Below are 112,207 nucleotides of genomic sequence, written 5' to 3'. Positions count from 1 at the left end.
TTCCCAGTCCCTTGCGCGAGACTTCGAGCAGGGCGTCGCGCAGCAGCGCGCCGGCGTGGATGCGCGGGATAGCATCACCGGTGCGCATGATGTCACCGACATGGATCAGCAGGCGCCGTCCGAGGCGCCCCCCGGGATGGGAGCGTGCGAAATCGTCGGCCGTGAAGCCGCGCGCGTCGAGTACTGCCACCGCCAGCGCATCGCCCATGGCCAGCGTGGCGGTGGTGCTGGAGGTCGGCGCCAGCCCGAGCGGGCAGGCCTCGCGCTCGACACTGATGTCCAGATGCACGGTCGCCTCGGTCGCCAGCCGCGACCCGGGGTTTCCGGTGAGCGCGATCAGAGGTACGCCGAGGCGCCGGATCAACGGCAGGATGGTCAGGATCTCGTCGGTTTCCCCGGAATGGGACAGCGCGATCGCCACGTCGTCGCGGGTGATCATGCCGAGATCCCCGTGACTGGCCTCGCCTGGGTGCACGAAGAACGCGGGTGTACCGGTGGAGGCGAAGGTCGCCGCGAGCTTGCCGCCGATATGGCCCGACTTGCCCATGCCGGTGACAACCACGCGGCCGCGACAGGCCAGGATGTGCTCGCAGGCGGCCAGGAAGGTCGCGTCGATCCGGTCCGCCAGGTCCGCCACGGCCCGCGCCTCCGTTTCGATCACGGCCAGCGCGAGCTTGCGGGTGTTGTCGGGGTCCAGTGTCATGCGGCGGCACTCCAGCCGATCAGGATCAGGTAGCCGGCGAACAGCCCCAGCAGCAGCGCGCCTTCCCAGCGCTGCACGCGGTGCGGGCCGCGCAGGCCTGCCGCCAAGAGCAGGAGCAGCACGGTCATGGCGAGCATCACGGGATAATCCCGCATCAGCACGCTCATTTCCACCGCCGACGGTGCCAGCAGCCCGGGAATCGCGAGTACGCACAGCAAGTTGAAAAGGTTGGAGCCGATCACGTTCCCGATCGCGAGATCCGTCTCGCCCTTCCGGGCCGCGACCACCGACGTCGCGAGTTCCGGCAAGCTGGTGCCGATGGCCACGATCGTCAGGCCGATCACCAGATCGCTGACGCCGAGTGCCCCGGCGAGTTCCACGCCGCCCCAGACCAGGATCCGGCTGCCGGCGAGCAGCAGCACCAGGCCGACCGCCAGCCAGGTGACGGCCCGGTCCAGGCCCATCCGGGCTGGCATGGCCGCCTCGACATCCACGCCCAGGCGGTCGGGATGGCCGCGTCCGCGCAGGCTCTGGACGACCAGCCAGACGGTGAGGGCTGCGAGACCGGCCAGCAGAATCAGGCCGTCGAGCCGGTCCAGCGACCCGTCCAGCAGCAGCACCAGGCCCAGCAGGGTCGCTCCCAGCAGGATCGGAAACTCGCGACGCAGGATCCCCGACGCCACCACCAGGGGCGCGATCAGTGCGGTGGCGCCGAGCACCAGGCCGATGTTGGCGATGTTCGAGCCGATCGCGTTGCCGACGGCCAGGTCCGGGTTGCCCTGCAGCGCGGCGACGATCGATACCACGACCTCGGGCGCGGAGGTGCCGAAGGCGACGATGGTCAGCCCGATCAGCAGCGGGGTGACACCGAGCCCGCGCGCAAGTGCCGACGCCCCCAGCACGAGGCGGTCGGCACCGACAGTCAGTGCCGCGAGACCAGCCGTGACCGCCAGAACGGGAAGCCACATCGACGCGATGCTCCGAGTGAGCGTGGGCAAGAGTGTACTGCCGGGGATCGCGGCTCGTCTTTTCCCGGTCGGTCCGCGGCGGGTTTTCAAGCAGGCGGCAGGATGGCTACCATCCCGCGACCGTGGCCTGTCACGGCCGATCCTGCAACCGGAGCGCCGCTTGATGTCTGACACCGACCCCCGCGGCCTGCGCCTGGCCGCGGTTCTGGACGACACCGATACCACCTGGCAGGACTTCTACCCGGAAGGTCTGCCGGAAGACTGGCGTTTCGCGTTCTATGGCCACTACTGGGGGGAGATCCTGATTCCGCGGCAGGCGTGGGGCCGGTTTGCCACCAATGCCGGCTGGGTCTCGGAATTGCCAGAGGCCTTTCAGGTATATTTCGAGGTTCCTCCAGGTGCGGCGCATCGCTGTGATGAACTGTTGCAGCTCCTCGGGGGGCACCTCGGTGGATGCCTGCTGGAGGGGGAAGGGAACGCCGGTGCCGGCCTGCTTCCTGCCGTGCCGGTGTACCTGCGCCGGTCCGACCCTGCGCTCGAGGGCGTGCGCTCGTGCCGGTATTACACGGGCTCCGGTGGCGGCGTGCTGGTGCTCGAGCCCGAGCGCGGTCTCGCACTGCCCGGCTGGCGGCGGCTGCTGGAGTCGCTGCGCGGCGGCTTCGCGGAGCCTTCGCTTCAGGTGTTTCTGCGCACGGGTCCGCAGGAACTGGAGAACGCCGAAACGATCCGCCGGCTGGCGGGTCTAGCCTAGATGTTCGGATTTCGGGTCGCCGGGGCGGTGTCCCCGGGAACAGCGGGAGAATCGTTGGTGCCACAGCAGTCCGCCGAAGACGCGCCACATGTGATCATCGAGGATCTGGCCTTCCGCCACGGGCGCAAGACCGTGTTCGACGGCTTGTCGCTGACCGTCCCGCGCGGGCGGGTCACGACCGTGATGGGACCGAGCGGTACTGGCAAGACCACATTGCTGCGTCTGATCGGTGGCCAGTTGCGCCCCGATTCCGGGCGCATCTGGGTCGACGGCGAGGAGGTGGCGCGGCTCTCCACCCGGCGGCTGTACGCGTTGCGCAAACGTGTGGGCATGCTGTTCCAGACCGGTGCCCTGCTCAGTGACATGAACGTGTTCGAGAACGTGGCGTTTCCGCTGCGCGAGCACACGAGTCTGCCGGAGCCACTGATTCGCACGCTGGTGCTGATGAAGCTCGAGGCGGTCGGCCTGCGCTCCGCCCGCGATCTGAGTCCGGCGCAGCTCTCGGGCGGAATGGCGCGCCGGGTCGCGCTGGCGCGAGCGATCGCGCTCGACCCGGACATGATCATGTACGACGAGCCCTTCGCCGGGCTCGACCCGATCACGATGGGGCAGATCGTGACCCTGGTCCAGCGCACCAGCCGGGCGCTGGGATTGACCAGCGTTCTGGTCACGCACGACGTGGTGGAGGCGATGGCGATTTCCGACCACGTCGTACTGATCGCAGAGGGCCGGGTGATGGATTCGGGAACGGTGGACGAGGTCCGGGAACGCGCATCCGACTGGACCGGGCAGTTTCTCGAGGGACGGCCCGATGGCCCGGTCCCGTTCCATTACCCGGGCCTGGATTACCGCGGCGATCTGCTGCGAACGGCGGAGCGCGAGCATGATTGAGAGGCTCGCGCGCCTGGGCCGTGCGGGTCTGGGCTGGCTGGCCGTGCTCGGGCGCGCGTCGGTCTTCCTCGTGCGCGTGCTGCGCAGCCAGGACGCGGCGCTGCGTCGGCCCGCCCTGACATTGGCCGAGCTCTACTCGGTCGGCGTGCGTTCACTGTTGATCATCGCAGTATCGGGGCTGTTCGTGGGCATGGTGCTGGGGTACCAGGGGTACATCACGCTGGTGAATTTCGGCGCCGCCGAGGCCCTGGGCGGAGTGGTTGCGCTGTCTCTGGTTCGGGAACTCGGACCGGTGGTCACCGCCCTGCTGTTTGCAGGGCGTGCCGGGTCGGCACTGACCGCCGAGATCGGGCTGATGAAAACCACCGAACAGCTGTCGGCGATGGAGATGATGGCGGTGAATCCGTACCGGCGGGTGTTCGCGCCGCGCTTTCTCGCCGGGTTCGTGTCGATGCCGCTGCTTGCGGCGATATTCAGCGCCGTGGGCGTGATCGGCGGGTACATCGTCGGCGTGGGCTTGCTCGGCGTGGACAGCGGATCCTATTTCTCCCAGATGCAGGCGGTCACGGACTGGCGCGAGGACGTGGTCTCGGGCGTGATCAAGAGCGTGGTGTTCGGATTCGTGGTGACCTGGATCGCGGTGTTCCAGGGTTTCGATGCACAACCGACCTCCGAAGGCATCTCGCGTGCGACGACCCAGACGGTCGTTGTGTCCGCGCTGGCCGTACTCGGCCTGGATTTCATCCTCACCGGGCTGATGTTCGGTGAGGTCTGAGCAAGAGGTATCGTGATGAAGCTGCGCTATCTGGAAGTGTCCGTCGGTCTGTTCGTGTTGCTGGGCATCGCGGCACTGTTCTACCTGGCGATCCAGGTGAGCAACATCGCCGAGTACCGGGATCGCGACACCTACGAGGTGATCGCCTATTTCGATCACATCGGGGGGCTGAAGGTGCGTGCGCCGGTGACCGTCTCCGGTGTCCGGATCGGTCGTGTCGCGTCGATCGAGTACGATCCCGAGCGCTTTCAGGCCCGGGTGACGCTGGCGGTTCGGTCGGGACACGACTACCTGCCGGCGGACACGCAGGCCAGTATTTTCACGGCCGGGCTGCTCGGCGAGCAGTACGTGGCGTTCGAACCGGGCGGTGATTTCGAGATGCTCGGCGACGGCGACGAGGTGCTGTTCACCCAGTCCGCCCTGGTTCTGGAGACGATGATCGGGCGGGTGCTGACCCAGGTGTCGGGCAACTGAGCCCCGATGCGCGGCATCTGCGTGTGCGCCGGCCCTGCAGAAGGCCGGTCCCCGACATTCATAGCGACGAGGTGGTAGCGATGAAACGACCGATATCCGGGATCCTGGCGGGGGCGACCCTGCTGCTGACGCTGACCCTGGCTGCGTTGCCGGCACAGGGATCGACCGCGATCGAGCTGGTCGACGGCGCGATCAACCGCGTGTTGGACACATTGCGGGAGGACGAGGCACGGGCCAAGGCAGAACCCGAATACGTGCTGGAAGTCATCGAGCGGGAGATCATCCCGCTGGTGGACATCGACGGCATGGCCCGCCTGATCCTGGCCCGCCATTGGCGTGATGCCACCGACGCGCAGCGCACCCGTTTCACCGAGGCTTTCCGGGATACCCTGCTCAATGCCTACGGTGTGCGCCTGGCCGATTACCTCGACCGCCAGGTGAACGTGATTGCCCGCCGCTCGCGCGAGGACGAACGCATGGCCGTGGTCGCGACCGAGATCGTGGTGGGCAGCGGACAGCCGAACATCACCGTCAATTATCGCCTGCGGCCGGTGGAAGGCGATTGGCGCGTGTTCGACGTCGAGGCCGAGGGCCTGAGTTTCGTGGGCAACTTCCGGAACCATTTCAATACCGAGATCAACCGCGATGGCCTGGATGCCCTGATCGAACGTCTGGAGGCAGGTGACCGGTCGCTGGTCGAGGAAACGATCGACGACGCGGCATCCGGCGGGGACGCGTCGGGTGGCTGACGCTTCCCTGGTGCTGGAGGGTGCGACCCTGCGTTTCTCCGGACCGCTGACTTTCGCCACGGCGCCCGCGCTGATGGCCCGCGGCGAGGAACTGCTGCCGCGTCTGCCACCGTCGGCGGCGCTGGATCTGTCCGGCGCGACTCGGGTCGACAGTGCCGGCATCGCATTGCTGGTCGAGTTCTGGCGCCAGCGCGAACGGGCCGGCGCCCGGCTGGTGTGGACGGCGGTTCCGGAGGATCTGCGGCCACTGCTGGTACTCTACCGTCTCGAGGAGTTGCTGGGTCCGGATCCCGCGGTGTGAACGCATTCCTCCGCGTCGACGCCGGTTTTGACGGCGCTGGTGAGTCGTTTTCGGTATCATGTCGCGTTCTCGTGCGCGTCCGCACCCGTGCTGCGGGGCGGACACCAATCCCGGATTCCGAATGGACAAACTCATAGTCACCGGGGGGCGGCCGCTGGAAGGGCAGGTCTGGACCTCCGGCGCCAAGAACGCGGTCCTGCCGATTCTTGCCGCCACCCTGCTCGCCGACAGCCCGATGGTGATCGGCAACGTGCCGCATCTTCAGGATGTGACCACCACGATGGAACTGCTCGGCCGGATGGGCGTGACCCTGACGGTCAACGAGCGCATGCGCATCGAGGTGGACCCGACCACGCTCACCCGATGCGTGGCGCCCTATGACCTCGTGAAGACGATGCGCGCGTCGATCCTGGTGCTGGGTCCGCTGCTGGCCAGGTTCGGCGAGGCCGAGGTCTCTCTGCCCGGCGGCTGTGCGATCGGGAGCCGGCCGGTCAATCTGCACCTGAAGGGGCTGGAAGCGATGGGCGCGCAGATCGAGGTTGAAGCCGGCTACATTCACGCCCGTGCGGCGCGCCTGAAGGGGGCGCGGATCGTATTCGACCAGGTCACCGTGACCGGTACCGAGAACCTGCTGATGGCGGCGACCCTGGCCGAGGGCGAAACCCTGATCGAGAACGCCGCACGCGAGCCGGAGGTGGTGGACCTTGCACACTGCCTGATGCGCATGGGTGCGAAGATCCAGGGCGCAGGCACCGACACCATTCACGTGACCGGGGTCGAGACCCTGTCTGGCTGCGAGTACGACGTGATGCCGGACCGGATCGAGACCGGTACCTTCCTGGTCGCCGCGGCGGTCACGCGCGGGCATGTGCGGACCAAGAATACGCGTCCGGAACTGCTCGACGCGGTACTGCTGAAACTCGCCGAGGCCGGTGCCCGGATCGAGACCGGCGAAGACTGGATCGAACTGGACATGCGCGGGCGCCGCCCGAAATGCGTGAACCTGCGCACCGCGCCGTTCCCTGCGTTCCCGACCGACATGCAGGCGCAGATGATGACGCTGAACACCGTGGGCACGGGTACCGGATCGGTCATCGAGACGGTATTCGAGAACCGCTTCATGCATGCCCAGGAGCTGCAGCGCATGGGCGCGGACATCCGCATCGAGGGCAACACCGCGATCGTGACCGGCGTCGAGAGCCTGCACGGGGCACCGGTGATGGCGACCGACCTGCGCGCGTCGGCCAGCCTGATCCTGGCCGGCCTGGTCGCCGAGGGCGAAACCGCGGTGGACCGGATCTACCACATCGACCGAGGGTACGAATGCATCGAGGAGAAACTGAGCCAGATCGGCGCCACCATCCGTCGGGAGCCCGCCTGACATGAGCGCGAACCAGGCCCTGACCATTGCGCTGTCGAAGGGGCGGATCCTGGAAGAGACGCTGCCGCTGCTGGAGCGTGCCGGGGTGGTGCCGCTGGAAGATCCGGCCAAGACCCGCAAGCTGATCATCGAAACGAGCCGGCCGGACGTGAATATCGTGGTGGTGCGTGCGACCGATGTGCCGACCTACGTGCAGCACGGCGCTGCGGCGTTGGGCGTCGCCGGCAAGGACGTGCTGATGGAGCATGGCGGTGCGGGTCTCTACGAACCGCTCGACCTCGGGATCGCCCGTTGCCGGCTGATGCTCGCGGGGCGGCCGGAACACCGGCCGGGCGAGGAGCGCCTGCGCATCGCGACCAAGTTCGTGAACATTGCGCAGCGGTATTTCGCCGCGCAGGGGCGACAGGTCGAGATCATCAAGCTCTATGGCTCGATGGAACTGGCGCCGCTGGTCGGGCTGGCCGACTACATCGTCGACCTCGTTGATACCGGGAACACGCTGAAGGCCAACGGGCTGGCGCCGCTGGAACTGATCGCGCACATCAGTTCGCGGCTGGTGGTCAACAAGGCGGCGATGAAGATGCAGCACGCGCGCATTCAACAACTGATCAAGGCGCTGCGACCGGCGGTCGCGCCCGCGCCTTAGCCGGACTGGAAACATGACGCATCAAACCGATGACCTGAGAATCAAGGGAATCCAGGAGGTCTCCGCGCCGGACGTGGTGCGCGACGAGATTCCGCTGACCGAGGCTGCGGCCGAGACCGTGTTCGCTTCTCGCCAGGCAATCCACCGGATCCTCCATCGCGAGGACGACCGTCTGCTGGTGATCGTCGGGCCCTGTTCGATCCACGACGTCGATGCGGCGATGGACTACGCGGACCGGCTGGTTCGGCTTCGCGGCGAATTGAACGACGCGCTGGAAGTGGTGATGCGCGTCTACTTCGAGAAGCCGCGGACCACGGTCGGGTGGAAGGGACTGATCAACGACCCCGACCTCGACGGCAGTTTCCACATCAACAAGGGCCTGCGCGTTGCCCGCGGCCTGTTGCGCGACCTCGCGGTGCTGGGCATGCCGGCGGCCACCGAATACCTCGACCTGATCAGCCCGCAGTATGTGGCCGACCTGGTGGCCTGGGGTGCGATCGGCGCGCGCACTACCGAGAGCCAGGTGCACCGCGAACTGGCCTCGGGGCTTTCCTGCCCGGTCGGGTTCAAGAACTCGACCGATGGCAGCCTGCAGGTCGCGATCGACGCGATCCGCTCGGCCTCGCGTCCGCACCATTTTCTGTCGGTGACCAAGGCCGGTCGCTCGGCGATCTTTTCCACCGCGGGGAACGAGGATTGCCATATCATCCTGCGCGGCGGGCGGCAGCCGAACTATGATGCCGAAAGCATCGAGCAGGCGTGCCAGCAGCTGCGGGCCGCGGAGCTACCGGAGGTGGTGATGGTGGATTGCAGCCATGCCAACAGCCGCAAGGATCCGGCACGGCAAATCGACGTGGCCCGGTCGCTCGCCGAGCAGGTGGGCGGCGGCAACACGCATATCATCGGCGTGATGCTGGAAAGCCACCTGAAGCCCGGCCGCCAGGACATCGTCCCCGGCAGGCCCCTGGTCTATGGTCAGAGCATTACCGATGCGTGCATGGGCTGGGACGATTCCGGGGCCGCGCTGCAGCTGCTCGCCGAGGCCGTGCGCCGGCGGCGGCAGGCCCGGTGATCCGCGTTCTGCCCGGGTGCTGCGGCGAATCGTGCAGGGAGTCATTACCAGGTAGCCATCACCGGGGAGCCATTACCGATGCCTGAGATTCAGCGACTGGACAGCCGTGAGACCACGTTCTGGGGCGAACTCGACCGCCTTCTGTCCTGGGAGTCGGTCGCCGACCATGGCGTGCGCGCGATCGTCGACGAGATCCTCGCGGCCGTGCGCAGCGAGGGGGATGCGGCGTTGCTGCGCTATACCGCACGCTTCGACCGGCTGTCGGTGGCGCAGGCGTCGGAACTGGAGGTTCCGGCAACACGCCTGCGGGCGGCGCTGGATGGCCTTCCGGCGGCGCAGCGCGACGCGTTGGAGACTGCCGCGGGGCGCATCCGCCGCTACGCCGAATGCCAGCGGATGCAGGACTGGCAGATCGAGGATCCGGACGGCACCGTGCTCGGCCAGCGCGTGACGCCGCTGGACTCGGTGGGTCTGTACGTGCCCGGGGGCAAGGCCGCCTACCCGTCGTCGGTGCTGATGAACGCGATTCCCGCCAAGGTCGCCGGCGTCGGGCTCCTGGTGATGGTCGTGCCCGCCCCGGCCGGCGAGCTGAACGAGCTGGTGCTGGCCGCCGCTGCGGTGGCCGGCGTCGACCGGGTGTTCACGATCGGCGGTGCGCAGGCCGTTGCGGCGCTGGCCCATGGTACCGCGACGATCCCCGCGGTCGACAAGATCGTTGGTCCGGGCAATATCTACGTGGCGGCGGCCAAGCGCGAGGTCTTCGGCACCGTCGGCATCGACATGATCGCCGGGCCGTCCGAGATCCTGGTGGTCTGCGACGGTCAGACCGATCCGGACTGGATCGCGGCCGATCTGTTCTCGCAGGCGGAGCACGACGAGCAGGCGCAGGCGATCCTGGTCTCGCCGGATTCCGCGTTCCTGGAGCGGGTGGCGGAGGCGATGGAGCGCCTGCTACGGGCGATGCCCCGGGCGGAGATCATCCGCACCAGCCTGGGCCGGCGCGGGGCGCTGATCCGCGTGCGCGATCTGGACGAGGCGGTTCGCGTCGCCAACCACATTGCCCCGGAGCACCTGGAGCTGTCGGTAGCCGACCCGCAGGCGCTGCTCGACGCCGGCCTGCGGCACGCGGGGGCCGTCTTCATGGGCCGTTATACTTCCGAGGCGGTGGGGGACTACTGTGCCGGGCCCAACCATGTGCTGCCCACTTCGCGTACCGCGCGCTTCTCGTCGCCGCTGGGCGTCTATGACTTCCAGAAGCGCTCCAGCATCATCGCCTGTTCGCCCGAGGGCGCGGCCGCGCTCGGGCGTACCGCCTCGGTGCTGGCGCGCGGGGAAGGGCTGGTGGCTCATGCGCGCTCTGCGGAGATGCGCGGTGAGTAGCCCCGGCCAGGTCGTCCGGCGGCGGTCCGCATGACGCTGCCCGCCGACCTGATGCGGCCGGAGGTGCTCGCGCAGCCGCCCTATGCCGTTGCCGACGCGACCGGGCTGGTCAAGCTGGATGCGATGGAGAACCCCTATGCCTGGCCCGGCGAACTCGAAGTGGCCTGGCTCGAGGCACTGCGCGGGGTGGAGCTCAACCGCTACCCTGATGCCGGCGGCCGCGCGGTCGTGGCGGCGATCCGGGCCGCGCACGGCGTTCCGGATACCGCGGGCTGCCTGCTCGGAAACGGTTCCGACGAGTTGATCCAGATACTGATCGCGGCGGTCCAGGGCAGCGGCCGGCCGGTGCTGGCGCCGGTGCCGACCTTCGTGATGTACGAGGTACTGGCGCGCGCGGCCGGGGTGCCCTTCGTCGGTGTGCCGCTGACCGGCGATTTCGACCTCGACGGGCAGGCCCTGCTGAACGCCGTCGAGGTACACCGGCCGGCACTGGTCTTCCTGGCCTGCCCGAACAACCCCACGGGTCGGCAGTACGATCCGGGCCTGGTCGAGGCCGTGGTACTCGCGAATCCCGGAGTGACCGTGATCGACGAGGCCTATGCACCCTTCGCTAGCCATACCTTCCTGCCCCGAGCGGGTGTGCCGAAGGGGCTGATGGTGATGCGCACGCTGTCCAAGCTGGGGCTGGCCGGGTTGCGGCTGGGCTATCTGGCGGCAGCAGCAGAGTGGATCGACGCGCTGGATCGCCTGCGGCTGCCGTACAACATCAATTCCCTGACCCAGCGCTCCGCGTTGTTTGCGCTGGCGCACGGATCGGTGCTCGACGGGCAGGCACGCATCCTGAGGGAACAGCGCGCCGTGCTAACGCGCGCGCTGGAGGCGCTGCCAGGGGTGCTCCGCGTGATCCCGAGCGACGCCAATTTCATTCTGTTCCAGGTCGGGGCGGGTCGGGGCCGGCCGGTCTTCGACGCGCTGCGTGCATCCGGCATCCTGATCAGGGACGTCGGTGCCGCGGGCGGCGTGCTTTGCGATCACCTGCGGGTCACGGTCGGCACTCCGGAGCAGAACCGCGGTTTCCTGTTCGCGCTTGAGCAGGCGCTGGACAGCGTGGACTAGTGGATTCGGATCGGCCACCGCTTGGGGTGGCGGAGCTCAGACCGGGCGCTGGTCGACGGTCGCTTCGAGGTGCAGGGCTTCACCGTCCCGCCGGGCCTCGATCTCAAGGCTGTCGCCCGGGCGCTTGCGGGCGATGATGTTCAGCGCCTCCCGCGTGGTCAGCACCTGCTGGCCGTCCAGACGCACGATCACGTCTCCGGGACGCAGCCCGGCGCGGGCCGCAGGTCCCTGGCTCAGGATGCCCGCGATCAGCACGCCGCGGGTGTTGCTGAGCCCAAAGGATTCCGCCAGAGCCCGGTCGAGGGCCTGGACCTCGATGCCCAGCCAGCCGCGCGCCACGTAACCTTTCTCGATGATCTCGTTCATCACGTCGAGCGCCAGATCCACCGGGATCGCGAAGCCGATCCCGTGCGATCCCCCGGAGCGGGTGAAGATCGCGGTGCTGATACCGATCAATTCCCCGGTGGCATTGATCAGGGCTCCCCCGGAGTTGCCAGGATTGATAGCGGCGTCGGTCTGGATGAAGTCCTCGAACAGGTTGATGCCGAGTTCGGTGCGTCCGGTCGCGCTGACGATTCCCTGGGTTACGGTCTGGCCGACGCCGAAGGGGTTGCCGATCGCGAGCACCACGTCGCCTACCGCGAGGTCGTTGGAGCGGCCGATGCTGGCGGCAGTCAGCTCGCCGGCCGCGATGCGCAGCACCGCGAGGTCCGTGTCCGGGTCGATGCCGATGATCTCGGCGGGGTGGGCGGAGCCGTCGGCCAGTACGACTGCAATGGCCTCCGCCTTCTCGATGACGTGATGGTTGGTCAGGATGTGCCCCGTCGGGCTCACGATCACGCCCGAGCCGAGGCTTGCCTGTTCGCGGCCCTCCGGATGTCCCTCGAACGGGTGTTCGCGCGGACCGAGGTCGCCCGTCAGCGGACCCGGGAACTCGACCGTCCGCGAGGTCATGATGTTGACGACCGCCGGTGCGGCCCGCGCGACGCCGGTCGCGTAGGATACGGGTCCGTGGGCCGGCACACCGGGTACCTGAAGCACGGCTGCGGGGCCATTCCGGTCCGGGTCCAGCAGGCCGGGGAAGAACACGGCCACGATCACGGCCACCGCGACGCCGGCCAGCGCCGCTTGCACGAGGAAACGCGAAAGATTCACCATTGCATGACTATACCATTGCCGATTCAACCCTTGGGCGTGCCGATGGGCTCGACCCGCGAATTCCGGAGGGTTCCAGGATGCCCGACTGTGCCGATCGCGATGCCCTCTTGCGGGCGCTGGACACGGAACTGGAGTCGCAGCGTTTCCAGGATTACTGCCCGAACGGACTCCAGGTCGAGGGGCGGTCGGAGATCCGGCGGATCGTCAGCGGCGTCACGGCCTCGCTGGCGCTGATCGAGGCCGCGGTAGCGCTCGAGGCGGACCTCTTGCTGGTGCACCACGGCTACTTCTGGCGGGGCGAACCCCAGCCGGTCACCGGAATGAAGCGCCGTCGCCTGCAGACCCTGCTGCGCCATGAGATCAACCTGGTGGCCTATCATCTGCCGTTGGATGCGCACCCGCGGCTCGGGAACAACGCGCAGCTGGCGCTGCGTCTCGGGCTCGAAACCGAAGACGTGCTGCGTGCGGACGGCGTCGGCCTGGTGGGGCGCCTGCCCGAGCCGATCCCGGCCCGCGAGTTCGCGGCCCGGATCGAGTCCGCGCTCGGGCGCACGCCGCTGTGGATCGACAGCGGGGCCGACCCGGTGGGGCGCGTGGCCTGGTGCACCGGCGCGGCACAGTCGCTGCTGGTCGACGCGGCCGCAGCCGGGGCCGACGCGTATGTCAGCGGCGAGATCTCCGAGCAGACCACGCACGAGGCCCGCGAACTGGGCATCCACTATATCGCCGCCGGGCACCACGCGACCGAGCGTTACGGGCCGCGGGCGCTCGGCGACTGGTGCGCCGAGCGCTTCGGTGTGGAGCACCGTTTCGTTGACCTTCCGAATCCCGCTTAGCGCCTGCAGCGGATTTCGTAAACTCTTTTTGAAGCAATGCGTTGGGGCTTGATGCCGGTTCGCGCGCGAACTTTTCGTCCGGTCGGGCCGATGTGCGTCTGGCCACTACCCCGCTTGACCCCATTAGCGTGTTAGTGAATTCTATCGGATTTTATCGGCCCCGAACGGGCCCGCGATCCCCTGTGCAGCCGATTCCGGGTGGCCCCGGAAAATGGCGATGCGGGCATCGCCAACGCATCCGAAACCTCAGCTGGAGATAGCAAGATGGCAGACCAAGGCGTGGACCGAAGGCGGCGCCGGTTTCTGGTGGCGGCGACCACGGTGGTCGGCGGTGCGGGGGTAGCGGCACTGGCCGTGCCCTTCGTAGCCTCCTTGCAGCCGAGCGCGCGGGCTCAGGCCGCCGGCGCGCCGGTGGAGGTGAACGTCACGCAGATCGAGCCGGGGCAGCGCATCAGTGTGGCCTGGCGTGGTCGGCCCGTCTGGGTGGTCCGGCGCACCCCGGAGATGCTCGAATTGCTGCCGGAGATCCATGGCCGGCTGCGCGACCCCGATTCCGAGGTGGCGGCCCAGCAACCCGAGTATGCCCAGAACACGTACCGCTCGATCAAGCCGGAGATCCTGGTTCTGATCGGGCTGTGCACGCACCTGGGCTGCTCGCCCGCGTTTCGTCCGGAAATCGGCGCGGCGGAGCTCGGTAGCGACTGGCCGGGCGGCTGGTTCTGCGGCTGCCACGGCTCCCGTTTCGACATGGCGGGCCGCGTGTACCGCAACATGCCGGCTGCATTGAACCTGGAGGTGCCTCCGCACCGTTACCTCAGCGACGACGTGATCCTCGTGGGTGAGCACGCCGAAGGAGGCACTGCATAATGGCTGGCAATACGGCTGACAAGATCCAGGGAGGGCTGCTGGGCTGGGTGGATGCCCGTTTTCCGCTGTCCCAGCTCTGGAATGACCACCTCGCGCGCTATTACGCGCCGAAGAATTTCAACTTCTGGTACTACTTCGGTTCGCTTGCCCTGCTGGTGCTGGTGATCCAGATCGTGACCGGCATTTTCCTGACGATGTTCTTCAAGCCCGATGCCGAACTGGCCTTCGCGTCGGTCGAGTACATCATGCGCGACGTAGAATGGGGCTGGCTGATCCGGTACATGCATTCCACCGGCGCGTCGTTCTTCTTCGTCGTGGTCTACTTGCATATGTTCCGCGCGCTGCTCTACGGATCCTACAAGAAGCCGCGCGAACTGATCTGGATCTTCGGTGTACTGATCTACGTGGTGTTGATGGCCGAAGCCTTCGCCGGCTACCTGCTGCCCTGGGGCCAGATGTCGTACTGGGGAGCACAGGTGATCGTGAACCTGTTCGCGACCATCCCCTACATCGGCCCCGACCTGGTGACCTGGATCCGCGGCGATTTCCTGCTCTCCGATGCGACCCTGACCCGCTTCTTCGCGCTGCACGTGATCGCACTGCCGCTGGTGCTGCTGCTGTTGATCGTCGCGCACGTGATCGCGCTGCACGAGGTGGGCTCCAACAACCCCGACGGCGTCGAGATCAAGGCGAACAAGGACGAAAACGGAATTCCCCGCGACGGGATCCCGTTCCATCCCTACTACACCGTGAAGGATTTGGTCGGTGTCGGCGTATTTTTCATCGCGTTTTTCGCGGTGGTGTTCTTCGCGCCGGAGATGGGCGGCCTGTTCCTGAAGCCCGCGAACATGATTCCGGCCGACCCGCTGGTCACTCCGGACCTGATCCCGCCGGTTTGGTACTTCACCTCGTTCTATTCGATCCTGCGTGCGGTGCCGGACCCGTTCCTGGGCGTGGTTGCGATGGGGGCTGCGGTGACGATCCTGTTCTTCGTGCCCTGGATCGACCGGAACCCGGTCAAGTCCATCCGCTACCGCTCCTTTGCGCACAAGCTGAACCTCGCGGTGTTCGTCGTGACCTTCGTGGTTCTCGGCTATCTGGGGCTGCAGCAGGTGACCACGCTGTACGGTGAGCTGACGCTGCGCTTCGGCGTGATGTACTTCCTCTTCTTCTGGCTGCTGTGGTTCCACAGCCGGGAGCGGTCCGCAGTCTTCACCCTGCTGTCCTTCGTGGTATTGGTCGGGCTCTATTCGCTGTACGACTACACGCGTTTTGACCCGGCCAACGCCCAGCTGTTGTTGACCGCCTGGCTGCTGCCCACCGCCTACCTGTTCGTCACCATGGTTGTGCCCGCCTTCGCGCGCAACATGGGTCGAGACCGTCCCGTTCCAGCAAGGGTGACCGCCTGATGAAACCGCTGATCGCCATTCTTGCCCTGGCCGTTCTGGCGCTGGGCCCCGTGTCCCTTCAGGCGGCGGGTCCTGCCGTCCCGCTGGACCGCGTGAACGTGGATGTGACCAACCAAGCCTCGCTGCAGCGCGGTGCCCAGCTCTTCTTCAACTATTGTGTGGGATGTCATTCGGCGCAGTACATGCGCTACAGCCGCGTGGGGGACGACCTCGGCCTGACCGAGAACCAGCTCATCCAGTCGATGATCTTCACCACCGACGAGGAGGGCGAACTGGTGGCGCCCGGGTCGCTCATTACCAATGCGATGACCGCCGCCTATGGCGAAGAGGCCTTTGGCATCGCGACGCCCGACCTTACACTGGTCGCCCGCGTGCGGGGCCAAGACTGGCTGTACAGTTTCCTGCGCAGCTTCTACCTGGACGAGTCGCGGCCGCTGGGTGTGAACAACGCGGTGTTCGAGAACGTCGGGATGCCACATCCCCTGTGGGAGCTGCAGGGCTGGCAGGAGAAGCACGTTGACCGTGAGGGGAATGTTCGGCTGCAGGTGGTGGAGGCCGGGATGCTCAGCGGACCGGAGTACGATCGTGCAATACGCGACCTGGTGACCTTTCTCTCCTACCTGGCCGAACCGATGCAGGCCGAGCGCCAGCGCATCGGGATGTACGTGATGCTGTTCCTGCTGGTTTTCCTTGGGTTTGCCTACCTGTTGAAAAAGGAATACTGGAAAGACGTACACTAGGACAGGGCGGTGTGCGGGCAGACCGTGCCCTGCCATTCGCCGGAGTTTGCCGTATTGACCCGCACACCGCGGGGGACGGGGAGAAAGCCATGGCGCTGGTCGCCAACAGACGTTCCGTGATGACCCTTTTTTCGGCGCACAACTGCGTGCGCTGCCATCGCATCCGCATCATTCTCGCCGAGAAGGACATCGCGGTCGACGTGGTCAATCTGGCTCCCGACGAGCTGCCCGAGGATCTCTCCGACCTGAATCCCTACAACGAGGTGCCGACCCTGGTCGATCGGGATCTGGCGCTGTACGGCACGCATGTGATCACCGAGTATCTCGACGAGCGTTTTCCCCATCCGCCGCTGATGCCGGTCGACCCGGTGTCGCGGGCGGCGGCGCGGCTCGCGCTGTACCGGGTGGAACGCGACTGGTATGCGGGCATGGACCTGATCGCGCAGTCCAGCGGCGCGGCTCTCACCAAGGCGCGGAAGATGCTGCGCGAGAGTCTGCTGAACGCGACCGAGATCTTCGAACTGAAGCCGTATTTCCTCAGCGACGAGTTCAGTATCGTCGATGCGGCGATTGCGCCGGTGATGTGGCGCCTGCCCTGGGCCGGCATTGCGATCGACACCCTGCCGAAGGCGATCCAGGTCTATGCGGACCGGGTCTGCCAGCGCGAATCGTTTCGAATGAGCCTCACGGAGGCCGAACGGGAGCTCCGAGAATGACCCCCTCGCGTCCGTATCTCGTCCGCGCCCTGCTGGACTGGATCGTCGACAATTCGATGACCCCGCATCTGCTCGTCGACGCTACCCGTCCGGGCGTGACGGTGCCGGAGCAGTTCGTACAGGACGGCAAGATCACGCTGAACATCGGGCCAGCGGCGGTGCAGGCGCTGCAACTGGACAATGATGCCATTTCCTTCTCGGCGCGTTTCGCGGGCCGGCCGATGCAGGTGTACCTGCCGATGGGTTCCGTGCTCGCGATCTTTGCGCGCGAAAACGGGCAGGGGATGATGTTCGGCAACGAGCCCGGGTCCGAGTTGCAGCCGGAATCCGAATCGGCCGACGACGCCGGGCCGGGAGAGACCGCAGACGCCAAGTCCAGGCCGACCCGGCCCAGGAAGGGGCCCAGTCTGAAGGTCGTCAAGTAGCGTCGGGTCCGGGCAGCCCCTTGCCTGGATTCATGATTCCGTCGGGATCGAAGACCCGGCGCAGGCCGTGCATCAGCGCCAGCGCCTCGGGATCCAGTTCCCGGCGGATGAATTCGCGTTTGACCAGCCCCACGCCGTGTTCTCCCGACAGCGTGCCGCGCAGGCGCAGCACCAGGCCGAAGACCTCGTCCAGGCACTGCTCGGCGGCCTGCATCTGCACCGGATCATCGGGATCCACCAGCAGGTTCACATGGATGTTGCCGTTGCCCGCGTGACCGAAGTTGACGATCCGGATTCCGTGCCGGCGGCCCAGTTCGCCGAGGCCGTCGATCAGTGCGGGGATCCGGGACACCGGAACCACCACGTCTTCGTTGATCTTCTTTGGCGCGATGTTGCGCAGTGCCGGCGACAGCGCCTTGCGGGTGCGCCAGAGGCGGTCTGCGTCGGCGTCGCTGGTCGCGACCTCGATCCCCAGGCAGCCGTCGCCGCGTGCCGCGGTGGCGACTGCTTCTGCGGCAAATCCGATCTGGCTGGCCGCGCCGTCGACCTCGATCATCAACAATGCGCCGGCGTGTTCGGGAAGCTCGCTGTCGGCATAGCCGCGGATCATGTCGATCGCCGCCGCGTCCATGAACTCCAACGCACAGGGGGTGACCGGCTGCGCCATGATCCGCGCCACCGCCGCCGCCGCCGCATGCATGTCCCGGTACACGGCCTGGAGCAGGCGCCGGGTCTCGGGCAGCGGCGTCAGCCGCAGGCTGGCCTCGGTGATCACGGCCAGCGTTCCTTCGGAGCCGATCAAGAGCCGGGTCAGGTCGTATCCGACCACCCCCTTGGTCGTGTACACGCCGGTGCGCAGCGCAGCGCCGGTGCCGGCGACCGCGGCGAGCCCCAGCGTGTTCTCCCGCGGGGTCCCGTACTTGACCGCGCGAGGCCCGGCCGAGTTGTAGGCCAGATTGCCGCCGACCGTGCAATAGGCGCTGCTGGTCGGGTCGGGCGGCCAGAAGAAACCGTGCCGGCCCGCAGCCGCCTGGACCTCGGCGTTGGTGGCGCCGGGTTCGGCCACCAGCCAGCGATTGTCCGGGTCGACCTCGACGATCCGGTTCATCCGCTCCGTCGACAGCACCAGTCCGCCCTGCAGCGGAACGACGGCGCCGGTGGTTCCCGTCCCGCGCCCCCGCATGATCAGCGGTGCGCGCAGCCGCCGGCACAGCCGCACCAGTTCGACGATGCCCTGCGGGTCGCGGGCGAAAGCGACCGCGTCCGGCGGGGCATGCAGGCGTGAGTTGTCGGCGCCGTAGGCCCAGCAGTCGGCCGGGTCGAGCAGCCGATCCTCTGCCGGCAGCATCCGTTCGAGTTCGCGCTGTAGCGGGGTCACCAGGATTCCTCCTGGATCGCATCCTGCAGCCACTCGATCCGGTTGCCCGCATCGAGCACCAGCACGTCGAACCGCACCGGCCCCTGCCAGCGGGTCTGTTGCAGGTACGCCGCGGCGGTCCGCCGCAGGCGCTGGCATTTGCGCCGATCGATGCTCTCGGCGCCGTCGGCGAAGCCGCGGTGACTGCGCTTGCGTACCTCGACGAATACCAGCACCCCGCCTTCCCGCGCGATCAGGTCGATCTCGCCGAACGGCCTGCGGTAGTTGCGCGCGACGATGCCCAGACCCTGGCGTTCGAGGAAGCGCTCGGCCTCGCGCTCCGCAGCCTGCCCGCGTAACGCCGGGAGTACCATCAGTCGTCGTTCGCCGGTCCCGGTGCGGCGTGCACCGGCACCGGCGTGCCATTGCGGAACTCGAACCAGCCGGGTTCGCGTACCCAGCTGCGCGTCAGCGGCTGCCAGGCCCAGTTGCCGGCCGCGCCCCGGGCCTCGAGCTGGGGAGCGCGCCGATAGCGGCCGAGTTCGGTGATGAGTCCGCCGGCATCGATTCCCAGCGCGGCGAAGCGCGGCAGCCGTGCCGCAGCGGAGTCGCTCTCGGACTCGCCGTCGGCCTCGAACTCGACCTTGGCCTCGAGCTGCTGCCGGAGTCCCGGCTCGGGGTTCAGTTCGGGAAACATCCAGGGCGCGTCGGGGAAGCGCAACCCGCTCAAGTCTTCATCGAGCATCGGTTGCGGCCGCCCCTCGTAAGCATGCGAGGTGGCCAGCATCGGCAGCCGGTGTGCGCGGTGATAATGCAGGTGCGGCACGACCATGCGCAGGTCGCGCGCGGGTCCGGCGATGAAGATCCCGTCGACATCGGCGCGAATCTGCGGATCGCCCTGCAGGCGCAGCCCGAGCTGTCGTCCCAGGCGACCGATGCGCGCCTCGGACTCATCGACCCCGAGCATCGCACCGATCTGTGCGTTCAGGTCCGCGGCGCGCGCCTGGAACCGGTACTCGGTGGCCACGCGGCCATCGCTGGACTCGAAGGTCTCGCGGAATGCATCCGCGACGCGCTCCCCGAACGTCCCCTCGGGTACCAGCACCAGGGCGTTGTGCCAGCCGGTGGCGCGGGCCTCTGCCGCTGCCGCCCGGGCGTCGTCTTCGGGCGCGAGTGACAGCACCGAGAACGACTCGGGCAGGGGCTGCACGGGCTGGTTCAGCAGGAGCGTCGGTGGTCCCGCTCCGATTGCCGCTACCCGGTCCACTGCTTCCCGGGTGAGGGGGCCGATGATGCGGTCGACGCCCTCACCGATCGCGTTGCGGTAGTGTGCCTCGGCCAGAGCCGGTTCGCCTTCGGTGTCGAACACCCGCAGCGGGACCCCGTATCCATGGTCCCGGGTAAGGCGTGCGCTGATGCCGTCGAGCACGGCGTTGCCGAGCTCGGCAAGCGAGCCGGACAGCGGCAGCAATACCGCGATGCGGCGCGGCGGGGCATCGAGTCTGAGCGTGGCCTCGCGCAGATCCGGCAGAAGAATACGCGCGTTGTGGCCCGGATGCGCCTGTCCCCACTCGTCAGCCGCGCGATCGAAAGCCTGCGGATCGGCACCCGCCGTTCGCAGCGCTGCGAACAACTCGGCCCAGCCGCGCTCGGCTTCGCTTGCATCCCGGCCGCGCAGTTGCGCTCGCTGGATCGTCTCGACGGTGGCCAGCAGATTCCAGATGAATTGCTGATTCTCTTGCTGCCGCGCGGGATCCTCCAGCAGACGCGGATCCAGCGCGATGCGGGCCCGCAGTGCGCCGTTCCAGGTGCCGGTTGTGGTCAACAACTCGGCATGGAGGGCAAGGGCGTCGAAATGCAGTACCGAATCCGGATCGCCGTCCACCGGCGGCAGGCGTTCGAGCGCGGTTCCAGGAGCGTTCTGCACCCAGGCCAGCCGCGCCCCCCGGTAGCGGTCCGCGAGATGAGCGCTCCCTGCTTCCGGCAACCGGCTCCAGAGCCGCTCTGCCCGCAGCAGCAGGCCGCCATCGGGGCCGTCCAGTGCCAGCACGGCATCAATCGCCCGGCGCGACGCGTCCGCCGAAGGAGTGGCCTCCGCTTCGATCAGCAGGGTCCGGGCCCTCTCCAGCGGGGTTACTTCGATCTCGGCAGGCGGCGGGACGGCCGGAGTGGACGGGGCGGGCGGCGGGGGAACCGCGCAGGCCGAGAGCAGGGCGGCTAGGAACAGAAGCGCGAGGAGGTGTCGGGCAGCGGTTCCGCGCGCGGGTACGGTCGTGTGCGTTAGAGTCACGGGGGATTCGTGTGCAGGGGTAGGAGGCCAGTATTGAAAGACCATCAGACGCTGTCAACGCGGCCCGGGACGCTCTGGGTGGTCGCGACGCCGATCGGAAACCTCGAGGATCTGAGCCCGCGGGCACGGCGGATCCTGGGGGAGGCCGACCTGGTCGTGGCGGAAGATACCCGCCACAGCGGGCGCCTGCTGGCCTATCTCGGGCTGTCGAAGCCGCTGCTCAGCCTGCACGAGCACAACGAGGCCGCGCGGGTTCCGCAGCTGCTGGAGCGCCTGCGCCAGGGCGCGCACCTCGCACTGGTCTCGGATGCCGGCACGCCGCTGGTCTCGGATCCCGGCTATCGGCTGGTACGGGCCGTCCGCGAGGGGGGGCTGCCGGTGTTCCCGGTCCCCGGGCCGAGCGCGGTGATGGCCGCGTTGTCGGTCGCCGGGCTGCCTTCCGACCGGTTCTGGTTCGAGGGGTTTCTGCCCGCGTCGGTGTCGGCGCGTCGGCAGCGTCTCGAGAAGCTTCTGACCCTGCCGGTCACGGTCTGCTGTTTCGAGTCTGCGCACCGTATCCGGGCGAGCGCGGGGGATCTGGCGGATCTGGCGCCGGAACGCGAGGTAGTGCTGGCCCGGGAGATCACCAAGCAGTTCGAGCAACATTACTTCGGTTTCGCCGCGACGCTCCCGGAATGGCTCGGCGCGGACCCGAACCGGGGCCGTGGCGAATTCGTGCTGCTGATCGCCGGGGCGCAGGAATCGGCGGAGGGGGGCGAGCCCGGTGGCGGCGTCACCGCCGAGGAGGAGCGGGTGCTCGACGTGCTGCTGGCGGCGCTTCCGCTGAAGCAGGCCGTGAAACTGGCGGTGCAGCTGACCGGTGTTCCCCGCAACCGCCTCTATTCCCGTGCGTTGGCCCGGCAGCGCTGATGCCGGCGCCGGGGGCGGGCAGACTTGCGCCGGGGGATGCATGAGCGTACAAGATGCTACGGGAGTCGGCCGGGCTGTCGCTGCGCGCAGGCGTGGAGGAAAGTCCGGGCTCCGCAGGGCAGGACGCCAGGTAATCCCTGGGCGGCGCAAGCCGACGGAAAGTGCCACAGAAAAGATACCGCCGATGGGGCCGGTTCCGTCCGGTTCACAGGTAAGGGTGAAATGGTGCGGCAAGAGCGCACCGCGCGCCTGGCAACAGTGCGTGGCAGGGTAAACCCCGTCCGGAGCAAGGCCAAATAGGGGTGCGATGGTGTGGCCCGCACTGCACCCGGGTAGGCTGCTGGAGGCGCCTGGCGACAGGCGTCGCAGAGGAATGACAGCCCTCGACAGAACCCGGCTTACAGGCCGGCTCCCACTTTTCTCCACGGCGCGCCCGCGCCGCCTTCGGCGACGCGGGATGCTGGCGCCATTATTTCAAGTGTTCTCTTAACTAACCCGTCCAACATCCCGCTTTTCATGGCTTTTCCAGGGCTCTGCCCTGGTGTAAGCGAGTGCATGTAAGTATTTGTGAATCAACGCTTATTCTTTCGTCGGTGGTCGATTTTTTCCTTGACTCCCGCGGATTCGCGTACCTATAGTGTTTCGAAGTGGGGCGTGGTGGGGATCAGTGGGGCCCCGTCGAGGCACAACATGTTCCGAGGGCTCAGCCAACTCAGTCTGGACGCCAAGGGGCGCATCGCGGTCCCGGCGCGCTATCGCGAGGCGCTGGTGGAGCGGTGTCAGGGCCGGATGGTGGTCACCGTAGACCGGGACGGGTGCCTGCTGCTGTACCCGGCGCCCGACTGGGAGCGCATCGAACAGACCCTGATGTCCCGGCCGAACATGAACCCGCAGGTCCGGCGCCTGCAGCGGCTGCTGGTCGGACACGCTACCGAATGCGAGCTCGATGGCCAGGGCCGCCTGCTGGTCCCGCCGCCGCTGCGCGAGTTCGCCGGACTGGAGAAGCGGGTGATGCTGGTCGGTCAGGGGAGCAAGTTCGAAATCTGGGATGAGGACACCTGGTCCCGCAATCGCGAACTCTGGTTCGGGGAGGATGCGGATGGCTCACTCAGTGACGCGCTCGAATCCATCGCTCTGTAGCCACCATGGAGACTTCGCTGCATACGCCCGTACTGCTCGCACCGGCGGTACGGGGCCTCGCGATTCGTCCGGCGGGCCGGTACGTGGACGGCACTTTCGGCCGTGGCGGCCACAGCCGTGCCATCCTCGACGCGCTCGACCCGCAGGGGCGGCTGCTGGCGATGGACCGCGATCCGGCGGCCGCGCAGGCGGCGGCCGCTCTGGAGCAGGATCCGCGCTTCGCGTTCCGTCAGGGGTGTTTTTCGAGCATGGCTGATCGGGTCCGGCAACACTGGCCCGGGGACGGCCGGGTCGATGGCGTGCTGCTGGACCTCGGGGTCTCATCGCCGCAGCTCGGTGCGCCGGAGCGGGGCTTCAGCTTCCAGCAGGACGGCCCGCTGGACATGCGCATGGATCCCGGTGCAGGAATTCCCGCGTCGGAATGGCTGAATCGGGCGCCGGAACAGGCGATCGCCGACGTGATCTACCGCTACGGCGAGGAACGCTTCTCCCGGCGCATCGCCCGTGCGATCGTCGCGGCCCGGCAGGTCGAGCCGCTGACGCGCACCCGGCAGCTCGCCGAACTGGTGCGGCGTGCGGTGCCGCGGGTCGAACCGGGCCGGCATCCGGCTACGCGGACTTTCCAGGCGCTGCGGATTCACGTGAACGATGAGCTCGCCGAACTGCGAACCTGGCTGGAAACCGTCCCCGGGATACTGAGGGCGAGTGCCCGGCTGGTCGTGATCAGTTTCCATTCCCTGGAGGATCGCCTGGTCAAAAGAGCTTTCCAGGGGCGTTCGGACCGGCCCCGCCTTCCGCGCGGCCTCCCGGTGGCCGCAGAACCCCGTCCTGCGCCGTTCCGGATCATCGGCAAGGCGCTGCGCGCGGACGCCGACGAGTGTCGGCGGAATCCCCGGGCCCGGTCGGCCGTGCTGCGCATCGCCGAGTACCAGCCATGAGCCGGGTACTGATCCTGCAGATCGTGCTGGCCGCGCTGGTGTTTGCATCGGCGGTCGGGGTCGTGGTCGCCCGGCACGAGGCGCGTCAAGTGTTCATCGAGCATCAGGCGGCGCTGTCCGAGCGCGACGCGCTGAACCTGGAATGGACCCAGCTGCAGCTGGAGCAGGCCACCTGGGCCACCCAGGCACGGATCGAGACCGCGGCGCGGGAACGCCTGGGTATGATCAAGCCGGGTGCGGAACACATCGTCTATGTCGGGGAAGTCTCGTGGGCGCGCTGAAGCGGCAGGTCAGCCACCTGCGGTTGAAGGTCGTGGCGGCGGGCCTGCTGGTCGTCGTCGCGGTCCTGGTGCTGCGTGCGCTGGATCTCCAGGTGCTCAATCGCGACTTTCTCCAGGGTCAGGGCGAGGCCCGGCAGGTCCGTACCGTGGTGGAGCCGGCGCACCGCGGGCTGATCACCGACCGTCACGGCGAGCCGCTCGCGATCTCCGGCCCAGTGGAGACTGCCTGGGCGCACCCGGGCGAATTGTGGGCCGACGCGGAACGGCTGCCGGAGCTGGCACGCGTGCTCGGCCTCGACCCGGCGGCGCTGCGCAACCGCGTGGAGTCCCGGGCCGACCGGGAGTTCATCTATCTCCGGCGCCACCTCCCACCGGAACAGGCGCACCAGGTCGCTGCTCTGCAGCTCCCGGGGGTCGCGCTGATGCGCGAGTTCCGGCGCTACTACCCGCACGGTGAAACCGTCGCGCACATCGTCGGTTTCACCAACATCGACGAGGAAGGACAGGAGGGGATGGAACTGGCCTTCGACGGCTGGCTGTCGGGGCAGCCCGGCGCCAAGCGGGTGCTCAGGGACCGCCATGGACGGAGCATCCGGGACGTGGCGAGTATCCGTCCGGCCCGGGATGGTAAGGATCTGCGCCTGACGATCGACCAGCGCCTGCAGTATCTCGCCTACCGGGAACTCAAGGCGGCGGTGCAGGCCCACAACGCGCGTGGCGGCTCGGCGGTGCTGGTCGATGCCCGCTCCGGCGACATTCTCGCGCTGGTCAACCAGCCAGGGTTCAATCCCAACAACCGCTCGCAGATGGACCTGAGCCAGACCCGCAACCGGGCCGCGACCGACAGCTTCGAACCGGGGTCGGTGATCAAGCCGTTCACCGTGGCCGCGGCCCTGGAGACGGGGACCGTGAGCCCCGACGTGGTGCTGGACACGACCCCCGGTACGATGCGGGTCGGGCGGCACACGGTGCGCGACATCCGCAACTTCGGGCGCATCGACCTGGCGACGCTGATCTCGCGCTCTTCCAACGTGGGTTCGACCCGGCTCGCCCTGGAAACGCCGCCTGGTGACTTCTGGCGGATGCTGCACCAGGCAGGGTTCGGCCAGTCGCTGGGCACGGGACTGCCCGGCGAGGTCACCGGGCTGCTACGGGACTACCCGACCTGGCGCCGGGTGGAAGTCGCGACGCTCGGGTATGGCTACGGGCTCTCGGTGACTCCGATGCACCTTGTGGCCGCGTACACCGCGTTCGCGAACGATGGCGACCGGGTGCCGCTGCGGCTGGTCGAGACCGCCGGGGACCTGCGCCAGCCGGAGCGCGTGATGCGCGCCGACACTGCCCGCGCGGTGTTGGCGATGATGGAACGCGTGACCGGGAGCGAGGGCACTGCGCGCCAGGCCGCGATTCCCGGCTACCGGGTGGCCGGGAAGACCGGCACCAGCCGCAAGGCCGTCGCCGGCGGCTACTCCGCCGATACGTATGTCTCGGCGTTCGTGGGCCTGGCGCCGGTGTCGGATCCGCGTTTCGTGATGGCCGTGGTCGTCGACGAACCCGACGCCGGCGTCTATTACGGGGGCGCGGTGGCGGCCCCGGTCTTTGCGCGGGTGGTCGAGGCGGCACTGCGCCTGTTCCACGTGGCCCCGGACAACCTGTCCGAACCGCCGCTGCGGATGGCTCTCGAGCGCGGGGGGCCGCGGTCGTGAATGCGCACCAGAGCCCGATGCCGCTGCATCGCCTGCTGCCGGACCGGGAGGGGTTGCCCGATGTCGCGGTCCACGACTTGAGCCAGCGCAGCCAGGTGCTGAGTCCCGGTGCCGCCTTCGTGGCCCTGCGCGGAACCCGGGCGCACGGTCTGGCCTGGGCGCCGGACGCCCTGAAGCGGGGTGCGGCGGTCGTGCTCTGGGACGAGGATGGCACGGTCCCCGCCGGAGACCCGCGCTACGTCCACGTGCCCGGGTTGCGGCGCCGTCTTCCCGAAATTGCGGAGCGGCTTTTCGGGGCCTGGCCTGCCGACCGGCCGCTGGTCGCGATCACCGGTACCGACGGCAAGACCTCGGTCAGCCACCAGGTCGCGGTCGCACTCAGCGGTCTGGGGCTGCGCTGCGCGGTGATCGGGACGCTGGGAGTCGGTGCCCCGGGCGCGCTGGCGCCGACCGGCCTGACGACGCCGGACGTGCTGGAGCTGCACCGGCACCTGGCGGAGCTGGCGCGGGAGGGATTCGCCGCGGTGGCGCTGGAGGCGTCGTCGCACGCGCTGGAGCAGGGCCGGCTGGACGGGCTGCGTCCGACGGTGGCGGTGCTGACCCAGCTGGGGCGCGATCATCTCGACTACCACGGGTCGCTGTCGGCCTATGCCGATGCCAAGGCCCGCCTGTTCCGGATGCCCGGCCTGCAGGCACTGGTGCTGAACGTTGACGACGATTTCGGGCGTCGATTGCACCGTGAGCATTGCGGCGGCGACGGGGCCCTCGAGTGCTGGACCTACGGCCTGCGCGGCGAACAGCAACCCGGGGAACGTCATGTTCTTGCACGCGATCTGCGCGCCACCGAGCGGGGTCTGGAGTTCGAGGCGGTAATCGGTGCGCGCAGCGGGCGGGTGGCCGTGCCGCTGTTTGGGGTTTTCCAGGCCTCCAACCTGCTGGCCACGCTGGGGACGCTGCTGGCCTTGGGGCATCCGGCCGAGCGGGCGCTGGCCGCGCTGGCGGGAACCCGGGGGGTGCCGGGCCGGATGGAGCGCTTCGCACGGGCGAACGGGGCGGCACTGGTCGTCGACTACGCTCACACCCCGTCGGCGCTGGAGGCTGCGCTGAACGCACTGCGACCGCATGCGCAGCGGCGGATCTGGGTCGTGTTCGGCTGCGGCGGCAACCGTGACCCCGGCAAGCGCCCGGCGATGGGCGAAGTCGCGAGCCGGCTCGCCGACGTGGTGATCGTGACCGACGACAACCCGCGCGACGAGCCGCCGGAGGTGATCCGCCGGGCGGTCCTGGATGGGTGCAGTGGCCCCGCGCGGACCCTCGAGATCGGCGACCGCGCCGAGGCGATCCGGACGGCCGCGGCCGAGGCCGATCCCGGAGACGTCGTGCTGATCGCTGGTAAAGGCCACGAAACGGTGCAGATCATCGCCGGGCGGGAGTATCCGTTTAGCGACCGGGAACTGGCCGCGGCACTGGCGGCCCGGGCCCCAGGGCCGGAGGGGAACGCATGATCGCGCTGACCGCAGCGGAGCTGGCCGGTGCGGTGGCCGGCCGCCTGCACGGAGACGGGGAGCGATCGTTCCGCGGCGTCAGCCGCGATTCGCGCGCCTCGTGGCCGGAAGCGCTGTTCGTGGCCCTGCGCGGGGAACGTTTCGACGGCCACGATTTCGTGCGGCCGGAACTGGAGGCCGCGGTCCTGCTGGTCGAGCGCCCGCTGGATGACCCCCGCCCGCAGGTCGTGGTCGACGACACCACCGGCGCCCTGGCACGCCTGGGCGTGTACTGGCGTACACGCTGCACCGCACGCGTGGTGGCTCTGACCGGATCCAACGGCAAGACCACGACCAAGGAAATGCTGCGGTCGATCCTCTCCGGGGTCGGGTCGGTGCATGCGACCGAGGGCAATCTGAACAACCATATCGGGGTGCCGCTGACGTTGTTGGCGATGCCGCGGTCGGTCGACTATGCGGTGATCGAGATGGGCGCCAACCACGCCGGCGAGATCGCGTTCCTGACCCGCCTGGCACGCCCGGAAGTCGCGCTGATCACCAATGCAGGCCGGGCCCACCTGGACGGTTTCGGGAGCCTCGAGGGGGTGGCGCGCGCGAAGGCCGAGATCTACGCGGGACTGCCCGCGCAAGGCGGCACCGCGGTGATCAACCTCGACGACCGTTTCGCGGGTGACTGGCTGGCGCTGAACCGGGATCGGCCCCGCCTGGGCTTCTCGCTGCAGGGCCGGGGCGAGATCCAGGGCGTCTGGAAGCCGCCCGCAGGGCTGGTCCTGAAGGTGAGTGGCGCAGAGCGCGAATTGCTGCTGGCAGCGCCGGGCCGGCACGTCGCACAGAACGCGCTGGCGGCCGCTGCTGCGGCTGCCGCGCTGGGCTGCGAAATCGACGCGATCGCCCGCGGGCTCCAGGCCTGGCGGCCGGTAGCCGGGCGTCTGCGCGCCTTCCGGCATCTGTCCGGAGCCGTGATCTGGGACGACACCTACAACGCGAACCCGGACAGCCTGGCGGCGGCGCTGGAGGTGCTCGCGGGGCACCCGGGCACGCGCGTGCTGGTGCTCGGCGACATGAACGAACTGGGCAGCGAGGCTCGCAGCCTGCATGCCGAGATGGGCCGCCGGGCCCGCGAGCTCGGAATACACCGGCTGCTCGCGTCGGGCGGCTTGACGCCGGCGGCGGTCGAAGCCTTCGGCAGCGGCGCGCGCTGGTTTGCCTCGAACGTCGAACTCGCCACCGCCCTGGTGGAACTGCTGGGAACCGATGCCGCAGTACTGATCAAGGGTTCGCGGGACCAGCACATGGAGGACATCCTCACGGGCCTGGATCTCCGGCCGGCAGGGGCAACGGGGGAGGTGGCCGATGCTGCTGGCGCTCGCTGAATTCCTGTCCCAGTACCACCGCGGATTCACGGTCTTCCAGTACCTGACCCTGCGGTCGATCCTGGGTGTGGTCACTGCCCTGATCATCGCGCTGGTGGTCGGCCCGGCGATGATCCGACGGCTCACGGTCCAGAAGATCGGGCAGCAGATCCGCGCCGACGGCCCGGAATCGCATCTGTCCAAGGCTGGTACCCCGACGATGGGCGGTGCGCTGATCCTCGTGGCGGTGACGGTGGCGACCCTGCTCTGGAGCGACCTCGGCAACCGCTTCGTCTGGATCGTGCTGCTGACGACACTGGCATTCGGCGCCGTCGGGGGCTGGGACGACTACCTGAAGCTGCGCTACGGCAACAGCCGCGGGCTGAGCGCCCGGTCCAAGCTGGCCTGGCAGAGCCTGTTCGCGGTGATCGCGGGGGCGGTGATCCTGGTGACTGCACAGTCACCGGTGGAGACCACGTTTTATGTCCCGGTGTTCAAGGACGTGGCGATCCACCTGGGCTGGTGGCTGTTCATCCCGCTGGTCTGGCTGGTGGTGGTCGGCGCCTCGAACGCGGTCAATCTGACCGACGGCCTCGACGGCCTGGCCATCATGCCCGCAGTGTTGGTGGCCGGAGCCCTCGGGGTCTTTGCCTACGCCGCCGGGCATGCCGTGTTCGCGGATTACCTCGGGATCCCGGCGGTGCCCGGTGTCGGCGAACTCGTCGTTTTCTCGGCGGCCCTGGTCGGGGCCGGTCTGGGCTTTCTCTGGTTCAACGCGTATCCCGCACAGGTGTTCATGGGGGACGTCGGTGCGCTCGCGCTCGGGGCTGCGCTGGGCATGCTGGCCATCCTGACCCGGCAGGAACTGGTGCTGTTGGTCATGGGAGGGATCTTCGTGATCGAGACCGTCTCGGTGATCCTGCAGGTCGCGTCGTACAAGCTCACAGGCCGGCGCATGTTCCGCATGGCGCCGATCCATCATCACTTCGAACTCAAGGGCTGGCCCGAACCGCGCGTGATCGTGCGGTTCTGGATCCTGACCGTGGTGTTCGTGCTGATCGGTCTCGCGACCCTGAAGATCCGATGATGCCCACCGACCTCCATTCACAGCGGGACATCCTGGTTGTCGGCCTGGGCGCGACCGGCCTGTCCGTCGCCCGCTACCTGGCCGATCGGGATCAGACCTTCGAGGTCACCGACACGCGTCCGGCCCCGCCGGGACTGGACCAGCTGCAGCGGGTCTCGGGCGGGCGCGGCCGCTGGGCCGGTCCGCTGGATTCGGTCGACACCGTGTCGCGGCGCCGCATCGTGGTTTCGCCGGGCGTGCCGCTGGCCCGGCCCGAACTGCAGCGGGCGGCTGCCGCGGGGGTCGAGATCGTCGGCGACGTCGAACTCTTCCTGCGCGACGCGAGCCACCCCGTGGTCGGGATTACCGGATCCAACGGCAAGAGCACCGTGGCCGCGCTAACCGTGGAACTGCTGCGGGCTCTGGGACACCGTGTGGCTATTGGCGGAAATTTCGGTCCCCCGGCGCTGGACCTGCTGGCACAGGACGCGAGGCTCTACGTGCTGGAGCTCTCGAGTTTCCAACTGGAGACGGTCCGCAGCCCGGGGCTGGCAAGCGCCGCGATCTTGAACATCAGCGCGGACCATCTGGACCGGTATCCGGACATGGATGCGTATATCGCCGCGAAGACCCGGATCCTCGGGGGCGCCGCTCACGCGGTGCTGAACCGCGACGATCCGGTGCTGCAGGGGCTTGCCACGGCTCGGGAAAGCGTCTCTTTCGGACTCGGCCGGCCGCCGGGGCCTGCGGACTTTGGTATCGTCGAGGCCGCCTCCGGCACCTGGCTGGCTCGCGGCTCGACCCCGCTGATCGCGACCGCCGAGCTGGCGTTGCGAGGCCGGCACAACTGGCTCAACGCCTTGGCCGCACTGGCATTGGCGTGGCCCTGGGTCACGCGCACCGAGCCGCTACTGCCCGTACTGCGGGGCTTCACCGGCCTGCCGCACCGTTCGCAGCGGGTGGGGCGCCATGCCGGGGTCGATTATGTCGACGATTCCAAGGGCACGAACGTGGGCGCGACGCTGGCCGCGATCCGCGGCGTGGCAGGTCCGCTGATCCTGATCGCCGGCGGCCAGGGCAAGGGCCAGGACTTCGCGCCGCTGGCCGAGGCGCTGGCCGGCAAAGCGCGCGGCGTGCTGCTGTTCGGCATCGATGCCTCGCGGATCGAGCAGGCACTGGGTGGTGCGGTGCCCGTGCGCCGCGTCGGCACGATGCAGGAAGCGGTGGCCGCTGCCGCCGGATGGGCCCGGCCGGGGGATACGGTGCTGCTGTCCCCGGCCTGCGCCAGCCTCGACATGTTCGCGAACTACGCCGAGCGCGGCGAGTGCTTCGCACAGGCGGTACGGGGACTCACCTCATGATGCCGCCGATCTCCCTCGCGGGCCTGCGGATCACGCGCCTCGGTACGGGTATCGACCTGCCGATGTTGCTGGCCGCAGCGCTGCTGCTGGGTCTGGGCCTGGTGATGGTGGCCTCCGCCTCGATCGACCTGGCCGACCGCCACTACGGCAACCCCTACCATTTCTTCCACCGCCAGCTGCTGTTCGCGGGCATCGGGTTGGCGGCCGCACTGTTCTTCTGGAGCGTCCCGCTGCGGCGCTGGGAGAGCGCGGGCCCGCTGCTGCTGTTACTGATCATGGTCCTGCTGATCGTGGTGCTGTTGCCGGGGGTCGGGCGCACCGTGAACGGAGCCACGCGCTGGATCCCGCTCGGCGTGTTCAATCTGCAAGTCTCGGAGCCGGTGAAGCTGCTGGTCGTGCTGTACCTGTCCGGGTATATCGTCCGGCACTACTCGACGCTGTGCCTGCATTTCCGCGGTTTCGTGCGCCCGCTGATCGTGCTCGGTCTTGGGACCGTGCTGCTGTTGCTGCAGCCGGATTTCGGCGGTGCGGCGATCATGCTGGCGATCGGGATGGGCATGCTGTTCCTCGCGGGAGCGAGACTCTGGCAGTTCATTATGCTGGGCGCGACGATCGTCGCCGCGATGGGCGTGATGGCAGTCGCCACGCCGTACCGGATGGCGCGCCTGACCGCGTTCCTGGACCCTTGGCAGGATCCGTTCGCGACCGGCTTCCAGTTGACCCAGTCGCTGATCGCGATCGGCTCGGGATCCTGGTTCGGCGCCGGCCTCGGCGGGAGCGTGCAGAAACTGTTCTATCTGCCCGAGGCGCACAACGACTTCCTGTTCGCCGTGTTCGCCGAGGAGTTCGGTTTCGTCGGTGTCGCCGTGTTGGTCGCGCTGTTCGCGCTGCTGGTCTGGCGCTGTTTCGTAATCGGGCTGCTCGCGGAACGCGGAGGCCATGCGTTCGGTTCCCACGTTGCGTTCGGGGTCGGGATCTGGATCGGTCTGCAGGCCGCGGTCAATCTCGGCGTGAACATGGGGCTGCTGCCGACCAAGGGGCTGACGCTGCCGTTCCTGAGTTATGGGGGAAGTTCGCTGATCGTGACGCTCGCGGCCGTCGGCCTGGTGTTGCGGGTGTACCGGGAGGCGCAGGTGCCGATCCCCAGGACGCGGAGGCGGTGCGGATGAACGCGAGCGCTCCACAGGTGCTGGTGATGGCAGGGGGTACCGGCGGGCATGTGTTCCCGGGGCTCGCGTTGGCCACCGCGCTGCGGGAACGGGGCTGGCGCGTGTCCTGGCTCGGCACCGCCCGCGGGATCGAGGCGAACCTGGTGCCGCAGGCGGGATTCGAACTGCACACGCTGCCGATCGCGGGGCTCCGCGGCAAAGGCCTCGCGGGCCGTCTGCTCGCGCCGTGGCGCCTCGGCATCTCGCTGTGGGCGGCGCTGGTGCTGATGCTGCGCCTGCGTCCGCAGGTGGTCGTGGGTTTCGGCGGTTTCGCCAGCGGCCCCGGGGGCTTGATGGCGGCAGCGCTCGGGCGGCCGCTGCTGGTCCACGAGCAGAACGCGGTTGCCGGCATGACCAACCGCTGGCTCGCCCGGGTCGCGGATGGGGTTTTCGCCGGCTTCCCGGATACCTTCCCGGAAAAGGTCGCCGCGCACACTGTGGGCAACCCTGTGCGCCGGGCGATCGTGGAACTCGCGTCGCCGCAGCAGCGCTGGGCGGGCCGCTCGGGTCCGCTGCGGGTGTTGGTGCTCGGCGGCAGTCTCGGGGCCCGGACCCTGAACCGCGTGGTGCCGGCGGCGCTGGCGCTGCTGCCGCAGGCGGCGCGCCCGCAGGTGCGCCACCAGGCCGGGGAGCGGACGCTGGACGAGGCGCTGGCCGGATACCACGGCGCGGCGGTGGAGGCCGAAGTGACCGCGTTCATCGAGGACATGGCGCAGGCCTATGGCTGGGCCGATCTCGTGATCTGCCGTGCCGGTGCACTGACGGTAGCCGAGGTCGCGGCGGCCGGTGTGCCCGCGGTGTTCGTGCCCTACCCGCACGCGGTGGATGACCACCAGACTGCGAATGCCGCGTACCTGGTTGCCGCAGGCGCAGCCTGGTGCCTGGCCGATGCCGACCTGACCCCGGAGCTGCTGGCGGACCGCCTGCGGGGCCTGGGGCGCGAAGAACTGCTGGAGCGGGCCGTGAAGGCCCGCGGATCCGCCCGGACGGACGCGACCGAGCGCCTGGTCGATGCCTGTCGGGAGATGGCCCGGAAAACGACCCGGAGGGCAACGCGATGACCGCACCCCTGACCCCGCAGCAGGCGATGCGCCGCATCCGCCGGATCCACTGTGTCGGCATCGGCGGTTCGGGCATGGGCGGCATCGCCGAGGTGCTGCACCAGCTCGGATACCGGATCTCGGGTTCCGACCTCCAGGAATCCGGCATGACCCGCCGGCTCGCGGGTCTCGGGATCCCGATCACCCGTGCACACCTGGCGTCGAACGTGGCCGATGCCGATGTGCTGGTCGTGTCCAGCGCCATCGACCCGACGAACGCCGAGGTGCGCGCCGCCCGCGAGCGCGGGATCCCGGTGGTCCGGCGCGCGGAGATGCTGGCGGAGCTGATGCGGTTCCGCTTCGGGATCGCGGTTGCCGGCACGCATGGCAAGACCACGACCACCAGCCTGATTGCGAGCATCCTCGGGGAAGCCGGGCTGGATCCGACCTTCGTGATCGGGGGGCGGCTGAACAGCACGGCCAGCCATTCCAGCCTGGGACAGGGGGCCTATCTGGTGGCGGAGGCCGACGAGAGCGATGCCTCTTTCCTGCACCTGCAGCCGATGATCAGCGTCGTGACGAATATCGACGCCGATCACCTGGCGACCTACCAGGGCGACTTCGACCGGCTGCGCGCGACCTTCCTCGAGTTCCTGCATCACCTGCCGTTCTATGGCCTCGCGGTGCTGTGTACCGACGACTCCGAGGTGCGGTCGCTGCTCGACCGGCTGGAGCGGCCGCGGCTGACCTACGGCATCGACGGTCCGGCAGACGTGCGTGCGGGGAATCTCCGACAGACGGGGATCCGGACCCATTTCGAGCTGTGCCTGCCGGAGCAGACCGCGTTTCCGGTCACGCTGAACCTGCCGGGGCGGCACAACGTGCTGAACGCGCTTGCCGCGGCCGCGGTCGCGCACGAACTCGAGGTGCCGCCGGATGCGCTGCAGCGCGCGCTGGAAGGCTTCGAGGGGATCGGCCGGCGGTTCCAGGTGCAGGACTGCAGGCTTCCGGGCGGCAGCGTAACGCTGGTCGACGATTACGGACACCATCCCCGCGAGATCGCGGCCACGCTGGAGGCGGCCCGTGCCGCATGGCCGAACCGGCGCATCCTGCTGGTGTTCCAGCCGCATCGTTACACGCGGACCCGGGATCTGTTCGAGGATTTTGCGGAGGTCTTGTCCGGCCCGGACGGGCTGGTGCTGCTGGAAGTCTACCGCGCGGGGGAGACGCCGCTCCCGAGCGCGGACGGGCGCAGCCTGGCCCGGGCGATCCGGCTGCGCGGGCAGGTCGAGCCGGTGTTCGTCGAGTCGGTCGAGGATGTCGCTGGCGTTCTTCGCGGGATGCTGGAGGTCGACGACGTGGTGATCACCCAGGGGGCCGGTGACATTGGCCAGTTGGCCGCGCAACTTCCGGGACTGCTCGGTGCGGAGGATACATGCTGAGCCACCTCGCCCATCTGCGCGTACGCGGGCGGCTGGAACGGGACGTCCCGTTGGCCCCGCTGACCTCCTGGCGGGTCGGCGGACCGGCCGACTGGCTGTTCGAGCCGGAGGATGCGGACGATCTCGCCCATTTCCTGGCCTCGGTTCCCGAGACGTTGCCGCGGACGGTCCTGGGGCTGGGCAGCAACGTGCTGATTCGGGACGGCGGCGTCGACGGCGTGGTGATCCACTTCGCGGGAACGCTGAACCAGCGCCGGCGCCTGGACGATGAACGCGTCGAGCTGGGGGCGGGGCTGGCCGCGGCGCAGGCGGCCCGCTTCTGTGCCGCCGAGGGACTGACCGGCGCGGAGTTCCTGGCCGGCATTCCGGGCACCGTAGGCGGGGCGCTGGCGATGAATGCCGGCGCCTGGGGCGGTGAGATCTGGCCGCTGGTGGAATGGGCGGAGGCCATCGACTGCCGGGGGCTGCGCCATATGCGCACGCCGGCGGACTACGAGATCGCCTATCGCAGCGTTCGTGGCTGCGAAGGCGAGTTCTTCGTGCGCGCGGTGCTTCGGCTGCAACCCGGCGACACCGACGCCGCGCGCGAGCGGATCCAGGCACTGCTTCGGGAGCGCGCGGAGCGGCAGCCGCTCGGGCTGCCGTCCTGCGGCTCGGTGTTCCGCAACCCGCAGGGGGCACACGCGGCAGCACTGATCGAGCAGGCGGGCCTGAAGGGCTTGCGCCGTGGTGGCGCCGAGGTTTCGCGCAAGCACGCCAATTTCATCACCCATGACGGCTCGGCCACCGCGGCCGACATCGAGTGGCTGATCGACGAAGTGCGGACACGGGTCGAGGCACGGTTCGGCGTCCGCCTGGACCCGGAAGTGCGGATCCTGGGACGCAAGGAGATGCAGGTATGACGCAAACGGCGAAACGCGCGGCCCGCTACGGGCGGGTGGCGGTTCTGATGGGGGGCTGGTCGGACGAGCGCGAGATTTCGCTGGGCAGCGGTCAGGCGGTACTCCAGGCGCTGCTGCGCCAGGGCGTCGATGCGACACCGATCGACCTGACCGTGGAACGAGCCCGCAGCCTGGACCTGCTCGGGTACGACCGCGCATTCATTGCACTGCACGGTACCGGTGGCGAGGACGGCACGATCCAGGGCTGCCTGGACATCGCCGGAGTGCCCTACACCGGTTCCGGAGTACTCGGATCCGCGCTGGGGATGGACAAGCTGGCCTGCAAGCGGCTCTGGGGGGGAACCAATCTGCCCAGCGCACCGTACCGGCTGCTGTCCGCCGACTCCGACCCGGAAGCGGTGGCCGATGCCCTGGGGCTCCCGCTGATCGTGAAGCCCTCGCGCGGCGGCTCCAGCCTGGGCCTGAGCCGGGTGCAGTCCACGGTCGAATTGCAGGCTGCCTACGACGAGGCCCGCCGGCATCCCGGCGCGGTGTTCGCGGAACAGTGGATCGTCGGCCGGGAGTTCACGGTGGCGATTGTCGCGAACGAGCCGCTGCCGGTGATCCAGATCGAGACACCCGGGAACTTCTACGACTATCACGCGAAGTACGAGGCGGATACGACGCGCTATCGCTGCCCGCCGCCGCTGGACTCGGCTGCGCTGATCGAACTGCAGACGCTCGCGCTCAGCGCGTTTGCGGCGATCGACGGCGACGGTTGGGGCCGGGTCGACCTGCTGCAGGACGTTCATGGCGAGAACTACCTGATCGAGGTCAACACCGTCCCCGGCATGACCGACCACAGCCTGGTCCCGAAGGCCGCTGCGCAGGCCGGAATCGGCTTCGACGAACTGTGCCTGCGCATCCTGGATACCAGTTTTCGCGCCGAGGGGGCCGATTGATGCGCCATCGCCGTCGTCGGGTCCGGCCTTCGTGGCTGCAGCGCGCGCGTCCGGCGTTCCGGGCCGGAACGCGGCTCGTGGCCGGAATGGCGCTTGCGGGCGTGCTGGTGCTGGGTGTTGCTGCGCTGGCGCAGGTGGACCTGGACCGTCTCCAGCAGTTGCACCGGGTCGAACTGCGCGGTGAGCCGAGGCATGTCGATCTGGCCCAGATCGAGGCGGTGCTGACGGCGCATCCGCGCGGTTTCCTGGCCCTGGATCTCGACGCGGTGCGCGGTGACCTGCTCGCGCTCCCCTGGGTGGAGTCGGTGCGGCTGCGCAAGCGCTGGCCCGACACTCTGGAAGTCCATGTGGCGGAACCGCTGCCGGTCGCGCGCTGGGGTGCCGACCGGCTGGTTGACCGGCATGGCGAGATTTTCGGCCCGGTCGACCTTGACGAGTGGCGGTTTCTGCCCGCGCTCGAGGGCGAGACGGGTCGGCAGGTCAGCCTGATGCACCGCTATCTCGCGGCCGCGGCACGGCTGGCCGATGCCGAACTCGAGGTGTCCGGCGTGCGCGAGAGTGCACGCAGGGCGTGGACGATTCAATTGGAAGGAGGAGGCGAAGTGCTGATGGGGCGGGATGATGATCTGGCGCGCCTGGACCAGCTGGTTGCGCTGATACCGATCCTGCGCGAGCGCAATCCCGAGCCGCTGGCCCGGGTGGATCTGCGGTACCCGCGCGGGGTCGCGGTCGCCTGGCAGGTGCCACCGGCGGCCGGCGCAACGGAGACGGTGATCCGATGAGACGCAAGACGGGGCGCAACGTGATGGCCAGGAAGTCGGAACAGGGCCTGATCGTGGGGCTGGACATCGGCACCTCGAAGATCGAGGCGGTCGTCGGCGAGGCCAACGAGGAAGGCGTGATCGAGATCATCGGGATCGGGTCTTCGCCTTCGCACGGACTGAAAAAAGGGGTGGTGGTCAACATCGAGTCGACGGTGCAGTCGATCCAGAGAGCGGTCGAGGAGGCCGAGCTGATGGCCGGCTGCGAGATCCACTCGGTGTACACCGGCATCGCCGGAAGCCACATCAAGAGCTACAACTCGACCGGTGTCGTCGCGATCCGCGTGCAGGAGGTCAGCGCGGGGGACGTCGAGCGGGTGATCGACGCCGCGCGCGCGATCGCCATTCCGGCGGACCAGCGCATCCTGCATGTGCTGCCGCAGGAGTACATCATCGACGGCCAGGAGGGCATTCGCGATCCCATCGGCATGTCCGGGGTGCGCCTGGAGGCGCGCGTGCACCTGGTTACCGGCGCGGTATCGGCGGCCCAGAACGCGGTGAAGTGCATCGAGCGCTGCGGGCTTCGCGTCGACGACGTCATCCTGGAACAGCTGGCGTCGAGCTATGCGGTGCTGACCGACGACGAGAAGGATCTCGGCGTGTGTCTGGTCGACGTCGGGGGCGGGACGACCGATATCGCGGTGTTCGCCAACGGCGCAATCGCGCATACCGCGGTGATTCCGATTGCCGGCGACCAGGTCACCAACGACATCGCGGTGGCACTGCGCACGCCGACGCAGTACGCCGAGGAAATCAAGATCAAGTACGCCTGTGCGCTGCGCCAGCTCGCCGATCCGGGCGAGACGATCGAGGTTCCGGGCGTCGGCGATCGCGCGGCCCGCCGGCTTTCCCGGCAGACGCTCGCATCGGTGGTCGAACCGCGCTACGAGGAGTTGCTGCAGCTGGTCCAGGCGGAACTGCGCCGGTCGGGATCGGAGGAGCTGATTGCCGCCGGGGTGGTGCTGACCGGAGGTTCCTCGCGCATGGAGGGTGTCGTGGATCTCGCCGAAGAAGTGTTTCACATGCCGGTGCGGCTCGGGATGCCCCACAGCGTCAGCGGCCTGATCGACGTGGTGCGCAATCCCGTTCATTCCACCGGTGTCGGCCTGTTGCTGTATGCGCAGCAGGCCCGGTTGGAGCAGGAAATCCGCCCGCCGGGTGCCGGCCTTCCCGGCGTCTGGGCGCGGGTGAAAAACTGGTTTTCGGGGCATTTCTGACCCGGGGGGAGGCCGGTCGGCCCGCTCGCCGACCGGGTAGTTGCACGCTGATGCCAATATGCAACAGGAGGACACAACCATGACGTTCGAACTGATGGATACCTTTACCCAAAGCGCGACGATCAAGGTCATCGGAGTCGGTGGAGGGGGCGGCAATGCCGTCCAGCACATGGTCTATTCCCAGCTCGAGGGTGTCGACTTCATCTGCGCAAACACCGATGCGCAGGCGCTGAAGAGCCTGGGTGCGAAAACACTGCTGCAACTGGGCAGCGACATTACCAAGGGACTGGGCGCCGGGGCCGACCCGGCGGTCGGACGCGAGGCGGCGCTGGAGGACCGGGAACGGGTTCAGGAACTGCTGCAGGGCGCGGACATGGTCTTCATCACCGCAGGCATGGGGGGCGGCACCGGAACCGGGGCGGCCCCGGTAGTCGCGCAGCTCGCGAAGGAGATGGGGATTCTGACCGTCGCGGTCGTCACCAAGCCTTTCCCGTTCGAGGGCAAGAAGCGCATGCAGGTGGCCATGTCCGGGATCAAGGCGCTGACCGAGCAGGTCGACTCGTTGATCACGATCCCGAACGAGAAACTCCTCTCGGTGCTGGGCAAGAACACCAGCCTGCTGGACGCGTTCAAGGCCGCGAACGACGTGCTGTTCGGTGCGGTCCAGGGGATCTCCGAACTGATCACACGCCCGGGCCTGATCAACGTCGACTTCGCCGACGTGCGCAACGTGATGCGCGAGATGGGCATGGCGATGATGGGGACCGGTGCCGGACATGGCGAGGATCGCGCCCGCCAGGCGGCCGAAGCCGCGATCGCGAGTCCGCTGCTCGAGGACATCGACATCTCCGGGGCGCGCGGCATCCTGGTCAACGTGACCGGAGGACTCGACGTCGGCATCGGCGAGTTCGAGGAAGTCGGCGAGGCGGTCAAGATGCTCGCATCCGAGGATGCAACCGTCGTCGTCGGTACCGTGATCGATCCCGAGATGCAGGACGAACTGCGGGTGACCCTGGTCGCAACCGGTCTGGGCAGCCCGGTCAAGCCCGTGCAGCAGGAGCGGCCCAACGTGCGGGTCGTCGATGCACCGCCACGGCGTGTCGTGGGTTCGGATCTGGAGAGCCTGGAGCGTCCCACGGCGCTGCGCCGCGGCGAGACCGAGGCAGTCGACTACGCGGGCCAGACCGGGATCGACGTGCTGGATATCCCGGCGTTTCTGCGCAAGCAGGCCGATTGACAGGGGTGGCCGATCATACCCATGGATCGGGGTCGTCTATGCAGGGTGAGCGGATTCCTGCAATAATGCCGTCATCGTTGTGTGCAGGCCTGGGTCCGGAACGCATCCGGGCCCAGGCGCCGGCCCCTGCCCTGGAGTGATCGAGCGTTGGTCAGACAGAGAACGCTGAAGAACAGCATTCGCGCGACGGGCGTCGGCCTGCACACCGGTGAAAAGGTCACCCTGACCCTGCGCCCCGCGGCCGCCAACACCGGCGTCGTCTTCCACCGTACGGACCTCGACCCTCCGGTCTCGATTCAGGCCACCGCCGAAAACGTGGGCGACACGCGCCTGTCCACCACGCTGGTGAGTGGCGATACCCGGGTTTCCACCGTGGAACACCTGCTGTCCGCCGTGGCCGGGCTCGGGATCGACAACCTGCACGTCGACGTGAGCGCCCCCGAGGTGCCGATCATGGACGGCAGCGCGGGTCCGTTCGTGTTCCTGCTCCAGTCCGCAGGTTTGCAGGAGCAGGATGCGCCGAAGAAGTTCATCCGCATCCACCGCTCGGTCGAGCTCCATGATGGTGACAAGTGGGTACGGTTCGATCCCTACGAGGGGTTCAAGGTCGGCTTCTGCATCGATTTCGAGCACCCGATGTTCACCAGCGGCAGCCAGCGAGCCGAGCTCGATTTCTCCTCCACTTCGTTCGTGCGCGAGGTGTCCCGCGCCCGTACGTTTGGCTTCATGCGCGACATCGAGGCGCTGCGGGCCAACCAGCTCGCGCTGGGCGGAAGCCTGGACAACGCGATCGTGCTGGACGACTTCAAGATCCTGAATGAGGACGGGCTCCGCTACGAGAACGAGCTCGTGAAGCACAAGATTCTGGATGTCGTGGGCGATCTCTATCTGTTGGGACACAGCCTGATCGGGGCCTTTACCGGACACAAGTCGGGCCATGCATTGAACAACCAGCTGATCCGGCGCCTGAAGCGGGATCGGGATGCCTGGGAACTGGTGACCTTCGAGGACGATTCCCAGCCCCTGCCGATCTCGTTCGGGCAGCTCACCCAGACCCTGACCGGTTAGTCCGCGTCCCTGCACGCGCCAGCCTGCGCAGCGCTTCGGCGAGTCGCGGATCCGCGATCCCGGCGGCAGCGCTCTGGAGTGCCTGACGTGCGGCGGCCGGGATGACCCGGTCAACCGAGCCGGACTCCCGGGGCGCCGCAGCAGCCTGGAACTGCGTCCCGGAGAACACGACACGCACCGCGCCGATCGCGGGCCGCCCGGCGGCCGCGAGGGTCTTGCGGATGTCACGCTGCAGGAAGCGCAGTTCGGTCGCGGTGCCGCGGTCCCGGCAGGCCAGAATCAGGGTGTCCTCGTTCAGGCTCACGCGGACCAGCCCGCGTGACAGCTGCGCTCCGAGCAGGCCCGCGAGATCCCGTTCCAGCCCGGCATCGGTCTGTGACCGCCGGCTCCAGGCGGGATGGATGTACCGGGCGAGCGGCCGGGGAGCCGACCGGCGTTCACGAGGCTCTTCCGGGTTGCCGTGCATGGGCATTTCCGCCTCCGGGACATGGGGTTGGGCCGCGACCGGTCCCGCGTGCGCGCGCCGGCGCGTCCGGCGGGCAGTCGATCCCAGGATGGTTTATCCTATCCAGCTTTCACTGCATTGTCCCGCGGGTTCTCATGGTCAACAGTTTCGTACGCAAACTCTTCGGCAGTCGCAACGACCGCATCATCAAGCGCTACCAGAAAGTGGCGCAGAGGGTCAATGCATTGGGCGAGGAAACCGAGCGGCTTTCCGATGCCGAGCTGCAGGCGAAGGCGGACGCGTTCCGTTCGCGCCTGGGGCAGGGCGAGACGCTCGAGACCCTGTTACCGGAGGCCTTCGCGGTCTGCCGTGCGGTCAGCGAGCGAGTGCTCGGTATGCGTCACTTCGACGTGCAGCTGATCGGCGGGATGGTGCTCAACGATGGCCGGATTGCCGAGATGCGCACCGGCGAGGGCAAGACCCTCGTGGCGACGCTGACCGCGTACCTCAACGCGCTGTCGGGGGAGGGCGTGCACGTGATCACGGTCAACGACTACCTGGCCCGGCGGGACGCGGTCTGGATGGGCAAGCTCTACCATGCGCTGGGGCTGTCGGTGGGCGTGATCAACAGCTCCGGCGGTCAGGGCGTCGATGCGTCGTCGTACCGCTACGATCCCGAGTATCAGCCGGAAGGTGAGGGGTTCCCGCGCTTGCGTCCGGCGACCCGCAGGGAGGCCTACGCCGCCGACGTCACCTATGGCACCAACAACGAGTTCGGCTTCGACTATCTGCGCGACAACATGGCCTTCCGCGCCGAAGATCGTGTGCAGCGGGCGCTGAACTACGCGATCGTCGACGAGGTCGACTCGATCCTGATCGACGAGGCGCGCACCCCGCTGATCATCTCGGGCCCGAGCGGCGACAGCTCGGAGATGTACGTGCGCATGAACGGGATCGTTCCGGAACTGACGTCCCAGGAGGACGAGGAGTCCGAGGGCGACTACTTCGTCGACGAGAAGGCGAAGCAGGTGTTCCTGAGCGAAGATGGCCAGGAGAAGGCCGAGCAACTGCTGCACGATGCCGGCCTGCTCGAACCCGGCCAGAGCCTGTACGATGCCGCGAGCATCCCGGTGCTGCACCATCTCAATGCCGCGCTGCGTGCGCACGCGCTCTTCAAGCGTGACGTCCAGTACCTGGTGCGCGACGGTAAGATCATGATCATCGATGAATTCACCGGTCGCACCATGCCGGGCCGGCGCTGGTCCGAGGGCCTGCACCAGGCGATCGAGGCCAAGGAAGGCGTGCCGATCCAGCAGGAGAACCAGACGCTGGCGTCGATCACGTTCCAGAACTACTTCCGGCTCTACGACAAGCTCAGCGGGATGACCGGCACCGCCGATACCGAGGCCTACGAGTTCCAGACCATTTACGGGCTCGAGGTCGTCGTGATCCCCGGCAACAAGCCGCTGAACCGCGACGACATGCAGGATCTCGTCTATCTGACGCAGGACGAGAAGTACGACGCGATCATCAAGGAACTGAAGTGGTGTATCGAACGTGACCAGCCGATCCTGGTTGGCACCGCATCGGTAGAGGCCTCCGAGCGCCTCGCGAGCGCGTTGAAGAAGACCGGGATCCACTTCGAGGTGCTGAACGCGAAGCAGCATGAGCGCGAGGCGCATATCATCGCCCAGGCCGGCCGTCCCCGGGCGGTGACCATCGCGACCAACATGGCCGGCCGCGGCACCGATATCGTGCTCGGCGGCAGCCTCGACGCGGAGCTCGAGGGCCTCGGCGACAACCCCGACCCGGCCGAGGCCGAACGGGCGAAGGCCGAGTGGCAGAAGCGCCACGATGCGGTGGTCGCTGCGGGCGGACTGCATATCATCGGTTCCGAGCGGCACGAGTCGCGGCGCATCGACAACCAGCTGCGCGGCCGTTCCGGGCGCCAGGGCGATCCGGGTTCGAGCCGTTTCTTCCTGTCGCTCGAAGACAACCTGATGCGCATCTTCGCCTCCGAGCGGGTGCGCGGCCTGATGCAGCGTCTGGGGATGCAGAAGGGCGAAGCGATCGAAAACGCCTGGGTGAGTCGGGCGATCGAGAATGCACAGCGCAAGGTCGAGGCACACAACTTCGACATCCGCAAGCAGCTGCTGGAGTACGACGACGTCGCCAACGACCAGCGCCGCGTGATCTACGAGCAGCGCGCGGAGCTGCTGACCAGCGAGGATATTTCCGAAACCATCGATGCCCTGCTGCAGGACGTGGTCAACACGGCCATCAGCCAGCACCTGCCCCCGGGCAGTGTCGAGGACGAATGGGACATCGCGGCGCTGACGACCGCGCTGAACTCCGAGTTCGGTCTGGATCTGCCGATTCAGGAGTGGCTGGATGCCGAGAAGGATCTGCACGAGGAGCCACTGCGCGAGCGCATCATCGACAAGGCCCGCGCGGTGCTCGAGGAGAAGCGCGCGGCGCTCGGCGACGACATGATGAAGCGGCTGCAGCGCGACGTGATGCTGCAGGTGCTGGACAGCCAGTGGAAGGAACACCTGGCGTCGATGGATTATCTGCGTCAGGGCATCGGCCTGCGCGGATATGCCCAGCGCAACCCGAAGCAGGAGTACAAGCGCGAAGCGTTCGCGATGTTCGAGGCCCTGCTGGAGCGGATCAAGCACGATGTGATCAAGTTGCTGCTGCGGGTTCAGCTGCGCTCCGAGAGCGCGGCCGAGGAGTTCGGCCGGCGTTTCGCGCGCGCACCCGAAGGTGTGCAGTTCCGGCACGAGGATCCGGGCAGCCCACTGCAGGGGCCGCAGGGTCAGCCCAGGGGGGACGCGGCCGATTCCGCGCAGCCGTTCCGCCGCGAAGGCCCGAAGCTCGGGCGCAACGACCCCTGCTGGTGCGGATCGGGCAAGAAATTCAAGCATTGCCACGGGCGCCTGAACTGAGGTCCGCGCATGGCCGTCGCACTGCAGGCACCCGACCGGCTCGCCCCGGTCCCCGGTATCCGTCTCGCGGCGGCTGCCGCCGGCATCCGCTACCCGGGCCGCTATGACCTGGTGCTGATCGATGCCGGTCCGCAGGCCGCGGTCGCGGCACTGTTCACCACCAATGCCTTCAGCGCCGCGCCGGTTCGGGTCGCGAAGGAACACCTCGCCGGCGCGCGCGCGCGCTGGCTGCTGATCAATTCCGGCAATGCCAACGCCGGCACGGGATCCGAAGGGCTGTCGGCGGCCCGGCAGTGCTGCAAGGCGGTCGCCCGCCAGACGCAAGGCGAGGCACATGCGGTGCTGCCGTTCTCGACCGGCGTGATCGGTGAGCCCCTGCCGGTACACCGGATCGAGGATGCGTTGCCCGACCTCGTGGACGCCCTGCGCGAGGATGCCTGGCTCGACGCGGCGCGGGCGATCATGACCACCGATACCGTGCTGAAGGGCGGCAGCCGAAGGGTGGAACTCGCCGGGGGTGCCGTGACGCTGACCGGGATTGCCAAGGGATCGGGGATGGTCCACCCGGATATGGCCACCATGCTCGCATTTGTCGGGACCGACGCGGAAATCCCTCCCGACCTGCTGCGCTGGATGCTGGTTCGTGCGGCCGCGGACAGTTTCAATGCGATCACGGTCGACGGGGATACCTCCACGAACGATGCCCTGGTCTGTGTGGCCAGCGGCGCCAGCGGCGTGCAGCCGGAGAGTGAGGACGACCTGAATGCCTTTGCCGGCGCGCTGCAGTCGCTCTGTCTCGAGCTGGCCGAAGCGATCGTGCGCGACGGCGAGGGCGCGACCAAGTTCGTCCGCGTCTCGGTGCGGGGCGGGCGCGACGCCGGCGAAGCCCAACGCGTTGCGGAAACGGTGGCGCTGTCGCCGCTGGTGAAGACCGCGCTGTTCGCTTCGGATCCGAACTGGGGCCGGATCCTGGCTGCGGTCGGGCGCGCCGGCGTCCCGGATTTCGAGATCGAGCGCGTTCGCATCACCGTGAACGGTGTGGAAATCGTCGCCGCCGGCAGCCGTGCGCCGGGTTATACCGAGGCAGCCGGGCAGCAGGCGTTTGCCGAGGCGGAACTGGACATCGTGATCGACCTCGGCCGGGGCGCTGCCGGTTACCGCAAGTACACCTGTGACTTCTCCTACGACTACGTCCGGATCAACGCCGACTACCGTTCCTGAACTGCGCATAGCGGTGGGTCTGCTGCGCGACACGGACGGTCGGGTGCTGATTACCCGGCGTGGCCGGGATACGCATCTCGGGGGTCTCTGGGAATTTCCCGGCGGCAAGTGTGCGCCGGGGGAGCCGGCAGGGACCGCGCTGGACCGGGAGTTGCGGGAGGAACTCGGGATCGGTGTGCTCGACGCGGTAGAGACGCTCGTAATCCCCCACCGTTACCCGGACCGGCGCGTGGAACTGCGAGTGTTTCGGGTCGACTGCTGGAACGATGCCGTCGTGGCGCGCGAGGGCCAGCCGCTGCGCTGGGTTCGCCCCGAGGCGCTCGCGGAGTTCGCGTTCCCGGCCGCGAGCCGGGCGATCGTGAACGCCGCGCGTCTGCCCGAAACCTACCTGGTTTCCCCCGCGCCGCCTTCCCCGGTGCAGATCGCGGATTGTGTCGGGCGAGTGGAGCAGGGCATCATCGCGAACGCGATCCGGCTGTTGCAGATTCGTGCTCCGGGTCTGGATCGCGAAGCGTTCCTGGACTATGCGCGCCGGTTGCTGGAGGTCGCGGCGCGGCATCGCGTGGAAACGCTGGTGAACGCGCCCGAAGACTGGCTGGACCGTCTGCCGCCGACCGGCTGGCACCTGACGGAACGGCGCCTGCGGTCCCTGCGGGCGCGTCCCAGCCGCGAGGGCTGGCTGTCGGCGTCGGTGCATGATCGCGAGGGTCTGCTGCGGGCCATGGCGCTGCCGGTCGACTTCGTGGTCGTTGCCCCGGTGCGGTCGACACGTACCCATCCGGGTGCGCGGCCCCTCGGGTTTCCGGCGTTCACGGCGCTGCGTGCCGAGGCCAGCTGCCCGATGTATGCGCTCGGGGGGATGACCCCGGAGAATCTGCCCGCAGTGCGCGCGCTGGGGGCGCAGGGAATTGCGGCGATTCGGGGGCTGCTGCCGGAACCTCGCGCCTGACGATCGCCCGGGTGTGACCGCACCGGCATCCGCCGGCCGGATCAGATCGCGCAGCAGGTCAGCTGGAACGGGATGTCGCGCGCGACGATCCGCGGCCGTTCGTGGAAATCGCCCGGATCCAGGAAGCGGACGGTGAAACGCTGGCGCCCGGCGCTGATCTCTGGATAGCACTGCAGGTCGGCCGCCACCGAAACCCGGATCAGCTGCCACGCATAGTTCGTGTCCAGGGACTGCTCATAATAGCCGTCGTGTCCGGTCACGTGGCGCGGTGCCCCGGCCGCGCGCATGAAAGTGAGCACCTGGGTGATGGCCTCAGCGACGGTGTCCAGCGGCTGGAACCACTCGAGCAGCAGCGCTTCGCGGGCGGCTGCAGGCTGTGACAGCCAGTAGTGATAGATTGGGAGGTCGAAGTCGCAGGCGCCGCCGGGGAGCGCCGTCCGTTGTCGTATGCTGGTGAAGAATTCGTTGCCCTTGATGCGCTGGTCGAGTGCACCGACCTGGTCCTCGAGCCGGCCGAGCAGCCGCCGCTGCCCCTGCATCGTCAGTGTCAGGCGTTCCTGGTCGACGCCGGGCTGTGTCGCCAGCCGGTTCAGGTTCGCGATCTGGCGCTCGATCTCGCCCATCAGTTCGCGTTTCACGTCCACACGGCCAGCCAGGGAATAGATGTCGACCAGCACCATCAGGGCATGGTGGTGGTCGAAGTCCCGGCCGTCCAGGCTGGCCTGACGGAAGCGTTCGATCAGCGTCTCCATGCGCAGCAGCAGGCGCACGCGCTCGTGCAATGGTTGCTCGAATGTCAGTGTGGATTCAGTCAAAGCATCCAGTCCGGCGAATGGCGGCCCAGTATCGAACATGTCCACGGTGCATTTCCACCCGTCCCGGCCAAACCTGCGAAGTCGGTCAAGACACGGTCATCGGGTGGCGCCGGCGACGCGCCGTGCCGCGGCCCGATAGATCCGGTCGAGTTCCCGCACCCGGCGCTCGAGCGCTGCGAGTCGGTCCGGCCGGCTGTTGTCGATCCGGTCGTCGGCCGCGCGCAGCCGCGCCTGTCGCGCCGCCTGGCTGCGGACCATTGTCCACGCAGCGTCGGCATCGACGCGATCCCGCCCCATGACCCGCTGTACCTGCACCTCCTCGGGACAGTCGACCACCAGGATCCGGTCGACCCGGTCCTGCCAGCCCGCCTCCAGCAGCAACGGGATCACCAGTACCACGTAGGCGGCCGATTCGGGCAATGCGGCGATCCGCTGTTCCATGGCTTCGCCGATCGCCGGATGGGTGATGGCCTCGAGCCGTGCGCGCAGCGTCGGGTCGGCGAAGATGCGCTGGCGCAGTGCCGCCCGGTCCAGACCGCCGTCCGCGCGGCGCAGCCCGCTGCCGAACTCGCGGAAGATCCGCTCCAGCAGCGGCTGGCCGGGTGCCAGGGTCTCGCGGGAGAGCCGGTCGGTGTCGATCACCGGTGTGCCGAGCGCTTCGAACAGCGCCGCGACCCGCGTCTTGCCGCTGCCGATGCCACCGGTCAGGCCGACCCGGAGTACGGTCACGGCGGCAGATAGGCCGCGATCAGGGTGTCGCCCCCGATCAGCGCCAGCCAGCCAGCCGCGGCCAGATACGGGCCGAACGGGATCGGGACGTTGCGGTCGCGCCCGAGCAGCAGGATCAGCGCGATGCCGACCACTGCCCCCACCAGCGACGCGAGCAGCAGGATCAGCGGCAGCGCCTGCCAGCCGAGCCAGGCACCGAGTGCGGCGAGCAGCTTGAAGTCGCCGAAGCCCATCCCTTCCTTGCCGGTCAGCAGCCGGAAGCCGTGATAGACCGTCCAGAGGGTCAGGTAGCCGGCGACCGCCCCGATCACCGCGGACTCGAGGTCGGTGAACAGCCCGAACAGGTTCGCGACCAGGCCGAGCCAGAGCAGCGGCAGCGTCAGCTGGTCCGGGAGCAGCGTAGTACGGGCGTCGACCCCGGCCGCGGCGATCAGCATCCCGGTGAAGACCAGCGCCGCGAGTCCGGCCGCACCGGCACCGAGGTGCCAGACGGTGGCCGCGAATAGCGCGGCGGTGAGCAGCTCCACCAGCGGGTATTGCCAGGAGATCCGGCCGCCGCAGCCCGGACAGCGTGCCCGCAGCAGCAGGAAGCTGAACACAGGGATGTTCTCCCGGGCGCGGATCCCGCGGCCGCAGTGAGGGCACTGAGAGCGCGGCCACCAGAGATCGAAGCGCGGTGATTCGGGGGCCTCGGGCTGTTCCAGGATCGCACGCGCCTCCTGTTCCCACTCCCGCTGCATCATCCGCGGAAGCCGGTGGATCACCACGTTCAGAAAGCTGCCGACGATCAGGCCGAGCACGGCCACCGCCGGAATCGTCCAGGCGGCGGGTATTTCAGACCAGGGCATCATCGGCCGACCGTCGCGAATGCAGCTTCGGCGGTTCCGGGGCAGCGCCGGGCGCGCGCCACTAGATCACCTGGCCCAGCATGAAGATCGGCAGGTACATCGCGATGACCAGGCCGCCGATCAGCACCCCGAGCACGACCATGATCAGCGGCTCGAGCAGGCTGGAGAGGCTGTCCACTGCGTTGTCGACTTCCTCCTCGTAGAAGTCGGCGACTTTGGCGAGCATCGAGTCGAGCGAGCCCGATTCCTCGCCGATTGCGACCATCTGCACGACCATGTTCGGGAACACGTTGGTATTGCGCATCGACCATTGCAGCTGGGCCCCGGCCGCGGTCTCCTCGCGCATCCGTTCGGTGGCCTCGGCGTAAAGGGCGTTGCCGGTCGCTCCGGCGACCGAGCGAAGCGCCTCGACCAGCGGCACGCCCGCCGCGAACATCGTCGACAGCGTCCGGGCGAACCGCGCCACCGCCGCCTTGCGCAGGATCGGCCCGATCGCAGGTATCCGCAGCACCGCGAGGTCGACGAAGCGGCTGAACCGGGGCGATCGCCGCCGCAACTGAATGAAGACAAGGCCGAGTGCGATCATTGCCGCGAGTATGGCCCACCACCACGCCTGCACGAGTTCCGAGAGGTTCACGACCATGCGGGTGAACGCCGGCAGGTCCGCGCCGAAGCCGACGAACAGCGCCTCGAACTGGGGCACCACGAAGATCAGCAGGATCGCGGTCACGACGATCGCAACCACGATCACCGCGGCCGGGTAGAACATCGCCTTCTTGATCTTGGCCTTGAGGCTTTCCGTCTTCTCCTTGTAGGTGGCGACCTTGTCGAGCAAGGTCTCCAGCGTCCCCGACTGCTCGCCGGCCTCGACCAGATTGATCACCAGGTCGTCGAAGTGTCTCGGATGCTTGGCCAGTGCTGCCGCGAAGGTCTCGCCGCCTTCGACCGAGGACTTCAGGTCCATGATCAGCGTGGCCATCGTCGGGTTTTCGTGCCCCCGCCCGACGATGTCGAAGGCCTGCACCAGCGGCACGCCGGAACTGAGCATCGTCGTCATCTGGCGCAGGAAATAGGCGATGTCGACCGGTTTGATCCGTTTCTTTGTCGAAAACAGGGACTTCGGTTTCTTGCGGATCTTCAGGACGTTGATCCCGTTGCGGCGCAGCTCGGCGCGCGCGAGCATCTCGCTGTCGGCCGGGGTCTCGCCCTTTACGCGAGTCCCCTTTTTGTTCAGACCCTCCCAGATATAGATGGTCTCGGTCTCTGCCATGGGTTCTTCAATCCGTGGTCACGCGGTTGATCTCCTCGAGGCTGGTCACCCCGGCGCGGGCCTTCAGCAGGCCTGCACGGCGCAGGTCGTTCACGCCCTCGCGTTCGGCCTGATCCGCCATCTGCATGCTGTTGCCACCCTCGAGGATCAACCGCTGCATCGTTTCCGAGATCGGCAGGACCTGGTAGATGCCAACTCGTCCCTTGTATCCGTCGGTGCACTGGTCGCAGCCGACTGGGCGGTACAGGGTGATGCCCTCGGAGATGTCGTCGGGACTGAAGCCCTCCTTCAACAGCACGTCCTCGGGGAGCTGCTCGGGTTCCTTGCAGACCGGGCACAGCCGCCGGGCGAGGCGCTGGGCGATGATCAGCAGGATCGACGACGCGAGGTTGTAGGCGGGAACCCCCATGTTCGCGAGCCGTGTCAGCGTTTGTGGTGCGTCGTTGGTGTGCAGTGTCGACAGCACCAGGTGGCCCGTCTGCGCCGCCTTGATCGCGATCTCCGCGGTTTCGAGGTCGCGGATCTCGCCAACCATGATCACGTCCGGGTCCTGGCGCAGGAACGCGCGCAATGCATTGGCAAAGGTCAGCCCGATCTTCGGGTGGACGTTGACCTGGTTGATCCCCGGCATGTTGATCTCGGCCGGATCCTCTGCCGTGGAGATGTTGCGGTCGTTGGTGTTCAAAATGGCCATGCCGGTGTAGAGCGTCACGGTCTTGCCCGATCCGGTCGGGCCGGTGACGAGGATCATCCCGTAGGGGCGTTTCAGGGCCCCGAGATAGTGTTTCTTCTGCTCGTCGTCGAAGCCCAGGACATCGATGCTGAGCAGGGCGGCGTCCGAGTCGAGGATGCGCATCACGATCTTCTCGCCGTAAAGCGTCGGGCAGCTGCTGATGCGGAAGTCGATCGCCCGGCTGCGCGAGAGCTTCAGCTTGATCCGGCCGTCCTGGGGGATACGCCGCTCGGCGATGTCCATCCGGGACATCACCTTCACGCGCGCGATGATCCGCGGCGCGAGAGTGATCGGCGGATGCCCGACGTCGTAGAGCACGCCGTCGATGCGGAAGCGCACGCGGAAGTCCTTATCGTAGGGTTCCAGGTGGATGTCCGACGCCTTGCGCCGGATCGCGTCCAGCATCAGCTTATTCACGAAGCGCACCACTGGGGCATCGTCGATGCCCTCGGTCGCGTCGTCGTTACGTTCCTCCTCGCCAGCGGAGACCGCCAGTTCGGCGAATCCGTCGTCGTCGAGATCGCCCATCATCGCCATCGCGGCGTTGATCGAGTCCTCGATCAGGCGGTCGAGTTTGTTGTGCTCGACCAGCACCGTCTCGATACTCAGTCCGGTGGCGAACTTGAATTCGTCGGTGGCGGAAAGGTTGGTCGGATCCGAGATCGCGACGAACAGCCGGTTGCCGCGCTGCAGCAGCGGCAGCGCATGGTGCTTGCGGATCAGCGTCTCGATCAGGTGTTCCTTCGGCAGCAGGTCGCGGTCGAAAGCCGCCAGGTCGAACACGGGGAGTCCGAACTCGTCCCCTGCGGCCTCGGCCAGCCGGCCCTCGGGGATCTTCGTGCGCGTGGCGAGCATCGCGACCAGCGGCGTTTGTTGTTCGCGGGCCTCGTCGACCAGCGCCGCGATCGCTGCCGTCTCGGCCAGCCCGGCGTCCACGAGGCGGCGCGCCAGCCCGGGCAGACGTACGGAGGAGACGGGATTCGGCATGGGGCTCAGTGTGCGTTCCCAAGACACTCGTGTCGACACTCTAGGGAAGATAGCGAAAAAAGAGAAGGCCGTAACGGGCCGGCCGCGACCTGCCAGCGTCCGGGACCGCCGGCCCGGGATTCTGCCGCGCCGCCGGCGGCCTCCGCAGCCCCGCGAGGGGCTTGACTCACGTTTCCGGGTCGCGGAGAATACGCCGCTTGATCGAGGAGGGGTTCCCGAGCGGTCAAAGGGGGCAGACTGTAAATCTGCTGGCTCAGCCTTCGGAGGTTCGAATCCTCCCCCCTCCACCATACAAGTTCTGCCACGGGCCGGGCGGTGGCATGGATCAGCATCGGTTGTGCGGGTGTAGTTCAATGGTAGAACCTCAGCCTTCCAAGCTGATGATGTGGGTTCGATTCCCATCACCCGCTCCAGGTCCGTCAGCGACGGGTTTGCCCATGTAGCTCAGTCGGTAGAGCACTTCCTTGGTAAGGAAGAGGTCACCGGTTCAAATCCGGTCATGGGCTCCATTCTGTATCGAGGCATTCGGCACCGGTCGTGGTCAGCGACACGGCAAGCGTCACAACCCCGGGGAATCGAGACGATGTCCAAGGAAAAATTCGAGCGTAAGAAGCCGCATGTGAATGTGGGAACGATTGGTCACGTGGACCACGGGAAGACGACGCTGACGGCGGCGTTGACGGTGGTGCAGGGGAAGAAGTTTGGTGGCGAGTCGAAGGCCTACGACCAGATTGACAACGCGCCGGAGGAGAAGGCGCGCGGGATCACGATTGCGACGGCGCATGTCGAGTACGAGACCGACCAGCGGCATTACGCGCACGTGGACTGTCCGGGGCACGCGGACTACGTGAAGAACATGATCACCGGTGCGGCGCAGATGGACGGTGCGATTCTGGTGGTTTCGGCGGCGGACGGTCCGATGCCGCAGACGCGGGAGCATATTCTGCTGGCGCGGCAGGTGGGGGTTCCGTACATCGTGGTGTACTTGAACAAGGCGGACATGGTGGACGACGCCGAGCTGCTCGAGCTGGTGGAGATGGAGGTTCGGGATTTGCTGTCGAGTTACGATTTCCCCGGGGACGACACGCCGATCGTGACCGGTTCGGCGCTGAAGGCGCTGGAGGGGGACGACAGCGAGATTGGTTCGCAGTCGATCGAGAAGCTGGTGGCGGCGCTGGACTCGTACATTCCGGAGCCGGAGCGTGCGGTGGACGGTGCGTTTTTGATGCCGGTGGAGGATGTGTTTTCGATTTCCGGGCGTGGCACGGTGGTGACGGGTCGGGTCGAGCGTGGGATCGTGAAGGTGGGCGACGAGGTCGAGATTGTCGGCATTCGCGACACGCAGAAGACCACGGTGACGGGCGTGGAGATGTTCCGCAAGCTGCTGGACCAGGGGCAGGCCGGGGACAACGTGGGCGTGCTGCTGCGCGGGACGAAGCGTGACGAGGTGGAGCGCGGTCAGGTGCTGTGCAAGCCGGGTTCGATCACGCCGCACACGAAGTTCGAGGCGGAGGTGTACATCCTGGGCAAGGACGAGGGTGGTCGTCACACGCCGTTTTTCAATGGTTATCGTCCGCAGTTTTATTTTCGGACGACGGACGTGACGGGTTCCTGCGATCTTCCGGAAGGCGTGGAGATGGTGATGCCGGGTGACAACGTGAAGATGACGGTGTCGCTGATTGCCCCGATTGCGATGGAAGACGGGCTGCGCTTCGCGATCCGCGAGGGCGGCCGTACCGTCGGCGCCGGCGTCGTCTCCAAGATCATCGAGTGATACACTCGTAGGGCCGAGGTCACCGCGGGAGGCGGTCGTTGCCGTCTCCCGTGTTCTTTTCGCAAGCAGTCAAGCAACAGGCCAGTAGCTCAATTGGCAGAGCAGCGGTCTCCAAAACCGCAGGTTGGGGGTTCGAGTCCCTCCTGGCCTGCCATCCATCGGGTGGCGACGGGCCTCAGGTGATGATCTCATGAGTGAACAGACGGAACAGACGGGGGGCGGGCTTGATACCGCCAAGCTCGCCGTGGCGGTCGCGCTGCTGATCGCCGGTGTGATGGGTTTCTACTATTTTGCCGCCGAGTCGATGCTGGTGCGCGTGGTCGGCCTGCTGGCGGTCGTGGGCGTGGCGGTGTTCATCAGCATGACGACCGCCAAGGGCCGGCAGCTCGCCGGTTTCCTGGGCAACGCCCGCACCGAGGTGCGGAAAATGGTCTGGCCGACCCGGGTCGAGACCACCCAGACCACGCTGATCGTGCTCGGCGTGGTGATTCTCGTCGGTATCTTCCTCTGGCTGCTGGACTCGCTGCTCGGCTGGATCATCCGGCAGTTCATCGGCTAGCTAGGCAGGGGAAGCAGATATGGCATTGCGCTGGTATGTGGTTCAAGCGTTCTCCGGCTTCGAGGGGCAAGTGAAGCGCTCCCTGCAGGAGCGGATCGAACGCCACGGAATGCAGGATCACTTCGGCCAGATCCTCGTGCCCACCGAAGAGGTGGTCGAGATGAAGGACGGGCAGAAGCGGAAGAGCGAGCGCAAGTTCTTTCCCGGCTACGTTCTGGTGCAGATGGACCTGAGCGACGAGGCTTGGCACCTCGTCAAGTCAGTTCCGCGCGTGCTGGGCTTCATCGGGGGCTCCGCCGACAAGCCGGCGCCGATCAGCGAGAAGGAGGCCGACGCCATCCTGCAGCGCATGCAGGAGGGTGCGGAGAAGCCGCGGCCGAAGGTGCTGTTCGAGGTCGGCGAGATGGTGCGGGTGACGGACGGCCCGTTCAACGACTTCAGCGGAGTCGTGGAAGAGGTGAACTACGACAAGAGCCGCCTGTTGGTCGCGGTGCAGATTTTTGGGCGGTCGACGCCCGTGGAACTCGAATTCCACCAAGTCGAGAAAACCTGACGCGGGCCCGGCCCGCGCATTAACCCGTTTCGGGGAGCCGCGAGGCGCTTGCACCCGAAGGAGAAGCAATGGCCAAGAAGATTACGGCATACATCAAGCTGCAGGTTCCGGCCGGCAAGGCGAATCCGAGCCCACCGGTGGGCCCGGCGCTCGGTCAGCGTGGCGTCAACATCATGGAGTTCTGCAAGGCCTTCAATGCGGCCACGCAGGGCATGGAACCGGGGCTGCCGATTCCGGTGGTGATCACGGTCTACGCGGACCGAAGCTTCACCTATGTGACCAAGACCCCTCCGGCCGCGATCCTGCTGAAGAAGGCCGCGGGCATCGCCAGCGGCTCGGGCACGCCGAATACCAAGAAGGTCGGCAAGGTGACGCGCGAGCAGCTCGAGGAGATTGCGCGCACCAAGGAACCGGACCTGACCGCATCCGACCTGGAAGCGGCGGTCCGCTCGATCGCCGGCAGTGCCCGCAGCATGGGCCTCGACGTGGAGGGTCTCTGAGATGGCGAAGTTGTCCAAGCGGATGAAGGCGATCCGGGAAAAGCTGCGCCCCGGGCAGGCCTACCCGGTCGGCGAGGCTTTCGACCTGCTGCGCGAGTTTTCCGGGGTCAAGTTCCGTGAATCGATCGACGTCTCGGTGAACCTCGGCGTCGATCCGCGCAAATCGGACCAGGTCGTTCGGGGTTCTACCGTGCTACCCAACGGTACCGGCAAGAGTGTCCGCGTGGCGGTGTTCACCCAGGGTGCCAACGCGGATGCGGCGCGGGAAGCGGGTGCGGACATTGTCGGTATGGATGATTTGGCCGAGCAGGTGCGGGCCGGCGAGCTGAATTTCGATGTGGTGATCGCATCGCCGGACGCGATGCGCGTGGTCGGTCAGCTGGGCCAGATCCTGGGGCCGCGTGGGCTGATGCCGAACCCGAAGGTCGGCACCGTAACGCCCGACGTCGCCACCGCGGTGAAGAACGCGAAGAGCGGCCAGGTCCGCTACCGTACCGACAAGGGCGGGATCATCCATTGCTCCATCGGCGCGGTAGATTTCGACAGCCACGCGCTGACCGAGAACCTGAACGCATTGCTGGCGGACCTGATGAAACTCAAACCCTCGACGGCCAAGGGCGTGTACGTCCGGCGGGTGACCGTGTCGTCGACGATGGGCCCCGGTGTTCAGGTCGATCAGTCCACGCTCAGCCTTTGATTTGAATCGTATCGATTTTGGGTCGGCCGCCACCGTGGCGGTGGCGGACCATCCAAGACCGCAGGCGCGGTACGCCGCTCAATATCCCAGCCTGCGCAGATGGTGTCAGCCCGATTCAGGAATGTCCTGCGGCGGGAAGCACCAGGTACCCCGGGGCCTCGCCCCGGTTTGCAATGATCACCTGCATTCCGGTGATCCCAACGGAGGAAAGTCAACGTGGCTTTGAATCTCGATGACAAGAAGGTGATTGTCTCGGAACTGGCCGCGGTTGCTGCCTCGGCGCATTCCGCGGTTGCAGCGGAATACCGTGGTCTGACGGTGGCCCAGATGACCGAACTGCGCAAGCAGGCACGGGCGTCCGGTGTCTACCTGCGAGTCGTGAAGAACAGCCTCGCCCGGCGGGCGGTGGAAGGAACCGACTTCGAGTGCATGCAACAGGGGCTGGTCGGCCCGCTGGTGCTCGCATTCAGTGAGGAGGATCCGGGTTCCGCCGCGCGCCTGGTGAAGTCGTTCGCGAAGACCAACGACAAGCTGCAGGTCAAGCTGGTGTCCTTTGGCGGGCAGATGCTTGGCGCGGGCGACCTCGATCGTCTCGCCAGTCTGCCCACCCGTGACGGAGCCATCAGTCTGCTGATGGCCGTGATGAAGGCCCCGCTCGACAAGTTCGCCCGCACCGTGAACGAGGTGCCGGGCAAGCTGGTGCGCACCGTCGCAGCGATCCGTGATCAAAAGCAGGCAGCCGCCTGAAACATTTCTGAATAGTCGGGCGGTAGCCCATTAGGAGAATTCACATGGCAGTCTCGAAAGAGGAAATCCTGGAAACGATTGGCAACATGACGGTTCTGGAAATCGTCGACCTGATCAGCGCAATGGAAGAGAAGTTCGGCGTGTCCGCTGCGGCCGCAGTCGCCGCTGCTCCGGCGGCAGCTGCGGGCGAGGCCCCGGCGGAAGAGGTCAAGGACGAATTCAACGTCGTGATGACCAGCTTTGGGTCGAACAAGGTGGGAGTGATCAAGGTGGTGCGTGCGCTGACCGGTCTGGGCCTGAAAGAAGCCAAGGACATGGTCGAAGGTGCACCCACCACCGTGAAGGAAGACGCGAACAAGGAAGAAGCCGAGAAGATGAAGAAAGAACTGGAAGAGGCCGGTGCCTCGGTCGAGCTGAAATAAAGGCGTTCCAGTCAGTTGTTTCGTGAGTTAGCACGGAACCCCAAGGCTGGCGGCCGCAAGTCCGCCAGCCTTGTCCCGTGGTGGCGACGCCGCGCCACCCGATGACCCCAGTTGCTGCCGAGGTATGCCATGGCCCTCAGTTATACCGAAAAAAAACGCATCCGCAAGGATTTTGGCAAGCGCCCCCAGATTCTTGAGGTTCCCTACCTGCTCGAGACCCAGCTCGCGTCGTATCGCGACTTCCTGCAGGACAGCCTGCCGGCCGAAAGCCGCGCGGCGAAGGGTCTGCATGCCGCGTTTCAGTCGGTATTCCCGATCGTCAGCTACTCGGGTCACGTGCAGCTGGAGTACGTCAGTTACCGCCTCGGCGAACCGATGTTCGACGTGAAGGAATGCCAGATCCGCGGTGTGACCTATGCCGCACCGCTGCGGGTGATGCTGCGCCTCGTGATCCACGACAAGGAGGCACCTGCGGGCAGCACGGTGGTCAAGGAAGTGAAGGAGCAGGAGGTCTACATGGGTGAACTGCCCCTGATGACCGAGAACGGCACTTTCGTGATCAACGGCACCGAGCGCGTCATCGTGTCGCAGCTGCATCGCCCGCCCGGCGTGTTCTTCGATCACGACAAGGGTAAGACCCACAGCTCGCAGAAGCTGCTGTTCAATGCCCGGATCATCCCGTACCGGGGATCGTGGTTGGATTTCGAATTCGACGCGAAGGACATCGTGTTCGTGCGCATCGACCGGCGCCGCAAGCTGCCGGCCACGGTGCTGCTGCGCGCACTGGGTATGGACGCCGAGCAGGTGCTGCAGACGTTCTTCGAGTTCAATACCGTTCGGCTGCAGGAGAGCGGCGCGTCGCTGGAGCTGATTCCGGAACGCCTGCGTGGCGAGAATGCGGTGGTCGACATCCGCGACGGTGACCGCGTGATCGTCGAGGCGGGGCGGCGCATCACCCCGCGGCACATTCGCGAGGTCGAAAAGGCCGGAATCCGCACGCTGGACGTGCCCGACGACTACCTGATCGGGCGTGCACTGGCGCGCAACGTCGTCGACGAGGAGACGGGCGAAGTCCTCGCCGATGCCAATGAGGTGATCACCGAGGGCCTGCTCGACAAGCTGCGCGACCAGCGCGTCGCCGAGTTCGCGATCATCTACACCAACGATTACGACCGCGGATCGTTCATCTCCGACACCCTGCGCCTGGATTCCACGCGCACGCAGCTCGAGGCGCAGGTGGAAATCTACCGCGTGATGCGCCCGGGCGAACCCCCGACCAAGGATGCGGCCGAGAACCTGTTCGGCAACCTGTTCTTCTCCGAGGAGCGTTACGACCTGTCCGCGGTCGGGCGGATGAAGTTCAACCGGCGCGTCGGCCGCGACACCGACGAGGGCGAGGGGGTGCTCTCGCCCGATGATATCCTCGACGTGCTGAAGGTCCTGATCGACCTGCGCAACGGGATCGGTACCACCGACGATATCGATCACCTCGGCAACCGTCGCATCCGCAGTGTCGGCGAGATGGCCGAGAACCAGTTCCGGCTCGGCCTGGTGCGGGTGGAGCGCGCGGTGAAGGAGCGCCTGACCGTTGCCGAGAGCGAGGGGCTGATGCCGCAGGAACTGATCAACGCGAAGCCGGTGGCGGCGGCGGTCAAGGAGTTCTTCGGCTCGTCGCAGCTGTCGCAGTTCATGGATCAGAACAACCCGTTGTCCGAGGTCACGCACAAGCGTCGGATCTCTGCACTCGGCCCCGGCGGTCTGACCCGCGAGCGGGCCGGGTTCGAAGTGCGCGACGTGCATCCGACGCATTACGGCCGCGTCTGCCCGATCGAGACCCCGGAAGGGCCAAACATCGGCCTGATCAATTCCCTTGCCGTGTATGCGCGCACCAACCGGTACGGCTTCCTCGAGACCCCGTACCGCAAGGTGGACGGCGGGCAGGTCACCGACGAGATCGTCTACTTGTCGGCAATCGAGGAGAGCCAGTACGTGATCGCGCAGGCCAACGCCGCGATGGACCAGCAGGGCCGGCTGACCGACGATCTGGTGTCCTGCCGCTACCAAAACGAGTTCACGATCTCGACGCCGGACAAGATCCAGTTCATGGACGTGTCACCGAAGCAGATCGTGTCGGTGGCGGCCGCGCTGGTCCCGTTCCTCGAGCACGACGACGCGAACCGCGCGCTGATGGGCTCGAACATGCAGCGCCAGGCCGTGCCCTGCCTGCGCGCCGAAAAGCCGTTGGTCGGGACCGGCATCGAGCGGACCGTCGCAATCGATTCCGGATCCTCGATCGTGGCCCGTCGCGGCGGCACGGTGGATTCGGTCGACGCGGCGCGGATCGTGGTGCGCGTGAACGACGACGAGACCGCCGCCGGCGAACCCGGGGTCGACATCTACAACCTGACCAAGTACGCCCGTTCCAACCAGAACACCTGCATCAATCAGCGCCCGCTGGTGAGCGTGGGTGACCGGCTCGCACGCGGCGATGTGCTGGCCGACGGGTCCTCGACCGACATGGGCGAGCTGGCGCTGGGCCAGAACATGATGGTCGCGTTCATGCCCTGGAACGGCTACAACTTCGAGGACTCGATCCTGATCTCGGAGCGGGTGGTGCAGGAGGACCGGTTCACGACCATCCATATCGAGGAGTTGAACTGCGTCGCGCGCGATACCAAGCTGGGGCAGGAGGAGATCACTGCGGACATCCCGAACGTTTCCGAGTCGCTGCTTGCGAAGCTGGACGAATCCGGCATCGTCTACGTCGGTGCCGAGGTCCGGCCCGGCGACATCCTGGTCGGCAAGGTAACCCCGAAGGGTGAAACCCAGCTGACGCCGGAAGAGAAACTCCTGCGCGCGATTTTCGGCGAGAAGGCGTCGGACGTGAAGGATACGTCGCTGCGCGTGCCCTCGGGCATCGAGGGCACGGTGATCGACGTCCGTGTGTTCACCCGCGACGGGGTGGAAAAGGACGCACGCGCGCGTTCGATCGAGGAATCGGACCTGGCCGGGGTACGCAAGGATCTGCGCGACCAGCAGCGTATCTATGAGGAGGATATCTACGCCCGGGTGGAACGGCTTCTGCTCAACAAGGTGGCGGCCGGCGGTCCCGACGGGCTCGCCGATGGCAGCAAGGTCACGAAAAAGTACCTGGCCGGGCTGTCGCGCAACCACTGGTTCGAGGTCCGCCTGCGCGACGACGAGGGCAACGCCCAGCTCGAGGAACTCGGGCGCCAGCTCGAGGAGCAGGCCGAGGCCTTCGAGAAGCGCTTCGAGCACCAGAAGGCCAAGCTGGCCGCCGGTGACGACCTGCCTCCGGGCGTGCAGAAGATGGTCAAAGTCTACGTCGCGGTGAAACGGCGGATGCAGCCGGGCGACAAGATGGCCGGCCGGCACGGCAACAAGGGCGTGATCTCGATGATCGTGCCCGAAGAGGACATGCCCTTCCTCGAGGACGGAACCCCGGTGGACATCGTGCTCAACCCGCTGGGCGTGCCCTCGCGGATGAATGTCGGGCAGGTGCTGGAAGTTCACCTCGGCTGGGCGGCCAAGGGCCTTGGGCAGAAGATCGCCCGGATGCTGGAAGCACAGGCCGAGATCGCGCGGCTGCGCGAGTTCCTGGCGGAGATCTACGCCCGCGGCGAGCGCAAGGTGGACCTCGATACGCTCTCCGACACCGAGATCCTGAACCTCTCCCGGAATCTGCGTGGCGGTGTGCCGATGGCGACGCCGGTGTTCGACGGCGCGCACGAGACGGAAATCAAGGCGATGCTTCGTCTCGCGGATCTTCCCGAGACCGGCCAGGCGGTGCTCTACGATGGCCGCACCGGCGATTCCTTCGACCGGCCGGTGACCGTCGGCTACATGCACATGCTGAAGCTCAACCACCTGGTCGACGACAAGATGCATGCCCGTTCCACCGGTCCGTACTCGCTGGTCACGCAGCAGCCGCTCGGCGGCAAGGCCCAGTTCGGCGGCCAGCGTTTCGGGGAGATGGAGGTTTGGGCGCTGGAGGCCTACGGTGCCGCCTACACCCTGCAGGAGATGCTGACCGTGAAGGCCGATGACGTGCAGGGCCGTAACAAGATGTACAAGAACATCGTCGATGGCGAACACTACATGGAGGCGAACGTGCCCGAGTCCTTCAACGTATTGATGAAGGAAATCCGTGCGCTCGGCATCAACATCGAGCTGGAACAGGACTGAGCCGAGCCCATCCGGCCGCCCCGATCGCGGGCACCCCACGCGGGGTGCTCCAGAAATACAAGTTACGAGGCTAGCGAATGAAAGACCTCCTCAATCTGTTCAAGCAACAGACCCAGCCGGAAGAATTCGATGCGATTCGCATCGGCCTCGCGTCGCCGGACCAGATCCGGGCCTGGTCTTTCGGCGAGGTGAGAAAGCCCGAGACGATCAACTACCGCACCTTCAAGCCCGAGCGCGACGGCCTGTTCTGCGCGAAGATCTTCGGTCCGGTGAAGGACTACGAGTGCCTGTGTGGCAAGTACAAGCGTCTGAAGCACCGCGGCGTGGTCTGCGAGAAATGTGGCGTCGAGGTGACGCAGACCAAGGTGCGCCGCGAGCGCATGGGTCACATCGACCTGGCGTCTCCGGTCGCGCACATCTGGTTCCTGAAGAGCCTGCCGTCGCGGATCGGGCTGTTGCTCGACATGACGCTGAAGGACATCGAGAAGGTCCTGTACTTCGAGTCGTTCATCGTCGTCGACCCGGGTTTCACCACGCTCGAGCGCGGCCAGCTGCTGACCGACGAGGAATACCTCGAGGCGATCGAAGAGCACGGCGACGACTTCGTCGCGCTGATGGGCGCCGAGGCCGTGCTCGAACTGCTGAAGAACATCGACCTGCAGGCCGAGGCGGTGCGACTGCGCACCGAGCTGTCGGAGACCGGGTCCGAGACCAAGATCAAGCGCCTCGGCAAACGCCTGAAACTGGTCGAGTCGTTCCTCGAGTCCGGCAACAAGCCGGAGTGGATGATCATGTCGGTGCTGCCGGTGCTGCCGCCGGACCTGCGCCCGCTGGTGCCGCTGGACGGCGGCCGGTTCGCGACCTCCGATCTGAACGACCTCTACCGCCGGGTGATCAACCGCAACAACCGCCTGCGCCGGCTGCTGGAACTGAACGCACCGGACATCATCGTGCGCAACGAGAAGCGCATGCTGCAGGAGTCGGTCGACGCGCTGCTCGACAACGGCCGCCGCGGCCGCGCGATCACCGGAACCAACAAGCGCCCGCTGAAGTCGCTGGCCGACATGATCAAGGGCAAGCAGGGACGCTTCCGCCAGAACCTGCTCGGCAAGCGCGTCGACTACTCCGGCCGCTCGGTGATCGTGGTCGGCCCGACGCTGCGCCTGCACCAGTGCGGCCTGCCCAAGCGCATGGCGCTGGAATTGTTCAAGCCGTTCATCTTCGGCAAACTGCAGCGGCGTGGTCTGGCCACCACGATCAAGGCCGCGAAGAAGGCGGTCGAGAAAGAAGGCCCGGAGGTCTGGGATATCCTCGAGGAAGTGATCCGCGAGCACCCGGTGTTGCTGAACCGCGCGCCGACGCTGCACCGCCTGGGTATCCAGGGCTTCGAGCCGGTGCTGATCGAGGGCAAGGCGATCCAGCTCCACCCGCTGGTCTGCGCGGCGTTCAACGCGGATTTCGACGGTGACCAGATGGCGGTGCACGTACCGCTGTCGCTCGAGGCGCAGCTCGAGGCGCGCACGCTGATGATGTCGTCGAACAACGTGCTGTCGCCGGCCAACGGTGAGCCGATCATCGTCCCGTCGCAGGACATCGTGCTCGGATTGTATTACCTGTCGCGCGAGCGGGTGAATGCAAAGGGCGAGGCGATGGTGTTCGCGGACGTCGACGAAGTGCACCGCGCCTACGAGAACGGGGTGGTCGACCTGCATGCGCGGATCCAGGTGCGGATCGCCGACACCGACGGCGGGAACGATGCCAGCGACGGGCCGCCAGCGCGGATCCGGCGGGAGACGACCGTGGGCCGGGCGATCCTGTCGAACATCCTGCCGCAGGGGCTTCCGTTCAGCCTGATCGATCGCGAGCTGAGCAAGAAGGCGATCTCCCGGCTGATCAACGCCTGCTACCGGCGTCTGGGCCTGAAGGACACCGTGGTCTTCGCGGACCAGCTGATGTATCTTGGTTTCCGGTTCTCGACCCGTGCCGGCGTGTCGTTCTGCGCCGACGACATGGTGATTCCGGACGAGAAGGCCGAGATCCTGGGCGTCGCCGAGGAACAGGTCAAGGAGATCGAGGAACAGTACTCGTCGGGCCTGGTCACCAAGGGCGAACGCTACAACAAGGTCGTCGACATCTGGTCGCACTGCAACGACCAGGTTGCGAAAGCGATGATGGATCATCTCGGCAAGGAACAGGTGACCACGCGCGAGGGTGAGCGGGTGGCCCAGTCGTCGTTCAACTCGATCTTCATGATGGCCGACTCCGGGGCGCGTGGTTCTGCCGCGCAGATCCGGCAGCTGGCCGGCATGCGCGGACTGATGGCGAAGCCGGACGGCTCGATCATCGAGACGCCGATCACTGCGAACTTCCGCGAAGGCCTGAACGTGCTGCAGTACTTCATTTCGACGCACGGGGCGCGCAAGGGCCTGGCCGATACCGCGCTGAAGACCGCGAACTCGGGCTACCTGACGCGTCGGCTGGTCGACGTGTCGCAGGACGTCGTGGTTACCGAACACGACTGCGGCACCGAGCAGGGGCTGCTGATGAAGGCCATCATCGAGGGGGGCGACGTGGTCGAGCCGCTGCGCGACCGCGTGCTCGGCCGTACCACGGCCCGCGACATCCTCAAGCCGGGCGGAGACGACGTGCTGGTGGTGGCGGGCGAGCTGCTCGACGAGGCGCGGGTCGACATGCTCGACGAAAATGGCGTCGACGAAGTCTGGGTCCGTTCCGCGATCACCTGCGAGACCCGCCAGGGCATTTGCGCCAAGTGCTACGGACGTGACCTCGCCCGCGGGCATCTGGTCAACATCGGCGAGTCGGTCGGTGTGATTGCGGCGCAATCGATCGGCGAACCGGGCACGCAGCTCACGATGCGCACCTTCCACATCGGCGGGGCCGCGAGCCGTGCGGTGACCGTCAGCGCGATTCAGGTCAAGAATGCCGGTCAGATCCGGCTGCACAACATCAAGACCGTGGTCAACAAGCACGGCAATCTGGTTGCGGTTTCGCGTTCGGGTGAGCTCGGCGTGATCGACGAGGCCGGGCGCGAGCGCGAGCGCTACAAGGTGCCTTATGGGGCGAGCATCAGCGTGAAGGAAGGTGACGCGGTCGTGGCTGGCCAGGAAGTGGCGATCTGGGATCCGCACACGCATCCGATCATCACCGAGGTCGCGGGGCGGGTGCAGCTGGTCGATTTCGTCGACAACGTCACCGTGACCAAGGAGACCGATGAGTTCACCGGCCTGTCGTCGAACGTGGTGATGGACCACAAGAGCCGCAGCGCCGCCGGGCGGGATCTGCGACCGACCGTTCGGCTGATCGACGAGGACGGGAACGACCTGTTCATTGCGGGAACCGACATGCCGGCCCAGTACCTGTTGCCGGCCGGTGCGATCTTCAACCTCGACGACAACGCCCGGGTGGAGGTTGGCGACGTCATCGCCCGTCTGCCGCAGGAGTCGTCGAAGACCCGCGATATCACCGGTGGTCTCCCGCGCGTGGCGGACCTGTTCGAGGCGCGCAAGCCGAAGGACGCGGCGGTGCTCGCGGAGATCTCGGGCACCATCTCCTTCGGTAAGGAAACCAAGGGCAAGCAGCGTGTCGTGATCACGCCGGACCGGGGCGATCCACAGGAGACGCTGATTCCGAAGTACCGGAACGTCAACGTCTTCGAAGGCGAGCGGGTCGAACGTGGCGAGGTGATCGTCGACGGCGAGCTCGATCCGCACGACATCCTGCGTCTGCGGGGTGCCACCGTGCTGGCCGAGTATCACGTGCAGGAGATCCAGGACGTCTACCGCCTGCAGGGCGTGAAGATCAATGACAAGCACATCGAGGTGATCCTGCGGCAGATGATCCGCAAGGTCGTGATCACTGATCCCGGCGACACGCGACTGCTGGCCGGTGACCAGATCGACCGTGCCCGCGTGATCGAGGAGAACGAGAAGCTCGAGGGCGATCAGCGTCCCGCGACCTACGAACGCGTGCTGCTGGGTATCACCAAGGCGTCGCTGGTCACCGAGTCGTTCATCTCCGCGGCCTCCTTCCAGGAGACCACCCGGGTCCTGACCGAGGCCTCGACCCGCGGCGCGCGCGACGAACTTCGCGGTCTGAAGGAGAACGTGATCGTCGGCCGGCTGATCCCCGCCGGCACCGGGCTGGCCTATCACAAGGAGCGCCGGCGCAAGCGCCAGCTCGAACTGCCGAGCTTCGACCTGATGGGTAGCGAGGCGGCAGCGTCGGAGGTGACCACGCTCCCGGACAACGGGGGAGAACCGGGGACGTCCGCCGACTAGGGCGCGTCCCGTCTTGACACGATCGGGGGCGGTCCTTACAATCTCGCTCCCTCGGCAGGCCGGTCCTGGGAATCGGCCTGTCGTTCTTTTTCGGCTAGGAGAAAGGGTTTCATGGCCACGATTAACCAGTTGGTGCGCAAGCCGCGCAAGCGCAAGGTCGAGAAGAGCGCGGTCCCCGCGCTCCAGGGTTCGCCGCAGAAGCGGGGGGTGTGCACGCGGGTCTACACCACCACCCCGAAGAAGCCGAACTCGGCGCTGCGCAAGGTCGCGCGTGTGCGTCTGACGAACGGTTACGAGGTGAGCAGCTACATCGGTGGCGAGGGCCACAACCTCCAGGAGCACTCGGTGGTGCTGATTCGTGGCGGCCGTGTGAAAGACCTCCCCGGTGTGCGCTATCACACGGTGCGCGGCAGCCTGGATACGCAGGGCGTGCAGAAACGCACCCAGGCGCGATCCAAGTACGGCGCCAAGCGTCCGAAGAAGACCTAATCCCGACGTTTCAGGAAGACATTCATGTCCAGAAGATCAGAGGCTCCGAAGCGCCAGATCCTTCCCGATCCCAAGTTCGGGAGCGAGCGCTTGGCGAAGTTCATCAATACCGTGATGCGTGATGGCAAGAAGTCCGTGGCCGAAGGCGTGGTCTACGGTGCCCTCGACCAGATCGAAACCAAGCGCGGCGATGGTGTCGATGTGCTCGACAAGGCGCTGGACAACGTACGGCCGCGGGTCGAGGTCAAGTCGCGGCGGGTCGGCGGTGCGACCTACCAGGTTCCGGTGGAAGTGCGCGCGGTGCGCCAGGACGCGCTGGCAATGCGCTGGCTGGTCGAGGCTGCACGAAAGCGAGGCGAGCGCTCGATGCCGCTGAAGCTTGCCGGTGAGCTGATGGACGCGGCGGACAGCAAGGGCTCAGCCGTGAAGAAGCGCGAGGATACCCACCGCATGGCGGAAGCGAACAAGGCGTTCGCTCATTTCCGTTGGTAAGCAAACAGAGAGGCTGATCGTGGCACGCAAGACCCCCATCAAGCGCTACCGGAACATCGGGATCAGCGCGCACATCGACGCAGGCAAGACCACCACGACCGAGCGCATCCTGTTCTACACCGGGATTTCGCACAAGATCGGCGAGGTGCACGACGGTGCCGCGACGATGGACTGGATGGAGCAGGAGCAGGAGCGTGGAATCACGATCACCTCCGCGGCGACCACCTGTTTCTGGTCCGGGATGGCGCAGCAGTTCCCGGAACACCGAGTGAATATCATCGATACGCCCGGGCACGTCGACTTCACAATCGAGGTGGAGCGCTCGATGCGCGTGCTCGACGGCGCCTGCATGGTCTACTGCGCAGTCGGCGGCGTTCAGCCGCAGTCCGAGACGGTCTGGCGCCAGGCGACCAAGTACAAGGTGCCCCGGCTCGCCTTCGTGAACAAGATGGACCGCGCGGGCGCGAATTTCCTGCGTGTCTACGAGCAGATGCGCGAGCGGCTGAACGCCAATCCGGTCCCGATCCAGCTGCCGATCGGCGCGGAGGAGAATTTCAAGGGCGTGATCGATCTCGTCAAGATGAAGTCGATCTATTGGAACGAAGAAGATCGGGGCGTCACTTTCGAGTACCGCGACATTCCCGCCGAGCTGCAGGACGACGCGGCGCAGTGGCGCGAGAATCTGGTGGAGGCCGCCGCCGAGGCCAACGAAGAACTGATGGAGAAGTACCTCGAAGGTGGGGAACTCTCCGAGGACGAGATCAAGGCCGGTCTGCGTCAGCGCACGATCAACCTCGAGATCTTCCCGATGCTTTGTGGCACCGCGTTCAAGAACAAGGGCGTTCAGGCGATGCTCGACGCGGTGATCGAGTTTCTGCCGTCACCGGAAGAGGTGATGGCGATCAAGGGTGTGAAAGCCGGTACGGACGAGCCGGTCGAGCGGCATGCCGACGACGACGAGCCGTTCGCTGCGCTCGCGTTCAAGATCATGACCGACCCGTTTGTCGGCAGCCTGACGTTCGTGCGCGTCTATTCGGGCGTGCTGAACGCCGGCGACACCGTGCTCAACAGCCAGAACGGGAACAAGGAACGCATCGGGCGCATCCTGCAGATGCACGCGAACAACCGCGAAGAAATCAAAGAGCTGCGCGCGGGTGACATCGCCGCGTGTGTGGGTCTGAAGGACATCTACACCGGCACCACGCTGTGCGCCGTCAACTCGCCGGTAGAGCTCGAGCGGATGGAATTCCCCGAACCGGTGATCTCGATCGCGGTGGAGCCCAAGACGAAGACCGACCAGGAGAAGATGGGTCTGGCGCTGAACAAGCTGGCGCAGGAGGATCCGTCGTTCCGCGTGCGTACCGACGAGGAGTCGGGCCAGACGATCATCTCGGGGATGGGCGAACTCCATTTGGAGATCATCGTCGATCGCCTCCGGCGCGAGTTCAAGGTCGATGCCAACATCGGCCAGCCGCAGGTGGCGTACCGCGAGACGATCCGCAAGACCGTGGAGCAGGAAGGCAAGTTCGTGCGCCAGTCGGGCGGTCGCGGCCAGTACGGCCACGTCTGGGTCCGGCTCGAGCCGCAGGAGCATGGTGCGGGCTACAAGTTCGAGAATGCGATCGTCGGCGGTGTCGTACCCAAGGATTACATCCCAGCTGTCGACAAGGGCATTCAGGAGCAGATGGGCAATGGCGTGCTTGCAGGCTACCCGATGGTCGACGTGAAGGTGACGCTGTTCGACGGTTCCTACCACGATGTCGATTCCTCGGAGATGGCGTTCAAGATCGCGGGTTCCATGGCCTTCAAGGAAGGTGCGCTGAAGGCGGGCGCGGTATTGCTCGAGCCGATGATGAAAGTCGAGGTCGAAACGCCGGAAGACTATATGGGCGACGTGATGGGCGACCTGAACCGGCGCCGCGGTATGATTCAGGGCATGGAGGACGTGGCCGGCCAGAAGCTGCTGCGCGCCGAGGTGCCGCTGTCCGAGATGTTCGGGTACTCTACGTCGCTGCGCTCGATGTCGCAGGGTCGAGCGACCTACTCGATGGAGTTCCTGAAGTATGCCGAGGCGCCGGCCAACGTGGCCGAGGCCGTCATCAAGAAGGCTTCCTGATCATCATCAGTCACCAGAAAACAAGTTCAAGAGGTTCGTGCTGTGTCCAAGGAAAAATTCGAGCGTAAGAAGCCGCATGTGAATGTGGGAACGATTGGTCACGTGGACCACGGGAAGACGACGCTGACGGCGGCGTTGACGGTGGTGCAGGGGAAGAAGTTTGGTGGCGAGTCGAAGGCCTACGACCAGATTGACAACGCGCCGGAGGAGAAGGCGCGCGGGATCACGATTGCGACGGCGCATGTCGAGTACGAGACCGACCAGCGGCATTACGCGCACGTGGACTGTCCGGGGCACGCGGACTACGTGAAGAACATGATCACCGGTGCGGCGCAGATGGACGGTGCGATTCTGGTGGTTTCGGCGGCGGACGGTCCGATGCCGCAGACGCGGGAGCATATTCTGCTGGCGCGGCAGGTGGGGGTTCCGTACATCGTGGTGTACTTGAACAAGGCGGACATGGTGGACGACGCCGAGCTGCTCGAGCTGGTGGAGATGGAGGTTCGGGATTTGCTGTCGAGTTACGATTTCCCCGGGGACGACACGCCGATCGTGACCGGTTCGGCGCTGAAGGCGCTGGAGGGGGACGACAGCGAGATTGGTTCGCAGTCGATCGAGAAGCTGGTGGCGGCGCTGGACTCGTACATTCCGGAGCCGGAGCGTGCGGTGGACGGTGCGTTTTTGATGCCGGTGGAGGATGTGTTTTCGATTTCCGGGCGTGGCACGGTGGTGACGGGTCGGGTCGAGCGTGGGATCGTGAAGGTGGGCGACGAGGTCGAGATTGTCGGCATTCGCGACACGCAGAAGACCACGGTGACGGGCGTGGAGATGTTCCGCAAGCTGCTGGACCAGGGGCAGGCCGGGGACAACGTGGGCGTGCTGCTGCGCGGGACGAAGCGTGACGAGGTGGAGCGCGGTCAGGTGCTGTGCAAGCCGGGTTCGATCACGCCGCACACGAAGTTCGAGGCGGAGGTGTACATCCTGGGCAAGGACGAGGGTGGTCGTCACACGCCGTTTTTCAATGGTTATCGTCCGCAGTTTTATTTTCGGACGACGGACGTGACGGGTTCCTGCGATCTTCCGGAAGGCGTGGAGATGGTGATGCCGGGTGACAACGTGAAGATGACGGTGTCGCTGATTGCCCCGATTGCGATGGAAGACGGGCTGCGCTTCGCGATCCGCGAGGGCGGCCGTACCGTCGGCGCCGGCGTCGTCTCCAAGATCATCGAGTGAGCAACATGGCAAACCAGCGTATCCGAATTCGTCTCAAGGCCTTCGATCATCGACTGATCGACCGCTCCGCCGCGGAGATCGTCGAGACCGCGAAGCGCACCGGCGCCCGGGTGAAGGGGCCGATCCCGCTGCCGACCAAGCGGGAACTCTATACCGTGCTGATCTCTCCGCATGTCAACAAGGATGCGCGTGACCAGTACGAACTCCGGACGCACAAACGGCTGATGGACATCCTCGATCCAACCGACAAGACGGTTGATGCGTTGATGAAGCTGGATCTGGCCGCGGGCGTAAATGTGCAAATCAGGCTTAACTAACGGCCTTTTTTCTGTCATAATACGTGGCTTTCCGTGGCCCGGCGGGTTTCGTGTCGCCGGGCCACGGCTTTAGGGCGCCCTTGCGGCGCATTCGAATCAGGAAGGGGTTTAGCAATGTCTCTTGGACTCATCGGTCGCAAGCTCGGGATGACGCGCGTCTTCACCGAGGATGGCGCCTCCCTGCCGGTGACCGTGGTGCAGGTGGGCCACAACCGCGTGGTGCAGGTCAAGCGTTCGGACAGGGACGGCTACGACGCCGTGCAGCTGACCGCCGGCGCACGCAAGCCTTCGCGGGTAGGCAAGCCGGCGGCCGGGCATTTCGCGAAGGCGGCGGTGCAGCCGGGGCGCGGCCTCTGGGAGTTCCGCGTGGGCCGCGAACGGCTCGATGGGATGGCCGCCGGGGACGAGCTCGGTGTTGACCTGTTCAGCGAGGGCCAGCTGGTCGACGTGACCGCGCGCAGCAAGGGCAAGGGCTTCCAGGGCGTCGTGAAGCGTCATAACTTCCGGATGCAGGATGCGACCCACGGCAACTCGCGAGCACACCGGGCGCCGGGTTCCATCGGGCAGAACCAAACGCCGGGCCGGGTGTTCAAGAACAAGAAGATGGCGGGCCACATGGGCGATGCCCGCAAGACCGTGCAGAATCTGAAGGTCGTGCGCGTGGACAGCGAGCGGGGGCTGCTGCTGATCCACGGCGCGGTGCCGGGGGCGCCGAGCGCCGACGTGATGGTCCGCCCCGCCGTCAAGGCCAAGGGATAGAACGATGCAAGTCATAACCGCAGATACCGCCACCGCAGTCGAGCTGTCGGCCGCCTGCTTCGAGCGGGAATTCAACGAGTCGCTGGTTCACCAGAGTGTCGTCGCGCAACTCGCCGGCGCACGCGCCGGAACCCGTGCGCAGAAGGGCCGGACTGAGGTGAGCGGTGGCGGGATCAAGCCGTTTCGTCAGAAGGGCACCGGGCGCGCGCGTGCCGGAACCATCCGCAGTCCGCTATGGCGCGGAGGTGGCAAGGTCTTTGCCGCCAGCACGCGGGACTTCAGCCAGAAGCTGAACCGCAAGATGTATCGCGCCGCGATGGCTTCGATTCTGTCGGAGTTGCTGCGCCAGGAGCGTCTGAAGCTGGTCGAAAGCTTCCGGGTTGATTCGGGGAAGACCCGCGATGCGGCAGCGGCGCTGCGGGCGCTGGCCCTGGAATCGGGCCTGGTGGTGGTGGGCGAGCGGCACGGGCCGACGTGGTTGGCGCTGCGCAACATACCGAACATTGATGTCGTGACCGCGGCCGAGCTGAATCCCGTACGCCTGGTGGGTGCGGAGGTCGTGGTGATGACCGCAGACGCGGCGAAGCGCGTTGAGGAGTGGCTGGCATGAACCCGCGTTTGTTGCAGGTGATCCTGGGGCCGGTGGTCTCTGAGAAATCGACGGCGGCGGGCGAAACCGGCACCCACGTGTTCCGGGTGCGTCCCGACGCCACCAAGCACGAAATCCAGCAGGCCGTGGAGAAGATTTTCGAAGTCAAGGTGCAGTCGGTGCGGACACTGAACATGGCCGGCAAGGTGAAGCGATTCGGTGGTCGGCTGGGCCGTAGGAACCACTGGAAGAAAGCCTACGTGTCGCTCGCTCCCGGCGAGAAAATCGAACTGGGCGAAGGGGATCAGGTGTAAGTCATGGCGATCATCAAGACCAATCCCACGTCGGCGGGGCGCCGCCACGCGGTTCAGATCCGCACCCCGGAGCTGCATTCCGGTGCGCCGTACGGGCCGCTGCTCGAGAAGAAGGCACGGACCGGCGGGCGCAACAACCGCGGGCGGATCACAGTGCGCCACGTCGGTGGCGGCCATAAACAGCATTACCGGCTCGTCGACTTCAGGCGCAACAAAGACAACGTTCCGGCGCAGGTCGAACGGCTCGAATATGACCCGAACCGCAGTGCGCATCTGGCGCTGCTGAAATATGCAGACGGCGAGCGCCGCTACATCATCGCGCCGAAAGGGGTCCAGCCCGGGGACACGCTGCAGAGCGGAAGCCAGGCCCCGGTGCGCCCAGGAAACGCAATGGAGCTTCGCGCGATCCCTGTTGGCACCGTCGTTCACTGTGTCGAAATGAAACCGGGCAAAGGTGCGCAGATCGCGCGCTCCGCCGGCACCTCGGTGCAGTTGGTTGCAAGGGAGGGGCGGCTCGCGACGCTGCGGCTGCGTTCCGGCGAGATGCGCCGGGTGCCCGCCGAGTGTCGCGCGGTGGTCGGAGAGGTCGGCAACAGTGGGCACAGCCTGCGGAAATTCGGCAAGGCCGGCGCCAAGCGATGGGTCGGGGTGCGTCCGACGGTGCGCGGCACCGCGATGAACCCGGTCGACCACCCGCACGGCGGCGGCGAGGGTCGGAACTTCGGGAAACATCCGGTCACCCCTTGGGGTGTGCCGACGAAGGGTTACAAGACCCGAAACAACAAGCGTACCGACCGCATGATCGTGCGTCGGCACAAGAAGTAACGGAGCTCGATCATGCCGCGTTCACTGAAAAAGGGTCCGTTCGTCGACCATCACCTGCTCAAGAAGGTCGACGTTGCCGTGGAAAAGAACGACCGGCGGCCGATCAAGACCTGGTCGCGCCGGTCGATGATCATTCCGCAGATGGTCGGTCTGACACTGGCGGTGCACAACGGCCGGCAGCATGTGCCGGTGCTGGTGACCGAGAACATGGTCGGGCACAAGCTCGGCGAGTTCGCCGCGACCCGGACTTTCAAGGGCCATGTGGCCAACAAGAAGTCGCGCTAAGGAACTGTGATGGAAACGCAAGAAACGATCGCGAAGCTGCGGTTCGCCCGGATCTCGCCGCAGAAGGCCCGTCTGGTCGCGAATCAGATTCGGGGCAAGAAGGTGGAGCAGGCACTGAACGAACTCGGCTTCAGCCCGAAGAAGGCGGCGTCGATGCTCAAGAAGGTGCTCGAGTCCGCCATCGCCAATGCGGAGAACAACGACGGGGCCGATGTCGACGAGCTGCGGGTCAGCCGGATCCAGGTCGACCAGGGCCCGACGCTGAAACGGATGCACGCGCGCGCCAAGGGCCGTGGCAACCGCATCCTGAAACGTACCAGCCACATCCTGATTGGCGTCAGCGAGAAGGGGGCGAAATAACCATGGGCCAGAAGGTACATCCAACCGGCATTCGTCTCGGTATCTCGCGCCCCTGGGCGGCAGTGTGGTACGAAGACGGGAACAGCTTCGGAAAGACGCTGAACAGCGATCTCGAACTGCGCTCGTTCCTGCGCAAGCGTCTCGCGCACGCGTCGGTGAGCCGCGTCCAGATCGAGCGGCCCTCGCGCGCCGCGCACGTGACCATTCACACCGCGCGCCCGGGCATCGTGATCGGAAAGAAGGGCGAGGACATCGAGGCATTGCGGCGCCAGGTAGCCGCTCGCCTGGGGCTGGAGATCGCAAACGTCAAGATCAACATCGAGGAGATCCGCAAGCCGGAGGTCGATGCCCAGTTGGTGGCCGAGGGGATTGCACAGCAGCTCGAGCGCCGGATCATGTTCCGGCGCGCGATGAAGCGTGCGGTCGGTAACGCACAGCGTCTCGGTGCCCAGGGCGTGAAGGTGCACGTCTCGGGGCGCCTGAACGGCGCCGAGATCGCGCGCTCGGAGTGGTATCGGGAGGGCCGGGTGCCGCTGCATACCCTGCGTGCCGACATCGACTACGGGTTCGCCGAGGCCAAGACGACCTACGGCGTGATCGGGATCAAGGTCTGGATTTTCAAGGGTGAAGTTTTCGGCCTCGACGGTGCGTCGGAAGCCAGGCCCGCGACCGCGAACTAGGACATCGACATGCTGCAGCCAAAAAGAACCAAGTTCCGCAAACAGTTCAAGGGCAAGAACCGCGGCCTCGCGACCGTCGGGGCGAAGGTGAGCTTCGGCGAGTTCGGCCTCCAGGCGGTGGACCGGGGGCGGATCACCGCGCGCCAGATCGAGGCGGCGCGGCGAGCGATGGTCCGCCACATCAAGCGTGGCGGCAAGATCTGGATCCGGGTGTTCCCGGACGTGCCCGTCTCGAAGAAGCCGCTCGAGGTTCGGATGGGGAAGGGCAAGGGCAACGTCGAGTACTGGGTGTGCAAGATCCAGCCGGGACGCGTGCTGTATGAAATGGAAGGGGTCAACGAGGAGACCGCGCGCGAGGCGTTCCGCCTGGCAGCCGCGAAGCTGCCGATCAAGACGACGTTCACGCGCAGGCAGGTGATGTGATGAAGTTCGCGGATCTGAAGATTAAGAGCGACTCGGAGCTCGGCGAAGAGCTGCAGGGCCTGTATCAGGAACAGTTCGCGCTGCGCATGCAGAAGGCGGTTGGACAGCTTGCGCGTCCGGACCGTGTGAAAAAGGTTCGGCGCGAGATCGCTCAGATCAAGACGCTGATGAACGAACGCAAGGCGGCAGGATAAGAACATGAGCGACGAAATGTCGAAGACCCAGCGTTCGATCATCGGGCGTGTGGTGAGTGACAAGGCGAACAAGACCCGGACCGTGCTGGTGGAGCGCCGCGTGCGGCATCCGCTGTACGGTAAGTTCATCCGGCGGAGCACCCGGCTGTACGTGCACGACGAGGGTAACGAGTCGCGCCTGGGGGATACCGTGCGGGTGCGTGAGTGCCGGCCGCTGTCGCGCCTCAAGCGCTTTGCGCTGGTCGAAGTGGTCAGCCGCGCCCAGGCATGAGCCGGCGCCAATCGTTGGAGAGTTAAGTCATGATTCAGATGCAGACCGTTCTGGAGGCCGCCGACAACAGCGGCGCCCGCCGGGTGCAGTGTATCAAGGTGCTGGGTGGATCCCACCGCCGGTATGCGCGGGTCGGTGACGTGATCAAGGTCAGCGTCAAGGACGCGATCCCGCGCGGGAAGGTGAAGAAGGGCGACGTCTACAACGCGGTCGTCGTGCGTACCGCGGCGGGGGTCCGGCGCCCGGACGGCTCGGTGATTCGATTCGACCGGAATGCCGCGGTGCTGCTGAACAACCAGCTGCAGCCGATTGGCACCCGGATTTTCGGCCCGGTGACCCGCGAACTGCGCGGCGAGAAGTTCATGAAGATCATCTCGCTGGCCCCGGAAGTACTGTGAGGCAGGCCATGAAAAAAATCCGCAAGGGCGATGACGTGATCGTGATCACGGGCAAGGACAAGGGCCGTCGGGGTACCGTGCTGCGGTCACTCGAGGGCGACCGCGTCCTGGTCCAGAACATCAATATGGTGAAGAAACATCAGAAGCCAAACCCCAACATGGGGCGGACCGGCGGCATTATCGAGAAAGAGATGCCGATCGATGTTTCCAACGTGATGCTTTTCAATCCCGCCACCGCCAAGGGTGACCGGGTTTCCTTCAAGACCCTCGAAGACGGGCGCAAGGTTCGGGTGTTTCGCTCGAACGGCGAAGTCGTCGACGCATAAGGGCGAGAAAGAGAGCCATGGAACGTTTGAGAGCGCAGTACCTGGAGTCGGTCGTGCCGGCCCTGCAGGAACAGTTTCAGTACCAGAACGTGATGGAGGTTCCGCGCATCACGAAGGTCACGCTGAACATGGGTTTGGGCGACGCGGTCGCCGACAAGAAGGTGATCGAGCACGCGCTGGCCGATATGTCCGCGATTGCCGGGCAGAAGCCGGTTGTGACCAAGGCGCGAAAATCGATCGCGGGGTTCAAGATCCGCGACGGGTATCCGATCGGATGCAAGGTCACGTTGCGCCGGCGTCGGATGTACGAGTTTCTGGACCGGCTGATCAATGTCGCGCTGCCGCGGGTGCGCGACTTCCGTGGCTTCAGTCCGCGCGCGTTCGATGGCCGGGGCAACTACAGCCTGGGCGTCAAGGAACAGATCATCTTCCCGGAAATCGATTACGACCGGGTCGACAAGATTCGCGGGATGGATATCACCATCACCACCGATGCGAAGAGCGACGAGGAAGCGAAAGCGCTGCTTGCGGCCTTCCGTTTTCCGTTCCGGCAGTAACCCGAGGTTTCGAGAGATGGCAAAGATTTCGATGATGCAGCGCGAACAGAAGCGTGCCCGGCTGGTGGCGAAGTATGCCGCGCGGCGCGCCGAGTTGAAGACGAAAATCCTCGACGAGTCCCTGCCGGGCGAAGAGCGGCTGGCGGCAATGCAAGCCTTGCAGAAGCTGCCGCGTGATTCCAGCGCGGTGCGCCAGCGCAATCGCTGTGGGCTGACGGGGCGGCCGAAGGGGTACTATCGGCGGTTCGGTCTGGGCCGGAACAAGCTGCGCGAGTTCGCAATGCGCGGCGAGATCCCGGGCTTGCGCAAGGCGAGTTGGTAAGGAGACAGACGAGATGATGACCGATACGATTGCCGACATGCTTACACGCGTGCGCAACGCGCAGCGAGCGCAAAAGAAGAGCGTGGTCGTGCCCTACAGCCGCACCAAGGAAGCGATCCTGAAGGTGTTCGCGGAGGAAGGCTACGTGGGGGACGTCAGCGCCGAGGGCGACGGTGCCTCGAGGCAGCTGCACGTGACGCTGAAATACTTCCAGGGTCAGGGCGTGATCGAGAACCTGCAGCGGATCAGCCGGCCCGGGCTGCGGATCTATCGGGGCAAGGACGATCTGCCAAAAATCAACGCCGGCCTGGGCGTTGCGATCGTCTCCACTCCGAAAGGGGTGATGACGGATCGTGCGGCGCGGGCTTTGGGGCAGGGCGGCGAAGTGCTCTGCAAGATCTACTGAGGAAAACGCGATGTCTCGGGTAGCAAAACGACCGCTGAACCTTCCCGCCGGGGTCACCTTGGAGTTGACCGAGCAGGAGATCACCGTGAAGGGTCCGAAAGGGACCATTGCGATGGCCCGCCCGGATGCCGTCGAGGTCTCGGTCGACGGGAACGTGGTGTCCGTGGCAGCGGCCGCGGACGCGGCCAACGGCGCGCTTGCCGGCACCGTGCGCTCTCTGCTGGGGAACCACGTTCACGGCGTGAGTCAGGGATTCGAGCGCGGCCTGGAATTGGTCGGTGTCGGATACCGCGCTCAGGCCCAGGGCAAGGTACTGAACCTCAACCTGGGGTTTTCGCACCCGATCGCATTCGAGGTGCCGGACGGCGTGACGATCGATACGCCGAGCCAGACCGAGATCGTGGTCAAGGGCCACGACTGCCAGCAGGTGGGGCAGGTCGCCGCCAACATCCGCGCCTTCCGGCCGCCGGAGCCCTACAAGGGCAAGGGCGTGAAGTACAAAGGTGAGCGCATCCTTCGCAAAGAAGCCAAGAAGAAGTAGGGTAGATCCGTGGACAAGAAAGAGTCGAGACTCAGAAGGGCGCGCCGCGCGCGGTTCAAGATCCGGGAGCTGGGCGTGCACCGCCTCTGTGTACACCGGACCCCGCGGCATATCTATGCGCAGGTCATCGCCCCCGGCGGCGAGCGCGTGCTCGCGGCGGCGTCCACCGCGGAGTCCGCGGTGCGGGGCGATGTCAAATATACCGGCAACGTCGATGCGGCGACGCGGGTAGGAAAGCTGATCGCGGAAAGGGCCCGGCAGGTCGGGGTCGATCGCGTGGCCTTCGACCGTTCGGGTTTCCGCTATCACGGTCGCGTACAGGCCCTGGCCGATGCCGCCCGCGAGGGTGGTCTCACGTTCTGAGCGGATCGGGTAGCAACGGAGAGAGCAATGGCACGTAACGAAGCAAGTGAAGCCACGGACGGGCTGCAGGAAAAACTGATCAGCGTGAACCGGGTGGCCAAGGTCGTGAAAGGCGGCCGGCAATTCCGTTTCGCTGCGCTGACCGTGGTCGGTGACGGCGACGGCCGCGTGGGCTACGGCTATGGCAAGGCACGCGAGGTGCCGCTGGCGATCCAGAAGGCGATGCAGCAGGCGCGCCAGAACATGAAAACCGTGTCGCTGCGCGACGGCACGCTGCACTACGCGATCAATGGCCGCCATGGTGCCGCAACGGTATTCATGCAGCCGGCGTCGGAGGGCACCGGGGTGATCGCCGGTGGCGCGATGCGTGCCGTGCTCGAGGTCGCCGGGGTGCGGAACGTGCTCGCCAAATGCGTCGGTTCGCGCAATCCGATCAACGTCGTGCAGGCCACGATCGACGGTCTGGGTGCGGTGCATGATCCGGAGTGGGTCGCGGCCAAGCGCGGCAAGACGCTCGAAGAAATCACGGGTTGATGATGAACAAGCTCAAGCTTACGCTGGTGCGGTCGACTGCGGGCCGCCTGGCCAATCACAAGGCCTGCGTGCGCGGGCTCGGCCTGCGCCGCACGCAAAGTACCTCGGTGGTGGATGCCACGCCGGAGAATCTGGGCATGGTGCGCAAGGTCGCCTACCTGCTCAAGGTCGAGGAGGTCTGACCATGCGCATGAATGAACTGCTGCCGGTTCCGGGATCGCGGTCCAAGGGCAAGAGGCTCGGGCGGGGGATCGGGTCCGGGCTGGGCAAGACCGGAGGCCGCGGCCACAAGGGGCAGAAATCTCGCTCGGGCGGCTATCACAAGGTCGGATTCGAGGGCGGCCAGATGCCGCTGCAGCGCCGGTTGCCGAAGGTCGGCTTCCGTTCCCGCAGCGCGCTGGTCACCGCCGAGGTCCGGCTGCACGAGCTGGCGAAGGTCTCAGGCGACGTGACCCTCGAGTCGCTCAAGGGTGCCGGGCTGATTTCGGGTAACGCAGCGCGAGCGAAGGTGTTTGCGTCGGGTTCCATCGATAAAGCCGTCGTCGTGCTCGGCATCGGCGTCACGGCCGGCGCGAAGGCCGCGATCGAGGCCGCCGGCGGGCGCGTCGAGGGGTAATCATGGCACGTGGAGCCGCAGCGAGGGGTGCAGGACTGACGGGGTTTTCCGAGCTTCGGCAACGGCTGCTGTTCGTGCTCGGGGCGCTGGTCGTCTACCGTATCGGCACGTTCATTCCGGTCCCGGGGATCAACCCGGTTGCGGTCTCGAGCTTCTTCGAGCAGCACAGCGGCACCATCCTGGACATGTTCAACATGTTCTCGGGAGGTGCGCTGGAGCGCCTGTCGATCTTCGCGCTCGGGGTCATGCCCTATATCTCCGCGGCGATCATCATGCAGTTGCTGGCGGCGACCGTCCCCTACCTGCAGCAACTGAAGAAGGAGGGCGAATCGGGGCGGCGGAAGATCACGCAGTACACGCGTTACGGCACCGTGTTCCTCGCGCTGTTTCAGAGTATCGGGATCGCGATTGCGCTCAACGGGCAGACGATCCAGGGAATGCCGATGGCGCTGATTCCGTCGCACATCTTCATCCCGACGGTGGTGGTGTCGCTGGTGACCGGGACCATGTTCCTTGTTTGGCTGGGCGAGCAGATTACCGAACGGGGGATCGGCAACGGGATCTCGATCATCATCTTTGCGGGCATCGTCGCGGGTCTTCCGGCGGCGATCGGCGGTACGCTCGAGCTCGCCCGAACGGGGGAACTTGCGGCTGCATTCGTGGTTATCCTGCTGGTCCTCGCGCTCGCGGTTACCGCGTTCGTGGTCTTCGTCGAACGCGGGCAACGGCGGATCACGATCAACTATGCCAAGCGCCAGGTAGGCCGCAAGGTGATCGGTGGGCAGTCTAGCCACCTGCCGCTGAAACTGAACATGGCCGGGGTGATTCCGCCGATCTTTGCATCGAGCATCATCCTGTTCCCGGCAACGCTGGGACAATGGTTCGGTCAGGCGGAAGGCATGGGATGGCTTCGCGAGATCTCGACGACCCTTGCGCCCGGCCAGCCGCTGTACGTCACGTTTTACGCGGCGGCAATCATCTTCTTCTGCTTTTTCTATACCGCGCTCGTGTTCAATTCGCGTGAGACGGCCGAGAACCTGAAGAAGCAGGGGGCGTTCATCCCGGGGATTCGGCCGGGCGTGCAGACCGAGCGGTTCATTGACGGCGTGATGACGCGGCTGACGACGGTCGGGGCGATCTACATCACCGCGGTGTGTCTGCTGCCGGAGTTTTTGATCCTGTACTGGAACGTACCGTTCTATTTCGGGGGAACGTCGCTGCTGATCATCGTGATCGTGACGATGGATTTCATGGCACAGCTGCAGGCACACCTGATGTCGCACCAGTACGAAGGTCTGATGCGCAAGGCGAATCTCAAAGGTTTTGGCGGAACCAATATCCGCTAGGGAATTTCGGAGAGCGAAGCAATGAAAGTACGAGCATCTGTCAAGCCGATCTGCCGCAACTGCAAGCTGATCCGGCGCCACGGGGGTCGTTCGGGTGATCTGCTCGGACCCCCGCCACAAGCAGCGCCAAGGTTGAACGCCTTGAGCGGTTTCTGATTTTCGGTTAGAATAGCCGGCTTTGCCGTTTTGATGGAGAGTTTGGATGGCCCGCGTCGCAGGTATCAACATTCCGGACCAGAAGCACACCGTGATCGCGCTGACGTCGATCTACGGCATCGGCAGGACCCGGTCGCTGCAGATCTGCCAGGCGGCAGGGGTTCGGGGAGACATCAAGGTCCGGGATCTGACGGATGCCGAGATCGAGAGTCTGCGCGCCGAGGTCGGGCGGCTCGCGGTCGAGGGTGATCTGCGCCGCGAGATCAACATGAACATCAAGCGGCTGATGGACCTCGGCTGCTACCGCGGGCTGCGGCACCGGCGAGGCCTGCCGCTGCGCGGGCAGCGCACCCGTACGAATGCGCGCACCCGCAAGGGTCCCCGCCGTCCGATTCGCAAGTAATTTTCCTGGGATCTAGTCAATGGCACAACCGCAGTCGAGGACCAAGAAAAAGGTCCGCAAGAACGTGGCCGAGGGCGTGGCGCATGTCTATGCCTCCTTCAATAACACGATCATCACGATCACCGATCGGCAGGGTAATACGCTGAGCTGGGCGACGTCGGGTGGTTCCGGTTTCCGGGGTTCGCGAAAGTCGACGCCGTTTGCTGCGCAGGTGGCGGCGGAGCGTGCGGGCAGCGCGGCGCAGGAGCACGGCGTGAAAAACCTCGAGGTGCTGGTGAAGGGGCCGGGTCCCGGCCGTGAGTCGGCGGTGCGCGCGCTGAACAACGTGGGCTTCAAGATCACGAACATCAGCGACATCACCCCCATTCCGCACAACGGCTGCCGTCCGCCCAAGAAGCGGCGCGTCTAAACCGACCCGGAGTTCTGATCTATGGCCCGTTACACTGGACCGAAATGCAAGCTGTCCCGGCGCGAAGGCGGGGACCTGGGGCTCAAGAGCCGAGCCCGTGCGCTGGAAACGAAATGCAAGCTCGACAAGCCGCCCGGCCAGCATGGGGACCGGCGCACGCGTCTGTCGGATTACGGCGTGCAGCTGCGCGAGAAGCAGAAGCTGCGCCGTACCTACGGCGTGCTCGAGAAGCAGTTCCGAAACTACTACAAGGAAGCGTCGCGGCTCAAGGGGTCGACCGGCGAGAATCTGCTGCGCCTGCTCGAAGGGCGGCTGGACAATGTCGTGTACCGGATGGGCTTTGGCTGCACGCGGGCCGAGGCGCGCCAGTTGGTGTCGCATCGCGCGATCCTGGTGAACGGGCGCACCGTTAACATTGCCTCCTACCAGGTGTCGCCGGCCGACGTGATCAGCGTGCGGGAGGGGGCGCGCAAGCAGGTTCGGATTAAGGACGCGGTGACGCTGGCGGAGCAGGCAGGGATTCCGAGCTGGATCGAGGTGGACAGTGGCAAGCTGGAAGGCGTGTTCAAGGCGTTTCCCGATCGCTCCGACCTGCCCGCCGACATCAATGAGTCGCTGGTGGTCGAGCTGTACTCGAAGTGAGCCTCGCGGCGGGAGTGGAAATGCAAGCGAACGAGTTGGTCAACAAGCAGCACATCGAGGTCGAGGCGGAGAACCGCAACAAGGCGCGGGTGGTGCTGGAACCGCTTGAGCGGGGCTTCGGCCATACGCTCGGTAACGCGTTGCGGCGAGTGCTGCTGTCGTCGATTCCCGGTGCCGCGATCGTCGAGGTCGAGATCGAGGGTGTGCTGCACGAGTATTCGACGATCGAAGGGGTGCAGGAGGACGTCGTTGATATCCTGCTGAACCTGAAGGGTGTCGCATTGCGCATGCACAGCCGCGAGGAGGCGACGTTGTCGCTACGCAAGCGCGGGCCCTGTGTGGTAACCGCCGGAGACATCGCGCTAGATCACGATGTCGAAGTGGTGAACCCCGAACACGTGATTGCCAATATCGCGAAGAATGTCGAGTTGGCGATGTCGTTGCGGCTGCGCAAGGGGCGCGGCTACGAGCCGGTAGCTGCGCGGCGGCAGGGCGAGATGCAGGACAGCACGATCGGGCGGCTGATGCTGGACGCGAGCTTCAGCCCGATCCGGCGGGTCGCGTATCGGGTCGAGAGTGCGCGTCTCGCGCAGCGCACCGACATGGACCGTCTCGTGCTCGAACTTGAGACCAATGGCGCGATTGCCCCGGACGACGCGGTGCGTCATGCGGCCGGAATCCTGCAGGGTCAGTTGGCGCCGTTCGTCGATCTGAAGGAAACGGCACGTGAAGCCCACGCGGTCAGTGGAGGGGCGGTCGACCCGGTGCTGCTGCGGCCGGTGGACGAGCTCGAGCTGACCGTGCGCTCGGCGAACTGTCTGAAGGCGGAGAACATCTATCACATTGGCGACCTGGTCCAGCGCACGGAAGTGGAGCTGCTGAGGACGCCGAACCTCGGGAAGAAATCGCTGACCGAGATCAAGGACACACTGGCCAGTCATGGCCTCTCGCTGGGGATGCGGCTCGAAAGCTGGCCGCCGCCCGGGCTTCAGGAACCCTCCGAATAATTCCCGGTTTCGTTCGGGCACAAGAACTCAGGTAAGCACAGATGCGTCATCGCAATATCGGTCGGCAGCTCAGCCGCAACAGCTCCCATCGCAAGGCGACCCTGCAGGCGCTGACCGTCGCCCTGCTGCGTCATGAACTCATCAAGACCACGCTGCCCAAGGCGAAGGAACTGCGCCGGGTCGCGGAGCCCCTGATCACGATGGGCAAGAATGATTCGGTGCATACGCGCCGGGTCGCCTTTTCGAGGCTGCGTGACAAGGAGATCGTCGGCAAGCTGTTCACCGAGATCGGGCCCCGGTTCCAGGAACGTCCGGGCGGCTACCTGCGCATCCTGAAATGCGGGTACCGTGCCGGCGACAATGCGCCGATGGCCTACGTCGAACTGGTCGATCGGTCCGACGCCGTCAGCGCCGACTGAACGCCCGGAACGCGATGCTCGGGAGGCCGGCCATGTGCCGGCCTCTTCGTTTTTGGAGGTGCGGTAGCTGTCATGCGCGGTGTACGCGGGCGGGCGCGAGCATGGGGGCCAGGAAGCGCCCGGTGTGGCTCGCGCGGCAGGCAGCGACGGTTTCCGGTGCTCCGGCGGTCAGGATGCGGCCCCCGTGGTCGCCGCCTTCGGGCCCGATGTCGATCAGCCAGTCGCTGGTCTTGATTACGTCGAGGTTGTGCTCGATCACGACCAGCGTGTTGCCGTGGTCGCGCAGGCGGTGCAGCACCGCGAGCAGTTGCTCGACGTCGTGGAAATGCAGGCCGGTGGTGGGCTCGTCGAGGATGTAGAGCGTGCGTCCGGTATCGCGTTTCGAGAGTTCGCGAGCGAGCTTGATGCGCTGCGCCTCGCCGCCGGAAAGCGTGGTGGCGTTCTGGCCGAGCTGGATGTATGCGAGCCCGACGTCCATCAGCGTGTCCAGCTTGCGCCGGATGACGGGGACCGGTGCGAAGAACTCGAGTGCGTCCTCAACGGTCATCTCGAGCACTTCGTGGATGTTGCGGCCCTTGTAGCGCACCTCGAGCGTTTCGCGGTTGTACCGCTGACCGCGACAGACGTCGCAGGGTACGAAGACGTCGGGCAGGAAGTGCATCTCCACCTTGATCACCCCGTCGCCCTGGCAGGCCTCGCAGCGTCCGCCACGCACGTTGAACGAGAACCGCCCGGGCCGGTAGCCGCGCGAGCGGGCCTCGGCGGTCGCGGCAAACAGTTCCCGGATCGGCGTGAACAGGCCGGTGTAGGTCGCGGGGTTGGACCGCGGAGTGCGTCCGATCGGACTCTGGTCGATGTCGACGACCTTGTCGATCCACTCGAGGCCGTCGATGCCCGCGTGGGCGGCGACCGGGTGCGTGCTGCGATGCAGTGCGTTCGCGACCGCCGGATACAGCGTGTCGTTGACCAACGTCGACTTGCCGGAACCCGATACGCCGGTCACGCAGGTCAGCAGGCCGACCGGGAAGGCGGCGTCGATGTCCTTGAGGTTGTTGCCGCGGGCGCCCCGGACCATGAGAATTCGCTCGGGGTCGGGATCACGGCGCTGGGCGGGCACCGCGATCGCGCGCCGGCCGTTGAGGTAGGCGCCGGTCAGCGATTCCGGGTGCCGTGCAACCTTTTCCGGGGTGCCGGCGGCGACGATTGCGCCACCGTGGCGGCCGGCTCCGGGACCGATGTCGACCACGAAATCCGCCCGCCGGATGGCCTCCTCGTCGTGTTCCACGACCACGACCGTGTTGCCTAGGTCGCGCAGGTTCGTCAGGGTGCGCAGCAGGCGCTCGTTGTCGCGCTGGTGCAATCCGATCGACGGCTCGTCCAGAATGTACATCACGCCGACCAGCGCCGAACCGATCTGCGAGGCGAGCCGGATCCGCTGTGCCTCGCCGCCGGAAAGCGTCTCGGCGGACCGGTCGAGGGTCAGGTAATCGAGCCCGACGTCGACCAGAAAGCCGAGCCGGGCGTTGATCTCGCGGACGATCTTGTCGGCGATGCGGGCAAACCTCCCGGGCAGCCGCAGGTCGTGGAAGAAGGCGCGGGCGTCCGCGACACTCATCCGGGTCACGGCAGGAAGGTTGGATCCGTTGACGAAGACATGGCGGGCCGCGGTGTTCAGGCGCGCGCCGTCGCATTCCGGACACGCGTGGCTGGCCAGATACCGGCCGAGCTCCTCGCGGACCGCGGCGGAATCGGTCTCGCGGTAACGTCGCTCGAGGTTCGGGATCACGCCCTCGAACGGCCGCTGTTCGCTGCGCGAGCGCCCGTCGAGCCCCTGCTGGCTGAACCGGATTTTCTCGGTGCCGGAGCCGTGCAGGATCACTGCACGCACCGAGGCGGGAAGATCCAACCAGGGGGTCTCGACATCGAAGCCGTAATGCCGCGCGAGACTCTTCAGCAGGCTGAAATACCAGGCGTTCCGGCGATCCCAGCCGCGCACGGCACCGCCCGCGAGGCTCAGTTCGGGCATCGCGACGACACGTTCGGGGTCGAAGAACTGGCGGACCCCAAGGCCGTCGCACGCCGGGCAGGCGCCGGCTGGGTTGTTGAACGAGAACAGCCGCGGCTCGAGTTCGCGGATGGCGTAACCGCAGACCGGGCACGCAAAGCGCGCGGAGAAGACCAACGGCGCCCGGTCCGGCTCGTCCATCCACGCGACCAGCGCGAGTCCCTCGGCCAGTTCGGTGGCGGTCTCGAACGACTCGGCCAGGCGCTGGCGCAGGTCGTCGCGGACCTTGAAACGGTCGATTACGATCTCGATGTCGTGCTTGCGCTTCGGGTCGATCGGCGGCAACGCATCAAGTTCGAAGATCTCTCCGTTGATGCGCGCACGCAGGAAGCCCTGCGCGCGCATCGCCTCCAACTGCCGGGTGTGCTCGCCCTTGCGCCCCCGCACGATCGGTGCCAGCAGCATCAAGCGCTCTCCGGCGGGCAGTGCCAGCACCTGGTCGACCATCTGCGAGATGGTCTGGGCCGCGAGGGTCTCGTCGTGTTCCGGGCAGCGCGGTTCGCCCGCGCGCGCAAACAGCAGGCGCAGATAATCGTAGATCTCGGTAATGGTGCCGACCGTGGAGCGCGGGTTGTGCGACGTGCTCTTCTGCTCGATCGAGATCGCGGGCGACAGTCCCTCGATCAGATCCACGTCGGGCTTTTCCATCATCGACAGGAACTGACGCGCATAGGTCGACAGGCTCTCGACATACCGCCGCTGGCCCTCGGCGAACAGCGTGTCGAAGGCCAGCGACGACTTGCCCGAACCGGAGACGCCGGTGACCACGATGAGCCGCTCCCGCGGCAGATCCAGGTCGATGTCTTTCAGGTTGTGCGTGCGTGCGCCGCGGATCTTGATCGTGCTCATCCGGCCCCCCGGGGGTGGTGACGGCCTTGCGCCCAGCCCGCTATGGTAGCACCCTGCCGCCGGTGCCCGGCCTTCCAGCCGTGGCCCGGGCAGGAATCGCGTTGGGTGCCGGCCCCGGCCCTGCGACGGAAGGGCGGGCCTGCTCGCCCTTCCCTGCGCCGTCATTCCCTGTAAGATTCGGCAACGTTCACCCTGCGTGACAGGAGCGGCTGCAGCACCCATGACTCCCCTGGAACTCCGTGCCACCTCGGGGCTCGCCGCGATCTACGCGGTGCGGATGGCCGGCCTGTTCATGATCCTGCCGGTGTTCATGCTCTACGCGGACGTGCTGCCCTCGGCCACGCCGCTCCTGATGGGGCTGGCGCTGGGGATCTACGGCCTGACCCAGGCCATGCTGCAGATCCCGTTCGGGATGCTTTCGGACCGGGTCGGGCGCAAGCCGCTGATTGCGCTTGGGCTTGCCCTGTTCATCGCGGGCAGCGTGATCGCCGCAATGGCGGAAAGCGTGTACGGCATCATCCTCGGGCGCGCGCTGCAGGGTGCCGGGGCGGTAGCTGCGGCGGTGCTGGCGCTCACCGCCGATCTGATCGCCGAGGAGCGCCGCACCCGTGCGCTGGCGGCGATCGGGCTGACCATCGGGCTGACGTTCACCGCATCGATGGTGCTGGGACCGGTGGTCGACCGATGGTTTGGACTGGCCGGGATCTTCTGGCTGACCGCGCTGCTGGGCCTGCTGGCATTACTGCTGCTGTTCACCTGGGTGCCGCAGCCGGCTCGTTCGCGGCCGCACCCGGACATGGTGCCCGTGCCCGGCGGGTTGCGCGGCGTGCTGCATGACCCCGAGCTGCTGCGGTTGAACGCGGGTATCTTCATCCTGCACCTGACGCTGGCGGCGAACTTCCTCGTGCTGCCGCTGACGCTGGTGAACCGCCTCGGGCTGGACCCGGCCCAGCACTACCTCGTCTACCTTCCGGTGCTGCTGCTGGGGTTCGGGCTGATGATTCCCGCGGTGATCCGCGCTGAACGCCAGCGTGCGCTGAAGCCCGCGCTGATCGGTGCGATCACGGTACTGATCGCGGTGCAGGCTATGCTGCCGTTCTCTGGTCACTGGGTCACGCTGGGGCTCGCGCTGGTGCTGTTTTTCGCCGCCTTCAACCTGCTGGAAGCGGCGCTGCCCTCGTTGGTCGCGAAGACCGCGCCGGTCGCGTCGAAGGGAACCGCGATGGGGGTCTTCTCCAGCTGCCAGTTCCTCGGGATCTTTGCCGGCGGTATGCTCGGCGGCGCGGTGTTGACCCACGGCGGCAGCGCCGCGGTCTTCGGGTTGGGGCTCGCGGCGGCACTGCTCTGGTTCTGGGCCGCGGTCACGATGGCCCCTCCGAGCCACCTGGCGAACCGGGCCTATGCCTTTCCCGACGCCTGGAAACAGGCATCCGCGCAACTGAACGCGCGCCTGGCGGAGCTCGCCGGTGTGGCGGAGGTGCGCGTGAGCGCAAGCGAGGCGGCGGTCTACCTGAAAGTCGATCCGGGCCGGTTCGACGAAACGGCGCTGCGGGATCTGTTCCGCCGCGGCACGCCCGGTGGTGGCAGAACCTCCTCGCGTGTCTGACGGCCGTGGAGCGCCGTGCGATCGGGACATCGGCAAGCACGAAGGGATTCGGCCGCAGCGCCAGCTTCCATGGTGCCCAGCCACCACCCGTGACCCTGAACAAGCGTAGGGCGGAAAAGGCCGAGGGCCGTCATCGGCATGCCCACGCACGCTGGGGTCGCCACGGGCGCCGGGGCGCTCCGAACACCGCACGGCGGATGACGGCTGCGCGGTTCCGTCCTGCACGAAGCCCCGAGGCGACCCGTGTTGTTTCATGTAAGGGCTGCCGATAAGGGCTGCCGAACTCATCGGTCACCGGCGGCCGCGAGAATGCGGGTGACGATGGGGGTCTTCGCGGCAGTATACGCGGCGCGGTCGTACCGGTGCAGCCGGGCCAGCCGGCGTTTCTCGTGCTCGTACCGCGCAACCCACTCGGGATGGGCGCGCAACGCGTCGCGGAACTCCAGCCATGCCCGCCAGTGAGGCGACCGCCGGTGGACGACGTGCAGGTGGACCCGGGCCGGCTGGCCCAGGCGGAAGAAATGTCGCCCGCGCAGGCCAAAGGTTCCGTAATAGCGGTACCCCAGCGCTTCCAGCGCCCGGATCAGCCGGGGGCTTGCCGCGGGCAGGTTGACCGCGACCGCGATGTCGATGATCGGCTTGGCGGCCATCCCGGGGACGGCGGTGCTGCCGATGTGCTCGGCTGCCAGGAATCCGGGAATGCGGGCCGCCCGCAGCCGTTGTGCCTCGCGCCGGAACTCGGTGGGCCACGACGCATCGTATCCGACGAGGGTCACGCCGTCGTCGGAATGTTCGGTCATTGCTTCCGTGTGCATCGGTTCGCGCCCGCATGCATGCCCCCGCCCGGTGGTCGCGGGGCCGGGGCAGCCCGGGGGATTCTTCTCCCCGTTGGCCCGTGGCGGTGGTTTCCGGTGCCAATCCGCGGCGCGGGCCTTGCGGGGTGCCGGTGCAGCCGAGGACAGGCCTGAATCCGAGGAGGCCGACGGGTGTGCTGACCGGGGGCACGTGGCGACCGCATTGCGGCGGCTATCTTCCCAACACCTGCGCTCGCGGGATGCTCCCCCATCACGAGACAATAGCAGCGAATGGAGTCGATAAACTTCGACCGAATCCACAGACCCACGCCGTGTCGAAGCCCTGCCATGGGCGGCGGAGCCGCAAAGACGCTGGCCGATCGCCGTCGCCGCGGTGGCTTGGTACACTACGCGCCCCGATCCAGCGCGCGAACGACAAGGAGCAGCCATGGCCCGCGGAGTGAACAAGGTGATTCTGCTCGGCAACCTCGGTGCCGACCCCGAAAAACGCGAGACGCCATCGGGCCTGACGATCACGAACCTGCGTATCGCGACCAGCGAGCAGTGGACGGACAAGCAGACCGGCGAGAAGCGCGAGAATACCGAATGGCACCGCGTGGTGCTGTTCGGGCGGCTGGGCGACATTGCCGCCGATTACCTGAGCAAGGGCTCGCAGGTCTACATCGAGGGGCGCATCCAGACCCGCAAGTGGCAGGGGCAGGACGGCCAGGATCGCTATACCACCGAGATCGTGGCCAACGAGATGCAGCTGCTCGGCGGCCGTGGCGGGTCGTCGGGTGGTGCGGGCGGCTCCGGTGGCGACTACGGCAGCCGCAACCAGGGTTCGCAGGAACCGCCCTGGGACCAGCAGGGCGGCGGCCCTTCGGGCGGGCGCGGGATACAGGACGATGACGTACCCTTCTGATACACCGGAGGTGCGGGCCGCACCGGAGCCGCCCGCGGCGATCCGCAGGGTCTACATCCAGACCCACGGCTGCCAGATGAACGAATACGATTCGGGGCGCATGTTCGATGCGCTGCGCGAACTGCACGGCGCCGAGCTGACCGACGACCCGGCCGCGGCCGACCTGCTGCTGCTGAACACCTGCTCGATCCGCGAGAAGGCGCAGGAAAAGGTGTTCTCGCTGCTCGGGCGCTGGCGCGCGCTGAAGGAGCGCCGCCCCGGAGTGATCATCGGCGTCGGCGGCTGCGTGGCCAGCCAGGAGGGTGCTGCGCTGCGCTCGCGTGCGCCGTTCGTCGATCTGGTGTTCGGGCCGCAGACCCTGCACCGCCTGCCGGCGTTGATCCGGCAGGTACAGTGCACCCGCGCGCCCGTGGTCGATATCAGTTTCCCCGAGATCGAGAAGTTCGACCGCCTGCCCGAGCCGCGCGCGACCGGTGCCAGCGCGTTCGTGTCGGTGATGGAGGGCTGCAGCAAGTACTGCAGCTTCTGTGTCGTTCCCTACACTCGTGGCGAGGAGATCAGCCGCCCGTTCGACGACGTGATCGCTGAGGTCGTCGGCCTCGCCGCCCAGGGGGTCAAGGAGATCAACCTGCTGGGGCAGAACGTGAACGCCTACCGGGGCCCGATGCACGACGGTGAGATGGCCGATCTGGCGCTGTTGATCCACTACGTGGCCGCAATCGACGGTATCGAGCGGATCCGCTTCACCACCTCGCATCCGGTCGAATTCTCCGACCGCCTGATTCAGGCCTACGCTGACGAGCGGAAGCTCGTCAGCCACCTCCACCTGCCGGTGCAGAGCGGCTCCGACCGCATTCTGGCGCAGATGAAGCGCGGCCACACGGTGCTCGAGTACAAGTCGAAGATCCGCCGCCTGCGTGAACTGCGGCCGGACCTGGACCTGTCCTCGGACTTCATCGTCGGCTTCCCCGGCGAGACTGATGCCGACCATGCAGCGACTCTGCGCCTGGTCGAGGAACTGAACTTCGATTTCTCGTTCAGCTTCATCTACAGCCCGCGGCCCGGCACCCCGGCCGCCGCGCTCCCGGATGATGTGCCGCTGGCGGTGAAAAAGGCCCGGTTGCAGGAATTGCAGGCGCTGATCGAGTCCCAGGGGCGGGCGCGCAACCGTACAATGGTCGGCGGATCGGAACGGGTGCTGGTCGAAGGCCGCTCGCGCCGCGACCCGTCGCAACTGGCCGGACGCACCGCGAACAATCGCGTCGTCAATTTCGAGGGCCCCGCGGCGTGGATCGGGCGGATGGTCGATTTGCGGATTACCGAGGCGCAGCCGCATTCTCTGCGGGGTATACCCGTTTGCGGCGGCGCCGCGGCGCGGGGCCAACGTCCCCCGGCCCATGTCGCAGAATCGCGCTGATTTTACCCTCGAACCGGGGGACGCCGAGACGCTGTCGCGCCTGTCCGGCCCGTTGGACGCCCATCTGCGGCTGATCGAGGGGCGCTTGGGCGTGCATGTGCACAACCGCGGACCCCGATTCAACGTCACTGGGCCCGAGGCCGCGGTGCGCGCGGCCGCCTCGCTGATCCAGGAACTGCACCGCATGGCCCAGGACGAACCGGTATCGCTGGAGCAGGTGCACACGGCGCTGCAGGCGGCCCATATCGCGGACCTGCCCGACCAGGAGCCCCGGGAACCGGTGTTGCGTCTGCGCCGGGCGGTAATCCGGGGCCGAGGTCCCCGGCAGATCCAGTACCTGCGGGCGATCGCGCATGCCGATCTGAATTTCGGGATCGGCCCGGCCGGCACCGGCAAGACCTATCTCGCGGTGGCCGCGGCGGTGGCGGCGCTGGAACAGGACCGGGTGCGCCGGCTGGTGCTGGTGCGCCCCGCGGTCGAAGCGGGCGAGCGCCTCGGTTTTCTCCCCGGCGACCTGGCGCAGAAGATCGACCCCTACCTGCGCCCGATGTACGACGCCCTGTACGAGTTGCTCGGTTTCGACCAGGTCGCCCGCCTGATGGAGCGGCAGGTCATCGAGGTTGCGCCGCTGGCGTACATGCGCGGGCGCACGCTGAATGAGTCGTTCATCATCCTCGACGAGGCGCAGAACACCACGGTCGAGCAGATGAAGATGTTCCTGACCCGCATCGGCTTCGGTTCGAGCGCGGTGGTGAACGGCGACGTGACCCAGGTCGACCTTCCGCGGGGGCAGCTGTCCGGACTACGGCATGCGGCGAAAATCCTCGACGGGGTCGAGGGTGTGAGCATCACCCGCTTCAAGGCCGAGGACGTGGTGCGCCACCCGCTGGTGCAGCGCATCGTCGAGGCCTACGAGGCGCAGGGCGAAACCCGGGGTACGCAACGCGATGCTTGAGGTGCAGGCGCAGTACGCACTGGGCCGCGCTGGCTGGCCCGCGCCCGCCACGCTGCACCGCGCCGCCCGCGCGGCCTGGCGCGGCAGTGGGCCGGCACAGGTGACGCTGCGCGTGGTGGACGCCGACGAGGGTCGGGCGCTCAACCAGGCGTTCCGCGGCCGTGCGCGTGCGACCAATGTCCTGTCGTTCCCGGCGCTGGGCGCGAATCCGGGCTACCTTGGCGACATCGTGCTGTGCGCGCCGGTGCTGGCCGATGAGGCCCGGGAGCAGCACAAATCGCTCGCAGCCCATTTCGCGCACATGGTGGTGCACGGCATGCTGCACCTGCAGGGCATGGAGCACGAACGCGCCGCCGAGGCCGAGGCCATGGAAGCGATTGAGCGCGAGATCCTTGCCGGTTTAGGCTATCCGGACCCCTATGCGGAGCCCGCGTGAACGACGCGCGCTGTACCGACGGGCCGTATCGCTGGCCGTGGCTCGATCTGCGGGACGGCCGGCCATGGCCGACGCTGGCGTTGCCCCCTCCGGAGCCGATTCGACCATGATCACAGGGGCTCACCCGAACCCGCGCCGGTTGCCGATCGCCCGTCCCGGCGGGGACGGGCGGCGCCGGTGGCTGCCGGGCATGCGCTGCTGCCTCCTTGCCGCGCCCGCGGTCACGCAGCGGGATCCGGTTCCTGTCCGGCCTGCGGGGTCGCGCTCGCCGCAGCCGTTCCGCTGATGTCCGACTCCGCGCGATCCGAGGGCCCACCGCTGCGCGGCTTGCTCGACCGCCTCGGCGCGTTACTTTCCAGCGAGCCGCGCGACCGCGACCAGCTGCTGGAACTCCTGCGGGCGGCGCATGCACGCGAGTTGATCGATCCGGAGGCCCTGGCAATGCTCGAGGGCGTCCTCCATGTGGCGGAAATGCAGGTGCGCGACATCATGGTGCCGCGCGCGCAGATGGACGTGGTGCGCCGCGATGCGACGCTTGGCGAGATCCTGCCGGACGTCGTCGCCTCCGCGCATTCGCGCCTTCCGGTGATCGCCGACAATCGCGATGAGGTCGCCGGCATCCTGCTGGCGAAGGACCTGCTGCGCTTTTTCGCCGGTGCCGGCGAGGAGGCCTTCGACATGCAGGAGATCCTGCGCCCGGCGGTATTCGTCCCCGAGAGCAAGCGACTCAACGTGCTGCTGAAGGAGTTCCGCCTGAGCCGGAACCACATGGCCATCGTCGTCGACGAGTACGGGGGGGTCGCGGGCCTGGTCACCATCGAGGACGTGCTCGAACAGATCGTCGGCGAGATCGAGGACGAGCACGATGTCGACGATTACCTGACGCAGATCATGCAGCATCCCGGCGATCGCTACACGATCAAGGCGCTGACCCCGATCGAGGAGTTCAACAGCTACTTTCAGACCGCCTACAGCGAGGAAGACTTCGACACCATCGGCGGCCTGCTGCTGTCCCGCTTCGGGCACGTCCCGCGCCGCGGCGAGACCGTGGTCGTCGATGGCATGGAGTTCCGCGTGCTGCGGGCCGACAACCGCCGGCTGCACCTGGTCGAGATGCGCCGCGTCGCGGCGTCTGGTGCCGGTGACGGTTCGACGACCTGAACGCGCTTTCCTGTCCGCCCGCGCGGAAGGGACCGGCGCTGGGTGGGGTCGCCGCGGAGAGGCCGTGCACGCCGACCACGGGGTGAATACACTGCAGCGGATGGCTGTTCCGGCAAACCCCGATTCCATACCACCTGTCCCCGGTCCGCTGCTGCGTCTCGGGGCGCATTCCGTCACCGGCTGGCCGGCCACCCTGCTGTCGTTGCTGGCCGGTGCGACGCTGGTGCTGGCCTTCGCACCTTTCGATCACTACCTGCTGGCACCATTGTCGCTGGCGCTGTGGTTTGCACTGCTGCGCGGGGCCGGTCCGCGTCATGCGCTGCGCCATGGCTATGCCTTCGGGCTCGGCCTGTTTGGAGCGGGTGCGAACTGGATCTTCAACAGCCTGCTGATTTTCGGCGAGGCGCCGCTGGTCGTCGCGACGCTGATCACCGCGCTGTTCGTGCTCTACCTGGCGCTGTACCCGGCGTTGCTCGCCTGGATCGCGGCGCGCTTGTTCGGTCGTGCGCGACTGCTGTCCTGGCTGCTCGCGCTCGCCGGCGGTTTCGTGCTGCTCGAGGCGTTGCGCGGCTGGTTCCTGTCGGGGTTCCCCTGGCTGCTGATCGGCCACACGCTGCTGGACAGCCCGGCGCGCGGCTGGCTGCCCGTCGCGGGCGAGGCCGGGGCCGGTCTGGTGGTGGCGCTGGCTGCGGTCGCGCTGGTGCTGCTGGGCGCACGGCGCTTCGTGGCCGGGCTGGTGCTGCTGGCCATGCTGCTGGCGTCCTCCGCGGGGAACGCGCTCTGGAACGGTTTGCAGCCTGCGCCGTCCGCGCTGCGCGTCGCGATCGTGCAGGGCAATATCGAGCAGTCGCGCAAATGGGCCGACGACGGCATCGACTACGCGCTGTCGCTGTACTCCGGCCTGAGCCGGGAGGCCGGGGACGTCGACCTGCTGGTCTGGCCCGAGACCGCGATTCCGGCGTTCTATTTCGAGGTGTACGAGCCGCTGGAGGTGCTGTCGCTGGACCTGGAGGCCTGGGGCACGGAACTGGTCACCGGGATCTTCGACTACGATCCGGCGACACGCGCGATGTACAACAGCATCCGCCATATCCCGAGTGGCGCGACCTACGACAAGCGCCAGCTGGTGCCATTCGGCGAGTTCCTGCCGTTTCGCGATCGGGTCGCCTGGCTCGACCGCCTGCTCGATATCCCGATGTCCGACCTGACGCCCGGTACCGGTTCCGGGCGGGTCGCGATGGCCGGCCTGGTCGCCGGGCTGTCGGTCTGCTACGAGGCCGCGTATTCCCGGCGCATCCGCGCCGCGCTGCCGGAGGCGGGCTTTCTGCTGAACGTCAGCAACGACGCCTGGTTCGGCGATACCCTGGCTCCGCACCAGCACCTGCAGATTGCGCGGGTGCGCGCGCTGGAGATGGGCCGGCCGTTGATTCGCGCGACCAACACCGGGGTGTCCGCGCTGATCGATGCGGACGGGCGGCTCACCGCGCGCGCCGGGCTGTTCACCCGCGAGGTGCTGACCGGAGAGATCCAGCCCCGGCAGGGCTATACGCCCGCGGCGCGTTTCGGCCCCTGGCCCGCGCTGCTGGTCGCGCTGCTGCTGGTCCTGCCGGCCGGGCGGGCACGGCGCGGTCGCGCGGCGTGAGCCGGGCGCTTACTCCGACCCCTCCGGCGCCGGCCCCCCGCGGTGGAAACGGGTGTGCCGGCAGTGCGGGCAGGGCGGGATCTTGCCCACCCGGGACAGGTGCATGGTCCCGCCGCAGGACAGGCAGGTGAGCTCGCCGGGCCCGGTGACCTCGCCCGTGTGCCATTCGCCGACGCGGTAGGCGCGCGCGGCCAGATGCGCCAGTTCCACCTTGGTTCGGTCGGCGACCGTGTTCAGCGCGTTCAGCAGGCTGGCCTCGATCAATGCCAGGTCGATCCGTAGCCAGTCGCGCCAGTCCTGCGTCCCCGATTCCAGGAACGCACCCAGGTCGTGCAGATCCCGGCGCACGTATTCGGTGACCCTGTCCGCCTCGTCGGCGTTGAGGTGTTCAGCATCGACCACTTCCTTGCGGGCATTTTCCAGCAGATCGTTCAGCGCCACGCTACTGCGGTCGGACAACGCCTCCAGATCCTCGGACACCTTCTGCAGCATCCGGCCGTACGCCTGTTCCAGGCGGTCGTCCTGCAGGCTGTCGTTCTCGTTCATCTCCTCGCCTCCTCGACCAAGCAACCCCTGCCCATACGGTAGCACGTCGCCGCATGGCTGCACCGGCTCGCGGTCGCCGCGTACCGGAAGCTGCCGGGGCGCTATTGAACCATGCGGGGTGGGGGTATACTGCCATGCAGTGCGGAATCTGCCGATGGCACCGGGAGCGTGCGCCGGGCCGACCGCAAGGCGGGCGCTGCCACGTCGTCGCCGGACCGTTCCGGACATTGGGAAACGTCACAGTCGCAGGGGGAAAGCAGGATGAACAGGTGGATCGGACTCGGGTTGGCGGCAGCGCTGGCCGCACTGCCGATGGTCGCTTCGGGGCAGTCACTGCTGGATCAGCTGGAAGGCACCGCTGGCCATGCGCCGCCGTCTCCGGGATTGTCGGCGCTCGAGGGCACCCATGGCCATGAGCCTGCGGCGCCCGAGGAACCGATCCTGTGTGCGGAGGGTCAGGTCTGCATCGAGGAGGCGACGCAGTTGCCGTTGCGGGTGCTGCCCCGGCCGTTCTCGCATGTGTATGCAGACCGCAACGCCGATCCCGCCGGCATCCGCATCGCGAACGTCCCGTCGTTCCACCCGCTGTACGTGTTCGAACGGCAGGACCTGGACTTGAGCGATGCAGCCGATCCGGCCGGCTGGTATCGGGTCGGGCGCACGCGCGCCGAAGCCGATGGCTGGATGCAGGCGCGCGACGTGCTGGAGTGGCGGCAGGCGCTGCTGGTGTCCTACACCCACCCGGGCGGACCGATCGAGGGCCGCAACCCGGTGCTGATGTTCCGCGACTACCGGGATCTGGCCGGGCTGGTCGACGACTTCGACATGGCCGGGCGCGCTCGCGCGCTGTACCGCGCGATCGACGACGGCGACGCGCCGGAACAGGTCGTCAGCATGGAACCGCAGCGTTTCGTCGACATCACCCGGCAGTTCTACGTGCTGCCGATCCTGGAGTGGGAGCAGACCCAGATCGACGGCGATGACGCCCGCCTGCTGCAGATCGCGGCCGCGGTTCCCGGTGCCCGCGGTGCCGATACCCTCGATGCGGCCGAGTACCGCGAGCAGGCCCGGGTCGCGCGGGTCGACGGTGCCGCCGAGCGGCGCTCGGACCTGCAGGCCGACATCGTGTTCGTGATCGACACCACGCGCAGCATGCAGCCGTTCATCGACATGACCCGCGACGCGGTTGCGAGCACCGCTGCCCGGTTCCGGAGAATGACCGACGACCGGGTGCGTTTCGGCCTGGTGACCTTCCGCGATTCGATCGAAGTGATCCCGCAGCTCGAGTACGACACCCGGAACTGGACGCCCGAACTCGTCGACAGTGCGACGCTGGCCGAACGGCTCGAGGACGAAGTCCGCGCGACCGAGGTCGGCAGCCTGGATTATGCCGAGGAAGTCTTTGCCGGTGTCGACACGGCCCTGCAGTCGCAGTGGCGCGACGGCGCGCTGCGCTTCATGATCCTGATCGGCGACGCGAGCTCGCACCCGAAGGGACACCCGCAGAACATCACCGGAAAGGACGAGATCGACCTGCGCCGGGAGCTGGACGATGCTCAGGTCCACCTGCACGCAATCCACCTGCTCGACCCTCGCGCGACCGAGGATCACCCGATCGCCGAGCCCCAGTTCCGTCATCTCGCGCGTATCCGGGGCTCGCGCGACGAATCGGCCTACGACAGCGTCGATGCCTTCGACGACCGGGCCTTCTACGGGCTGATCGACAGCGTGGCGAACGGACTGATCGAAAGGCTGGCGACGACCGCCGGCGAACACGAGCCGGTGGCCGACGAGGAACTGCCGCCGCTGGAAACCCTGACGACGGTCGACCGGCTCTGGGAGGCGGCGCTGGTCGAGTACCTGGGGCGTTCCGCGAATCCCCCGAAGGATATCGTCGCCTGGGTGCTCGACCGCGATCTCGTCCATCCCGTCGACCGTGCGCTCGATGTCCGCGTGCTGGTGACCCGCGAGCAGCTGAGCAGCCTGGCGCAGGCGCTCGACCAGGTAGTCCAGGCGCTGATGCGCGCCGAAGTCACGCAGGCCCAGTTCTTCGAGGCCTTGCAGAGCGTGTCCGGGCAGGCGATGAAGCGCCCGGAAGATCTCGGCCAGGCCCGCGATCTGGCCGGCACCGGTCTGTTGCCGGCGTTCATTCAGAGTCTGCCGTATCGCAGCGACATTCTGTCGCTGAACGACGAGATGTTCGCGAGCATGACCACCGAGCAGCGTTCGCAGCTCGAATGGAGCATTCTGGCGAAGCTGGAACAGTACCGGGCGATCAACGAACAGGTCGACGCCTGGTTCCGGATGAACGATGCCGACCGCGATCGCGACATGGTCTACCCGCTGCATCTGGACTACCTCCCCTGACCGGGGGCGAGGTGCGTTCCGCAGCGCAGCCGCCCCTGGCCCTGATGCAGGGGGCAGTCAAGCGCCGGGCACAGGGCGAGAGCGTGTTCGAGCTCGGCGTGCCGGCGCTGCACGTCGGCCCCGGGGAACTGGTGGCGGTGGTGGGCGACAGCGGCTGCGGCAAGAGCACGCTGCTGGACATGCTCGCGCTGGTGATGGAACCGACTCGGGTCGAACGCTTCGAAATGCAGTTCGATCCGGAGGCGCCGGCGACCGACGTGCGCGCGCTGTGGGCCTCGGGTGCGGAGACCCGGCTCGCGGCACTGCGCCGCGACTCCCTGGGCTATGTGCTGCAGACCGGCGGCCTGCTGCCGTTCCTGAGCGTTGCCGACAACATCGCGTTGCCGGCGCGGGTCAAGGGCCTGCCGAGCCCGGACCGCGCGGCGGCCGAACTGGCCCGGCGCCTGGGCCTGGACGGCTGCTTGCGGCGGATGCCGGACGCGCTGTCGATCGGCCAGCGCCAGCGCGTTGCGATTCTGCGCGCATTGTTGCACGGGCCCCGGCTGGTGCTGGCCGACGAGCCGACCGCGGCGGTCGACAAGGCGCGCGCCGTGGCGATCTTCACCGACCTTCAGGCGCTTGCGCGCGAGCGCGGCGTCGCGGTGGTCGTGGTCACCCACGACGTGGAGCTGATCGGCGCGCATGCCGACCGGACCTACGGCTTCCGGATGGAGCAGGTTTCCGAACAGGAAACGCGCTCGCAATGCTTCGAGGCGGCCTGAACGATGCCACAGCCCGCCGCGCATCCGCGTCCCCTGCGCCTGGTCCCGTCGCTCGCCGCGGCGAACCTGCGGCACGAGTGGATCCTGACCTTGTGCCTGGTGATCGCGCTCGCCGCGGTGATCGCGCCGCTGCTGGTGTTGCTCGGGCTGAAGCACGGCACCATCGAAACGCTGCGCGAGCGCTTGGTCGAGGATCCCGTGTTCCGGGAGCTGCGCCCGGCGCAGACCCGGGAGTATTCCCCGCAGTGGTTCGCCGACGCCGGCCGCTGGCCCGGCGTCGGATTCCTGACGCCGACCGTGTTGCCGCTGTCGTCGGTGCTGCAGGTGCCACACCCGGAGCGCGAACGCGAGCGCGCACTGTACGACCTGGTACCCACTGCCCCCGGCGATCCGCTGCTGCTCGAGAACGATGCGCCCGTTCCGCAGGCCGGCGAGGTGGTACTGACCGCGGAGGCCGCACACCGGCTTGGCGTGTCCGCAGGCGCGGAGATCACCGGCCGGGTCACCCGTGCACGCGGCGGCCGCGGCGAAGCGGCGGAGGCTGCGCTCACGGTGGCCGCGGTGCTGCCCCCGCGGGCCGGTTCGCTGGCGCGGATCTATGCGCCGCTGTCGTTCGTGCTGGACGTGGAAGCCTACAAGGAAGGTTACGGGGCGCCGGCGCGCGGCTGGCCCGGCGACAGCCCCGATCCGTTTTTGAGTTTCGACGGCGTGGTGCTGTTGCTGCCGGAGTCGCTGCCGCCGATCGAACGTACCGGACTGATCATCAACACCGGCTTCGCGCGTATCGGCGAACTCGACACGGCCGGGCTGGCGCAGCGCCTGGGCTGGTCTCCGCCCGGGGAGTGGCAGGGGTACGACCTGTTCACTCCGGGGGGCACGGTGACCCTGTCCGGCATACGGGCGGTGGAACAGAAGCTGCGTGGCCGCGACCGCGTGCTGCTGCCGTATGTGCAGGATGTTCGGCTGACAGCCGGCACCACCGAGCTGCACCCGGTCGGGGTGTCGCTGGATCGGGCCGACGCCGACCGGCTCGGCCTGCCGGCACTGCCGTGGGGCCGTTTCACCGGGCGCGTCGCCGCGGACGGGCATCTGACGACGGCGCTCGCGGATCTCGATCGCGACGCTCGGGTGGAGGTGGCCGCGGAGGGGGTCGCACCGCTGGCATTCCCGCTGCGGATCGTCGGTGCCAGCCCGCTGGAACGGCCGCTGGTGCCGGCGGAGCTGCTCGGCGTGCTGCGCACCGCGCAGCAGCGGGCGCTCGAGTACGATCCGGACCAGGAGCGTTTCTTGATGCAGCGCGGCGGCTATCGCGGGTTCCGGATGTACGCGCAGGGCATCGACGACGTTCCCGGGCTGTATCGCCGGCTGACCGACCAGGGCATCGAGGTGATTGCCGAGGTCGACGCGATCCAGCGCATCCAGGTGCTCGATGCGGGTCTTGGCCGGCTGTTCTGGCTGATTGCGCTGCTCGGGGTCAGTGGCGGCGTCGCGGTGCTGGTCGCAAGCCTGTATGCGGCGGTAGAGCGCCGCCGCCGCGATCTCGGGGTGCTGCGTCTGGTCGGACTCGCGCGCCGCCACGTGTTCTTTTTCCCGGTAGCGCAGGGCGTGATCATCGCGGGGCTGGGTCTGGCGGCGGGCATGGCCAGCTATCTGGGACTCGCGGTGGCAATCAACCGCGCGTTTGCGGTCGATCTCGCCCCCGGCGAGAAGTTCTGTACGCTGCCGCCGGTGTACCTGCTGGCAGCGGTGGCCGCGACCCTGCTCCTCGCCGTATTGTCGTCGCTGGCCGCCGCCTGGCGGGCCACTCGAATCGATCCCGCGGAGGTCATCCGTGAACAGTAGTGTCGCACCGATCCACGCCGCAAGCGCCGGAGGGGCCGGGCAGCCGCGCGGTGTCGCCATACCCGCAGCCGGCATCCTGCGCGACCTGCGGCGGGTCGTTCCGGGCGGGACCTGCCGGTGGTGGTTTCCGATCGTCGCGTTGCTGGTCGGCCTCGGCTGGCCGGTCACGCCGCTGCACGCCGAGCCGCCGCCGGCGACGGTGTACAACCCGAAGCCCGCTGCCGGGGATCTGGTGCTTCCGATGCCGGAGGGCGCCGAAATGGTCTTCCGCCGTGCGCGCGTGCCGGGGAGCGGCTTCTGGGGAGACCCGGAACGCGTGATCCAGCTCGGGGACGCGTCCGGCGGGATTTTCGAGGGGCTGCAGCGCACCCAGATCAGCGGTTCGTTCCCGGCGGCCGACGGCGAGGGCTGGGAGATCGTGCTCGCGAAGTACGAGCTGACCAAGGGACAGTATCTCGCGGTGATGGGGCTGGATGCGTTGCTGGAAACGTCCGGGGATCCGGAGGACCGCAATCTGGCCGGACTCCGGGGCCGCGCGCTGCGCGATGCGCTGATGCGGCCGCTGACTTTCGTCAGCCACCAGGACATCGAGGTCTTCATTCGCCGCTACAACCACTGGCTGTTCGACCCGGAACACCCGGAGCGGCTGGAGCCGTTGCCAACGGTGGACGGGGTGCCCGGTTTCCTGCGCCTGCCCACCGAAGAGGAATGGGAATTCGTCGCGCGCGGCGGACTGCCTGCGCTGGAGGCGGGCACGTTCGACGACCGGCTGCCGTTTCCCGCGCGGGAGCTGAACGAGCGCGCCTGGCACCTGGGCAACGCCCGGCACCAGCTGCGCCCGGTGGGTCTGCGCGCAGCCAACCGGCTGGGGTTCCACGACCTGCACGGCAACGCCCAGGAAATGACCGCAGGGCTTTTTCGGCCCGAGATCTGGCAGGGCAAGCCGGGCGGGGTCGCGGTGCGCGGCGGTAGCGTCTCGACCCCGGCGGCGGACATGCGCACAGCGCTTCGGGCCGAACTCGATGCCTACGCCTGGGATCCCGACCGCCAGCGGGTCCAGGAGCGGCGCTCGTTCAATACCGGCGCTCGGCTCGCGATCGGCGCGAACGTGGTGGTGTCGTCGAGCCAGCGCGCCGAGATCGAGCGCGAGTACGAGGACTACCGGGCCGACATCCGGCGCACGATGCCGGTCGGCCGCACGCTCGACAACCTGGTCGCGCAGGCCAGCGTCCAGCTGGGCACCGTGGAGCCGATCCTGGCGCGGCTGATGGATCAGAATGCCGATCTGCGCGAGCCGCTGACCGCGGTTCAGGAATACATGGACCGCGCCCGGGAGCGGCTCGAGCTCGCGCAACGGGAGAGCGCGCGCAGCCTCGCGCAGGACGCCGCCCGCAATGGCGTGAACCTCAGCGTCTATCTGTCACGTCTGGAGCGCCTCGAGCGCACGCGCGACAGCGCCCGGCAGCTGCTGGAGATCTCGAGCCGCTACCAGGAGCAGGTGGCCGCGGTCGAGTCTTCTATGCGCGATCTGGAGACCGCGGTCGGGGAACAGCTGCAGGGGTATCGCGACCGGGTGGCGCGGCTCGGAGACTACGAAACCGTCTACATCGAGCAGGCGCTGGAGACCTTGCGCGCGGCCGAACCGCCGCCGCGCGAGCGCGCGGTGCTCGAATTGCTCGGCCAGCATCTCGAGGAGTACGCCGAGCAGCGCCGGGCAGAGCCCGAACGGTGGCGCGAAGCGTTCCGGGAACGCTTCGCTGGATTCGAGGGTTGATGTTGGTATCTGCGATCAAGCGAGGGCAGGAGACGATGAACAGACTGAACAGGATCGTGGCCGCGGGCCTGGTGGCGACGGCGGTGGCAGGCTGCGCCGCCACGGACGAGCAACGCACCCGGGCCGAGGGTGCGGGCGTCGGCGCGGTGGTCGGCGGGCTGCTCGGCTATGCGATTGACCGTGAACGCGGTGCATTGATCGGCGCCGCGATCGGCGCCGGCGCCGGTTACGCGGTGGGCAACGAGATCGCGAAGCGCAAGCAGGCCTACGCGACCACGGAGGAGTTCCTCGATGCCGAGATCGCCCGGGTCGACGAGTTCAACCGGACCACCACCGCCTACAATGCGCGCGTGCGCCAGGACATCGTGCGCCTCGAGCATGAGGCCGAGCAATTGCGTGCGCGCTACGATTCCGGGCAGGTACAGAAGGCCGGACTGCAGGCGAAACGCAACGAACTGCAACAGCACATCGCGACCAGCCAGGAGCTGGAGGAAACGCTGGCGGCGGAATACGAGATCCAGACGGTGATCCTGCAGGAAGAGCGCGCGAATCGGGCTGCCGACGACCCCTACATCGTCCGCCTCGAGCGCGAGGTACAGGCGCTGCAAGAGAACCTCGAGGCGCTGCGCGAGGGCAGTACGCAGCTCGCGCGGATCGACCAGAGGCTCTCGGTATGAAGCGGCCGTCATGGTGGGCCGCGCTGGCTGCAGCGGGGCTGGCCGCCGGCTGCGCCAGCGCGCCGACCGACCCGCGCGAAGGCGGGTTCTTCGGTGGCGTCGCCGGGATCCACAGCGGGGCGTACGATGCGCGGGTGCGCGAGCGCGAGGAGCGGCTGGAACGCCTGCGTGCGGTGCAGGCAGAACTCGAGACCGAGCGCAGCGAACTCGATGCCCTGCACCAGACGCGCGAGCAGCAGGTGGCCGCCGAGCGCAGCCGCCTGGCGCGGATGCAGCAGGACGTGGCGGACCTCTCGCAAACCGTCGATGACCTGGAAGCGCGTCACGGCAGCGGCGACCAGCGGGTTCAGGAATTGCAGACGCGTCTCGTTTCGCTGCAAGGCGGCATGCGCGAACAGCAATCCAGTCTGGACGCTCTAGAAGGCGTCGGGCCGGGAGGTGGAGCCGACCCGGCGGTGGAACTGCGCCGGCGGCAGCTGGAGGAACAGCGCAGGGCCTTGCAGCGGGAATACGAAATGCTGCTGGAACTATCGCTCGAGCTGGCGCGCTGAGGGGCGCGGCGGCCGCGCCCGCGCACATGGTCGGCACCGGAACGCTCGGCGTGCCGGCGGGACCGATATTCGCCGGTGGCGGGCCCTTGGGCCGCCGCCGCATCCATCACGACACGGAGAGAGAGAACGGCATGAACAAACGGGCGGGTCTAGGGCTGCTGTACGGTTGGCTGGCGTTGCTGCTGGTATCTGCCGGGGCGGCCCATGCAACCGAACGCCTCGAGGTGATCGAGGTCGACGGGCAGGTCGAGCGCGCGGCGGGACCGGCGGAATTGCTCGACATGGCATCCGGGGGACACACCACGGTCCGGGCATTGCGCGCGTTCGGGCGGCTGCCCGACGAGTTCGGTGCGCTGGCCTTGTCGCTACGGGGTGTCGGTGTCGACCTGCTGGCAGCGGGCATGCCGGAAGTCGCGGCGCTGCAGGCGGACGCGGAGGCAGGCCGCCTCGATGCCGATCCCGACGCACTGGAGCGGTTGCTCGCGCTGCTGCAGGAGCATGACTACCTCGACTGGGCGGCGCTGCAGGCCGGCCACGAACTCGAGTCGGCTGCGCCGGGCCTGCTGCGCGGAGAGGGCCGGGCCGTGCTGCGCGATGCGGCCGGAACGTTGCTGGCGCTGGAGTTGCACGGCGGCGTTCGGGAAACCCGAGGCGCGCTGGAACGGGCCGAGGGGGGTCCGAGTGCGTCGCCGGACGCGGATGACGGTCTGGCGCCGGGGCGGGTCGCAGCCGATCGCGACGGCGTTCCGCGGGATGCCCCGGCACTGTCCGATCCGGCGCTGGCGCTGCGCGAGGCCCTGGACCGGCTGTTCACCGAGCCGGGGTCCCCGTGGGTTCTCGGTGGGGGAATCGGCATCGACGAACACCCGGACGGCCGGATCGGGTTGCTGCTCCCGTCGCTGACGCTGGAGGCGCCCGATGACGTCACCGCAGAGCTGGGGGACCTGGCGGCCGAGCTGCGGCCGCTGGGGAGCGAGCGCTGGGAGGTGACCGTGCAATTGCCGGGCGACGTCCCGCTCCGGGACCGGAACGGCGACCTTGCCGCACGGATCAGCATCGGCGAGCGCTCGATGAGCGGTGTCTGGGCCGGTGATCTCGCGAGCCCGCTCCAGCTGGCGGTCCATCTCGGCGATCTCGTTCTCGAGTCCGAGTCGCCGACAGCGGCGCTGGATCCGGAGCAACCGGGTCGGCTCGACGCGCAGCGCCTCGCGCTGACCCTGGATCTCGACGAACGGGAACCCGGCGTGGTGACCGGGCCCCTGGCGTTCGTAGTGGAAGGCGTGTCGCTGGCGAGTGCTGCTGCGGAACCGATCGGGCATCTGGGCCGGCTGTCGGTCGGCGTCGACTATGAGGACGTCGATCTCGTGGGACTCGCGGCATTCGGCGACATGGCTGCGGCACCCGAGACGCTGATGGAACGCGATCCCGCCGAGCTGCTGTCCGGATTGCTGACAGCGCTGGGGGGGATGCAGTCCCGGATCGAGGTGGAGGATCTGGCGGTACAGGCCCCGCCGGGCGAGGTCGGGCACCTGCGCGTGGCGCGTGCGGCGCTGAACACCGGGTTCGTTCCGTCTGCGGCCGGTGATCTGAAGCGCGACCTCTGGGCTGGCCTCGAGGGCCGGGGCTGGAGCTTCGGCGACGAGGAGTACGCGTTCGATCTCGATGCAGCCGAATGGAATCTGCGTCTGGACCGCATCGCGCCGATGACGCTGCTGCAGCTGGGGCTGGCGTCGTTGATGACGGGGGAACTGGCCGAGGACGATCTGATCGCGTCGGCGCAAGAGATCCTCGGCGGTTTCAGCGTCGATCTTTCGCTGCATGGCGCCAACGGCCAGATGGTCGCCGAGTACCTCGCCGACGAACCGCCGTTCGGCCTCGAGCAGTTCGAGTTCGGCCTGGGGCTTTCGGACCTGGACACCCCGGCTCCGGGGGTTTCGCTGGCCTACCGCCAGCGCGGCCTCGCGGGCCTGCCGATGGGAATGAGCCCGATCCCGGACGAGCTGTTCCCGCAGGAGCTGGTGCTGGATCTGGTCGCGTCGCGTCTGCCGGGGGCGTTCCTCGCAGACGGAGCCGCGCTGCAGGGCGCGGCCGGAAACGGCGCCGAGATGGCGCAGGATGCGATGGCGGCGATGCTGGAGAACGACACCCGGATCGACATCCGCGAACTCGTGATCGACCTGCCGGTCGGGGGGCTGCGCCTGCACGGCAACAGCTGGGTCGACACCGAGGAGGTCGAATCGGGCGTGCTGCGCAGCGAGATGGAACTGCAGATCCGGAACTTCGACACGCTGCTGGATCTCGCACTGGAACTCGCGGACAGCGACCAGGAACGGCAGCAGATCATGGGGATCGCGACGATCCTGAAGATGGCCGGCGAGGAACGCGAGAACGACGCGGGCGAGCCGGTGCATTTCTATCATCTGCATGCGAACAGCCTGGGCGAGTTCCAGGTCAATGGCCACGACCTGAGTATGTTGCTGATGGACGAGGGACATTGATCCGGCGCCCGGCGGTCGGCCGCCGGCTGCTGTTGTTCGGGCTGCTCGTCGGGCTTGCGGCCGGGGCCCAGCCGATGCCGGCGGCGCCGCTCGGGGAGATTCGGGAGATCCTGGGCCGGGAACTCCTGCCGGAGCCCGACGCCGCGGTGCTGGAGGCCCTGGCGTTCGACGATCTCCGTGGCGACCTGCGGCAGCTCGATCCCTACGCCGACTGGTTTCCGGCCCCGGGTACCGGCGATATGCCTGCCGGGGCGGGGATCGCGGCGGAGCTCGAGGTCGACCCCGATGGCACGTGGCTGCTGCCGCGGCAGGGTGGGCCGCTGGCCCAGGCCGGATTCCGCGATCGGGTGCAACTGCTCGCGGTCGGTGGCCGTTCGGTGTCCGGGCTGGATGCGGTCCAGGTCGCCGGGCTCGTCCGGGGCGAGCCTGGTAGCCGGGTCCGGTTGCTGCTGGTCCGGCCCGGCGAACCCTTGCGGTACGACGTGACGCTGTTGCGGGAACACGCGCGTTTGCTGGACGTCGAGCGTTGGGACGTCGGCGGCACCACGGTGCTGCGGATCACCGACTTTGCGGCGGGGCGGACGCGCACGGCGCTGGCGGCAACGCTGGAGCGCCTGCCGGGCGGCGACGATCCGGTGGTGATCGACCTGCGCTATGCCGGCGGAGGGGATCTCTACGAGGCGATCGACATGGCCGGGATGCTGCTCGAGCCCGGGACTGAACTGTGCAGCGTCCGCGGGCGCGGCGAGACGGCCGCGACCTACCACGCGACCCGGGGATCGCCGAACGGGCCGCCGCTGTTCCTGCTGGTGGGGCCCGCGACGGCCAGTGCGGCCGAGGTCTTTGCGGGCATCCTGCAGTTCCATCGCCGGGCCCGGCTGGCCGGGCAGCCCACCTTCGGCAAGTGCCAGGCCCAGACCGAGCGGCGGCTTTCGGATGGCTCCCTGCTGCGCTTCACCAACCGCGAGGTGCATTTTCCGGATCACAGCACCTGTACCGGTGCCGGCCTGGTTCCGGATCTTCCCGTCAGTCAGGAGGTATTGCCGAATCTCGAGCGGACCCTGCGCCGGCTTCCGGTTGCGCCCGACACCCGTGCCGGGAATGCGGCTCCGCCAGCGTGATCCGTTGCGCAGGGTTCGGGTTGCACCCGTCTTGTGGTTCCTTGACGTGAAACTCGCGCCCAGTGCGCCCCAACTCCTCCCCCCGTGACCGGGGGAGGGGCTTTTTCTCCCCTCTCCCGCTTGCGGGAGAGGGGGCGGGGGTGAGGGTGAGTGCACTGCGGTGGGCCGTGCACTGGCCCCCTCCCCAACCCTCCCCCGCAAGCGGGGGAGGGGGCTTTCATCGTCGGGGGTGGTGGGCGCGCACCATGATCGTTAGCGTGAAAATACGCCGCCCTAGAATCGTATGTCTCTGATTTATAATCGTATTTTCATCCTTCGGGGTGCCTCGCGGCCGAGGGGATGACAGTTAGCGTGAAAGAACCTGACGTTGGGGCGAGCGAGATTCTGGCGTGACGCATGCCGGTGCGCAAATGCCTGCTTGCGGGACTCGAAGAGCCTGTGTGGCGGCTCAGGTGGCGGTGAGATAGCCGTGCTTTTCCAGCATCTTCAGCCAGCGCGGCGCGTTGCGCTGCACGACGAGAGCCTCGTAATCGACGGTGCGATCCTGGTAGGGGGCCGCATGATTGAGCATGGCGTAGACGATGCGCAGGAGCTTGTGCGCCAGGGCCACGATGGAGCGCTTGTGTCCCTTGCGGATGGACAAGGCCGAAAACTTGTCCTTGAGCGCACAGCGGGTGCGGGAGGCGGCTTGCGCGAACTCGCACAGCAGGCGACGGACCCAGGCGTTGCCCTTGCGCGTGCGTCCGCTTTTGCGTTGCCGGCGCTCTCGTGGTTGCCGGGGCAGATGCCGACCCAGGACGCGAGGCGTTCGGCGCTGCCGAAGCTCGCCATGTCGGTACCGATTTCGACGAGCAGCATGGCGGCGCCAATGCGGTCGATGCCGGGCACGGTTTCCAGCAGGCACACCTGCGGCTCCCAGGGGGCCAGACCCGCAAGCAGTTCCTGTTCGAAGCGGGCGATCATGGCCTCGAGGTACTCGATGTGCGCCAGAACCTCGTTGAGCACGAAGCGGTGCCTGGTGCTCAGTTCCTCCGGTTGCAGGGCTTCGAACAGTTCTTCGCGGGAAGCCCGCAGGCGGCCGGCGAGGTCGAGGATTGCGTGCATGGGGGCATCGGCGAGCAGGGCCTTGATCATGGCCCGTGCCGACGCGCCGTGTACGTCGGAGACCAGCACGTTCAGGCGAATCCCGGCATCGGTCAGCACCTTGTGCAGCCGGTTCTTCTCCGCGGCCAGCATCCCGACCAGCTTCTGGCGCTGCCGGGCGATCAGGCGCAGATGGCGGATCTCGGCCGGAGGAATGAACGAAGCCCGCAGCAGACCGGCACGGGCCAGCGTGGCCAGCCACTGGGCATCGGAGAGGTCGGTCTTGCGGCCAGGCACGTTTCGGGCGTGACGGGCATTGACCACCCAGGCCATGACGCCCACACGCTCAAGGGCCGCATAGGGGCTCTTCCAGTAGATCCCAGTGCTCTCCATCACCACGACCTCGGGGTCAAACCCGCGAACCCACTCGGCCAACGCCCGCCGATCGCGCTTGAAACCCCCGAATTCCCGGTGCTCCACCGCCACACTGCCATCGGGCTGCTCGATCAGCGCACAGGCCGTGATCTTGCTCTGGTGCACATCCAGACCGACAACGCGCCGGTGAATCGGGGTAATGTCCATGCTGACCTCCTCGGGCAAACGCACTATCCTTCACGATGTGCTGTCGCCAAGGGCGCCGTCCTTCAACGGCCTGTCGGGACTCGACGGCTCTTTTTAGCGTGCGCTGTCCATGACCCTTCCAGGCCATGCCAGGCAATCCGGGGTACGAGTGAAGGACGGCGGGTCGAGTTAGCGTGCGCGGTCAGGCGCCATCAAGAATTATCGCGACCTCAGCCCGACGCGACAGCACGCCCATTATCTTTCATCATCGGGGGTGCCGCGCGCCCGGCGGCATGACAGTTAGCGTGAAAGAACCCGCGTCGCGTTCCGGGTGTCCCGTAGGGCGGAATAGCGCAGCGTCATCCGCCACACGGCGTTCGCAGTGCCCAGGCGCCCGCGGCACCCCGGGCGCCGGCTGGCGGATGACGGGCTTCGCCCTTTTCCGTCCTACGCCTGTTTCATCGTCGCGGGTGGTGACCGGACACGATGGGAATTAGCGCGCGCCCGAATCCGGGGGCGGCTGCCCGGCGGCGGGATCGGCGAAATACTGCTCGAACCGCCGTTGGGCGTCGTCACCGAACAGGATCCGGCAGGCCTCGATCAGACCGGGCGCATCGCGCAGCGCCGTCTGCCCGACGATCTGGGCGATCCTCGAGCGCCGGCGCAGGAAGTCCTCCAGGCGCACGATCATCTCGTGCTCGCGGGCGAGCGCCAGCTCGCAACGCAGATACTCGGTCCCCTCGATCACGATCTCGGCCGCGCGCGCATCGGCGCGGATCATCGCCAGCAGCTCCATCGCGTCGCGGTCATAACGCCGCCAAAGCCGCTGAGACAGCGGTTCGTGCGCGCCGCTCGGCGTATAGGCATCGAGTTGCAGCGCCCGTGCAGCATCGAGAAAGGCCTCGTGGGCGGCCGCGTCCGGCTCGCCATACCAGCGCCGCCCGCACATGGGCAGTGCGACCCCCAGTTCCTGCACCCGGTCGGCCACCTCCTCCGCCACGTTCAGACAGTCGGTCAGTTTGCCGCCAAACAGGCTCAGATGGGCCCGTTCGCGATCGACCTCGATCACGTGCCGGCGCGAGAGCTGCAGCCAGTCGCCGGCGGCCAGCGATGCGTTGCCACGCACCGCCAGTGGGCGTACACCACAGCGTTCGGCAATCACGTCGGCCGGCGCCAGCGGGCGCGACAGCTTCAGGCGGCGGTTGACGTTGTCCAGCAGGAAGCGGCGGTCGGCGTCGGTGACCCGGGTGTCCGGGTGTTCCACCGGGGTGTCGGTCGTTCCGACGCAGCTGCGGCTGCCCATCGGGATCACGAAGAACAGCCGCCCGTCGTCGCCGAAGAACGTCAGGATCCTGCCGCTGGCGCTCAGCTGCGGCACGATCAGGTGTACTCCCTTCGAGAACACGTGGTGGTGCTCGGTGCGCACTCCGCTCAGCGCATTGTGTGCATCCGCCAGCGGTCCGGCGGCGTTGACCAGCACCCGCGCGCGGATCTCCCGTTCGCGTCCGGTCTCGACGTCGCGGGCATGCAGCGTCCACACGCCCCCGTCGCGCCGTGCCCCGAGGGACTCGACGTAATTGGCGGCCGCGCAGCCATCGCGCAATGCGCCGCGCACGAACTGAAACACGAAGCGCGCATCGTGGTCGGACAGGAACGCGTCCGAGTATTCGAACCCTCCGGACGCACCGGCGGTGTCGACGCGGGGTTCGGCACGCGCGATCGCGCGCCGCGACAGGCGCTTCGGGATGCGCGTGAAGCCGCTGCCGAACAGCCAGTAGACCCAGGTGCCGAGCCAGAGCAGCCGCGGGTCCCAGCGAAAGCCCCGGTCGATCGTCGCCAGGAACCGGACCTCCCGCACCCACGACGGGTAATGCCGCAGCAACCGGTTGCGGCTCAGGCAGAGTTCACGCACCAGCGCGAATTCGCGCGACTCGAGGTACTTGATCCCGCCCCAAACCAGATTCGACGACGCCTGGCTGGTCATACCGGCGAAGTCGCCGCGGTCGATCAGCGCAACGCGTGCCCCCTGCCCTGCCAGTGCCGCGGCCGATACCGCGCCGTTGATTCCGCCGCCGACGATCAGCACGTCGTACAGTCCTTCGCCGAGGCGCGTCAGCTGCCGTTCACGCAGGTCGGGCATCGGCCAGCCTCGTTCGGTGGACGGCACGGACGCCCCCGGGGGCAAACCGCGTGCGCTCGACGCGCCAATGTCTCCGTCGCGGACACCCCGCAGCCCCTGCGGCCCAGACCTCGGTGCATTCCCGGCCGAAGAACCGGGGGCTCGGCGCAGGGGGCGGCCGCAGCGGGACGGCCACACCACGAGGGGCTGCAATGCCGCGGGTATCGGGAATCAGCGTGTGGATGCGCATGTCGAACCCCCGCTTGGATCGGATCCCCGGCGATGGTACGGCGCCGGGTACGGAACGCCGGGATCCCCGCGTCGATTCGGCACCCGGCCCCGCGTACCCATAGAATGCCACGGGCACGATCCGTGCGAATACCGGGATCCCGCGCCAGCAGGAAGGTCCCGACGCGATCCCACCCCGGCCGAACCCGGCACGATCGGCGTCCGGCTCGATGCACCGGGCTGGCAAGGATCCCCGTGTCGCGGCAGGATACCCCCTTGGCACACCCCGGAAGGAGCGCGCACCGATGCACGGATCCAGCGACGAACGTACCCGGACCGGGATGAGCCCGGAAGCCCTGAAACGCGCCTTCGTCGACAGCATGTTCTACGTGCAGGCACGCTACTGGGAGGTCGCGACGCCGCACGACCTGTACATGGCCGCGGCCTACACCGTGCGCGACCGCATGCTGGAGCGCTGGATCCACACCGCGGAAACGTACCGGAAGGCGCACGCGCGCACGGTCTGCTACCTGTCCGCCGAGTACCTGCTCGGCCCGCAGCTCGGGAACAACCTGATCAATCTGGGAATCGTCGACA

Annotated in this window: 110 protein-coding genes, 4 tRNA genes, 1 other RNA gene and 2 pseudogenes (2 of these 117 cut by a window edge); 100 read left to right on the top strand and 17 right to left on the bottom strand. The window is 67.2% G+C overall.

Annotation, left to right across the window (positions count from 1 at the left end):
* Both TVNIR_RS12470 and TVNIR_RS12465 read right to left on the bottom strand, forming a co-directional pair.
* A protein-coding gene (locus TVNIR_RS12470) for a KpsF/GutQ family sugar-phosphate isomerase (protein ID WP_015259389.1) crosses the window boundary here: on the bottom strand, positions 1–703 show its 5' portion. It extends 278 nt beyond the left edge of the window; only the first 703 of its 981 coding nucleotides appear in the window; the start codon lies at positions 701–703; the stop codon falls past the left edge of the window.
* The gene (locus TVNIR_RS12465; RefSeq protein ID WP_015259388.1) at positions 700–1,671 is read right to left on the bottom strand and encodes a calcium/sodium antiporter; all 972 of its coding nucleotides are present in this window, start codon (positions 1,669–1,671) and stop codon (positions 700–702) included. Before TVNIR_RS12465 ends, TVNIR_RS12470 begins: the two co-directional genes overlap by 4 nt.
* Before the next feature lie 163 nt (positions 1,672–1,834).
* Here TVNIR_RS12465 and TVNIR_RS12460 point away from each other — a divergent pair, with 163 nt between their 5' ends.
* From TVNIR_RS12460 to hisC, 11 genes are all read left to right on the top strand, one after another.
* Positions 1,835–2,422: a hypothetical protein gene (locus TVNIR_RS12460; RefSeq protein ID WP_015259387.1), complete on the top strand. Its 588-nt coding sequence runs from the start codon at positions 1,835–1,837 to the stop codon at positions 2,420–2,422.
* A gap of 57 nt (positions 2,423–2,479) precedes the next feature.
* On the top strand, positions 2,480–3,313 hold the full coding sequence (locus TVNIR_RS12455) for an ABC transporter ATP-binding protein (RefSeq protein ID WP_043740633.1): 834 nt from the start codon (positions 2,480–2,482) through the stop codon (positions 3,311–3,313).
* Positions 3,306–4,088, top strand: coding sequence for a lipid asymmetry maintenance ABC transporter permease subunit MlaE (gene mlaE, locus TVNIR_RS12450; RefSeq protein ID WP_015259385.1), 783 nt, complete (start codon positions 3,306–3,308; stop codon positions 4,086–4,088). Before TVNIR_RS12455 ends, mlaE begins: the two co-directional genes overlap by 8 nt.
* 15 nt (positions 4,089–4,103) lie before the next feature.
* A complete protein-coding gene (gene mlaD, locus TVNIR_RS12445) occupies positions 4,104–4,562 on the top strand; it encodes an outer membrane lipid asymmetry maintenance protein MlaD (protein ID WP_043739701.1) in 459 nt (152 codons plus the stop codon).
* Positions 4,563–4,642: 80 nt separating this feature from the next.
* The gene (locus tag TVNIR_RS12440) at positions 4,643–5,311 is read left to right on the top strand and encodes an MlaC/ttg2D family ABC transporter substrate-binding protein (protein WP_015259383.1); all 669 of its coding nucleotides are present in this window, start codon (positions 4,643–4,645) and stop codon (positions 5,309–5,311) included.
* Positions 5,304–5,612, top strand: a complete 309-nt coding sequence (locus TVNIR_RS12435; protein ID WP_043739699.1) for an STAS domain-containing protein — start codon at positions 5,304–5,306, stop codon at positions 5,610–5,612. Before TVNIR_RS12440 ends, TVNIR_RS12435 begins: the two co-directional genes overlap by 8 nt.
* 121 nt (positions 5,613–5,733) lie before the next feature.
* Positions 5,734–6,993 carry a UDP-N-acetylglucosamine 1-carboxyvinyltransferase gene (gene murA / locus TVNIR_RS12430; RefSeq protein ID WP_015259381.1) on the top strand — a complete coding sequence of 420 codons (1,260 nt, stop codon included), beginning with the start codon at positions 5,734–5,736 and terminating at the stop codon, positions 6,991–6,993.
* Position 6,994: 1 nt separating this feature from the next.
* The gene (gene hisG / locus TVNIR_RS12425) at positions 6,995–7,639 is read left to right on the top strand and encodes an ATP phosphoribosyltransferase (RefSeq protein WP_015259380.1); all 645 of its coding nucleotides are present in this window, start codon (positions 6,995–6,997) and stop codon (positions 7,637–7,639) included.
* 13 nt (positions 7,640–7,652) lie between these two features.
* Positions 7,653–8,711 (top strand): 3-deoxy-7-phosphoheptulonate synthase, encoded by a 1,059-nt coding sequence (locus tag TVNIR_RS12420; RefSeq protein ID WP_015259379.1) that lies wholly within the window; start codon positions 7,653–7,655, stop codon positions 8,709–8,711.
* 78 nt (positions 8,712–8,789) lie between these two features.
* The gene (gene hisD, locus TVNIR_RS12415; RefSeq protein ID WP_015259378.1) at positions 8,790–10,091 is read left to right on the top strand and encodes a histidinol dehydrogenase; all 1,302 of its coding nucleotides are present in this window, start codon (positions 8,790–8,792) and stop codon (positions 10,089–10,091) included.
* Positions 10,092–10,121: 30 nt separating this feature from the next.
* Entirely contained in the window at positions 10,122–11,207 is a 1,086-nt protein-coding gene (hisC, locus tag TVNIR_RS12410; RefSeq protein WP_015259377.1) for a histidinol-phosphate transaminase, read from the top strand.
* Between the two features lie 36 nt (positions 11,208–11,243).
* Here the strand turns inward: hisC and TVNIR_RS12405 are convergent, their stop codons facing one another.
* Complete coding sequence (locus TVNIR_RS12405) at positions 11,244–12,365, bottom strand: S1C family serine protease (protein ID WP_015259376.1); 1,122 nt, start codon at positions 12,363–12,365, stop codon at positions 11,244–11,246.
* Between the two features lie 77 nt (positions 12,366–12,442).
* On the opposite strand from TVNIR_RS12405, the gene TVNIR_RS12400 reads away from it, so the two are divergent.
* From TVNIR_RS12400 to TVNIR_RS12375, 6 genes are all read left to right on the top strand, one after another.
* On the top strand, positions 12,443–13,201 hold the full coding sequence (locus TVNIR_RS12400; RefSeq protein ID WP_015259375.1) for a Nif3-like dinuclear metal center hexameric protein: 759 nt from the start codon (positions 12,443–12,445) through the stop codon (positions 13,199–13,201).
* A gap of 264 nt (positions 13,202–13,465) precedes the next feature.
* Positions 13,466–14,068, top strand: a complete 603-nt coding sequence (gene petA, locus TVNIR_RS12395) for a ubiquinol-cytochrome c reductase iron-sulfur subunit (RefSeq protein ID WP_015259374.1) — start codon at positions 13,466–13,468, stop codon at positions 14,066–14,068.
* Positions 14,068–15,477 carry a cytochrome b gene (locus TVNIR_RS12390; protein ID WP_015259373.1) on the top strand — a complete coding sequence of 470 codons (1,410 nt, stop codon included), beginning with the start codon at positions 14,068–14,070 and terminating at the stop codon, positions 15,475–15,477. Before petA ends, TVNIR_RS12390 begins: the two co-directional genes overlap by 1 nt.
* A complete protein-coding gene (locus tag TVNIR_RS12385; RefSeq protein ID WP_015259372.1) occupies positions 15,477–16,217 on the top strand; it encodes a cytochrome c1 in 741 nt (246 codons plus the stop codon). The genes TVNIR_RS12390 and TVNIR_RS12385 overlap by 1 nt, the downstream gene beginning before the upstream one ends.
* 89 nt (positions 16,218–16,306) lie before the next feature.
* On the top strand, positions 16,307–16,933 hold the full coding sequence (locus tag TVNIR_RS12380) for a glutathione S-transferase N-terminal domain-containing protein (protein ID WP_015259371.1): 627 nt from the start codon (positions 16,307–16,309) through the stop codon (positions 16,931–16,933).
* Entirely contained in the window at positions 16,930–17,358 is a 429-nt protein-coding gene (locus TVNIR_RS12375) for a ClpXP protease specificity-enhancing factor (protein ID WP_015259370.1), read from the top strand. The genes TVNIR_RS12380 and TVNIR_RS12375 overlap by 4 nt, the downstream gene beginning before the upstream one ends.
* On the opposite strand, the gene TVNIR_RS12370 is transcribed toward TVNIR_RS12375, so the two are convergent.
* The 3 genes from TVNIR_RS12370 to TVNIR_RS12360 are packed head-to-tail and all read right to left on the bottom strand — an operon-like array spanning position 17,351 to position 21,005.
* Positions 17,351–18,736: an FAD-binding oxidoreductase gene (locus TVNIR_RS12370; protein ID WP_015259369.1), complete on the bottom strand. Its 1,386-nt coding sequence runs from the start codon at positions 18,734–18,736 to the stop codon at positions 17,351–17,353. The genes TVNIR_RS12375 and TVNIR_RS12370 overlap by 8 nt on opposite strands.
* Positions 18,733–19,089, bottom strand: a complete 357-nt coding sequence (locus TVNIR_RS12365) for a YraN family protein (protein ID WP_015259368.1) — start codon at positions 19,087–19,089, stop codon at positions 18,733–18,735. The genes TVNIR_RS12370 and TVNIR_RS12365 overlap by 4 nt, the downstream gene beginning before the upstream one ends.
* On the bottom strand, positions 19,089–21,005 hold the full coding sequence (locus TVNIR_RS12360; RefSeq protein WP_169794302.1) for a penicillin-binding protein activator: 1,917 nt from the start codon (positions 21,003–21,005) through the stop codon (positions 19,089–19,091). Before TVNIR_RS12360 ends, TVNIR_RS12365 begins: the two co-directional genes overlap by 1 nt.
* A gap of 78 nt (positions 21,006–21,083) precedes the next feature.
* Between TVNIR_RS12360 and rsmI the strand changes: the two genes are divergently transcribed.
* The 19 genes from rsmI to lpxC all read left to right on the top strand — a co-directional run bounded on the left by rsmI (position 21,084) and on the right by lpxC (position 41,139).
* Positions 21,084–21,914: a 16S rRNA (cytidine(1402)-2'-O)-methyltransferase gene (rsmI, locus tag TVNIR_RS12355; protein WP_015259366.1), complete on the top strand. Its 831-nt coding sequence runs from the start codon at positions 21,084–21,086 to the stop codon at positions 21,912–21,914.
* Positions 21,915–21,975: 61 nt separating this feature from the next.
* Positions 21,976–22,331: RNase P RNA component class A (gene rnpB, locus TVNIR_RS18335), an RNA gene on the top strand.
* Between the two features lie 273 nt (positions 22,332–22,604).
* On the top strand, positions 22,605–23,054 hold the full coding sequence (gene mraZ / locus TVNIR_RS12350) for a division/cell wall cluster transcriptional repressor MraZ (protein ID WP_015259365.1): 450 nt from the start codon (positions 22,605–22,607) through the stop codon (positions 23,052–23,054).
* Between the two features lie 5 nt (positions 23,055–23,059).
* Positions 23,060–23,992, top strand: a complete 933-nt coding sequence (gene rsmH / locus TVNIR_RS12345) for a 16S rRNA (cytosine(1402)-N(4))-methyltransferase RsmH (RefSeq protein WP_015259364.1) — start codon at positions 23,060–23,062, stop codon at positions 23,990–23,992.
* Entirely contained in the window at positions 23,989–24,273 is a 285-nt protein-coding gene (ftsL, locus tag TVNIR_RS12340) for a cell division protein FtsL (protein ID WP_015259363.1), read from the top strand. Before rsmH ends, ftsL begins: the two co-directional genes overlap by 4 nt.
* Positions 24,261–25,979, top strand: coding sequence for a peptidoglycan D,D-transpeptidase FtsI family protein (locus TVNIR_RS12335; RefSeq protein ID WP_015259362.1), 1,719 nt, complete (start codon positions 24,261–24,263; stop codon positions 25,977–25,979). Before ftsL ends, TVNIR_RS12335 begins: the two co-directional genes overlap by 13 nt.
* 17 nt (positions 25,980–25,996) lie before the next feature.
* Positions 25,997–27,484: a UDP-N-acetylmuramoyl-L-alanyl-D-glutamate--2,6-diaminopimelate ligase gene (locus TVNIR_RS12330; RefSeq protein WP_015259361.1), complete on the top strand. Its 1,488-nt coding sequence runs from the start codon at positions 25,997–25,999 to the stop codon at positions 27,482–27,484.
* Complete coding sequence (locus TVNIR_RS12325) at positions 27,481–28,857, top strand: UDP-N-acetylmuramoyl-tripeptide--D-alanyl-D-alanine ligase (RefSeq protein ID WP_015259360.1); 1,377 nt, start codon at positions 27,481–27,483, stop codon at positions 28,855–28,857. Before TVNIR_RS12330 ends, TVNIR_RS12325 begins: the two co-directional genes overlap by 4 nt.
* Entirely contained in the window at positions 28,838–29,923 is a 1,086-nt protein-coding gene (mraY, locus tag TVNIR_RS12320; RefSeq protein ID WP_015259359.1) for a phospho-N-acetylmuramoyl-pentapeptide-transferase, read from the top strand. The genes TVNIR_RS12325 and mraY overlap by 20 nt, the downstream gene beginning before the upstream one ends.
* Positions 29,920–31,263 carry a UDP-N-acetylmuramoyl-L-alanine--D-glutamate ligase gene (gene murD / locus TVNIR_RS12315; RefSeq protein ID WP_015259358.1) on the top strand — a complete coding sequence of 448 codons (1,344 nt, stop codon included), beginning with the start codon at positions 29,920–29,922 and terminating at the stop codon, positions 31,261–31,263. The genes mraY and murD overlap by 4 nt, the downstream gene beginning before the upstream one ends.
* Positions 31,260–32,432 (top strand): putative lipid II flippase FtsW, encoded by a 1,173-nt coding sequence (ftsW, locus tag TVNIR_RS12310; protein ID WP_015259357.1) that lies wholly within the window; start codon positions 31,260–31,262, stop codon positions 32,430–32,432. Before murD ends, ftsW begins: the two co-directional genes overlap by 4 nt.
* Positions 32,429–33,532 (top strand): undecaprenyldiphospho-muramoylpentapeptide beta-N-acetylglucosaminyltransferase, encoded by a 1,104-nt coding sequence (gene murG, locus TVNIR_RS12305; protein WP_015259356.1) that lies wholly within the window; start codon positions 32,429–32,431, stop codon positions 33,530–33,532. The genes ftsW and murG overlap by 4 nt, the downstream gene beginning before the upstream one ends.
* Positions 33,529–34,953, top strand: coding sequence for a UDP-N-acetylmuramate--L-alanine ligase (gene murC, locus TVNIR_RS12300; protein ID WP_015259355.1), 1,425 nt, complete (start codon positions 33,529–33,531; stop codon positions 34,951–34,953). The genes murG and murC overlap by 4 nt, the downstream gene beginning before the upstream one ends.
* Positions 34,947–35,855, top strand: coding sequence for a UDP-N-acetylmuramate dehydrogenase (gene murB / locus TVNIR_RS12295; protein WP_015259354.1), 909 nt, complete (start codon positions 34,947–34,949; stop codon positions 35,853–35,855). The genes murC and murB overlap by 7 nt, the downstream gene beginning before the upstream one ends.
* On the top strand, positions 35,852–36,796 hold the full coding sequence (locus TVNIR_RS12290; protein ID WP_015259353.1) for a D-alanine--D-alanine ligase: 945 nt from the start codon (positions 35,852–35,854) through the stop codon (positions 36,794–36,796). Before murB ends, TVNIR_RS12290 begins: the two co-directional genes overlap by 4 nt.
* An 86-nt stretch (positions 36,797–36,882) precedes the next feature.
* Complete coding sequence (locus TVNIR_RS12285) at positions 36,883–37,578, top strand: cell division protein FtsQ/DivIB (RefSeq protein ID WP_043740630.1); 696 nt, start codon at positions 36,883–36,885, stop codon at positions 37,576–37,578.
* Between the two features lie 20 nt (positions 37,579–37,598).
* Complete coding sequence (ftsA, locus tag TVNIR_RS12280; RefSeq protein WP_043740628.1) at positions 37,599–38,834, top strand: cell division protein FtsA; 1,236 nt, start codon at positions 37,599–37,601, stop codon at positions 38,832–38,834.
* A gap of 79 nt (positions 38,835–38,913) precedes the next feature.
* A complete protein-coding gene (gene ftsZ / locus TVNIR_RS12275; RefSeq protein ID WP_015259350.1) occupies positions 38,914–40,071 on the top strand; it encodes a cell division protein FtsZ in 1,158 nt (385 codons plus the stop codon).
* Positions 40,072–40,236: 165 nt separating this feature from the next.
* Positions 40,237–41,139, top strand: a complete 903-nt coding sequence (gene lpxC / locus TVNIR_RS12270) for a UDP-3-O-acyl-N-acetylglucosamine deacetylase (RefSeq protein ID WP_257720618.1) — start codon at positions 40,237–40,239, stop codon at positions 41,137–41,139.
* Here the strand turns inward: lpxC and TVNIR_RS12265 are convergent.
* Complete coding sequence (locus tag TVNIR_RS12265) at positions 41,117–41,611, bottom strand: DciA family protein (RefSeq protein WP_237251635.1); 495 nt, start codon at positions 41,609–41,611, stop codon at positions 41,117–41,119. The two genes, lpxC and TVNIR_RS12265, sit on opposite strands and share 23 nt — an antisense overlap.
* Positions 41,612–41,739: 128 nt before the next feature.
* Between TVNIR_RS12265 and secA the strand changes: the two genes are divergently transcribed.
* Genes secA through TVNIR_RS12250 form a run of 3 tightly spaced genes read left to right on the top strand, consistent with a single transcriptional unit; the run spans position 41,740 to position 46,702 of the window.
* Entirely contained in the window at positions 41,740–44,532 is a 2,793-nt protein-coding gene (gene secA, locus TVNIR_RS12260) for a preprotein translocase subunit SecA (RefSeq protein WP_015259347.1), read from the top strand.
* Between the two features lie 9 nt (positions 44,533–44,541).
* Positions 44,542–45,753, top strand: a complete 1,212-nt coding sequence (gene argJ, locus TVNIR_RS12255) for a bifunctional glutamate N-acetyltransferase/amino-acid acetyltransferase ArgJ (protein WP_015259346.1) — start codon at positions 44,542–44,544, stop codon at positions 45,751–45,753.
* 7 nt (positions 45,754–45,760) lie between these two features.
* On the top strand, positions 45,761–46,702 hold the full coding sequence (locus tag TVNIR_RS12250) for a Nudix family hydrolase (RefSeq protein WP_418081360.1): 942 nt from the start codon (positions 45,761–45,763) through the stop codon (positions 46,700–46,702).
* A gap of 41 nt (positions 46,703–46,743) precedes the next feature.
* Here the strand turns inward: TVNIR_RS12250 and zapD are convergent, their stop codons facing one another.
* The 5 genes from zapD to pilB are packed head-to-tail and all read right to left on the bottom strand — an operon-like array spanning position 46,744 to position 52,084.
* A complete protein-coding gene (gene zapD, locus TVNIR_RS12245; RefSeq protein WP_043739694.1) occupies positions 46,744–47,556 on the bottom strand; it encodes a cell division protein ZapD in 813 nt (270 codons plus the stop codon).
* A gap of 57 nt (positions 47,557–47,613) precedes the next feature.
* The gene (coaE, locus tag TVNIR_RS12240; protein WP_015259343.1) at positions 47,614–48,246 is read right to left on the bottom strand and encodes a dephospho-CoA kinase; all 633 of its coding nucleotides are present in this window, start codon (positions 48,244–48,246) and stop codon (positions 47,614–47,616) included.
* Positions 48,243–49,097 (bottom strand): prepilin peptidase, encoded by an 855-nt coding sequence (locus tag TVNIR_RS12235; protein ID WP_015259342.1) that lies wholly within the window; start codon positions 49,095–49,097, stop codon positions 48,243–48,245. The genes coaE and TVNIR_RS12235 overlap by 4 nt, the downstream gene beginning before the upstream one ends.
* 58 nt (positions 49,098–49,155) lie before the next feature.
* A complete protein-coding gene (locus tag TVNIR_RS12230) occupies positions 49,156–50,364 on the bottom strand; it encodes a type II secretion system F family protein (protein WP_015259341.1) in 1,209 nt (402 codons plus the stop codon).
* Between the two features lie 7 nt (positions 50,365–50,371).
* The gene (gene pilB / locus TVNIR_RS12225) at positions 50,372–52,084 is read right to left on the bottom strand and encodes a type IV-A pilus assembly ATPase PilB (RefSeq protein WP_015259340.1); all 1,713 of its coding nucleotides are present in this window, start codon (positions 52,082–52,084) and stop codon (positions 50,372–50,374) included.
* A 205-nt stretch (positions 52,085–52,289) separates the two neighbouring features.
* Here pilB and TVNIR_RS12220 point away from each other — a divergent pair.
* The 45 genes and pseudogenes from TVNIR_RS12220 (at position 52,290) to rplQ (ending at position 83,632) form a co-directional block, all read left to right on the top strand.
* Positions 52,290–52,374: transfer RNA gene (locus tag TVNIR_RS12220), tRNA-Tyr, on the top strand.
* Between the two features lie 49 nt (positions 52,375–52,423).
* Positions 52,424–52,497, top strand: a tRNA-Gly gene (locus tag TVNIR_RS12215).
* A gap of 20 nt (positions 52,498–52,517) precedes the next feature.
* Positions 52,518–52,593, top strand: a tRNA-Thr gene (locus TVNIR_RS12210).
* 74 nt (positions 52,594–52,667) lie between these two features.
* Entirely contained in the window at positions 52,668–53,858 is a 1,191-nt protein-coding gene (tuf, locus tag TVNIR_RS12205) for an elongation factor Tu (protein ID WP_015259329.1), read from the top strand.
* Between the two features lie 78 nt (positions 53,859–53,936).
* Positions 53,937–54,012, top strand: a tRNA-Trp gene (locus tag TVNIR_RS12200).
* A gap of 36 nt (positions 54,013–54,048) precedes the next feature.
* Complete coding sequence (secE, locus tag TVNIR_RS12195; RefSeq protein WP_015259339.1) at positions 54,049–54,417, top strand: preprotein translocase subunit SecE; 369 nt, start codon at positions 54,049–54,051, stop codon at positions 54,415–54,417.
* A 19-nt stretch (positions 54,418–54,436) separates the two neighbouring features.
* Positions 54,437–54,970: a transcription termination/antitermination protein NusG gene (nusG, locus tag TVNIR_RS12190; RefSeq protein WP_015259338.1), complete on the top strand. Its 534-nt coding sequence runs from the start codon at positions 54,437–54,439 to the stop codon at positions 54,968–54,970.
* Positions 54,971–55,038: 68 nt separating this feature from the next.
* Entirely contained in the window at positions 55,039–55,470 is a 432-nt protein-coding gene (gene rplK / locus TVNIR_RS12185) for a 50S ribosomal protein L11 (RefSeq protein WP_015259337.1), read from the top strand.
* A gap of 1 nt (position 55,471) precedes the next feature.
* Positions 55,472–56,167: a 50S ribosomal protein L1 gene (rplA, locus tag TVNIR_RS12180; RefSeq protein WP_015259336.1), complete on the top strand. Its 696-nt coding sequence runs from the start codon at positions 55,472–55,474 to the stop codon at positions 56,165–56,167.
* A 222-nt stretch (positions 56,168–56,389) separates the two neighbouring features.
* On the top strand, positions 56,390–56,914 hold the full coding sequence (gene rplJ / locus TVNIR_RS12175; protein WP_211263197.1) for a 50S ribosomal protein L10: 525 nt from the start codon (positions 56,390–56,392) through the stop codon (positions 56,912–56,914).
* 44 nt (positions 56,915–56,958) lie between these two features.
* Positions 56,959–57,336: a 50S ribosomal protein L7/L12 gene (gene rplL, locus TVNIR_RS12170; RefSeq protein WP_015259334.1), complete on the top strand. Its 378-nt coding sequence runs from the start codon at positions 56,959–56,961 to the stop codon at positions 57,334–57,336.
* A 129-nt stretch (positions 57,337–57,465) separates the two neighbouring features.
* Positions 57,466–61,542, top strand: a complete 4,077-nt coding sequence (gene rpoB, locus TVNIR_RS12165) for a DNA-directed RNA polymerase subunit beta (protein ID WP_015259333.1) — start codon at positions 57,466–57,468, stop codon at positions 61,540–61,542.
* Between the two features lie 77 nt (positions 61,543–61,619).
* Positions 61,620–65,840 (top strand): DNA-directed RNA polymerase subunit beta', encoded by a 4,221-nt coding sequence (rpoC, locus tag TVNIR_RS12160; protein WP_015259332.1) that lies wholly within the window; start codon positions 61,620–61,622, stop codon positions 65,838–65,840.
* A gap of 111 nt (positions 65,841–65,951) precedes the next feature.
* On the top strand, positions 65,952–66,329 hold the full coding sequence (gene rpsL / locus TVNIR_RS12155) for a 30S ribosomal protein S12 (RefSeq protein ID WP_006747217.1): 378 nt from the start codon (positions 65,952–65,954) through the stop codon (positions 66,327–66,329).
* Positions 66,330–66,353: 24 nt separating this feature from the next.
* Positions 66,354–66,821, top strand: coding sequence for a 30S ribosomal protein S7 (rpsG, locus tag TVNIR_RS12150; RefSeq protein WP_015259331.1), 468 nt, complete (start codon positions 66,354–66,356; stop codon positions 66,819–66,821).
* 19 nt (positions 66,822–66,840) lie between these two features.
* Positions 66,841–68,937: an elongation factor G gene (gene fusA, locus TVNIR_RS12145; protein ID WP_015259330.1), complete on the top strand. Its 2,097-nt coding sequence runs from the start codon at positions 66,841–66,843 to the stop codon at positions 68,935–68,937.
* Between the two features lie 42 nt (positions 68,938–68,979).
* The gene (tuf, locus tag TVNIR_RS12140) at positions 68,980–70,170 is read left to right on the top strand and encodes an elongation factor Tu (protein WP_015259329.1); all 1,191 of its coding nucleotides are present in this window, start codon (positions 68,980–68,982) and stop codon (positions 70,168–70,170) included.
* 5 nt (positions 70,171–70,175) lie between these two features.
* Positions 70,176–70,487, top strand: coding sequence for a 30S ribosomal protein S10 (gene rpsJ / locus TVNIR_RS12135; protein ID WP_006747221.1), 312 nt, complete (start codon positions 70,176–70,178; stop codon positions 70,485–70,487).
* A 114-nt stretch (positions 70,488–70,601) separates the two neighbouring features.
* Complete coding sequence (rplC, locus tag TVNIR_RS12130) at positions 70,602–71,246, top strand: 50S ribosomal protein L3 (RefSeq protein WP_015259328.1); 645 nt, start codon at positions 70,602–70,604, stop codon at positions 71,244–71,246.
* Between the two features lie 4 nt (positions 71,247–71,250).
* A complete protein-coding gene (gene rplD, locus TVNIR_RS12125; RefSeq protein WP_015259327.1) occupies positions 71,251–71,856 on the top strand; it encodes a 50S ribosomal protein L4 in 606 nt (201 codons plus the stop codon).
* Positions 71,853–72,149, top strand: a complete 297-nt coding sequence (rplW, locus tag TVNIR_RS12120; protein WP_015259326.1) for a 50S ribosomal protein L23 — start codon at positions 71,853–71,855, stop codon at positions 72,147–72,149. The genes rplD and rplW overlap by 4 nt, the downstream gene beginning before the upstream one ends.
* Positions 72,150–72,152: 3 nt before the next feature.
* Positions 72,153–72,974, top strand: coding sequence for a 50S ribosomal protein L2 (gene rplB / locus TVNIR_RS12115; protein WP_015259325.1), 822 nt, complete (start codon positions 72,153–72,155; stop codon positions 72,972–72,974).
* A 12-nt stretch (positions 72,975–72,986) separates the two neighbouring features.
* Complete coding sequence (gene rpsS / locus TVNIR_RS12110) at positions 72,987–73,259, top strand: 30S ribosomal protein S19 (RefSeq protein ID WP_015259324.1); 273 nt, start codon at positions 72,987–72,989, stop codon at positions 73,257–73,259.
* 9 nt (positions 73,260–73,268) lie between these two features.
* On the top strand, positions 73,269–73,619 hold the full coding sequence (gene rplV, locus TVNIR_RS12105) for a 50S ribosomal protein L22 (RefSeq protein WP_015259323.1): 351 nt from the start codon (positions 73,269–73,271) through the stop codon (positions 73,617–73,619).
* Between the two features lie 2 nt (positions 73,620–73,621).
* Entirely contained in the window at positions 73,622–74,299 is a 678-nt protein-coding gene (rpsC, locus tag TVNIR_RS12100) for a 30S ribosomal protein S3 (RefSeq protein ID WP_015259322.1), read from the top strand.
* A gap of 9 nt (positions 74,300–74,308) precedes the next feature.
* On the top strand, positions 74,309–74,722 hold the full coding sequence (gene rplP, locus TVNIR_RS12095) for a 50S ribosomal protein L16 (protein ID WP_006747229.1): 414 nt from the start codon (positions 74,309–74,311) through the stop codon (positions 74,720–74,722).
* Complete coding sequence (gene rpmC / locus TVNIR_RS12090) at positions 74,722–74,916, top strand: 50S ribosomal protein L29 (protein WP_043739690.1); 195 nt, start codon at positions 74,722–74,724, stop codon at positions 74,914–74,916. The genes rplP and rpmC overlap by 1 nt, the downstream gene beginning before the upstream one ends.
* A 4-nt stretch (positions 74,917–74,920) precedes the next feature.
* On the top strand, positions 74,921–75,187 hold the full coding sequence (gene rpsQ, locus TVNIR_RS12085; protein WP_015259320.1) for a 30S ribosomal protein S17: 267 nt from the start codon (positions 74,921–74,923) through the stop codon (positions 75,185–75,187).
* A gap of 29 nt (positions 75,188–75,216) precedes the next feature.
* Positions 75,217–75,585: a 50S ribosomal protein L14 gene (gene rplN / locus TVNIR_RS12080; protein ID WP_006747232.1), complete on the top strand. Its 369-nt coding sequence runs from the start codon at positions 75,217–75,219 to the stop codon at positions 75,583–75,585.
* A gap of 8 nt (positions 75,586–75,593) precedes the next feature.
* A complete protein-coding gene (gene rplX, locus TVNIR_RS12075) occupies positions 75,594–75,911 on the top strand; it encodes a 50S ribosomal protein L24 (protein ID WP_015259319.1) in 318 nt (105 codons plus the stop codon).
* 17 nt (positions 75,912–75,928) lie between these two features.
* Positions 75,929–76,468: a 50S ribosomal protein L5 gene (rplE, locus tag TVNIR_RS12070; RefSeq protein ID WP_015259318.1), complete on the top strand. Its 540-nt coding sequence runs from the start codon at positions 75,929–75,931 to the stop codon at positions 76,466–76,468.
* A gap of 16 nt (positions 76,469–76,484) precedes the next feature.
* Positions 76,485–76,790 (top strand): 30S ribosomal protein S14, encoded by a 306-nt coding sequence (rpsN, locus tag TVNIR_RS12065; RefSeq protein WP_015259317.1) that lies wholly within the window; start codon positions 76,485–76,487, stop codon positions 76,788–76,790.
* A 13-nt stretch (positions 76,791–76,803) separates the two neighbouring features.
* On the top strand, positions 76,804–77,196 hold the full coding sequence (gene rpsH, locus TVNIR_RS12060; protein WP_015259316.1) for a 30S ribosomal protein S8: 393 nt from the start codon (positions 76,804–76,806) through the stop codon (positions 77,194–77,196).
* A 10-nt stretch (positions 77,197–77,206) separates the two neighbouring features.
* A complete protein-coding gene (gene rplF, locus TVNIR_RS12055; protein WP_015259315.1) occupies positions 77,207–77,737 on the top strand; it encodes a 50S ribosomal protein L6 in 531 nt (176 codons plus the stop codon).
* Between the two features lie 9 nt (positions 77,738–77,746).
* On the top strand, positions 77,747–78,100 hold the full coding sequence (gene rplR / locus TVNIR_RS12050) for a 50S ribosomal protein L18 (protein WP_015259314.1): 354 nt from the start codon (positions 77,747–77,749) through the stop codon (positions 78,098–78,100).
* A 27-nt stretch (positions 78,101–78,127) separates the two neighbouring features.
* Positions 78,128–78,634 carry a 30S ribosomal protein S5 gene (gene rpsE / locus TVNIR_RS12045; RefSeq protein WP_015259313.1) on the top strand — a complete coding sequence of 169 codons (507 nt, stop codon included), beginning with the start codon at positions 78,128–78,130 and terminating at the stop codon, positions 78,632–78,634.
* A gap of 2 nt (positions 78,635–78,636) precedes the next feature.
* Positions 78,637–78,816 carry a 50S ribosomal protein L30 gene (rpmD, locus tag TVNIR_RS12040; protein WP_006747240.1) on the top strand — a complete coding sequence of 60 codons (180 nt, stop codon included), beginning with the start codon at positions 78,637–78,639 and terminating at the stop codon, positions 78,814–78,816.
* A gap of 2 nt (positions 78,817–78,818) precedes the next feature.
* Entirely contained in the window at positions 78,819–79,250 is a 432-nt protein-coding gene (rplO, locus tag TVNIR_RS12035; protein ID WP_015259311.1) for a 50S ribosomal protein L15, read from the top strand.
* A gap of 2 nt (positions 79,251–79,252) precedes the next feature.
* Complete coding sequence (gene secY / locus TVNIR_RS12030) at positions 79,253–80,596, top strand: preprotein translocase subunit SecY (protein WP_015259310.1); 1,344 nt, start codon at positions 79,253–79,255, stop codon at positions 80,594–80,596.
* A gap of 21 nt (positions 80,597–80,617) precedes the next feature.
* Positions 80,618–80,732 (top strand): annotated as a pseudogene (gene rpmJ, locus TVNIR_RS19185) (50S ribosomal protein L36).
* A 66-nt stretch (positions 80,733–80,798) separates the two neighbouring features.
* A complete protein-coding gene (gene rpsM / locus TVNIR_RS12025) occupies positions 80,799–81,155 on the top strand; it encodes a 30S ribosomal protein S13 (RefSeq protein WP_015259309.1) in 357 nt (118 codons plus the stop codon).
* A 19-nt stretch (positions 81,156–81,174) separates the two neighbouring features.
* Complete coding sequence (rpsK, locus tag TVNIR_RS12020) at positions 81,175–81,564, top strand: 30S ribosomal protein S11 (RefSeq protein ID WP_006747244.1); 390 nt, start codon at positions 81,175–81,177, stop codon at positions 81,562–81,564.
* 21 nt (positions 81,565–81,585) lie between these two features.
* Positions 81,586–82,206, top strand: coding sequence for a 30S ribosomal protein S4 (rpsD, locus tag TVNIR_RS12015; RefSeq protein ID WP_015259308.1), 621 nt, complete (start codon positions 81,586–81,588; stop codon positions 82,204–82,206).
* A gap of 20 nt (positions 82,207–82,226) precedes the next feature.
* On the top strand, positions 82,227–83,213 hold the full coding sequence (locus TVNIR_RS12010) for a DNA-directed RNA polymerase subunit alpha (RefSeq protein ID WP_043739688.1): 987 nt from the start codon (positions 82,227–82,229) through the stop codon (positions 83,211–83,213).
* A 41-nt stretch (positions 83,214–83,254) separates the two neighbouring features.
* The gene (gene rplQ, locus TVNIR_RS12005) at positions 83,255–83,632 is read left to right on the top strand and encodes a 50S ribosomal protein L17 (RefSeq protein ID WP_015259306.1); all 378 of its coding nucleotides are present in this window, start codon (positions 83,255–83,257) and stop codon (positions 83,630–83,632) included.
* Between the two features lie 70 nt (positions 83,633–83,702).
* Here rplQ and uvrA read toward each other — a convergent pair whose 3' ends face one another.
* Entirely contained in the window at positions 83,703–86,546 is a 2,844-nt protein-coding gene (gene uvrA, locus TVNIR_RS12000; RefSeq protein WP_015259305.1) for an excinuclease ABC subunit UvrA, read from the bottom strand.
* A 220-nt stretch (positions 86,547–86,766) separates the two neighbouring features.
* Between uvrA and TVNIR_RS11995 the strand changes: the two genes are divergently transcribed.
* Positions 86,767–88,152 (top strand): MFS transporter, encoded by a 1,386-nt coding sequence (locus TVNIR_RS11995; RefSeq protein WP_015259304.1) that lies wholly within the window; start codon positions 86,767–86,769, stop codon positions 88,150–88,152.
* Between the two features lie 284 nt (positions 88,153–88,436).
* Here TVNIR_RS11995 and TVNIR_RS20030 read toward each other — a convergent pair whose 3' ends face one another.
* The gene (locus TVNIR_RS20030; protein ID WP_015259303.1) at positions 88,437–88,952 is read right to left on the bottom strand and encodes a GrpB family protein; all 516 of its coding nucleotides are present in this window, start codon (positions 88,950–88,952) and stop codon (positions 88,437–88,439) included.
* A gap of 442 nt (positions 88,953–89,394) precedes the next feature.
* Here TVNIR_RS20030 and ssb point away from each other — a divergent pair, with 442 nt between their 5' ends.
* The 6 genes from ssb to lnt all read left to right on the top strand — a co-directional run bounded on the left by ssb (position 89,395) and on the right by lnt (position 95,482).
* Positions 89,395–89,871 (top strand): single-stranded DNA-binding protein, encoded by a 477-nt coding sequence (gene ssb, locus TVNIR_RS11985; RefSeq protein WP_015259302.1) that lies wholly within the window; start codon positions 89,395–89,397, stop codon positions 89,869–89,871.
* The gene (miaB, locus tag TVNIR_RS11980) at positions 89,855–91,288 is read left to right on the top strand and encodes a tRNA (N6-isopentenyl adenosine(37)-C2)-methylthiotransferase MiaB (RefSeq protein ID WP_015259301.1); all 1,434 of its coding nucleotides are present in this window, start codon (positions 89,855–89,857) and stop codon (positions 91,286–91,288) included. Before ssb ends, miaB begins: the two co-directional genes overlap by 17 nt.
* Positions 91,269–92,243 (top strand): PhoH family protein, encoded by a 975-nt coding sequence (locus tag TVNIR_RS11975; protein ID WP_015259300.1) that lies wholly within the window; start codon positions 91,269–91,271, stop codon positions 92,241–92,243. The genes miaB and TVNIR_RS11975 overlap by 20 nt, the downstream gene beginning before the upstream one ends.
* Positions 92,236–92,679, top strand: a complete 444-nt coding sequence (ybeY, locus tag TVNIR_RS11970; RefSeq protein ID WP_043739686.1) for an rRNA maturation RNase YbeY — start codon at positions 92,236–92,238, stop codon at positions 92,677–92,679. Before TVNIR_RS11975 ends, ybeY begins: the two co-directional genes overlap by 8 nt.
* A 285-nt stretch (positions 92,680–92,964) precedes the next feature.
* Entirely contained in the window at positions 92,965–93,840 is an 876-nt protein-coding gene (locus TVNIR_RS11965; protein WP_157092275.1) for an HlyC/CorC family transporter, read from the top strand.
* A gap of 151 nt (positions 93,841–93,991) precedes the next feature.
* Complete coding sequence (gene lnt / locus TVNIR_RS11960; RefSeq protein WP_043740624.1) at positions 93,992–95,482, top strand: apolipoprotein N-acyltransferase; 1,491 nt, start codon at positions 93,992–93,994, stop codon at positions 95,480–95,482.
* A 9-nt stretch (positions 95,483–95,491) separates the two neighbouring features.
* Here lnt and TVNIR_RS11955 read toward each other — a convergent pair whose 3' ends face one another.
* The gene (locus TVNIR_RS11955; RefSeq protein ID WP_015259296.1) at positions 95,492–96,028 is read right to left on the bottom strand and encodes a zinc ribbon-containing protein; all 537 of its coding nucleotides are present in this window, start codon (positions 96,026–96,028) and stop codon (positions 95,492–95,494) included.
* A 261-nt stretch (positions 96,029–96,289) separates the two neighbouring features.
* Here TVNIR_RS11955 and TVNIR_RS11950 point away from each other — a divergent pair, with 261 nt between their 5' ends.
* From TVNIR_RS11950 to TVNIR_RS11915, 8 genes are all read left to right on the top strand, one after another.
* Positions 96,290–98,395, top strand: coding sequence for a vWA domain-containing protein (locus tag TVNIR_RS11950; protein WP_015259295.1), 2,106 nt, complete (start codon positions 96,290–96,292; stop codon positions 98,393–98,395).
* A gap of 11 nt (positions 98,396–98,406) precedes the next feature.
* Positions 98,407–99,156, top strand: a complete 750-nt coding sequence (locus tag TVNIR_RS11945; protein WP_157092274.1) for an ABC transporter ATP-binding protein — start codon at positions 98,407–98,409, stop codon at positions 99,154–99,156.
* 3 nt (positions 99,157–99,159) lie between these two features.
* Entirely contained in the window at positions 99,160–100,998 is a 1,839-nt protein-coding gene (locus tag TVNIR_RS11940; protein ID WP_015259293.1) for an ABC transporter permease, read from the top strand.
* A complete protein-coding gene (locus TVNIR_RS11935; RefSeq protein ID WP_015259292.1) occupies positions 100,988–102,772 on the top strand; it encodes a formylglycine-generating enzyme family protein in 1,785 nt (594 codons plus the stop codon). Before TVNIR_RS11940 ends, TVNIR_RS11935 begins: the two co-directional genes overlap by 11 nt.
* A gap of 35 nt (positions 102,773–102,807) precedes the next feature.
* Entirely contained in the window at positions 102,808–103,449 is a 642-nt protein-coding gene (locus TVNIR_RS11930; RefSeq protein ID WP_052316675.1) for a YMGG-like glycine zipper-containing protein, read from the top strand.
* Positions 103,446–104,000 carry a hypothetical protein gene (locus TVNIR_RS11925; protein ID WP_015259290.1) on the top strand — a complete coding sequence of 185 codons (555 nt, stop codon included), beginning with the start codon at positions 103,446–103,448 and terminating at the stop codon, positions 103,998–104,000. Before TVNIR_RS11930 ends, TVNIR_RS11925 begins: the two co-directional genes overlap by 4 nt.
* A 131-nt stretch (positions 104,001–104,131) precedes the next feature.
* A complete protein-coding gene (locus TVNIR_RS11920) occupies positions 104,132–106,498 on the top strand; it encodes a hypothetical protein (protein WP_157092273.1) in 2,367 nt (788 codons plus the stop codon).
* The gene (locus tag TVNIR_RS11915; protein ID WP_015259288.1) at positions 106,495–107,619 is read left to right on the top strand and encodes a S41 family peptidase; all 1,125 of its coding nucleotides are present in this window, start codon (positions 106,495–106,497) and stop codon (positions 107,617–107,619) included. The genes TVNIR_RS11920 and TVNIR_RS11915 overlap by 4 nt, the downstream gene beginning before the upstream one ends.
* Positions 107,620–108,067: 448 nt before the next feature.
* Here the strand turns inward: TVNIR_RS11915 and TVNIR_RS11910 are convergent.
* Both TVNIR_RS11910 and TVNIR_RS11905 read right to left on the bottom strand, forming a co-directional pair.
* A pseudogene (locus tag TVNIR_RS11910) lies at positions 108,068–109,284 on the bottom strand (IS110 family RNA-guided transposase).
* Positions 109,285–109,756: 472 nt separating this feature from the next.
* The gene (locus TVNIR_RS11905; protein ID WP_015259286.1) at positions 109,757–111,403 is read right to left on the bottom strand and encodes a glycerol-3-phosphate dehydrogenase/oxidase; all 1,647 of its coding nucleotides are present in this window, start codon (positions 111,401–111,403) and stop codon (positions 109,757–109,759) included.
* Between the two features lie 512 nt (positions 111,404–111,915).
* Between TVNIR_RS11905 and TVNIR_RS11900 the strand changes: the two genes are divergently transcribed.
* On the top strand, positions 111,916–112,207 hold the start of the coding sequence (locus TVNIR_RS11900) for a glycogen/starch/alpha-glucan phosphorylase (RefSeq protein ID WP_015259284.1). 2,204 nt of this gene lie beyond the right edge of the window; the window shows 292 of its 2,496 coding nt (coding positions 1–292); its start codon is at positions 111,916–111,918; the stop codon falls past the right edge of the window.

Source organism: Thioalkalivibrio nitratireducens DSM 14787 (genome assembly GCF_000321415.2).
GTDB classification, from domain to species: domain Bacteria; phylum Pseudomonadota; class Gammaproteobacteria; order Ectothiorhodospirales; family Ectothiorhodospiraceae; genus Thioalkalivibrio; species Thioalkalivibrio nitratireducens.
Note: the sequence above shows the minus strand (reverse complement) of the source record. Positions and strands in the feature narration are given on the sequence as shown.

Bases quoted from the DNA above. Each gene is read 5' to 3' on its own strand.
- TVNIR_RS12465 (WP_015259388.1), bottom strand. From the start codon at position 1,671: ATGTGGCTTCCCGTTCTGGCGGTCACGGCTGGTCTCGCGGCACTGACT.
- TVNIR_RS12460 (WP_015259387.1), top strand. From the start codon at position 1,835: ATGTCTGACACCGACCCCCGCGGCCTGCGCCTGGCCGCGGTTCTGGAC.
- mlaE (WP_015259385.1), top strand. From the start codon at position 3,306: ATGATTGAGAGGCTCGCGCGCCTGGGCCGTGCGGGTCTGGGCTGGCTG.
- mlaD (WP_043739701.1), top strand. From the start codon at position 4,104: ATGAAGCTGCGCTATCTGGAAGTGTCCGTCGGTCTGTTCGTGTTGCTG.
- TVNIR_RS12440 (WP_015259383.1), top strand. From the start codon at position 4,643: ATGAAACGACCGATATCCGGGATCCTGGCGGGGGCGACCCTGCTGCTG.
- murA (WP_015259381.1), top strand. From the start codon at position 5,734: ATGGACAAACTCATAGTCACCGGGGGGCGGCCGCTGGAAGGGCAGGTC.
- hisG (WP_015259380.1), top strand. From the start codon at position 6,995: ATGAGCGCGAACCAGGCCCTGACCATTGCGCTGTCGAAGGGGCGGATC.
- TVNIR_RS12420 (WP_015259379.1), top strand. From the start codon at position 7,653: ATGACGCATCAAACCGATGACCTGAGAATCAAGGGAATCCAGGAGGTC.
- hisD (WP_015259378.1), top strand. From the start codon at position 8,790: ATGCCTGAGATTCAGCGACTGGACAGCCGTGAGACCACGTTCTGGGGC.
- hisC (WP_015259377.1), top strand. From the start codon at position 10,122: ATGACGCTGCCCGCCGACCTGATGCGGCCGGAGGTGCTCGCGCAGCCG.
- TVNIR_RS12405 (WP_015259376.1), bottom strand. From the start codon at position 12,365: ATGGTGAATCTTTCGCGTTTCCTCGTGCAAGCGGCGCTGGCCGGCGTC.
- TVNIR_RS12400 (WP_015259375.1), top strand. From the start codon at position 12,443: ATGCCCGACTGTGCCGATCGCGATGCCCTCTTGCGGGCGCTGGACACG.
- petA (WP_015259374.1), top strand. From the start codon at position 13,466: ATGGCAGACCAAGGCGTGGACCGAAGGCGGCGCCGGTTTCTGGTGGCG.
- TVNIR_RS12390 (WP_015259373.1), top strand. From the start codon at position 14,068: ATGGCTGGCAATACGGCTGACAAGATCCAGGGAGGGCTGCTGGGCTGG.
- TVNIR_RS12385 (WP_015259372.1), top strand. From the start codon at position 15,477: ATGAAACCGCTGATCGCCATTCTTGCCCTGGCCGTTCTGGCGCTGGGC.
- TVNIR_RS12380 (WP_015259371.1), top strand. From the start codon at position 16,307: ATGGCGCTGGTCGCCAACAGACGTTCCGTGATGACCCTTTTTTCGGCG.
- TVNIR_RS12375 (WP_015259370.1), top strand. From the start codon at position 16,930: ATGACCCCCTCGCGTCCGTATCTCGTCCGCGCCCTGCTGGACTGGATC.
- TVNIR_RS12365 (WP_015259368.1), bottom strand. From the start codon at position 19,089: ATGGTACTCCCGGCGTTACGCGGGCAGGCTGCGGAGCGCGAGGCCGAG.
- mraZ (WP_015259365.1), top strand. From the start codon at position 22,605: ATGTTCCGAGGGCTCAGCCAACTCAGTCTGGACGCCAAGGGGCGCATC.
- rsmH (WP_015259364.1), top strand. From the start codon at position 23,060: ATGGAGACTTCGCTGCATACGCCCGTACTGCTCGCACCGGCGGTACGG.
- ftsL (WP_015259363.1), top strand. From the start codon at position 23,989: ATGAGCCGGGTACTGATCCTGCAGATCGTGCTGGCCGCGCTGGTGTTT.
- TVNIR_RS12330 (WP_015259361.1), top strand. From the start codon at position 25,997: ATGCCGCTGCATCGCCTGCTGCCGGACCGGGAGGGGTTGCCCGATGTC.
- TVNIR_RS12325 (WP_015259360.1), top strand. From the start codon at position 27,481: ATGATCGCGCTGACCGCAGCGGAGCTGGCCGGTGCGGTGGCCGGCCGC.
- mraY (WP_015259359.1), top strand. From the start codon at position 28,838: ATGCTGCTGGCGCTCGCTGAATTCCTGTCCCAGTACCACCGCGGATTC.
- murD (WP_015259358.1), top strand. From the start codon at position 29,920: ATGATGCCCACCGACCTCCATTCACAGCGGGACATCCTGGTTGTCGGC.
- ftsW (WP_015259357.1), top strand. From the start codon at position 31,260: ATGATGCCGCCGATCTCCCTCGCGGGCCTGCGGATCACGCGCCTCGGT.
- murG (WP_015259356.1), top strand. From the start codon at position 32,429: ATGAACGCGAGCGCTCCACAGGTGCTGGTGATGGCAGGGGGTACCGGC.
- murC (WP_015259355.1), top strand. From the start codon at position 33,529: ATGACCGCACCCCTGACCCCGCAGCAGGCGATGCGCCGCATCCGCCGG.
- murB (WP_015259354.1), top strand. From the start codon at position 34,947: ATGCTGAGCCACCTCGCCCATCTGCGCGTACGCGGGCGGCTGGAACGG.
- TVNIR_RS12290 (WP_015259353.1), top strand. From the start codon at position 35,852: ATGACGCAAACGGCGAAACGCGCGGCCCGCTACGGGCGGGTGGCGGTT.
- TVNIR_RS12285 (WP_043740630.1), top strand. From the start codon at position 36,883: ATGGCGCTTGCGGGCGTGCTGGTGCTGGGTGTTGCTGCGCTGGCGCAG.
- ftsZ (WP_015259350.1), top strand. From the start codon at position 38,914: ATGACGTTCGAACTGATGGATACCTTTACCCAAAGCGCGACGATCAAG.
- TVNIR_RS12265 (WP_237251635.1), bottom strand. From the start codon at position 41,611: ATGCCCATGCACGGCAACCCGGAAGAGCCTCGTGAACGCCGGTCGGCT.
- secA (WP_015259347.1), top strand. From the start codon at position 41,740: ATGGTCAACAGTTTCGTACGCAAACTCTTCGGCAGTCGCAACGACCGC.
- argJ (WP_015259346.1), top strand. From the start codon at position 44,542: ATGGCCGTCGCACTGCAGGCACCCGACCGGCTCGCCCCGGTCCCCGGT.
- zapD (WP_043739694.1), bottom strand. From the start codon at position 47,556: ATGTTCGATACTGGGCCGCCATTCGCCGGACTGGATGCTTTGACTGAA.
- TVNIR_RS12235 (WP_015259342.1), bottom strand. From the start codon at position 49,097: ATGATGCCCTGGTCTGAAATACCCGCCGCCTGGACGATTCCGGCGGTG.
- TVNIR_RS12230 (WP_015259341.1), bottom strand. From the start codon at position 50,364: ATGGCAGAGACCGAGACCATCTATATCTGGGAGGGTCTGAACAAAAAG.
- pilB (WP_015259340.1), bottom strand. From the start codon at position 52,084: ATGCCGAATCCCGTCTCCTCCGTACGTCTGCCCGGGCTGGCGCGCCGC.
- tuf (WP_015259329.1), top strand. From the start codon at position 52,668: ATGTCCAAGGAAAAATTCGAGCGTAAGAAGCCGCATGTGAATGTGGGA.
- secE (WP_015259339.1), top strand. From the start codon at position 54,049: ATGAGTGAACAGACGGAACAGACGGGGGGCGGGCTTGATACCGCCAAG.
- nusG (WP_015259338.1), top strand. From the start codon at position 54,437: ATGGCATTGCGCTGGTATGTGGTTCAAGCGTTCTCCGGCTTCGAGGGG.
- rplK (WP_015259337.1), top strand. From the start codon at position 55,039: ATGGCCAAGAAGATTACGGCATACATCAAGCTGCAGGTTCCGGCCGGC.
- rplA (WP_015259336.1), top strand. From the start codon at position 55,472: ATGGCGAAGTTGTCCAAGCGGATGAAGGCGATCCGGGAAAAGCTGCGC.
- rplL (WP_015259334.1), top strand. From the start codon at position 56,959: ATGGCAGTCTCGAAAGAGGAAATCCTGGAAACGATTGGCAACATGACG.
- rpoB (WP_015259333.1), top strand. From the start codon at position 57,466: ATGGCCCTCAGTTATACCGAAAAAAAACGCATCCGCAAGGATTTTGGC.
- rpoC (WP_015259332.1), top strand. From the start codon at position 61,620: ATGAAAGACCTCCTCAATCTGTTCAAGCAACAGACCCAGCCGGAAGAA.
- rpsL (WP_006747217.1), top strand. From the start codon at position 65,952: ATGGCCACGATTAACCAGTTGGTGCGCAAGCCGCGCAAGCGCAAGGTC.
- rpsG (WP_015259331.1), top strand. From the start codon at position 66,354: ATGTCCAGAAGATCAGAGGCTCCGAAGCGCCAGATCCTTCCCGATCCC.
- rpsJ (WP_006747221.1), top strand. From the start codon at position 70,176: ATGGCAAACCAGCGTATCCGAATTCGTCTCAAGGCCTTCGATCATCGA.
- rplC (WP_015259328.1), top strand. From the start codon at position 70,602: ATGTCTCTTGGACTCATCGGTCGCAAGCTCGGGATGACGCGCGTCTTC.
- rplD (WP_015259327.1), top strand. From the start codon at position 71,251: ATGCAAGTCATAACCGCAGATACCGCCACCGCAGTCGAGCTGTCGGCC.
- rplW (WP_015259326.1), top strand. From the start codon at position 71,853: ATGAACCCGCGTTTGTTGCAGGTGATCCTGGGGCCGGTGGTCTCTGAG.
- rplB (WP_015259325.1), top strand. From the start codon at position 72,153: ATGGCGATCATCAAGACCAATCCCACGTCGGCGGGGCGCCGCCACGCG.
- rpsS (WP_015259324.1), top strand. From the start codon at position 72,987: ATGCCGCGTTCACTGAAAAAGGGTCCGTTCGTCGACCATCACCTGCTC.
- rplV (WP_015259323.1), top strand. From the start codon at position 73,269: ATGGAAACGCAAGAAACGATCGCGAAGCTGCGGTTCGCCCGGATCTCG.
- rpsC (WP_015259322.1), top strand. From the start codon at position 73,622: ATGGGCCAGAAGGTACATCCAACCGGCATTCGTCTCGGTATCTCGCGC.
- rplP (WP_006747229.1), top strand. From the start codon at position 74,309: ATGCTGCAGCCAAAAAGAACCAAGTTCCGCAAACAGTTCAAGGGCAAG.
- rpmC (WP_043739690.1), top strand. From the start codon at position 74,722: ATGAAGTTCGCGGATCTGAAGATTAAGAGCGACTCGGAGCTCGGCGAA.
- rpsQ (WP_015259320.1), top strand. From the start codon at position 74,921: ATGAGCGACGAAATGTCGAAGACCCAGCGTTCGATCATCGGGCGTGTG.
- rplN (WP_006747232.1), top strand. From the start codon at position 75,217: ATGATTCAGATGCAGACCGTTCTGGAGGCCGCCGACAACAGCGGCGCC.
- rplX (WP_015259319.1), top strand. From the start codon at position 75,594: ATGAAAAAAATCCGCAAGGGCGATGACGTGATCGTGATCACGGGCAAG.
- rplE (WP_015259318.1), top strand. From the start codon at position 75,929: ATGGAACGTTTGAGAGCGCAGTACCTGGAGTCGGTCGTGCCGGCCCTG.
- rpsN (WP_015259317.1), top strand. From the start codon at position 76,485: ATGGCAAAGATTTCGATGATGCAGCGCGAACAGAAGCGTGCCCGGCTG.
- rpsH (WP_015259316.1), top strand. From the start codon at position 76,804: ATGATGACCGATACGATTGCCGACATGCTTACACGCGTGCGCAACGCG.
- rplF (WP_015259315.1), top strand. From the start codon at position 77,207: ATGTCTCGGGTAGCAAAACGACCGCTGAACCTTCCCGCCGGGGTCACC.
- rpsE (WP_015259313.1), top strand. From the start codon at position 78,128: ATGGCACGTAACGAAGCAAGTGAAGCCACGGACGGGCTGCAGGAAAAA.
- rpmD (WP_006747240.1), top strand. From the start codon at position 78,637: ATGAACAAGCTCAAGCTTACGCTGGTGCGGTCGACTGCGGGCCGCCTG.
- rplO (WP_015259311.1), top strand. From the start codon at position 78,819: ATGCGCATGAATGAACTGCTGCCGGTTCCGGGATCGCGGTCCAAGGGC.
- secY (WP_015259310.1), top strand. From the start codon at position 79,253: ATGGCACGTGGAGCCGCAGCGAGGGGTGCAGGACTGACGGGGTTTTCC.
- rpsM (WP_015259309.1), top strand. From the start codon at position 80,799: ATGGCCCGCGTCGCAGGTATCAACATTCCGGACCAGAAGCACACCGTG.
- rpsK (WP_006747244.1), top strand. From the start codon at position 81,175: ATGGCACAACCGCAGTCGAGGACCAAGAAAAAGGTCCGCAAGAACGTG.
- rpsD (WP_015259308.1), top strand. From the start codon at position 81,586: ATGGCCCGTTACACTGGACCGAAATGCAAGCTGTCCCGGCGCGAAGGC.
- TVNIR_RS12010 (WP_043739688.1), top strand. From the start codon at position 82,227: ATGCAAGCGAACGAGTTGGTCAACAAGCAGCACATCGAGGTCGAGGCG.
- rplQ (WP_015259306.1), top strand. From the start codon at position 83,255: ATGCGTCATCGCAATATCGGTCGGCAGCTCAGCCGCAACAGCTCCCAT.
- uvrA (WP_015259305.1), bottom strand. From the start codon at position 86,546: ATGAGCACGATCAAGATCCGCGGCGCACGCACGCACAACCTGAAAGAC.
- TVNIR_RS11995 (WP_015259304.1), top strand. From the start codon at position 86,767: ATGACTCCCCTGGAACTCCGTGCCACCTCGGGGCTCGCCGCGATCTAC.
- TVNIR_RS20030 (WP_015259303.1), bottom strand. From the start codon at position 88,952: ATGACCGAACATTCCGACGACGGCGTGACCCTCGTCGGATACGATGCG.
- ssb (WP_015259302.1), top strand. From the start codon at position 89,395: ATGGCCCGCGGAGTGAACAAGGTGATTCTGCTCGGCAACCTCGGTGCC.
- miaB (WP_015259301.1), top strand. From the start codon at position 89,855: ATGACGTACCCTTCTGATACACCGGAGGTGCGGGCCGCACCGGAGCCG.
- TVNIR_RS11975 (WP_015259300.1), top strand. From the start codon at position 91,269: ATGTCGCAGAATCGCGCTGATTTTACCCTCGAACCGGGGGACGCCGAG.
- ybeY (WP_043739686.1), top strand. From the start codon at position 92,236: ATGCTTGAGGTGCAGGCGCAGTACGCACTGGGCCGCGCTGGCTGGCCC.
- TVNIR_RS11965 (WP_157092275.1), top strand. From the start codon at position 92,965: ATGTCCGACTCCGCGCGATCCGAGGGCCCACCGCTGCGCGGCTTGCTC.
- TVNIR_RS11955 (WP_015259296.1), bottom strand. From the start codon at position 96,028: ATGAACGAGAACGACAGCCTGCAGGACGACCGCCTGGAACAGGCGTAC.
- TVNIR_RS11950 (WP_015259295.1), top strand. From the start codon at position 96,290: ATGAACAGGTGGATCGGACTCGGGTTGGCGGCAGCGCTGGCCGCACTG.
- TVNIR_RS11940 (WP_015259293.1), top strand. From the start codon at position 99,160: ATGCCACAGCCCGCCGCGCATCCGCGTCCCCTGCGCCTGGTCCCGTCG.
- TVNIR_RS11930 (WP_052316675.1), top strand. From the start codon at position 102,808: ATGAACAGACTGAACAGGATCGTGGCCGCGGGCCTGGTGGCGACGGCG.
- TVNIR_RS11925 (WP_015259290.1), top strand. From the start codon at position 103,446: ATGAAGCGGCCGTCATGGTGGGCCGCGCTGGCTGCAGCGGGGCTGGCC.
- TVNIR_RS11920 (WP_157092273.1), top strand. From the start codon at position 104,132: ATGAACAAACGGGCGGGTCTAGGGCTGCTGTACGGTTGGCTGGCGTTG.
- TVNIR_RS11905 (WP_015259286.1), bottom strand. From the start codon at position 111,403: ATGCCCGACCTGCGTGAACGGCAGCTGACGCGCCTCGGCGAAGGACTG.